The organism is Enterobacter sp. BIGb0383 (assembly GCF_003751845.1).
Taxonomy (GTDB): Bacteria; Pseudomonadota; Gammaproteobacteria; order Enterobacterales; family Enterobacteriaceae; genus BIGb0383.
This window is the reverse complement of record NZ_RJKQ01000001.1, coordinates 170,761-286,103: the sequence shown is the minus strand read 5'-3', so window position 1 is coordinate 286,103 and position 115,343 is coordinate 170,761. Positions and strand designations below refer to the sequence as shown.

The window sequence follows — 115,343 nt, the reverse complement described above, 5'->3', positions numbered from 1 at the left end:
AGCACATCGACTTCCAGCCCTGTCGTGGATCAAAAGGGTACTATCGATATTAACGGTGCAGTTTCCGGCACCTCTGCGGCAAATATCGGGATTTCGGTCGGGAAAGGGACGAGCCTGGACAGCGTGACCAATAGCGGCGTCATTAACCTCAACGGCATCTACGGTATTGGTATCGACATTGCTAACGGCGGCAAAATAACCCATACCGGTATTATTAATGTCAATGGTGGCCCGGACCCCGTGTCCGCTTATCCCAACTACGGAATTCGCACGGACGGTACCGGATCGCAGGCCAACGTTTCCGGCATCGTCAATCTGACCGGTAATAATGCCATTGGTATTTACACGCTGAATAACGGTGAGATCGATGTGACTGGCGATGGTGCCGTCAATTTTCTTTCCGGGAAAAACCAGACCGGCTTCTATATTTACGGCGCGGGCTCATCGCTGAGTAACAGTGCGACCAGCGTGCAAAACGTGTCGACAGAAGACTCAACGCTGTATCGGATTGACGGCGGCGCTATCTTTAACGGATCGGCATCCTTGACCTCGCAGCTTATCGCGTCCGGTCTTAACGCCACCATTATCCGTACAACCGGTGCGGGAAGTCAGTTCGACTCTGGCAAGCTCAACTTCTCCGTAACGGGTGAAAATGCGACGGCCGTCAGGGTAGAAGGCGGCGCGGCTGGCACCATTTCGGCTGATACCGTGATAAGCCTTGCGGGAAAAAATACCACGGCTGGCGTGGTCGACGGCCAATACTATGCGCTGGATGGCACGGCTATCGATGCCGCCGCAGGTGACTCGGTCCTGACCAGCTATGCGGTGCTGGAAACGGCCAATACCGCAGCAGACGCCTTTGGTTATATCGCCAGAAATGGAGGACGTCTGATTCACCACGGCGCGATCAATTTCACCGCTGCGGACAGCACCGGCGTCCTGATTGATGGCGGCATTCTCGAAAACCACGCGGATATCAGCGTTAACGGCGTGGCGGTCAATATTCAGGGTGAGAACTCCGAGGTCACCAACAGCGGTACGGTAACGGCAACCGACGGAACCGCGGCTTATCTGGTTGGCAACGGTGCCTCCCTGAGCCTCGACGGAGCCGGTCTGACTCAGGCGGCGGGCAGTGCGCACGGCATTCTGCTGGCCTCTGGCGCAAAAGGACTCACGGTTGACGGCGCCACTATCAGCATGGCCAGTTCCGGCACCGGGAATGCGATAGAGAACGTGGCGGGGATCGGCGGCATTCAGCTGAAAGACACCACGATTAATGTCGGCAATGGTATCGGGGTTCATACGGGCGCGTCTCTGGCACAGACTAACTCCGGGATCATCAACGTTAACGGCAGCGGCACGGGGATTTTATTTGAGGGTCTCGCCGACGGGTCAGATACGGACCAGATGCTCGATACTTCCGACTCTGCCGGGCTGGTCATCAACGTTAATGCCGCTGACGGTCACGGGATCGTGACCCGCTCGACCGCCGACCTGAAAACCGGCGTCAGCGTAAATGTTCTGAATAAAGATGGCAAAGCGGCGCTGGTCGTCGAAGGAACCACACAAAATGTGGCGCAATCCGGCGTACTGACCTCGATCTCTGAGCAGTCGGCAGTGGTGGATATTGTCAGCCACGTCCTTGAAGCCTTTACCAATACCGGAAGAATAGAAGCTCTGGATGCCGCCCATAAGGCTCTGGAACGGCTTGAAGGTGCCGGAATAACCTTAATCAACGCTGCAGGCGCCAGTATTGTGGGCCAGGTTAACCTGCTTAGCGGCGACAACACCGTAATTCTTGAGTCGGGCAGTTCAGCCACCGATATCACCAGCGGCGCGGGTGCCGATCGCTTTATCCTCAAGGATATTCAGGCGGAGGATAGCGCCACGTTGTTCACCTCCCTGAACGGCGGTGCAGGCGACGATACGCTCCAGGTTGAAAACAGCATTTATACCCTGAGCAGCGCGAAGGCGATCAGCAGTATTGAGCATATCAGCCTGAGCGATAATTCGGTGTTCACCCTGGACAAGGTTTCTCTTGCCCTGGGGGATGACGGCCAGGATGCGACCGGCACCGGCTACCAGATTGACGCATCCAGTACGCTGCAGTTGAAAAGCGCAGCGGACCTCACGTTTAACAGCCATATTGCGGGCGAGGGTACGCTGGCGATCGATGCCTCCGGCCATCAGGTCTCCTTCAGTGACAATAATGCCGGAGATGGTTTTACCGGTACGGTTGCGCTCAGCAATAGCCTGTATGAGCTGGGCGGCAACAATGCACTGGCCCTCTCTGATGCGACCCTTCTCGCAGGCAGCGGCAGCGAGATCCATGTTACCGAAGGGGAACAACGCATAGGTGGACTGGCGTTCGCCGGCGGGACGGTGAAATTTGATGGCGTTACGCCGGGCGAATCTGCCGCCTCGGGCATTATCCGTACCCTCGGTATGGACCTGGCGGGACGCGGCGTTATTCAGGTCGATACCGGCAGCGTCAGTAATGACCGCCCCCAGGCGGAGACGCACCGCGCCATCCTCGAGCAGGATGACGGTGAGGCGCTGATTACGCTGGCGACGTCCGACACGGCGGTCCAGGGCGGCGCGGGCAATCTGGTCCTGCACGACAAAGACGGCCATGTCATCACCGATGCGGTCACGGCCGCGATTGCTCAGGACGGCCTCACGGTGGCGAACGGCACCTATGATTACCGCCTGACCAGCGGCGATAGCAATGACGGACTCTATATCAGCTACGGCCTGACCCAGGTTGAGCTGCTGACCCGCGGCAATCAGGCACTGATCCTCGATGCGGCAGGTAAAACGGGCAACGGGGCCGACTTAAGCGCCAAAATCACCGGCAGCGGCGATCTGGCGTTTGACAGCCTGGCGGGAGAGACCGTCACGCTGTCAAATATGGACAATGACTATACCGGCGTGACCGATGTTCGCAGCGGAAACCTGGCCATGCTTAACGACGGCGTGCTGGGGAATAGTAGTGAGCTGAAACTGGCGGCCGATTCCGGATTCACGATGAACGGGCATGCCCAGACGCTGGGGAAACTGACCAGCGAAACCGGCTCCCTGACGCAGCTTGATAGTGGACACCTGACCCTGACGGAAGGCGGGACGGTGTCCGGCGAACTGGCAGGTAATGGCCTGCTGACGCTGGCAGGCGGGACGCTCACCGTGGCGAATGCTAATAACGCCCTTGAGGCAAAAACCACCATTGCTCAGGGCGCAACGGCGATCCTTGGTAATACGCTGGGTCTTGGGAAAGGCGATATTGAACTGGCCGGTGCCCTGAACCTGCAATCGGCAGCAGGCACGCTCTATAACAACCTGTCGGAAACGGGAACGGTGGGTATTTCTTCCAGCGACGTTATTCTCGCCGGCAACAACGCCAGTTTTGCCGGAACCTTCGCGGTCGATACTGACGCCGCGCTGACGGCGACGGCCGCAGAGCAGTTGGGCAGCGCCAGCGTCGATAACGCGGGGAGCTTTACCCTCAACACCGATGATAACTGGTCCCTGGTAAATCAGGTTTCGGGCAGCGGCACCGTCGTAAAAGACGGCTCCGGCTCCCTCACCCTGGGCGATAGCGCGCAGTGGACGGGCACAACCGATATCAACGCGGGCGGACTGGTTCTGGGGAGCGCAGAGAGTGCCGTCACGCTTGCCAGCCAGCAGGTGAATATCCATGAAAATGGAGGCCTTTCCGGCTTTGGCGGCGTAGCGGGTAATATCCTCAACAACGGCACTCTGCGGGTCGGTAACGAAAGTCTCTCTGAGGCCAGCTCAGACATTGCGCTATTGTCGACCTCTGTCACAGAGCCCGCGCTGTTTACTATTGGCGGTAATCTGGAGAACAGCGGCGAAATCTGGCTGGGGAATACCGGCGCAGCGGCGGGTAACCAGCTGGTTATTAACGGCGATTACATCGGTAACGGCGGCGTACTGAATATGAATACCGTCCTCGATGGTGATGGCTCGACAACCGATAAGCTGACGGTAAAAGGCAGCACGTCGGGCACCACAGGCGTCAGTATTTCCAATGCGGGGGGGTCAGGGGCACAAACGCTTAACGGGATTGAAGTGATCCACGTTGACGGTGAGTCTGCGGGCACGTTCACGCAGAACGGCAGGATCGTGGCCGGGGCATATGACTACTCCCTGGTGCGCGGTCAGAACGACAATAGCGGTAACTGGTATCTGACAAGCAGTAAAACCGTGCCGGATCCGGTGAACCCGAATCCTGCCCCTGATGTGCGTCCGGAACCCGGAAGCTATACGGCGAATCTGGCGGCAGCCAACACCCTGTTCAACACGCGACTGCACGACCGCCTGGGCGAGACCCAGTATACCGATGCCCTCACCGGGGAGCAGAAGGTCACCAGTATGTGGATGCGTCAGGTGGGCGGTCACACAAACTGGCGCGACGGCAGCGGCCAGCTGAAAACCCAAAGCAATCGCTATGTACTGCAGATGGGCGGCGACATTGCGCGCTGGAGCAGTGACGGCATGGACCGTTTGCACCTGGGCATGATGGCGGGCTATGGCCATAGCAGTAGCAATACGCGTTCGTCGAACACCGGATATGCTTCCGACGGGTCGGTCAACGGCTACAGCGTCGGGCTGTACGGAACCTGGTACGCCAACGATGCCACCCACCAGGGAACGTATCTGGACAGCTGGGTGCAGTATAACTGGTTTAACAACCGCGTCAGCGGCGAGACGATCGACGGTGAATCCTATAAGTCGCATGGGATAACGGCCTCGCTTGAGTCAGGCTATACCCATAAGCTGGGCGAGTTTACCGGCAGCAAAGGTTCCCTGAACGAGTGGTACATTCAGCCTCAGGCGCAGTTGACCTGGATGGGGGTGAAGGCGGATGAATTCCGTGAGTCTAACGGCACCCGCGTCAGCGGTGAAGGCAATGGCAATATCCAGACCCGCCTCGGACTCCGCACCTTCCTGAAGGGGCATGACGCCAGCGATAACGGTAAGGATCGTCAGTTTGAACCCTTTATTGAGGCAAACTGGATCCACAATACCCGTGATTTCGGCACTCAGATGGATGGCGTCACGATTAAGCAGTCGGGCGCCAGAAATCTGGCAGAGATTAAAACGGGTGTGGAAGGCCAGCTGAATAAAAACCTCAACCTGTGGGGAAATGTCGGTGTTCAGGTTGGAGATCGGGGCTATAACGATGCCGCTGCCATGGTCGGCATTAAGTACAGCTTTAAATAATCCGCAGAAATAAGATCAAAGGCGAGGTGACGGATGCGTCACCTCGCCTTTTTACAGCGGCTTAAAAAGCGTATTTCACACCCAGCATCGCTGAGGTGTTGCTGTATCCCTTATCACCCACCTGCTGGGCCACGTTCCCCCAGGCGCTGACGTTGCGGGATAACCGGGCATCGACACCCGTTTTAAGTTCTGCAATATTACGGGTGCCGCCCTGCTGCACGGCGACACTGTCCATCATCACGCTGTAGCGATGGCTGTTATGCAGCCAGTTAGCTTCAACAAAGGGTTCAAATACGCGGTCAGTATGCGCATCCAGGCTGCTGGTTCCTTTCAGATAGCTCCGGACACCCAGACGGGTCTGGACGTTGCCCTCTCCCCCGCTTTTAACCCGCGTGCCGTTTTCCTCCTGGTGATCCCTGGCCTTAATATCCGACCAGATAACCTGCGCCTGCGGCCGTACAAACCAGCCGGATCCCTGCCCGGCGCTGCCCGTGATGCGATAGTCGTAACCGCTTTCCAGTGACGCGGACACGCCTGAAGATTTGTATTTCTCCGGGCTGAGATCCGCCCCCTTCACAGAGTGATTAAACCAGCCGTACTGTATCCAGGAATCAACATACGCGCCCTGCATCAGCGCCTCATTCTGCAACCATGATGCATAAATCCCGGTGCTATAGCCCTCGGTCGAGCCTTTCGAGGTGTAGCCCGTGCCCCGGGCTTTGGTTGTGCTCTGGTGCGTACCATAACCTGCCATCACGCCAAGGTGCAGGCGGTGGTTATCGCTCCCCTGCCAGCTGGCAACGTCTCCGCCCAGCTGCGCCACATAGCGATTGCCCTGCGTTTTCAACTGCCCGTTACTATCCCTCCAACGGTTGTGACTCCCGACCTGCCGCAGCCACAGGCTGGTGACCTTTCTTTCCCCGGTCAGGATATCCACATAGTCGGTCTCACCCAGCCTGTCCGCCATCGTCATGTTAAACAGAGTATTGGCCGCGGCAATATTATCGACATAGGAACCGCCTTCGGGCCTGAGCTGTGGAGGCGCATCCGGGATAACGGGTCCATGCTGGCCTGAAGCGGCGCTGATCAGATACCAGTTTTTATCGTCATCCCCTGTGCCACGCGTCAGATTGTACTCCCAGGCCCCGGCGACAATGCGCCCATACTGCTCAAAAATCCCGTCGGAGCTGCCGTTAACCTTAATGATTTCGATACCCTTATGGGTTTCGGCTCCCTGGCCGCCCAGATTATTGACCGCCACACGCGTAAAACCGCTGGTATTACCATTAACGATAAGCTGGTCCGTCGCAGAATCATCGCCTGCCAGAACGGTGTTAAACACTATCTGACCGTTATCCCCCCGATAATCACCGGTTACCGTCACGCGGTTACCTGTCGCAGGAGAGGCATTTTCACCGGAGACGATCAGTGAACTGTTGTTGAGAACCAACTGGCTGACGGTAGAATTGCCGCCTGATATCCAGGTACTCTCCCCCGAAAGGGCGATATCAGACCGGGCATCGGAAGAGGTCATCACGGAGCCTTTAATCACCGAGCCGTCCGTCAGATCCAGGGTAACGTTCCCTCGATCGTTTGCGATGATATTGCCCGCAATCGCGGCGGTGCCGGAGCCGGAAATCAGACTGCCTTGCCCCGTCGATTCCAGCGCATTCGCGGCGCCCGTCAGCAGAGTCGTGCTGCCTGAAAAATCAACGTGCCCGGCGGCGACGGCCTGTAATGCGACACCCTTCGTCGCCTGGACCTGCGTATTTTTAAGCATCACAGCGGCATTTTCCCCCTCTGCCTTCGCCCCCAGGGTATTCGCAAGGATCACACTATCCGTCAGCACAATTTTCGGCGTCTGTGTGCCTGAACTTCCCTCGTTGAGCGCCAACACGCCGCCTGCCAGGTCGCTGACCACCTGGCTGCCACCGTCGAGGACTATCGTGCCATTATGCGCTTCGATGCCGTTTGCCGCCTCACCCATGGTGTGCAGGTTCAGGCCGGTGGCTTTCAATTGCGCCAGCGACTGAACTCCGCTGTAGATCCCTGCACCACTCTTTCCACTGGTGACGATGGTCGTATTTTCACCCAAATCAATGGCGCTTGCGGCTCCGGTATTATCCAGGCTAACGCCCCGGGCATTCGACCCCGTGGCCTGAATGATAAGGCTGCTGGCGCTGAAGGTATTATTATTACCGCTCAGTGAGAGCCCACCGCCGCCTGAGTTACTGTTTTCTCCGGCATTTACGTTTATAACTGAGTGATTACCCAGATTAATATTGCTGTTATTTCCGGTAACCAGAATGCCGTTCGCCGTATTAGCATTGCTCTCAACGGTAATAGAATCGGCCTGCAGACTGCTGCCGTTAATATAAACGCCTGATGCCGCATATTTTGCTGTCACTACGGCGGAGGTCCCGTTGCCTAAATTAACCTGGCTGCCTCCCGTCGCATCAATACCAATTCCCGTCCCGGTAGAGTCAACGCTGACCTGTAAACCCGTAGCGGACAAATCCACTTTGGCCATATTCAGCCCAATCGCCGCGCCTCCCGTAGTGGCGGTGCTTTTTACGCTGATAGCGGTGCCGGACCCCAGATGATTACCGGTGGAGGCGGACATATCGATGCCACGCGCATTCGCCTTGCTGGTCTGCAGATCAACCTGGATACGTCCGGAATCCCCGATATTCACGGCGTTTCCGGCGGCAAAAATCCCCAGGGCGGTGTTAGCTGATTCATCAATATTGACGCTATCACCGGTCTGAATAGGGGTGACTGACGTATCGACGGTACGGTTATATTCTGTAGCACCGACGGAAAATGCGGCTCCAGCAAACAATGAAACATATAACTTCGAAAGTTTTAACATAAGGCTCCCATTATTAATACAAATAAAAAGAGTCGATGTGAAAGTGGATAAAAAGACATTCGACTGGCGACGGAATGAATACACCATCTGTGATTGAATAAACATTTGAGGGTATAAACCCTGTCACACTTTATATCGCCATTATAATTCGACGAGTTTAAATACCTTTTAAACGGGATTGATTAGATGTATTTATACATAGCAGGACTGACGATATCGTCCACACAACGATAAGGAGCTGAAGTGACGCACGAGATAAAAACGCTTTCTTCGGAGGTTATCTATCAGAATCAGTGGATGACCGTAAAAGAAGACCGCATCCAACGCGGAGATGGCAGCAAAGGAGTTTACTCTACCGTCGAGAAACCCGACTTCGTGGTGATTATTCCGCTGCAGGACGATCAGCTTTATGTGGTGGAGCAGTACCGCTATCCGCTGAAGGCCAGAACCCTTGAGCTGCCGCAGGGAAGCTGGGAACTGACCCCGGATGCAAAGCCAGAAGCGATTGCGGCCGGTGAGCTGCGGGAAGAAACGGGTCTGGTTGCCGGGCGTCTGACGTATGTTGGCTATCAGAAGCTGGCTCAGGGATATTCCGCCCAGGGCTACCATATTTATCTGGCGCAAGAGCTGACCCATAGGCAGCAGGATCTCGATCCTGAAGAGTACGGATTGACAGCAAGGCCTGTGACAAAGACGGACTTTTTAGCCCTGATTCTGGACGGGAAAATCAGCGATGCGACATCGGTGACCGCGTTTCTGCTGGCGCAGGCGAAAGGGATGATTTGAAGTCAGAAGAGCGTGCAGATAACTGCACGCTCTACCTGCCCGTTTAGTGGCTCAGGATCTGTTCCAGGAACTGCTGCGTACGCGGGTGCTCAGGCTGGCTAAAGAAACGTCCCGGCGGCGCGGATTCCACGATGCGGCCGTCGGCCATCAGGATCACTTTGTCCGCCACGGTGCGGGCAAAGCCCATTTCATGAGTCACCACAATCATGGTCATCCCGCCGTCGGCGAGATCCAGCATCACGTCCAGCACCTCTTTAATCATCTCCGGATCCAGCGCCGACGTCGGTTCATCAAACAGCAGGATTTCCGGCTCCATACAGAGCGCACGGGCGATAGCCACGCGCTGCTGCTGGCCGCCGGAGAGCTGTAGCGGGAACTTATGCGCCTGATCGGCAATATGCACCTTGTCCAGATAGTGCATCGCCAGCTCAGTGGCCTTCTTCTGGCTCATTTTGCGCACCAGGGTCGGACCAAGGGTCAGGTTATCCAGCACGCTGAGGTGCGGGAAGAGGTTAAACTGCTGGAACAACATGCTGATGCTCTGGCGAATACGGTTAATATTGCGCACGTTGTCGTTCATTTCGATGCCGTTGACCCAAATCTGACCCTGCTGGTGCTCCTCCAGCCGGTTGATACAGCGAATCAGGGTCGATTTCCCCGAGCCTGACGGGCCGCAGATCACCACCCGCTCCCCTTTCGCCACCGTTAAAGAGACATCGTTGAGAACCTGAAACTTGCCGTACCATTTGTTGACGGCGTTGATTTCGATGATGGGGCGTTGTGACATCAGGAGATTCCTTCGGCGTTACGGCTGGCGTCGATGCGTTTTTCTACCCAGATAGCGTAGCGGGAGAGCATAAAGCCAAACAAAATGTAGATAGCGGCAATAAAGATATAGGTTTCGATGTAATACCTGCGCCACAGCGGATCCTGCATCACCGCGCTGGTCGCGGTCAGCACGTCGAACAGGCCGATAATGATCACAAACGAGGTATTTTTCATCGCGGCGATAATATGGTTCGTCACCGCCGGCAGGCAGATACGCATCGCCTGAGGCAGAATGACTTTACGCGTGGTCTGCCAGTAGCTCAGATTGAGCACCGCCGCCGCTTCATACTGCCCACGCGGCACGGACTGCAGGCCGCCGCGGATCACTTCCGCCTGGTAGCAGGCAAAGAACAGCGCGATGCCGATGATAATGCGCAGCAGTTTATTGACTTCCATATCCGTCGGCAGAAACAGCGGGAAAACGTTGACCGCCACGAACAGAATGGTGATCAGCGGTACGCCGCGCAGCCCTTCAATAAAGATCACCGCCAGGCCACGCAGGAACGGCAGCGGCGAGCGGCGGCCCAGCGCCAGGGCAACGGAGACCGGCATCCCGATAATCACCGTCCCGGAGAACAGCAGCAACGTCAGCGGCAAACCGCCCCAGTCAGCGGACTGAACGGGCACCAGGCCGAACACGCCGCCGCTCATCAGTGTCGACATCAGCGCCAGCGATACGGCCCACAGCGGCCACAGAAAGCGCGAGTGCCAGCAGGCCGGTGACAGAGAGAGCACCACGCTGATAAACCAGATAACCATGCACAGCGCCGGACGCCACTGTTCGTCATAGGGATAGAGACCAAATAAAATAGGCCGGTACTTCTCGCCGATCACCGCCCAGCAGGCGCCCGCCGCCGCACGACACTCTTCCACGCCGCCGATAAACACAGCGTCGGTCACGCCCCAGCGCAGCAGTTTTGACCCAACAAAAAGGATCAGTGCCACCAGCCCCAGCGTCAGGGCCGATTGCAGCAGGCTGCTGAATAAATTGCGGCGCAGCCAGTAAATTGCAGAATGTTGCATTGCCCGTCCTCAGCGCTCTTTAATGGCGACGTAGCGGTTAAACAGGTTCATCAGGAGCGAGGTCGTGCCGCTGATAATCAGATACACCACCATCATGATGGCGATGGCCTCCAGTGCCTGGCCGGTCTGGTTCATCAGCGTATTGCTGATATTGGCCAGTTCCGGGTAGCCCACCACCACGGCGATAGAGCTGTTTTTGGCCAGGCTAACGTACTGGCTGGCCAGCGGCGGCACCATCACCCGCATCGCCTGCGGGATAACGACGTGGCGCACCCGCTGCCACGGAGAGAGCGAAAGCGAATTGGCCGCCTCAATCTGCCCTTTCGGCACCGACTGGATCCCGGCGCGGACGATCTCGGCGATAAACGCGGAGGAGTAGAGCGCAATTCCCAACAGCAGCGCGGTAAATTCCGGGCTAATGGTAAAGCCGCCCTTAAAGTTAAAGCCACGCAGTTCCGGACGGTTCAGCTCATGGGGCGCACCGCTAAGTAACCAGACCAGCAGAGGCAGCCCGATAATCAGCGCCATACGCAGACGGGCCACCGGCCAGATACGACCGTGCCGCTCCCGCTGGCGACGGGCCAGGGCCGAGAGCCCGACGCTCAGAGCCAGCGCGGCAAGCAGCGCATACAGCGTCAGCATCCAGCCAGGATGGTTCTGCAGGACGGCAAAGGTCAGTCCACGGTTGGTCAGAAAACCCACATCAGCCAGCTGAATAGCGTCTCGCGGTGACGGCAGATTGCGGATGATGACGGACCAGAAGATCACCTGCAGGATCACCGGCACATTGCGCAGCAGCTCAACGTAGCCTTCGGCAAGCTTCACCAGCAGCCAGTTTTTCGATACCCGACCGAGGCCGACGAAAAAGCCCAGGGTTGTTGCCAGCACAATGCCGCAGAGGGTGATATAGAGGGTATTCAACAGCCCGACAAGTACGGCGCGCGCATAGCTGTCGCGCGGGCTGTAGTCGATCAATGTCTCGCCAATGGCGAACTGGGCGCTTTGCTCAAGGAAGCCAAAGCCGGTGGCAATGCGTTGGGTGCGCATATTTTCCACCACGTTGCTGTAGAGCCACCATGAAAAGGTCGCCAGCAGCGCGGCAAGTAAAAACTGGTAGCACCAGGCGCGAGTGGTTTTGCTCCCCACCAGCGCAGTCAGGCGATTCATGACAGTCTGGCCAGTGGGGGTAGCGGGTAATATTTCAGCGCTGATACGATCGGTTTGATTGGTCATGTCAACATTCAAAAACAGGCAAAAGAGAAACGGTCCCTCCTTGCGAAGGGACGCGGCAATTAACGGATTGGCAGGCCGTACAGCAGGCCACCGTCGGTCCACAGATTATTCAGGTCGCGCTCAAGCGGTTCGCTGCTTTTCGGACCAAAGTGACGGTTATAGATATCACCATAGTTGCCCACCTGCTTCACGATGTTGTAGGCCCACTGCTTATCCAGGCCCAGCTTCTGACCGAAGTCGCCGCTCACGCCCAGCAGCCCCTGCACGTCCGGGTCGGCGGACTTCAGCTCGGCATCAACGTTCGCCTGGCTGACCTTCATCTCCTCGGCGTTAAAGGTGGCGTAAACTACCCACTTCACGATATCGGACCACTGGTCGTCGCCCTTGCGCACAGCCATCGCCAGCGGCTCTTTCGAGTAGATCCCCGGCAGAATCACGTGATCTTCCGGTTTCTCAGCGTCGAAGTTCTTCACGCCCGGTAGTGCCACCTTGTCACGGGCCAGCACGTCACAGCGTCCGGCCAGATAGGCCGCAACATACTCTTTGTTATTTTCGATCACCACGGGGGTGTACTGCATATGGCGGGAGGCAAAGATCTGCGCCACGTTCTGTTCGGTGCTGCTGCCCGGCGTGATACAGACGGTCGCACCGTCCAGATCTTCAATCTTCTTCACACCGCTATTGGCGCGAACCATAAAGCCGGTGCCGGTGTAGAAGTTCGGCGGGGCGAAATCCAGCCCCAGCGAAACGTCACGGGTCAACGACGCGGTGATATTACGCGAGAGCAGATCAACCTCGCCGGACTGGATCGCCGGGAAGCGCTGGGCCGTAGAGAGCGGCGTAAAGCGCACTTTTTTGGCATCGCCGAGCACGGCAGCCGCGACGGCGCGACAGAAATCAACGTCCAGACCTTCCCAGTTGCCTTTGTTGTCGATGGAGGAAAAACCATGACGTGCCGGGTGAACGCCGCAGACCAGCTCGCCCCGTGCTTTAATTTTTTTCAGCGTATCGCCGGCGGCGACGGGCGCGTCAGCGGCAAACGCCTGGGCCGTCAGGCCGCTCATCGTCAGCAGCAGCGCTGACGCACAGAATAAGGTTCTTTTCAGCATGTCCGGTCCTTTTTGCTATCAGATAACGGTATTTATTAAAATTTAAGAAAACTGCTGTGCAGCGCTTTACTATGCTCATCGCAACCCCGGGCGTTTGGCAAAGAACGAATACGCCGGAGTAAAGACCAAAAAGATCTAACGCAGCCAGCCCTCAACGCCCTGCCACAGCAGCTGCAGACTCAGCAGCAGCATCGTGACCCTGAAAGCGATGCGGAAAAGCTTCTCCGGGAGATTGTCGAGCAGCCGTGTCCCAAGCCAGGTCCCCAGTGCGCCGCTGACAATCATGGCGATCAGCACCGGCAGCCAGCTGGCCCAGGCAAAGCCCATCAGGCCAAAGGCGAGTATTTTTAGCCCGTGCTGGAGCACCATGCAGGTCGCATGCGTCGCAATCAGGGGCTGTTTTTTCAAACCCTGAGAGCTAATCAGCCCCGCCACCATCGGCCCGGTGGCGCCAACAATCATGGTCCCGATACTGCTGATACCGCCGCCGATCACAAACAGTGCGCGGTTCAACGGCTTAGCCTCCCCGCGCTTGCGCAGCACGGACCAGAGGATAAACAGCCCAAGCGCAATGCGTGCCAGACTGTCCGGGATCATCACCGCCACGGGCGCACCCAGCGCAATCCCGACGGCGCTGCCGAGTAAAAACCAGAGCACCAGCGGCCAGACGACATGGACGCGCTGGATCAGCGTTCGGCTGAAGTTGGATCCCAGCTGCACCATGCCGTGTACCGGCATCAGACTGCTGACAGGCATCCCCAGCCCCATTACCGCCAGCAGCGCGGTGCCGCCGCCCAGGCCCATTGCCGCCGTCAGCGCCGAGGTTAAAAAACTGCAAAACACCATCACACCGGCAAACAGCGGCGTAATCTCCGCAGGGATTAACTGCAACGTCATGTCAGCCCCGCTTAGCGATAGTCATCCTGCAGCAGTCGCTGATAGAGCGCCTGCGCCCCGTCCACGGAAAGTACCCGGCCGGCACAGTCGAGGAATTTCTCTTTCAGCAGCCCTTCCGGAAGCGGGATCGCCGGGCTGGAGCCGCGAGCCCCGGCAATGCGTTTGTGGAACTGCCGTCCGTCGGTGGCGGTCAGCGTGACGTACGCCGTGTGGGTGACCGCATCTTCGTGGGTCGTCAGGCTGACCCGACCCAGCAAGGCCTGGGTCTGCGGGTCAGCAAAACGCGCCTCGTCGATAAAATCATCCAGCGTCAGCGTGCCGGTCACAAACGCCCGCGCCACGCAGTAGTGCAGACTAAACTTGCCCGCCAGCGGATCCCGCGGCTGCGGAATATTGATATGCGGGAAGCGAATGGGATGAACCTGTACCTCAATACGTTCCACCTCATCGGCGCGCAAACCCGTCTCTTCGCGCAGGGCCAGGACGCCATCCAGCGGCGACAAAATGGCGTAGCAGCAGGAGAAGTATTTGAAGTTGTTACTTTTCTCGGTGTCGAGAATATACGGCGTGCCGTCCCAGGACTCGGTCAGCGCCGTCGGGTCGACATTTTCACTGCCGTTAAAGACGTTGAAGTAGCCGTGATGATGTTCGAATGCGGTCTGCCCGGCGCTGAAGCCTTCCTGCGCCAGCCGCACCGCCATCACCGCGCTGCGTGCCGCCTGGCCGACCACCAGCGCTTTGGTTTCGCTTCCGAAATTCGATTTAATCCCGCTGGAGAGCGAGGCGCAGATCGACAGCGCGGTCGCCGTCTGTTCTTCGGTCAGATCCAGCAGTACGGCACAGGCTGCGACCCCGGCAAAAATACCGACGGTGGTGGTCGGGTGCCAGCCGTGACGGTACTGGAACGGGCTGACCGCCTTCCCCATCCGCACGGCGGTTTCATAACCCGCAAGATAAGCGCGCAGGATCGCGTCGCCGTTCAGCTCCCGCTCGTCGGCCAGCGCCAGCAGCGCGGGCAGCACGGCAACGGAAATATGGCCGTGCAGCCAGGAGTTGGAGTCGTCAAAATCCAGCAGGTGTGACGCGGTGCCGTTCAGCAGCGCGGCATCCAGCGCATTCAGGCGCAGGTCGGTACCGAACACCCGGCTTTTTCCCGCCGCCGCTGACAGCACAATCACGCGACGCAGCTTCTCTGCGCCGTCCTGAACGCCGCCTGCCAGGGTCACGCCCAGGGTATCGATAATTGCCGTCCGGGCCTGTTCATGCGCCGCGGGAGAAAAAGTCTGGCGCGAGAAGCGCAGCAGGTTGCCGGCAAACTGTCGGGCAAGAGTCATGGGTTATTCCTTTAAAAAATCAGTGCGTTCCGGCAAGCAGCGCGGCAATTTTGGCCACGGAACCCGGGCGCTCAACGTGTGCGGCAGCCTGATACAGCGCCTCGCTGCGCTCCGCCCCGAGCGCCGGAAGAGTCAGCACGTCAAATTTAGCGCGCAGCTCATCGTCGGTAAGCGGATTTTGCGGATGGCCGCGATAGACGTCGGTATGGGCATGGATCACCTCGCCATCCTCCAGCCAGACATCGATAAACGCCGAGCTGGCGGACTGGCCGTCGACGGCCTCGATATTCAGCAGCTGCAGTAGCGCGCGCGCAGCCGGATCGTCCACGGTCTGCTGGGTGAAATCCGTATCGGTTAAGCCATAGCCCGAGAGCGCCAGCACGATACAGTGCGGGATACTGAATTTGCTCTCCAGCGGCGTTTTCGGATCCAGAATCCCGGCGTTGACCATCCCCATCGGGTGCACTCTGGCATCGATACGGGTGATGGTCCGGCCTTTAAGCTGCGGATAAATCTGGCGAGCAGTCTCGATGGATGCATGGGTGCCGCGGCAGCTGGCGTACAGCTTGTAGCCGTTGCCCGGAAGTTCCCAGTTCACGCCGAAATCGAGCGGTGGGATCTCCGCACTGCCGTCCTGGATAAAGATCTTCACCCAGCCGTCAGCCTCATAGAAATGGTGCGCCCCGACAAAGCCTTCCGCCGCCAGTTGGGCGGCCAGAATACCGTCCATTGCGGCTTTCCCGGCGTGGAAAGGTTTCCCGTGCGTACCGGAGGATTTTTGCAGGCCGCCCATCATGGTCGCGGCGGCGCCCAGCGCGTTGCGGATCTGCTCTTCATTAAGTCCGAGAATAACGGCGGCAACAGCTGCAGCCCCTGCCCGTCCGACCACGGACGTCGGGTGGAAGCCACGGCGCTGTAAATTGCGCCCGACGCCCGGCACCCAGCCTCCGCCAAGCTTAGCCATCACTTCAAACCCGGCAATAAAGGCGCGCAGAACGCGATCTTCGCTCACCGGATGCGCCTGCGCCATCGCCAGCGCCGTGGCCCAGCACGGACCACCGGGATGGCCTGCGCCTGCGGGATGGGTGTCGTCATAATCCGCCGCGTGGGCCATGGTGGCATTGACCATCGCCGCAATGCCTGGTGCACAGGTATCGCCAAGAATGATCCGTGCGCTACCGGTGGTATTCCAGGCCCGCGCTACCTGATGCACGGGAAGGACGGCCTCGTCATTGACCGCGCCCGTTGCCACGGCCAGATGGTCGATAAGCGCCCTTTTGGCTTCGTGCAGAACCTCGGGCGGGATCTCCCGCGAGGCAATATTATAAATAAAGTCGCTAAGCTGCTCGCCTCGTAGATGGGCGGCTTTTGTTTTGTCTGTTGATGTCATAGTGGTTACCCTGGTGCTGGCAAAAAAACTTATAAAACATGACAATGCAAAACTGAATTCATATGTATACAATAAAATACAGATTCACCATAGCAGCCTGGACGCCCCGTTCAAAAGACGAAAAATGGATAAGCTAAGAACAAAATTAGCGATAAGCCATTTCGCCTCTACGCAGGCATACCCCACATCAAAATACTCTCCGTAATATTCCAGCCAAACCCTGCCTCAACGAAAAGCCTAAAACCGGTTGTTATCTAACGCCGTTTCCCCCTGTTACAACAAATTAAAAGTGTGGCGTAACTTACATTACTCAGCATTGACTCTGCTTTTTTTCAGGAGTAGGCTACAAAAACACTGTATATAAATACAGTATTTAATTACGCCAAAAGGAGATAGACATGGCCTGGACAGGATTTGGTGGCAGTTGGTCAAATGGTGTACATAGCGGTGGTGATGATTCCGGGAGTATCGGAGGTGGCAGTGTCGGTGTACGCGCACCGAACACGGCTGATATAGCAGCGCAGTACAATAGCTATGGAGGAAAACAAATCACCGCGGCACAGGTATCAAATATCCGCAGTGATGGCTCAGGTGGATACAAAGCGGATATTCAGGGGGCCAGCAATACTGTCTCCACCGGAGGCGTAAGCCATACATCTAATACGCTGGGTAGCTTCTCTGGTGTGTTAACGACGAGCAGTTCAGGAAATGGAAATGGAGGCAGCACTACGGGTGGAAATAGCACCGGTAGCGCTCATGGCTGGAGCGTTAGCCCGAACAACTGGAGCAAGCTTCCCGATGGCTATGATACAGCTGTAGATGGGTTTAAATATCATGTAGCACTGGATCTCAGAGGACAGGCTACCTCCGTAAAACAAACAGCGCAACGGCCTTATACTAAAGGTGAAAATCTAAAAGTTGCGGTAGCAAAATCGCAAAATAAAAAACCAGGCGATCTCTATCCTGAGCTTGATTTCAGCCGGGGTGAACCCGAGCGGCAAGCCAGAGCCCAAAAAGAGGCTGAAACCGCATGGAAAACATTACCACCGAACATCCGATCTTTTGAACTGTCTGTTGATGGATTTAGCTATTCTGTCACGCTTGATAACTACGGTAATGTCACGTCCACAGTTAAAATCAAAGATCGTCCCTACACCAAAGCTGAAAACCTTAAAGTCGCCGTAGCTAAATCGCAAAACAAAAATCCCGGCGATCTCTATCCAGACCTCGATTTCAGTAAAGGTGAGCCGCAAAGGAAAGCTCAGGCTGAAAAAAATGCACAGGATATGTTTAGTTCGTTCCCAACAAACCCTATTAGCATTGCTTCTGATTTTTATAAATCGCTGGCGGATAAATTCGGCGTCCGCCTTTCTGATGAGGCCAAATCATTAGCTGAAGCAGCTACAGGAAAAAAAATCCGCAATGCCTCTGAGGCCATCGCCGCATTCGATAAGTACAAGGATGTCCTGAACAAAAAGTTCAGTCTTGCAGACAGAGAGGCAATAGCAAAAGCGTTAGAATCTCTTGATAAGCAGATGATGGCTGCCCAACTCAAAAAATTCAGTAAAATGTTTGGGATTGTGGGTGAAGCCTTGCAATGGAGTGATTTTGTTACCGGCCTGGTAAAAGGATTCCGTACGGGTAACTGGAACGATGCAATTATTGGAGGGGAAAAAATCGCTGCCAGCAAACTCGCCTCACTCGCAGTTGTTGTTGCATTCAGTAGCATGGCCGTAACACCGATCGGCATTATTGGTTTTGCGGCTATACTGGCAGTAACATCAGCCCTGATAACCGATGAAAGATTAAAAAAAATGAATGACTTTATTTTGAGTCGATAATTAAGCCAGATCGGAGGTGACCTATCGTCACCTCTTAATGATTTGGCGAACAAAAAGAACCACACCCACTGGAATTGACAGTACAAGGCACAACGTAAATACACCGTTGTTCCAGAAAGTTAACTCGGTCATTCTTGTAGTCATCGCCTCAACCCAATTAACAACAAAGGGGAAAAACACACTGCTGACAACACCGTAAACGATAAGTATGGAACTTTCGGACAGAGTCAGATCGGCGTTATAGATAACGACAATGCAAACAAGCGTGTAAAAACAGACACAAGTAATCAGATTGGTTATATATTTTATTTTTCCCATCGGGCCTCCCTTTGCCACTGATGTCCAGGTACCACCGAACAGGATAGACTGGCGCCGCACCTTAGCAGCAGATGTGCTTAACTGCCATGTTCTGGTCAACTGCACAAGTCTAGCGCAAATATTATCCATAAAAAAGAATATGCTGTTGCAATATGACAACAGCGGCAACGCCGGGTATATTGGCTCATACGTCTATTCATACACCCAACGACTGAATGATTAACTATAAAAACCATGAATTTAAAATCCGCTGACGCAGATGTGACATTGTCACCTTTCGAGGTATTAATTGCTGCTATTGAGCGCGGGGAACTGCAGCCGGGCGAACGTCTGCAGGAGATCCGCCTGGCCGAGCAGTTCGGCATTAGCCGGACGCCCATCCGGGAAGCCCTGCATCGTCTTGAAACGCTGGGACTGGCAGAGCCGGGGCCAAAACGGGGTCTGATTGTTGCCAGTCTCAGCTATGAGCGGCTGCGACAGCTGTTTGCGGTGCGGGAAGGTCTGGAGAGACTGGCCATGCAGCTGGCAGTGGCTGCGGCCTCCGATGAGGAGATCGCGCTGTTACAGGATATGGTTAATACGGAAAAAACGCTGACCGACAGCAAGGCACTGCACGATCATAACCGAATGTTTCATCGACAGATCTACCGTTCGACGCATAACCCCTATCTGAATGAGATGCTCGATAATCTGCGTATCCACCTCTCCCTGCTGCGCGGCACGACGTATGCGCTTTCAGACCGGACAGAAGAGGCAAAGCTCGAACATCAGGCCATTGTCGATGCGCTGTCACGTCGCGACAGCGAGGCCGCTCAGGAAGCGGGCTGCCTGCATATCCGCAACGGCTATCGCGCCCGGCTGGCTATCGTCAGCCAGCTTGAGAGATAACACGCTACGCGTCGTGGAAGGTAACGGCGAAGCCCTGCGCCTGCCAGTGGGCGAGCTGCTCCTGTTGGCTACGCAGCAGCGGCTTGCCTGACCAGAGAATAAGATGCTGACCGGGGAAAAGTTCCGGTCGGGGTGATTCCAGCGGTTCCGCCAGCACGTCGATATTCCATCCCTGCTGTGTCAAACGCCATGCTTCCAGCCACAGACGCGTACGGTCATCCCCGCGCCAGCCAACCAGCAGCGCCTCTTTCGTCGCGGACTTGCGCGCGCTGGCAAGCGACGAGACGGAAAATGCCAGCAGTGCGCCATCAAACAGGCTGCGCATGGTCAACGCCGTGGTCTGATCCAGGGTCAGCCTTTTGCGCACGGGAACAAAAACATGGTCAATCAAAATATCGGCGGAGTGTGTACAGCCCAGCGCCTCAATGGTTTCACGTAATCTGGCGGGACGGACCTGGCGCAGGATCGTCATCAGCTCTTCCTGCACCGCGCCCCAGCCATCGTCAACATCGACCTTCTTCTCTTCCAGCAACGCCTTAACCTTGCCGACGGGCACGCCGCTGTCGATCCAGCGCTTGATCTCTTCAATACGCTGGATGTCTTCTTCATCAAACTGCCGGTGCCCGCCCTCACTGCGCTGGGGTTTCAGCAGACCATAACGGCGCTGCCAGGCACGCAGTGTGACCGGGTTAATTCCGCATCGCTCGGCGACATCGCCAATACTGTAAAAAGCCATTGACTCCCTCATACTGAAATCCGCACGTCCCTGCTTTGATACAATTTGATTACTCTATATTGTACGAACAATTTCTGACTGTACAACCCTATATTCTCTCACTTACCAGCCGGTCTTTTTCTCAGGCCAGGCAATGGCCGAAACGCCGCCCATCACCGGACGGGCAAACAGATGCCCCTGGAACTGAATAATTCCGGCCGATTCCAGCCACATCCACTCCTCGGGTTGTTCAACGCCGACGGCGGTCACAGAGATATGCAGCGACGCACAGCAGTTGATAATGGCGTGGATAATCGCCTGTCGGGAGCCGCTTTTATGGACATCCTGAATCAGGGCGCGGTTGATTTTGATAATGTCCGGCTGAAACTGCGCCAGCAGCAGCAGTCCGGCAAATCCGGCCCCGAAGTGATCGATGGCCACGCGGATACCCGCCGCCTTAAGCTGACGTACCGCACCGGTAAACTCCTCCAGACGCGAAATGACCTCACTCTCGGTAAATTCTACGACGATCTGCTCGGGCACCAGTCCGTTAGCGGCAATTTCGTTCAGCAGGAAGTCAACCGCACCCGGTACCTCAACCAGCGTCATCGGGAGCAGATTAACGGAGAGCGACTGTGCCACCGGTGCAAGCTGCGCCGCCATGGCAAAGGCCACTTTTTTACTGCGCAGGTCGGCCTCGTAAACAGCCTGCCCGTGCAGACCGGCAAAATAGCGCTCGGGTGAATCGCCATCAGGCGTGCGCAGCAGCGCTTCCAGAGAGATAATCTCCCGGGCCAGCGGGTCGATAATCGGTTGAAAGGCGAAACGGCACTCGGCGGTATTATCGCCGTACGACGCGTCCAGCACGACGGCGCTGCTGTCAGGAATAAACTCCCAGGCGTTACCCGGCGGGATCTCAAAGTAGTTCTCTTTCTCCCGCGCCTCAACAAAGGTGCGGAAGAACTGAAGGGCGCGGTCGTCATACATCAGCTGATAGCGGGATGTCCCCTTATTCAGCACAATCTGCAGCACCTCGTCCCGGTCATACTCACGCAGATCAAAAAGCTCCATCCCCAGCTTACCGAACCGGCGAGCAGGAGCACGATCGCAAAACAGTTCCACCACATTATAGTGACGGCTATCTTCACGGATATGACGATAGATCTCCGTGACTTCCTCCTCCGGCCCTTCCAGCAACTGGAAAAAATGCGTGCCGTTAAACAGCAGGATCCCCGTGACGTCTGCCCGGCTGTTTTTGTTATTTGCTACAGTCACCATCTCGCCCAGAACGCTGGCCGAAACGCTGTCGCAAATATGGCTACGATAAATAATCGTGGTGAGCATACTACTTCCAGAGGAATCGATGAGTGAGGTGCAACAGTAGCAGATAAGGCCCGATACGTCTTGCGTTCGCCGGGACGTCCTCCTCCGCCAGGACAACTCTGAATGTTGTACAGGTTTCCCCTCAAATCTGGTTTCATCGTGGGTTTTACGACCCTAAAACAAACATAACCATATGAATTTAAAGCAATAGCATTTTTAATCAAAGCTAATCTGGCAAAATGTACAACTTTTAATGTACAGTTTTTAAAAGCTTGTATAACTTTTCATTCATTATCAAAAGACTGCATTTACAGGAGTGACATATGCGTCAGAACGGTTATATCCCGGACACAGCTAATGCCATTACCCGCTATTTCAATAAAGCAGCCCTGCCCACGCAGCAGGAGATACTGGGGAATATCGTGATGGAAATCCTCAGAGAAGGCCGCAATGTAAGCCGTAAAGCCATCTGTACCAAACTGCTGCACCGCGTAGAAGCAGCATCCGATCCGGATGAGGTCGCCCACTACCATACGATGATCGGTCTGCTTTTCGAGCGTTAACTTTTCCAACACCAGGGGCACAGTACTGCAACCCAGGACAGTCGTTATGAACAGAAGTGAAATCGAACAGCTGCAGGATGAAATCATCGGAGAAGCCGTCCTGTCTATTCTGAGGGACAACGGACCGATTAATAATAAGGCTGTTGTAGCGAGACTTGAGGCGATGGAAGCCAAAGAAGTCGACCCGCTCAAACGTGAGGCTATCGCTCGTGTTATTGAGGAAGTCAGTGACAAACTGGCCACCCGACGTCGTCCTGCGGCGGATGAGGTGAGCGAGCCGGACAGGAGCAACGTCTACTCCCTGTTTGGTGAAGAGAGTCAATCCCGAATCAGTAAAAAACACTAGCACGGCCTTTTACTCATTAACCTTAACGGTGTCAGTAAATGACTCAGACAACACTAAAAACAGCACAGACCACTATCAACCTGCCCGATTCAGCGCTCACGGACTATTTCCGTAGTGCGGGCGATCTGCTGACAGAAGAGCAGGCGATACTGGGCGCGGCGATCCGCAAGCTAATGGCCTCAGGCCGCCCGCTGACCAACAAAGAGATTATTCTGCGCTTAATTGATGAGATCGAAATCACAGATGATGTGGTGAGAATTGACATCATTCGTAAAACGCTCGAAATCGTGGTCGATCACACCCTGGACGACATCTAACGCGCGTACGCTATTTCTGCTGCTGCCTGAACCTCGCCACTTTCGCGCGGTTACCGCACAGCGCCATACTGCACCAGCGACGACGATGTGATTTCGTTCTGTCGTAAAACCAGAGGGTGCACTCAGGGTGTTCACACTGACGCACCAGTTCGAAGGGCGCCCGGGCGATAAGCCCGGCTGCCAGTTCGGCAACCGGCCCCAGAAGTCGCGCCGCCGTCTGACCGGTATAGCAGATTTGTACCTCCAGCCCACCCTGTTCATCCGCAACCAGTTTTTTAATACTGCTGACCGCGGCCAGGAACTGATTAAGCGGCTGTGCATCGACCGTCTTTCCCGCTTTTTTCTGCGCCACCAGCGTTCTGATGATCTCCCGCAGCGCCCGGGCCTCTTTGAGTAATGCGCCGGGTAGCACATCCGTTGTCTCATCTCCCGCACTAAACCCCGCCTCCACAAGCCAGGCCCTGACATCATCGTCAGAATGCCAGAAATCACAGGGCTGCCCGTCGACCTGGGCAACGGTATTAAGAAAATCAAGCGCGCGGTGGTCCGCCAGAAAAAGCGCAGCCTGTGGAAAAGTAGCGGTAGACATAGGGCGTCCTGCAACGGGAGTTCGTGGCAAAAGAGTAACCTATTAAAAGCAAAATTAACAGTTACAGACAGTGTGATAAAAATTTTCCGCCGCACAGAAAAATCCAGGGCTCTGATATTTCTCCATAAAGACGATCTTTCTTAACACCTCCCGCCGTAACCCTTAAAATACAACTTGTAAGGTTACACAAAATCGTCATACTTAAAACAAGTAACCCATAAAATACAGTTTAACAGTTACAGGAGCATGATATGACGATGAATACCCATTACCCGGTCAGCTATCAGTTTGCCGATGCCGACGGCGTGCGCGTTTTTTACCGCGAAGCTGGCGACCCGGCTAACCCGACCCTGCTGCTGGTACACGGTTTTGCCACCTCGTCGATGCAGTTCCGCGAACTTATCCCGCTGCTGGCGGATAAATTCCATCTGATTGCCCCGGATCTGCCCGGATTTGGCTTCACAGAGATCCCCGAAAAGCGGCATTACCATTACAGTTTCGACGCCCTGGCACAAACGCTGGTTGGTTTTGTCGATACGCTGAAACTCTCCCGCTATGCCCTGTACATCTTTGACTACGGTGCGCCAGCGGGCCTGCGGCTGGCGCTGCACTACCCTGAACGCGTGACGGGGCTGATTTCGCAAAACGGCAATGCCTATCAGGAAGGTCTGGGGGATGCCTGGGAACCCGTGCGTGCTTACTGGGAAAACCCTTCTGCTGAAAACCGCCAGCAGGTTAGCGATGCGATGCTGAATCTGGAGGGGATCCGCTGGCAGTACCTTCACGGCGTTAAGACGCCGGAACGGGTTGCGCCGGAAACCTGGACCCTGGATACGCTACTGCTTGAACGTCCGGGCAATAAAGAGATTCAGCTGGATCTGACCCTCGACTATGCCAACAACCTGACCCGCTATCCGGATTTCCAGGACTTCTTCCGCCAGGCACAGGTGCCGACGCTGGTTATCTGGGGCGAGCACGACCCGTTCTTTATTCCACCTGGCGCACAGGCCTGGAAGCGGGATAACCCGAATGCAGTGGTTGAGTTCCTCGACACCGGCCACTTTGCCCTTGAGACGCACGTAGAGCATATCGCTAAGCGCATTCGCCAGGTTATCGGCGGTGAAGCGTAGCCCGGCAGACAAAAAAGGCCGTCACCCTGAAGGGTGACGGCCTGCGTTAAAGATCGATAAACGCAACGTTCTCAGGAGAGAACCATGAAAATACCGTGTGATTAATGTGAGCCCCTGCGACGTAAACCCGCTTTTTCCCCCTTATTATCAGCGCTGCTTATTAACTCCCCGGTAGCGTAGCCCTTCACTGTCAACACTTGCCTCCGGGAATGATGAAGAAACCATCAAGGTGACTCCCCATGAGTAAACGTCGGGTGTTGATTATTGAAGATGATGCGGATGCGGCGAACGTGCTTGACGCCTATCTGAAGCGTGAGAATTATGATACCGCCGTCTCCGGCGACGGGCTGGCAGGGCTTGCGCTCTCCCGCAGCTGGAAGCCCGACCTGATTTTGCTGGATGTGATGCTCCCCTCTATGAACGGCACCGAAGTGCTGGCCGCCGTGCGCCGCAGCGGTCAAACGCCGGTAATCATGATTACTGCGATGGGCGATCTGCCGGACAAAGTGGGAGCCCTGCGCTACGGTGCCGATGATTATATCGTTAAGCCCTACGATCCCCGGGAAGTGATCGCGCGAGTGCAGGCGGTTCTCCGTCGGTATCAGGCCAGCAACGGTGGCCTGGAGGCGGTTCTGCGCTGGCAGGGACTGGAGGTGGATACCAGCGCCATGACCGCCACGGTGGCTCAGGAAGGCCAGCGTGCCCGATTCCTTGAGCTCACGCCAACCGAATTTTCTCTGCTCAGTGCGCTTATGCACTCTCCGGTGCGGGCCTGGTCGCGTCAGGCGCTGCTTGACCACTGTCTGCCGGAGAGCGATGCGCTGGAGCGCGTCGTGGATACGCATATTTATAACCTGCGCAAAAAGCTTGAGACGGCAGGCATCGACGACGTTCTGCTGAACGTGCGCGGCGTGGGCTATCGGTTCCGTCAGCCATGAATATCACCTCCCGCCCGTCCCTGTGGCGCTGGATCGCCATCCGCGTCTCGGTGTTCTCCATTGCCACCGTGATTGTCTTTGTCGCCTCCATCTGGCTTCGCTACGCGCTCCAGGCCGCGTGGCTGAAGCAGCAAATGCCTGCGGCGGTCCGGCTGGAGTACGAGCAGATCAAAGCCAGTCCGCCATCGGATCCGACCCGTTACCACCAGATCGTCGATCGCTGGTGGGGCATCAGCTATGTTGACCCCAATATTGCCTCCGGGGACTGGATGACCATCGGGATTCTGGTGCTCTTTCTGATCCCCGGCCTGGTGTTTCTCGGGCTAAAAACCGCCCGACCGCTGGTGGAGCAGTTTAACCGACTGATCGCCGCCGCCCGCGCCGTCTCCAGCGGCGATTTCACCGCCCAGGCGCAGCCGTTAAAAGACGCCCCGACGGAGATGATTGCCCTGGTGCGCGACTTTAATCAGATGGCCGATCAGCTGGCGCGCTATGACCGGGAGCTGCGCGCCTCCCATGTCGCGATGGCCCATGAACTGCGTTCGCCTCTGACTGCCGCAATGGGACGTCTGCAGGGAATGATGGACGGCGTTTTTACGCCAGACGAGCAGCAGCTGGGCATGGTGATGAAACAGCTGCAGTCGATGAGCCAGCTGGCGGATGCGCTGCAACTGCTCTCGCTGGCCGATGCGGACCACCTTATGCTGGATATACACCACGTCAATCTGAGCGAGCTGGTCAAAGAGAGGATCGCGTGGATCCGCCCGCGTGCGGATCGGGCCGGGCTGAATATCCTTCTCACTGCCCCGGCCTCCTGCCCGCTGGAGGCCGATGCCAGCCGAATCGGCCAGGCAATCACCATCCTTCTCGAAAATGCACTGAGCTACGCCGCCGAAGGCGAAACACTGCTGATCGACATCCGGCAGACCGACGCCACGGTTGAAATGGTCTTCCGCGACTTCGGCCCCGGTGTTTCAACGGCGTTTCTTGAATCGATGTTTGACCGTTTTACCCGGGCCGAAACCTCACGCGCACGCCATTCCGGCGGCAGCGGGCTGGGCCTGTCGATTGCCCGTGCGATCTGTCTGGCCCATCACGGCGAGATCCGCGCCGCGCTGGCAGAACCTTGCGGCCTGGAAATAACGGTCAGGCTACCGACTTTTTCGGCCACCTTGACGCACTCTTGATAAACCTTAAAAAGAATCTGGATTTTGCCGACCTTTAATCGCCTCATCTCCCTCAGAACAGGCACGATGATGCGATTCACTCACGCCGTTATCTTCACCCTACTGCTGCTGGTCGGCTGCGATGACGCCCCGACGGCGCTCGCTCCCGTCCCGAGGCCGGTTAAAACCGTGACCGTCTCCGATGCGGATAGCAAAAACGGACTGCGCCGGGTCGGCGAGATCCATGCCCGGGATGAAATTGCCCTCGGGTTCCGCCTGAGCGGACGTCTGCTCACCCGCGCCGTTGAGGCAGGCGATCGCGTTCAGGCCGGTCAGGTGCTGGCAACCATTGAGAGCCAGACGACCGAAAATCAGCGCCTTTCGGCAAAAGCCGATCTGGACAGCGCCCGTGCGGCCGAACGGGTGGCGGCCTTAACCCTGCGGCGTATGAAGCTGCTGATCCCCGGCGGCGCGGTCTCAATCGCCCAGCTTGATACCGCTCAGGCGGAGTGGCAGGCCGCGGCATCCCGCCGCAAAAGCAGCGAGGCCAGCCTGAAAATTGCCGAGGAGAATGTCAGCTGGTCGCAGCTGATCGCGCCTTCAGACGGAGTGATCACCGCCGTTAGCGCCTCTGCCGGGCAGGTGGTCAGCGTCGGTCAGACGGTGGCTACCCTGGCGGCCGGGGACCGGCGGGACGCCGTATTCTGGCTCCCTGCGGCAGATGAGCTGCGCGCCCGGCTGGGCGAGACGTTTACCGTTTCTCTGCTCTCTACTCCCGCCGTGGCGACGCAGGGGATATTGCGCGATATCAGCCCTCAGGCGGATCCCGGAACTCGAACCTGGCGCGTGCGCATGACGCTGATTGCGCCGCCGCCCTCGCTGGCGCTGGGAGCCAGCGTGCAGGCCACATTTTCTCGTGCGGGCAAACCCGCCATCGCGCTACCGGCTTCCTCCCTGACCCGCTCTGGCGACAACCCCGCGGTCTTCGTGCTGGACAACACCCACAGCCGGTTAACGCTGACCCCGGTCGCGCTGGCCGGATTTTCCCCGCAACAGGTGTTTATCGCCAGCGGCCTTCGTCCCGGCGATAGAGTCGTCATCGCCGGGGTCAGTAAACTGCGCGACGGTGAAACCGTTTCGCTCGGGGAGGAAAAGCCATAATGTTCCCGAACATTTCCGCATGGGCGATCCGCAATCAGCAGTGCGTGGTATTTCTGATGCTGATGATTTTGGCTATCGGCGTGAAGTGCTATGAGCAGCTGCCGCGCACCGAAGATCCCGCCTTTACCATTAAAACCTCGGTTGTTTCGGTCCGCTGGCCCGGCGCGAGCATTCCCGACACCATCAACTTTATTACCGATCCGCTGGAGAAACGCCTGCTGGAGACGCCCTGGCTGGATTATGTCGAAAGCGAAACCCGGCGCGGCAGCACCACCCTGTACGTGAACCTTCGCGACGATACGCCCCCGGCGGAAGTCAGTAAAGTCTGGTATCAGGTGCGGAAAAAAATGCAGGATGCCGCCTTTACGCTGCCAGCGGGCGCGGCCGGGCCGGTGGTCGATGATGAATTTGATGATACCTGGGGTTCCATCTATGCCTTTACCCAGGAGGGTTTCAGCCCTCGTGAGCTGCGGGATCGGGTGGAAAACCTGCGTCATGACCTGATCGCTTTGCCGAATATGGGAAAAATAAAGCTGCTGGGCGAACAGGAAGAGCAGGTGGTGGTGACCTTCTCTCCCCGTAAAATGGCCGGTATGGGGCTGACGCTGCAGCAGATAGCCGATGCCCTGGAGGCGCAGAACGCCGTGGTTGCCGCCGGGACGGTGCGTACGGACACGGAAACCATCGCCCTGCGGGTCAGCGGGGCCTTTACCTCGGAAGAGAGTCTGCAGAATATTACCCTGCACGTTAATCAGCGCTTTATTCCGCTGACGGATATCGCCACCGTTAGCCGGGAAATCAGCGAACCGCCCGATCCGCTTTTTCGCGTCAACGGCCAGCCTGCCATTGGCCTTGCCGTATCGATGGCGTCGACCGGCAATATTCTTGATTTTGGCCGTGCCCTTAACGCCCGGATGGAGGCCATTGCCAGGACCTTACCTCACGGGATCGAAATGACCCGGGTGGCGGATCAATCGGCGGTTGTCGGGCTGGCGGTGGATGACTTTATGCGCGTGCTCGGCGAAGCCATTCTGATTGTGCTGGCGGTCTCGTTTGTCTCCCTCGGCCTGCGGGCCGGACTGGTGGTAGCCGCCGCGATCCCGCTGGTGCTGGCGATGACCTTTGCCTTTATGCTGCTGTGGGGAATTGGCCTGCAGCGTATCTCGCTGGGCGCGCTGATTATTGCCCTGGGATTGTTGGTGGATGACGCCATGATCACCATTGAGGCGATGGTCAGTCGCCTCGAAGCGGGCGACAGTAAAATTAACGCCGCGACATGGGCCTTCGGCACCACGGCATTTCCGATGCTGACGGGGACGCTTGTGACCATCGCCGGGTTTATCCCGGTGGGATTTGCCGCCTCCAGCGCCGGAGAGTACTGTTTTACGCTCTTTGCCGTCATGCTGATCGCCCTGCTCTGCTCCTGGATCGTCGCCATTGTTTTCTCCCCGCTGACCGGCGTCTGGCTGCTGCCAAATGACGCGTTGCAACGGCATGCGCAGCACGGCTGGCTGCGGCGGCGCTATCAGGGACTACTGGCCTGGATTATGTCCCATCGCCTGCGCACGCTGCTGCTGGCGCTGACGGTGCTGACGGCCTCCGTTGGCGCATCGACCCTGCTCCAGGGCGGATTCTTTGCCGCCTCCGACAGGCCGGAGCTGCTGGTCAATCTGACGCTTCCGGCTAACGCCAGCCAGCAGGAGACCGAACGTCAGACGATACGGCTGGAAAAAGCCCTTGAGGGCAATCCCGATATCGCCCATTTCTCTGCCTTTGTCGGCACCGGAGCCCTACGCTTTTACCTGCCGCTGGACGTGCTGCTGGATAACGAGAATATCGCCCAGTTTGTGGTTGTTGCCAGAGATCTGAACGCCCGAAACCGGCTGCAGCAGGAGATTGCCCGGATCCTTGCCCGCGACTTTAGCGAGATTATCACCCGCGTTTATCCCCTGGAGCTTGGGCCGCCGGTGGGCTGGCCGATCAAGTACCGGGTTACGGGACCGGATTATGGTCAGGTGCGAAATATCGCACGGGAACTCGCCACCCGCGTCGGAAGCCATCCGGACACCCGGGAGGTTAATCTGAGCGCCGGTGAGCCTGAGCGGGTCATTACCCTGCGCGTCAACCAGACCGCCGCCCGCGCCGCCGGCCTCTCTGCCGACAATCTGGCCACGGCGTTAAACACGCTCTGGTCCGGCATCACGGCGACCGCTATCCGCGATTGCAACCGCCTGATTGACGTCACGCTACGGGCCAACAACGACGAACGTCAGGATCTCAGCAGTTTGTCCTCGCTGATCCTGACCGCCGCCGACGGTCGCAAAATCCCCTTGAGCGAGATTGCCACCCCGGAGTGGAGCCTCGACGACCCGCTGATCTGGCGACGTCAGCGCCTGCCGATTATCACGGTGCAAACGGATCTGGCTCCGGGTAAATCCGCCGACGCCGTTTCTCAGTCGCTGCATCCGACGGTTAATGCCCTGCGATCCACGCTGCCACCTGGCTACGCCATCGATGAAGGCGGGACGGCGGCAGAATCGGAGAAAGGCAATCATTCCGTATTTGCCGTGCTGCCTTTTTCGCTGGCCCTCACCCTGGCTCTGCTGATTTTTCAGCTCAAAAGCCTGTCGCGCGTCGTTCTTGCTCTCTCAATGGCCCCGTTCTGCCTGCCGGGCGTGGTACTGCTGATGCTGCCCACCGGTACGCCGCTGGGATTTATTGCCATGCTGGGTCTGATTGCGCTGTCGGGGATGATCGTACGTAACGCGGTCATTTTAATTAGCGAGGCGGACAACAATATTCGTCAGGGCCTGGCCCGCGATGCCGCCATTGTACGAGCCGCCGAACATCGGGCCAGGCCGATTCTGCTCACCGCCCTGGCGGCCATTCTCGGGATGCTCCCCATCGCCCGTCAGGCCTTCTGGGGCCCGATGGCCTGGGTCATTATTGGCGGTCTGCTGGCGGCAACCCTGGTCACGCTGACCGTCTTACCGGCGGCGCTCAGCCTGGTGGTTGGGGGGGAAGAGAAGCTGAGCCAATATCTGCGACGCTCGGGAACCCGGACCTCTGAGCACCAGGGATCAGCTCGTTAATCACGAGCCATCGAGCAACCGCCCTGATTTAAATCAATTTACCATCATTTATAAATCAAAAACCCGAGGTTTACTGGAGTCATAACAGATAGCCCTGGTATTTACATCTATCACAACCGAAACAGGTGCTCCCTCTCTGTTTTAGTGGTATTTTCTTGCGCCCAAAACAAGAATAAAAAACCTATTAAACGTAAAAATATAGATCATTGATCGAAATATTTAATTAATGGTAGTGTAATAATCCATTTTTGGTCATGTGAACCCCTGAACTGGAAATCATTAAACAGCAATATATAGAACAGAATTATGGGTCTCAGGGTAAACACCCATACAGACGGGAAAATCTGACCTGGTGCGCTTTGGTTACAGCGATGGGCGGTAGCGTGCCTGATAGTCCGCCGGGTAGTGGATGACGGAAGATGATGCACTTCCCGCTTGCGCTCAAAAATCTATTCACAGGGAGTCAGTGCCATGAGCTTGATGGAGAGTCTTAAAAATACACTTTCGGAGGCATTTAAATCCTCGCTAAACCGTTACCACCTTGATATCCCCTCCTGCCGGTCTTCACTCGATGTCGAGGAGTTTGTGGGCCAGGAATTTATAAGTGACCTGTATCGATACACCATTCGATTCACCAGTATCGATAAAGATATCGCAGTAGAGCAGCTACTGAATAAGCCCGCCATGCTGATCATGGGAACAGGTCCTCTGGCGACGATGACTGGCCTGAAGGTGGTTCACGGCACCATCACCCATTTCCGGAGGCTCAGCGGTAGCGAAGACCAGTCTACCTACCAGATTATTGTCGAACCCTTTCTCGCGCTGCTGGGCAGGCAGTTTCGCTCACACCGTTTTTTCGTCAACAAGTCGGTTCCGGAAGTGGTGACGCAGGTTCTCAGCGAACACGGTCTTAAGGGCTGGGAATACGAGTTTCGGCTTAAAAAAGTCTATCCGAAACGCGAGCAGATTAACCAGTATCAGGAAAGCGACCTGGCGTTTGTTCAACGCCTGCTCGCCGAAACAGGCATTTTTTATTACTTCACCCTCCAGCAGGACACACAGACCGAAGTGATCCACTTTGGTGACAGTCAGGCCGCACTGATATTTGGTAAAACGCTGGCGCTGAACAGTCCGTCGGGTCTGAACGACAACGCTTCAGACGCCATCTGGGGACTGACGGTAGCCAGTAACGTGGTGGAAAGCAGCGTCACCACGAAAGATTATAACCACCGTGAAGCACAGAACCTCCTGCAGTCTGCTCCGGCGGATATGACGCGCGGTGACGGCGACGAAATCAACTACGGCGAGGCATACCATTACCGCCCACGCCATGCAGAACGCGGTGACAAAATTACCCCGGAACCTGAAACGGCCAACTTCTGGGCTCGTCTGGATCACGAACGTTATTTGGTTAACCGGACAATCATCACCGGTAAAAGCACCGATGCCACCCTGGCGGCAGCCCAGGTGCTGAACATCACCGACAGTGTTCCTCCCACGCTTCCGGCACAGCTGCAGGTAGCGCCAATGCTCCTCACCCGGCTGGTCTTTACCGCTAACCGCAGCGAGGCGATGCAGGTCTTCATCGTGGGCGCGCCGCATAGTGAAACGGTGTGCTGGCGCCCGGCACTACTTCCGCGTCCAAAGGTCACCGGCACGATGATGGCACGTGTAACCAGCGCAAAAGAAGGTGATATCTATGCGTGGCAGAATGCAGCCGGACTGTACCGGGTAAGTTTTGATGCCGACCTTGATGGTAAAAACCGGGGACAGGAAAGCATGCCAGTGCGGCTAGCCAAACCCTATGGCGGGGATCAATACGGTTTTCACTTTCCGCTGATTCAGGGGACCGAAGTGGCTATTGCCTTCCACGAAGGCGATCCCGATCGCCCCTATATCGCACATGCTCTACATGACTCTCGCCACCGGGATCATGTTACCGAGCTGAACAGTACCCGGAACGTGATAAGAACCGCTGCATTTAACAAACTACGGATGGAAGACAAGCGCGGTGAAGAGCATGTCAAACTCAGCACGGAGTACGGGGGTAAGACACAGCTGAATCTTGGCCACAACGTTAACGCCAGGCGAGAGTTGCGGGGAGAAGGCGCAGAGTTAAGAACGGATAACTGGGTAAGTATCCGGGGTGGCGCAGGTGTGTTTATCACTGCCGATAAACAACCCGCCGCCGGCGACAAAATGCTGGCGATGCAGGAAACCATCGACCAGCTGGAACACGCGCTGGGTATTGCCAAAAGTCTGGCGTCAGCAGCAGAGTCAGCTCAGGCATTGTCATCGGATACAGAGAGTCAGGGAGCCTTGAATGCTGCGCTAAAAGCGCTTGAGAAGCCCGGAATGGTGCTGAATGCGCCTGAGGGGATCGGCATCAGCAGTCCGCAGGCGGTGCGTGTGTCTTCTGGCAGCGCCAGCGTGGGGATAATGTCGCAGCAGAATACCGATATTAGCGCATTAAAGCGCTTTACGGTGGCAGCGGGCGATGCAATCAGCATGCTGGCGGCGAAAGCCGGTATGAAGTTGTTTGCAGCGAAAGGCAAAGTGGAGATACAGGCGCAGGATGATGCGCTGGGGGCAATAGCGAAAAAGGATATTACCGTCACCAGCGTGGAAGGAAAGGTGGAAATTACGTCGGCAAAGGAACTGGTGCTGAACTGTGCCGGGGCCTATATCAGACTCAGCGGGGGAAATATTGAACTGGGCTGCCCGGGAAATATTCTGCTCAAGTCGGTGAATGTGCAAAAAATGGGCAAGACTGATTTTCGTGTACCGCCCCTGGAACTACCTAAAGGGTTCGAGGAGCGTTTCACGGTCAAAGATCAGAAGACCGGCGAGATCGTTCCCTTTGCACGTTATCGGATAACCACTGAAAAAGGCCAGATATTTGAGGGGCGAGCCGATGCGCAAGGAAAAACGGCCAGCGTTTATACCGCTTTGCCCGAATCACTAAAAATAGAATTACTGTGAGCCATGGACAGGAGAAAACAGCAATGACGCAAATACTGGGAACCGGATCGGGAAAAACATCCTCAGCCGCAAACGAGCCGGTTGTTGAGCGAGGATCCGCACAAGTCTTTTTCACCTCTGCTGCGCTGGCTGCCTCAGTGCGTGGTTCTTATGTGGGGGCGACAACAACCACGCTGGGAAATACGCTCATATCGAGAGTCGGAGCAGCAACGGGTATAGGTGCCATCTCGTTGGGACGGGTCGCGCCTCAACCTTTCACCGTCTTTCTTTTTACAATGTTCTACTCTAAAGGTCTGAATGAGGGTGAGGATGAAATGCTGCGGAATATACGTGGCGATCAGCTTTATCAGAACCTGATTCAGGGTCAGATGATGGTGGGGGCGTTTATGCGCCTGGACTCAACCGTCGCTGACGGGAATTATATCCCGGAATATCAGCTTCGGGAGATTGCCGAACAAAATGGCCGTGTTCGCACCCGAGTCCGCTTTCGTTTTGCAGAAGACCCCCAGACAGGGAAACTTAAAACCTATAGCTATCAGGTGGGTGAAGGTAGCGGCCTGGATCGGGTCCGGGTCCGGTTTGCAAAACAGCTGGATCCCGACACATGGAGTTTTGAGGATCCCTCGGTCAAAGGACGGTTTATCTGGTCAAGAGCTCGCGGAGAGGGAAGATTTGAGCAGGGAACCCAACAGACCACGATCCATGACGGCAATACGGGAGGATACACCTCGCCACCTACGCCGGTGCCAGAGCCACAGGGTTTATGGGGCTTACCCAACCCGGCACCTGAACCCTTACCTCCCCTGCCGGGAACGCCTGTCCCGGATGAGCAGCGACCCAATATTGAAACACTGCCCATCGAAGATCGGGATTTTGATGATTTTATCATTATTGACCCGATTGGGGATATACCGGCAATCTATGTTTATTTTCAAAAACCTCCGGTTGAGGATCTTGAAGTTGATTATTTTGATAACTTCAAAGGGCGTTCAAGACTGGGGTTATATGAGGTGGATCACATCCCATCAAAAGAAGCTGTTAAAATATATTTAAAAAACCAAGATCCTTTATTAGGTGATGCGGAGATAAATAGAATGATTAATAAAGTTGCTGCAGTTGCGATTCCAAAAGAGATTCATCGTAAGTGTAGTGAAACCTATGGCGGACGCAACAATAGTAATGTCGAAACAGAAAATGGTGAAATCATAAAACGAAAAGACTTCGATGCTAGTACTTTAGAAGATGCGGTGAATACTAACTGGGATGCGAATGCGGAGTGCCTTAAACGTGAGTATAATATCTCTACTGAGAAGGTCGAGGAGATTCGCGCTAAATTACATGAGTTAAACCGACAGATAGGATTATATTAAATGAGCGTCGATGTTGAAAAGCTAATAGAGCAATTGGGGAAGTCATATAAAGATATTTTTAAGGAAGGGTTAATCCCTTATAAAACAAAACCCTATGGTTCAGTTAGTGACGATACCGCCAGCCTGGAAATGAAGCGGGAAGGAATATATCTTTCTTTCTTTAACGACTCGGATAAAAAACTTAAAGAAGTTATGTTAAGACTGGAAGATGAAGAAAAAACTGACTGGCTATTCCCTAACCCAATGCCATTTGGCTTAGGGTTGGTCATGACCCAATTTTGGGTGAGGGAACACTTTGGATTACCTATGATTTATTCCGATGAGAAAAAAATCATGTCTTTTTATATAGGCAAGAAAGAAGTTTATGCCCTGCCAGCCCCCCATCAAAATATCGCAGCAATGTTCACTTACAATAAGAATCTATTTGCAGAGCATGTTATCTTTTTCTCATTAAATCACGCAAAAAAGATACAGTCCGACCTGGAGATAAAAAAGCTTAATGAAAAATAAGCATTGATATTAATAAATCGATTAAAAAATTGATGTGGGATTATATTAAATGAAAATCAACGTAGAAACACTAGTGAAAAAGTTAGGGGAACCTTATCAGGACATTCATGAAAGCTCATTAATACCATATAAATCAAAGCCACATGGGGATTCTGATGATAGTACCGCCAGATTGGATATGAAACGCCAGGGTATATATTTAGCCTTTACTAATGACAATGAAAAATTACTTAGAGAAGTGACATTAACACTAGGAGATGAAGTTAAAACCGAATGGATATTTCCTCACGAGTTGCCGTTTGGTCTGGAACCTGTGATGTCTCAGCAATGGGTACGAGAAAATTTCGGTTTGCCGATGATTTATGTTGATGCGAAAATCGTTATGACTATTTACATGGGAGTAAAAGAAATTTATGCTTTACCCATCCCCAATCAGTATATTGCAGCGGCTTTCACTTATGATAAAAACTTTTTTGTACAAAAAATCACATTTTACCCGATAGAGAGAGCTAAAGAGATCCAGAATGCATTAGAGAAAAAAAGGCTGAGTGGAAAATTAATATCGCCGATGATGCACGAGAAAAAAACATGAAATAAGCGATGATAAAACCGAGGAAATCAGGGCCAAAATACATAAACTAAAAAGAGACGCGGGGTTGTATTGAGATGACTATTGATGTTGAAATGTTAATCAAGCAATTAGGTGAACCATATCAAAGCATTTATGACAAAGGAGTAATCCCCTATAAAACCAAACCCAATGGCTCCGTGAGTGATGATGATGCGAGTTTAGATATGAAACGCGAGGGAATATTCCTCTCTTTTATCAATAATGAATTCAAGACGCTAAAGGCCGTTACTTTAAGGTTAGAAGATGAGGGTAAAACTGACTGGTTATTCCCTAATCCCATGCCCTTCGGCCTGGACCCGGTGATGAATCAGTTGTGGGTGCGGGGACACTTTGGAATACCCATGATTTATGTAGAATCTCAAAAGGTTATGAAGTTTTATATTGGTATAAAAGAGTTTTACCCGTTACCAGTTCCGAATCAACACATCGTCGCATCCTTTACTTATAATGAAGACTCTTTCGTCTCAAATATAACTTTCTATCCACTAGAGCGAGCCAAAGAGATCCAGGCCGCGTTAGAAAAAAAACGGTTAGATGGTTAGCCATTCCTTATAGCCCAGTATTATCTGGGCTATTCCCCATGTGATATTTTCAGACGCAGAGCGAGACCAAATGGCCATTAATACTGAAGAACTTATTAAACAATTAGGTAATCCTTATCAAGAAATTTTAAAAAAAGACTTAATTCCCTACAAGACAAAACCTCATGGTGCCATTGATGATGATATTGCCAGTCTGGAGATGAAGCGTGCAGGGATATACCTTGCTTTTTCCAATAACTCGGGAAAAATTCTTAAAGAGGTAACGCTGAAGTTAGAGGACGAAAGTAAAACCGATTGGTTATTTCCCAACCCACTACCATTCGGTCTGGAGCAGGTAATGTCCCAGCAATGGATCAGGAACCGCTTTGGCGTACCGATGATTTATGTTGATGCGGAGATCATTATGACTATTTATTGTGGCATAACTGAGTTCTATACCTTGCCAATCCCAAATCAAAATATCATCATTTCATTCATATACAATAAAGACCTCTTTGTTTCAGATATAAATTTCTATCCACTTGAACGAGCCAAAGAGATTCAAGCTGCGTTAGAGAAAAAAAGGCTGGGTGGTTAAACTCAATCACAAGGTAGATTTATATCACATGAATATTGACGTCCAGGCTCTCATAAAAAATTTAGGTAAGTCGTATTATGAAATTTACAGTAAAGAATTAATCCCATATAAAACAAAACCCTACGGACCCATTGATGAAGATGAAGCAGACCTGGATATGAAACGTGAAGGTGTGTTTTTGGTGTTCTTTAATGATTCCGAGAAGAAACTCAAAGAGATAACATTGCGGTTAGAAGATGAGTGCAAGACAAATTGGTCATTTCCTAACACCATGCCTTTTGGTCTGGAACCCGTAATGAATCAACAGTGGGTCCGTAAATTCCTTGGCTTACCGATGATTTACGTTGAAGCAAAAGTAGTGATGACTATTTCCCTGGGAGTAAAAGAAATTTATGCTTTACCCATCCCCAATCAGTATATTGCAGCGGCTTTCACTTATGATAAAAACTTTTTTGTACAAAAAATCACATTTTACCCGATAGAGAGAGCTAAAGAGATCCAGAATGCATTAGAGAAAAAAGCTGAGTGAAAAACTAACCGCTTGGTTTTTTTAGCTTTTATTTAAATAAAAAGGAATTTTATATGTCTACAGGATTTGTATTATTAGGGGACAAAACAACCCACGGCGGTGAGGTCATCTCCGCCTCTTCGACGATGATTGTCAACGGCAGAAAAGTCGCTCTGGTGGGAGATATGGTGAGCTGCCCCCAGACCGGGCATGGCCCCAATCCCATCATCGAAGGTTCGTCAGAATGGTCATCTGACGGTAAGGCGATTGTTATTGACGGGTGCAAAAGCCAGTGCGGCTGTCAGGTTATCTCGGGTGCACCTGAGTGTGCAATAGGATAACCCATGGGCTGGACAAGAACGAAAGCCTTAACCACAGAATTACCGCCAGCCCCTTCCCTGATACGGTGGTTTCTGAGCGGCGTGCTCATGGCCATCGCTGGGGTATTATTGTTTATTCTTCACGCGTCCGGCACGATGAAGATTCTCGCTGAATTCAATATCTGGTGGGTTTCCCTGGCGCCACCCGGGATCTGGTTGACCCTTTTCTGTCTGCGGGGCTGGCTATGGGGCAAGGAAGTTGATGAATATGAGTTTTTGCAGAAAGAGGCTGCGCGTGCTCAGAAACTGTGGGAAGCCTGGGCAGAACGGCACCTCGCCATCCTCGGTAGCTGTCTCTTTTTACCCGATAATATCTCTGCGGTATCTCTGCCCCATACATTGCCACAGCAATACGGTCTCATCAGAAAGATAGACTATCTTCCTGGCACAGCATCTCTGGAACAGATCGCGACTGAAGCTCTGCTTAAGGGTACGGAAGATGCCCTGCGTAAGCTACCCGCGGATCTCCCGCTGAAGGTTGTGCTAATCGCCGATCTTCCTGCGGCAGAAATGGTTAAAGCCTTTGCTGCAGTCTGGACGACATTATTCCCGGAGCGCGCGCTCCCTGATGACATTACGGTCAACACTATCCTGTCAATGGGACGGGTCGAAGAACGTCTGCAGCAACCCCTTCTCACGGTCGAACTGTTTCTGGTGGTACAACTGCGCGGCGGTGAAGCTTACTCCGACGGTCTGGCTGCGCTCCTGCTGACCAGTGACGACGTCGCGCAAAAATATCATCTGCCGCACCCTGCCCGACTGCTGCGTCCCATGCCGCTGGATATCGCCCGGTTTGACGAAGATCTCAGGCTGTTTCTCAATACCCAGACCGTGGCCTGCCGCACCACTTTTGTGCTGGAGGACCATCGTGGCTGGGAAGAGATGACCGCTGCGTTAATCACAACCGGACACGTACAGGGCGCAGCCTGGGGACCTTCCGAACGTATAAGCCTGGAAAAATGGAGTGGCATTCCAGGACCGGCATCCCCCTGGCTGCTGACAGCGCTGGCAGCTGACCTGGTCAGCCGGAATAAAACCTCTCTTCTGATGCTGCTTGCTTCCGGAGAAGAGCGCTTTATTAGCACCGTCACATCAGGAAGCGAAAATGAACACATCGGGTAGCCTGTATGGCTATTTCGGACGAACAGGCGTCTTTCTGGCCTGCGGACACCGAAGCTCCGGGTGCCCGTCTCCGCTGGGTAAGCACGCAGCCTGGTTATCAGGAGGAAAAAATGAAAAAAGAACAGGAAAAAGAAAACACGTTACGGAGGCTAACGTCAGGTGAAATTGCGCTGGCAAAATCTGTGTTTATGTCGAGTATTCCGTATCACAAAATCAGGATCTACCGTGAAAGTTATCTCCCTTCTGGGTTGCAAAGCGAGCGCGCCGAAAGAGTCACGGAGGATAAAATCTATTGCCGCCCTCTTCTGTATCGGGAAGATTACGCTCAGTCCCTCCCTGAGATGCAGCATCTGTTTATTCATGAGATGGCACATGTATGGCAACGAGAAAAAAGAATGAACGCGATTGACCATCGACAGGTTAGCTGGATTACTGGTTACAGATACCAGCTTGATGGTCGGCTTTTAGCAGAATATTCCATGGCACAGCAGGCGCAGATTATTGCTGACTCTTTCACGCTGGAAATGGAAGGGCACAAGGGATGGCGCGACCTCATAAGATTTTATGACATTACACTTGATGACGATCTTAGTGAGCCGGTAGCCAGACAACAATATCGCCATGTATTAACGAATTTCCCATGGGATTAAATGATAAGTGGTTATGCCATAGATTGCTGTAGTGCATTTGTTAAATGCACCTCCCTGCTTCGCCCTGATATCCCTACCCGTGTTTACTACTATGCACTTCTGCTCTCTCTGGCTGGAATCTGTATTTGTTATGTTATAACATAACGTAAATTCATGGCGCATAAAATGATTACCGCCAGCCATTGCCCTGAGGAGCCTTGTTCAATGTCAGAAACTGCCGTTCGTCTCACCCCCGATCTCCGCCTGCCGGTCACCGTGCTCTCCGGTTTTCTCGGTGCGGGGAAAACCACGCTGCTTAACCATATCCTGAACAATCGGGAAGGACGACGCGTCGCGGTGATTGTTAACGATATGTCCGAGGTCAATATCGACGCCGCGCTTGTGCGCGAGGGCGGCGCGGAATTATCCCGCACCGATGAGAAGCTGGTCGAAATGAGCAACGGCTGCATCTGCTGCACCATGCGGGAAGACCTGCTGCTTGAAGTGAATCGCCTGGCAAAAGAGGGACGCTTCGACCAGCTGGTGATTGAATCCACCGGTATCTCTGAGCCTCTGCCGGTGGCGGAGACCTTTACCTTTGACGGCGAAGATGGTCATAGCCTGTCCGACGTTGCGCGTCTGGATACCATGGTCACCGTCGTTGACGCATGGAATTTCCTGCGCGATTACCGCTCGACCGACAGTATTCACTCCCGCGGCGAGTCGATGGGCGAAGAGGATACGCGCAGCGTTGTCGATCTGCTGATCGACCAGATCGAATTTTGTGATGTTCTGGTGCTCAACAAAACCGACCTTATTGACCCTGCCCAGCGAGAGCAGCTGGTCGCGCTGATGCGCACCCTGAACCCACAGGCAGATATTCAGCTGGCGCAGTTTGGACGCGTGTCGCTGGATAAGGTACTGAATACGGGTCGATTTGATTTCGACAAGGCGGCGCAGGCGCCTGGCTGGCTAAAAGAGCTGCGGGGAGAGCATACGCCGGAAACCGAAGAGTACGGGATCCGCAGCTTTGTCTTCCGGGCGCGACGTCCCTTTCACCCTGTCAGGCTCTCGCAGGTCTTTGAGCATCAGCTTGACGGCGTGATCCGTTCGAAAGGCTTCTTCTGGCTGGCAACCCGTCCCGAGTACGCGGGATCCTGGTCCCAGGCAGGCGGCGTGGCGCATCAGGGCCTGGCCGGTATGTGGTGGGCAAGCATTCCGCAAGAGCGCTGGCCCGAAGAGGAAGAGCATCGCGCCGCGATTATGCAAAACTGGATCGACGGGATCGGCGATGCCCGTCAGGAACTGGTCTTTATCGGGATGGAGATGGATGAAGTTGCGGTTCGCGCGGCGTTAAATGCCGCACTGCTGAGCGATGCGGAAATGGCGGAGGGTCCGACAGGATGGCTGCAATACCCCGATCCGCTCGATAGCTGGTTTGAGTAAACGACGATGGCTTTATCATCAGGCGTGCTGACGCACACGGAAGTTCCCTGACGGCGGATGATACAGAAGCCTTTACCGATCCCTGGCCGCATAAAATCGGCCGCCTGAAAGGCCACATTTAAACTCAATGTTCTCTGGCCCTTTATAATAATTTGTGCAGCCGCTCGGGCTGTACAACCTATAGAGGAATTTCCCATGAGCACATTGCTGTTCAGTAAGACCCCAACGGTCACGGTTCTCGATAACCGCGCTCTGGCCGTACGTGAGATCGCGTACCACCGCCATCCCGACTCGCCGGACGCCACGGATGAGCGTATTACCCGCCACCTGTATGATGCCCGCGGTTTCCTGGCGCAAAGCGCCGACCCGCGCCTGCATGATGCCGGACTGACGAACTTCAGTTACCTGACGGATCTGGCCGGAAACGTCCTGCGGACGCAGGGAGCGGATAACGGCACCACCGTCAGCCTGAATGACATTGCCGGCCGTTCGTTTCTGGCTGTCACCCCGATAGTGACCCGTACCTGGCAGTATGAAGATGCAAAACGGCCCGGCCGTCCGCTGAGCGTGACCGAGCAGGTGACCGGCGAAACCGCCCGCATTATGGAGCGTTTCGTGTATGCGGAAAATTCCGCCGAAGAAAAAGCGCTTAACCTCGCCGGACAGTGCGTCAGCCATTACGATACCGCTGGCCTGGTGCAGACCGACAGCGTTGCTCTGACCGACACACCGCTCTCCGTTACCCGCCGCCTGCTGAAGGATGCGGAAAATCCCGACACCGTGGCCGACTGGCAAGGTGGAGATGCCTCCGTCTGGAACGATTGGCTCAGCGGTGAGGTGTATATCACCCTGACCACGTCGGACGCTACCGCCAGGGTGCTGACCACTACCGATGCCAGAGGCAACGTGCAGAGAGTCGCGTACGACGTGGCGGGCCGGCTGTCGGGAAGCTGGCTGACGCTGAATGGCGGTACGGAACAGGCTATCGTGAAGTCGCTAACCTGGTCTGCCGCCGGACAGAAGCTGCGCGAGGAGCACGGCAACGGCGTGGTGACCACGTATGAATATGAGCCGGAGACACAGCGCCTGACCGGGATGAAAACAGAGCGCCCTGCAGATGCGAAGGTATTGCAGGACCTGCGCTATGAGTACGATCCGGTAGGTAACGTACTACAAATCAGCAACGACGCCGAAGAGACCCGCTTCTGGCGTAACCAGAAAGCGGTGCCAGAAAATACGTATCTCTACGACAGCCTGTACCAGCTGGTCAGCGCCACCGGGCGAGAAATGGCCGGTATGACACAACAGAGCAGCAACCTGCCTTCCGCCATCATCCCCCTCCCGACAGACAACGCCTCCTGGACAAACTACGTCCGTACATACACCTATGATGCCGCCGGAAACCTGGCACGGATACGACATACCCCGGCCACCGGCAGCGGTTACACCACGGATATTACCGTCAGCGACCGCAGCAACAAAGCGGTGTTGAGTACGCTGACGACAAAGCCAGCCGAGGTGGACGCGCTCTTCACGGCGGGCGGCCAGCAGAAACAGCTGCTGCAGGGCCAGACCCTGCAATGGACACCGCGCAACGAACTACTGAAGGTGACGCCGGTGGTACGTGACGGCAGCGTGGACGACAGTGAAAGCTATCGTTATGACAATGGCGGCCAGCGGGTACTGAAGGTCAGCGTACAGAAAACGAGTAACAGCATGCAGACGCAGCGGGTGATGTACCTCCCGGGGCTTGAAGTGCGGACCACAACCCTGGGCACCGCTGAAAAAGAGAGCCTGCAGGTGATTACCGTGGGTGAAGCGGGCCGGGCGCAGGTACGAGCCCTGCACTGGGAGAGCGGCAGGCCGGATAATATCAGCAACGATGGGCTACGCTACAGCTACAACACCCTGACGGGCAGCGGCATACTTGAGCTGGACGGTGACGGGAACGTTATCAGCATGGAGGAGTACTATCCGTATGGCGGCACGGCCGTTCTGAGCGCACGCAGTCAAACCGAAGTGGATTACAAAACAATCAGATACTCAGGGAAGGAACGGGATGCCACAGGCCTTTACTACTACGGATTCCGGTACTACCAGCCGTGGGCGGGCAGATGGCTCTGCGCAGACCCGGCGGGAACAGTCGATGGCCTGAACCTGTTCAGGATGGTGCGAAATAATCCCGTAACGCTTGAGGACAAAGATGGACGTGCGCCTGTTGAGCATCACGCGGCGCCCGCTGAGACACCGCTGGCAGATATATTTCAGTGGGGTGATATTGTGTACGGGCTGGATAAACCCCGGGAACAGGCGTTATCCACGCTGAGTGCAGCGGGCTTTAAACGAAAAGAAGTGCTTAAACCACCGACTAAAAATATTTTTAAATCGATCAGGCAATCCTTCAGAAAGGTGAAAGAGAAAGCCAACATTACCATTCAAAATGATATTACCAATGCCGTCTGGGACGTTGCGAAGCCTAAGGAGTATTCTGATGACAAAACGATACGTAAACAATTAAACGATCCCGAACGTGCCATTCAGTTCAGGGAATTTATTGCGTCGCATGACAAATACAATGTCATCACTCAGGAAGAATCGACCAAACTCATGGCTGAACCCTGGAAGGCAATGCAGCTTGGCGTTCCGTTATGGAAAAGAACGAGCAAGGCCGGGCTGGCGTTTCAGCTACTGGTCAAACAAAAACCGCTGCATTTTATGACCGATATTATTGGTGATGATATCAGCCTGGTGATATCAAAAGAGGGCCACGGAGCGAGTATCACCTCCAGCGAACTTCGCTGGCTCTACCGACATCGGGATCTCCCTGAGGTGCAATCCAACCTGATCTTCTATCGTAACGGTAAGAAAATATCCCATGACGACGTTTTTGGAAAAAAAGAGTGGATAAATTACCATCCTAAAAACCAGTACAAACCGGGTCAAAAATAGGTATGTCTAAAATAACCCTCGCCGATCCAGACGGATCGGCGAGGGTTTCATGCCGTTCTTAGTGCGCCTTCCCTTCCTCGTTATGATGCTCATGCCCGTGTTCGCCGCCGTGTACTTTCCCGGAGCCGCCCACCGCCACAATATTAAACGGACGCCCTTCGACGCTGATTTCGCCACTCTCTTTAAAGGCCACGGCATCCAGCACATGGATTTTGCTCTTCAGCGGATCGGTGACAAAGATTTTATCGTCCGCGACGGCAATGCGCGGGCGCGGATCGTTCCAGTGACCGTCCATTGAGTACGGCTCGGTCACGCGGACGGATTTTGTGATTTCGCCTTTGATAACGTCCATCTGATGCAGCTTGCCGTCTTCGGTAAAGACATACGCAAACTTAGACCTTACGGGGTCAACGGCAAAGTGCACACGGCGCACCGGAAGCTGGACCAGACGGAAGCTGTCCGCTTCGGTCGGGTCGATCAGGACCAGGCGATCCGGGCCGTAGTTGCCAATAAAGTACTGCATCCCTTTCCCGCCGATCAGCGTCGAGGCGCTGCCTTCCGGCAGGCTGGCAGAATACGGCAGGTGCTTAATCTCCGGTGCGGCATTTTTCTGCGTAATCAGCAGCAGACCGGTGCTGCACGCCAGAGCGTAAGTATCGCCGGAACCGGCGGAGCCGTGCAGGCCTGCACAGGCGACGTCATTTCCCACTTTTTTACCCGCCATATCCACCACCCGCGCACCGATGGGACGCTTCGAGGCATCTTCAGGATTGGGAATGGAGACCACGCCATAGCCATCGTAAGGCACGGCAACGCCGTGGTGGGCCGCGACAACGCTGACGCTCTTCGCGTCTTTTTTGCCGTCCAGTACCGCCTGCTCACTAAAGAACAGCGCATGACTTTCGCCATCAAACCACTGGGCGACTTTACCCTGCCGCTCCACAAAATGACCCGGCTTCTTGCCATCGAAGGTCACGCTGAGCAGTTTCGGCGGGTCAACGTCGATATCGGCATGGTCACCGTGATCGTGAAACGCGATACCGGAGCCGATGACCGACACGGTATTCGCGCTGCCCTGTATGGCAAACACCGTTGCGCCGCTTTCGCTGCGGCTTAACGACGCCGGACCTTTTACGGTAAAGGTATTCAGGGTGTCACCGTCCAGGGCGTCGATCACCTTCACCGTCGGCTTGTCGTGGTCGGCGACAAATAAGCGCCATGCGTTGACGTTGTCGTCGGCAACCGCGCCGCCTGCCATGACGGATAAAATAGCCGAAATGGCCAGAGGTAATGCCAGCTTGTTCATCGTTATCTCCATTATTGATAGTTTCCGCCCAGAGCAGAAATAAGGGTTGCGGCGTTATGCTGCATCATCGTGATATAGGTTGCCGCCGGGCCTGAAGGGCCGGAAAGCGCATCGGAATAGAGCACCCCGGAAACCTTCATACCGGCTTCATCGGCAATTTGTTCCACCAGTCGCGGGTTAGAAATATTTTCGGCAAAGACCGCTCTGGCGCTGTTTTTCTTAATTTCACGCAGAATGCCGGCCACGTCGGCGGCAGAGGCTTCGGACTCGGTCGAGATCCCCTGTGGGGAGAGGAAATGCAGGCCGTAGTCACGCTCGAAATAGTGGAAGGCGTTATGCCCGACCACCACGGTGCGCTGGTCGGCAGGCAGGCTCTGCACGGCGTTTTTGATACGGCTATCCAGCCGTTCCAGCGCCTGAGAATAGGTTCTTGCATTTTCCTGGTATTGCGCGCAGCCGGACTTATCGACGGCGCAGAACGCCGCCGTAATATTGTTAACGTAGACTTTGACGTTAGAGACGGATTGCCAGGCATGTGGATCAAATGGCGCGGCGTGGAAAACGGCCTTGCCGTTATTAAAGTGATAATGTCCACCGGCAGGATCCTGAATGATATTCGCCCCTTTGGTAACCTCAATCACCGGCGCTTTGCTTTCGCTGGCCTCAACCAGCCGGTTAATAAAACCTTCGAACTGCAGACCGTTAATTAAAATCAGGTCCGCTTTCGCCATCGCAATCGCATCTGCCGGAGAAGGTTCATAGACATGGGCGTCGCTGTCCGGCCCGACAACCGTGCGCAGCGCTATATTCTGCTGGCCAATATTGCTGGCAATATCGCCGAGAATCGAAAAGCTGGCGACCACCTTAATTTTGGCCTGTAGCGGCCACGGCAATAGCGCTGCAATCACGGTGACGGCGGCGACATAACGAGAAAGGTTCATAGGTTACTCACTCCCTGATAATGGAACACGCGGATTCGCTTTACGGCTGCTGCGCGGCAGCGGGCGGGCATGTTTCACCATCACCGCAAAGGTCGAGAACAGATAAAACACCCCGGCGGCGAGGATAATGGCCGGGCCGGACGGCAGCGAAAAATGGAAGGAAAACAGCAGGCCGCTGATACAGGCGACAATCCCGAGCAGGACTGAGAGCAGGCACATACCGATAACGCGTCTGGCCCAGAAACGAGCCGTCACCGCCGGTAAGATCATCAGCCCAACGCTGAGTAGGGTTCCCAGCGCCTGGTACCCTGCTACCAGATTCAGCACCACCAGGCCTAAGAACAGAAAGTGCACCGGCGAACCAAGCCGCGAGACCGAACGCAGAAACAGCGGATCGAGACACTCGGCCATCAGCGCCCGCCAGAAAAGCACAAGCGCCAGCAGCGTGGCGATGGCGACAAGCGCGATAAGCCACAGTGCCTCGGCGTTAAGGGCCAGCACGGTACCAAACAGCACGTGCATCAGATCCACGCTGGAGCCGCGCAGGGAAACCACCAGCACGCCCAGCGCCAGCGAAATCAGATAGAAGGCGGCCAGCGACGCATCCTCCTTCTGGATAGTCATCCTTGAAACTGCGCCCGCCGCCAGCGCCACCAGCAAACCGGCAACCATCCCGCCGACGGTCATGGGGATAATCTCCAGGCCATAGAGCAGAAAGCCGACGGCGGCACCGGGCAAAATGGCGTGGGACATGGCATCGCCCATCAGGCTCATCCGCCGCAGCGTCAGGAAAACACCAACCGGGCAGGCGCTCAGGGAGAGCAGCAGTGAGCCAAGCAGCGCCCGGCGCATAAAACCGAATTCGATAAACGGCGACAGCAGAACGTCATAAAGGCAGGCCATCACGACAGCACCTCCGCCGTGTGGTTACCGTTAAGACGTAGCGTCTGCGGGAAATGGCGGCTGACCAGGTCGGGATCGTGGACCACGACGGCGACCGTGCGCCGCTGCTGGTGCCACGCGCCTATCAGCGCCAGCATATCGCGAGTAGTGGCGCTATCGACGGCGTTAAAAGGTTCATCAAGGAGAATCAGGCTGGCCTCCTGGACAATGACGCGGGCAAAGAGCGCACGCTGGAACTGCCCGCCGGACAGTTCGCTCAGGGACCGGTTTTCAAAGCCATCCAGCCCGACCGTGACCAGCGCCGCCGCGACGCGCAGTCTGTCCTGCGTCCGATGGCATCGCAGCAGACCGCGCTCGGGCCACAGGCCTAAGGAGACGAGATCCCGCACGCTGGCGGGAAAGTGCCTGTCCAGTTCCGCTATCTGGGGCAGCCAGGCCGTGCGCTCCCCCGCCGCCACGGTGCAGCGGCCGCTTAAAGGTTGCAGGATACCGGCGATCCCTTTTAGCAGGGTGGATTTACCTGAGCCGTTGGGGCCCGTCACGGCGGTCAGCGATCCACGCTGCAGGCAGCCGTTGATATTGGTAAGCGCCGGTTTACCGCGATACCCGAGGGTTAGATCGCTAAACCGGACAGAGACATCGGTCATAAATGTTATTAATCCATACAGATAATTACAATTGTTACGTTATAACATATCTTAATCTCTGTAAATGAACCGAAGGCTTCTTGACTTATTTTGTTAGCAGCGTACTTTTCAGGACATGAAAGACATTCTGATTATTGTGCCCGACGGCGGTATGCTGTTTGAGGCCACCGGCATCGCCGATATTCTGATGCAGGCCAACCGACTGCATGCGGAAGAAGGCGCGCCGCCGCGCTATCGCATCGATGTCGCCACGACGCAACCCCATCAGGTGATCCACGGCCAGTCGGGGCTCAATCTGCTGGCCGACTATCGCCTGCCCGAGCTGGACCCGCGTGCACCGCGTGACACCATTATCATTACCGGCAGAGGTACCAATGCCGAGGAGGGCTGCGCGGTGATCGACTGGCTGCGGCTGGCCGCACCGAGCACGCGCCGGGTGACTTCCATTTGCGGCGGCGCGATGCTGCTGGCCGAGAGCGGTCTGCTGGACGGCCGGCGCGCCACCACCCACTGGCGACTTCTGGAAGAGATGCAGACGCGGTTCCCGGCGGTCAACGTCGAGGCTGGCCCGCTCTATATTCAGGATGGTCCAGTCTGGACCTCCGGCGGCGTCAGCTCCGGGTTTGATTTAACGCTGGCGCTGGTGGAGGACGACTACGGTTTTACCCTCGCCCGCGACGTGGCGCAGAACATGGTGATGTATCTGCATCGCCCCGGCGGACAGCTCCAGTTCAGCCGCTTTCATCTGAATCAGGCCAGCGGCAGCGGCCCCATCGGCGAACTGCAAAACTGGATCCTGGAAAACCTTGCCGCCGATCTGTCGGTGGAAAATCTGGCCGAGCGGGTGGCCATGAGCCCGCGCAACTTTACCCGCGTCTTTACCCGCGATGTCGGTGTTCCACCGGCCCGCTACGTGGCCGAAGCCCGTCTGGCTGCCGCCCGTAATCAGCTGGAGCAGACCCGCGATACCCTCGATAAAGTCGCGGCGGAAACCGGTTTTGGCAGCAGCATCAATCTGCGCCGTCTGTTTGAGAAACAGCTCCACCTGACGCCCGGCGAATATCGCCTGCGCTTCCATGCCCGCAAAATGGCGTAAAGTGATCCTTTTTTGTCATTTACGCCATAACGCCGACCGCCTACAGTGACTGCAGACACCGCATAAGAGGAGAGCATCATGGTAAAAGTCGGTATTAATGGCTTTGGCAGAATCGGACGTAACGTCCTGCGTGCCGCGCTTAACAGCCCGGATATCCAGATTGTGGCTATCAATGATTTAACGGACAGCAAAACACTCGCCCACCTGCTCAAATACGACTCCCTGTCCGGCACGCTGCCGGTGCCGGTTGAAGCCGCCGAAGGCGAGCTGCGCGTTGACGGTAAAACTGTGCGCGTCTTTAGTGAACGCGATCCGGCACAGATCCCCTGGAGCAGCGTTGGCGTGGAGATTGTTATCGAAGCGACCGGTTTCTTCACCTCCCGCGACCAGGCCGCGGTCCATATCAGCCACGGCGGCGCTAAACGCGTGATTATTTCCGCTCCGGGCAAAGATGACGATCTGACTATCGTGATGGGCGTTAACGACCAGAATTACGATCCGGCGCGCCACTTTGTGGTCAGCAACGGTAGCTGCACCACCAACGGCCTGGCCCCTGCGGCGCAGGTACTGCATCAGCGCTTTGGTATTGAGCATGGCCTGATGAACACCACTCACGCCTATACCAACAGCCAGGCGCTGCACGACCAGCCGGAGAAAGATCTGCGCGGCGCACGCGCGGCGGCCCTGTCGATTGTTCCCTACTCCAGCGGCGCGGCAAAAGCGCTGGGTAAAGTCATCCCGGAACTGGATGGCCGCCTGACCGGCTACTCCCTGCGCGTGCCGGTCCCGGTGGTTTCCATCGTGGATCTGACCGTCACCCTGAAGCGGGATGTTACTGCTGAAGAGGTCAACGCCGCCTTCCGCGAAGCAGCGTCCGAAGGTCCATTGAAAGATATTCTGGGCTATAGCGATGAGCCGCTGGTCTCCAGCGATTATCAGGGCGATGCCCGGTCATCGATTATCGACGGGCTCTCAACCCTGGTGATCGGCGGCAACCTGGTGAAAATCCTCGCCTGGTATGACAATGAGTGGGGCTTCTCGAACCGACTGGTGGATCTGGCAAGACTGATGGATAAGCGTGGGGTTTGAGTGACCGGCGTAAAACAGAGTGCAGGAAGGAAGCCCCGGGATGGGGCTTCTTTTATGATGCAACGCGATTAAAATTCAAATGAGGAAGACAGCACAAAGGTTCGCGGCATCCCCACGGCCATTTGACCGCTGCCTGCCGCACTCCAGTAGCGTTTGTCGGTAACGTTATTCACCGTAAACCTGAAGGTGGCATCGGTGTTCGCTATACGCGTTTTATAGCTGCTGCCCAGGTTATAGACGGTATAGCTGTTCACATACGCCTGGTTGCGGCTATTGACCGGACGCTTACCGACATAAGACGCACCAGCATTCACCGCCACGCCCGGCAGGAAGTCGAGCTTGTGGCTAATAAAGAAGTTAGCGGCTTTTTCCGGCGTGTTTTCCGGGGCTTTCCCCACCAGCGCGCTGGTCGTTGAACGGGTGACTTCCGCATCCAGCAGCATCAGTGACGTGGTGATGGCGGTGTTCGCCGTCAGATCGCCCTGCAGGGAGAACTCGCCGCCGCGATACCGCGCTTCGCCATTGATCGAGTAGATATCGTCGTCGCCGGTGCTGGCAGAAGGCTGCGTCAGTTCAAAATAAGCCACTGAAGCGTACAGGCCATCCGTTAAGCGGGTCCGCACACCAACCTCTTTCTGTTTGCTGACCACCGCTTTTAACGACTCGCCCGCATTCGCCGCGGAAGAAGGCGCGGTGCCCGCAGATTCCAGCCCCTCAACATAGCTGGCATAAATGCTGATATCCGGCGTGGCTTTGTAGACCACACTCACCGCAGGCGTCAGCGCTTTGACCTTCTCGCTATCAGCGCCGAGTTGTTTGCTGGTATAGCGTCCCCAGCGCACTGCGCCGGTCACCTGCCATTGATCGTTCAGGGTGATCCAGTCCTGCATAAACAGGCCGCCATCGCGCACCGTCTGCTCTTTAAAGTCCCGGTCGCGCAGCGTGTTCTTCGAGCCTGTGGGTGAGCGCACCAGCGACGAAACCGTAATCGGATCGTACATATTCTGCGGCGCAGCATACATGGTGGTGGTAAAGCTCGGCTGGTAGAGTCGGTTCTGACTGCCCCCCATCAGCAACTGGTGCTCAACGGAACCCGTTGAGAAGTTACCTTTCACTTCAGCACGTACGTTCTGGTTAAGATAATCCTGGCCTGGCTGATCGGCACCATACACCGTACCTGCACCGGTTTTAGCATCATAGCTGTCGAACACCCACAGCCAGCGATCGCGTTTGGTACGTGACTGACCCACGGTCATCTTCCCGGTCCAGTCGTAGTTAAAGGCATATTCTGCCTGCAGGAGATGAGTTTCCGCCTCTGACTTTGTCGCCTTGCCGTTCATCGACAGCAGTTTCTTTGGATTGGGAATATCAGGCATGGTGACAATGCCTTTAACCGCCGTCGGCGTGGCAATTGCCGCCTGTTCGGTAATACGCGCTTTTACCTTCTCAAAATCATATTTCAGCAGCAGCTTGTCATTTACCTGCCAGTCAAGCGCTGCGCTGAAGAAGCGCTTATTACCGTGGTCGCCATCAATCGGCAGATGAATATTGTTGCTCATGGCGTTAATGCGCACGCCAAAATTCTTCTCATCGCCAAACCGTTCGGCAAGATCGACATGCGCCAGCGATGAGCCGCTATCATCCGTCGAGAAAGTGACTGCCCTGACCGGTTTACTGCCCGCGCGTTTGGTGACCATATTGACCACGCCGCCCGGCGAAACAAAGCCGTAATAGAGCGCTGATGCGCCCTTCAGGACCTCAAAGCGCTCTTTGTTTTCCATCGGAATGGGCAGGTTGTTATCAAACGGCAGCACGCCATTGAACATATAGCTGGCGCGGTTATCGAGGTTAATTCCGCGAATAGAGAGCTGGTCATAAGCAACGCCGCTCTGCTGCTGCCGCACTACGCCTGCCACATTGCGCAGCGCATCGTACATTCCCTGCGCCTGCTGCTCTTTGATGATTTCGCTGGACACCACGCTGACCGAGTTAGGCACATCCAGCATATCGCGTCCCTGAAAAGCCCCGACGTCGGCATAGGTCGGCGCATAGCCGCTTGGCGCGGCGCTTCCGCTCGCCCTGACTTCAATCGTATCGTCGTTGCCCGCTTTATTGCTGACGCTTTGCGCTGCAGTGTCGTTAATTTCAGCATGGCCTGCTGTGCTTAAGGCAATAAAAGGCAGCCCCGCCATGGCTAAAACCAGGCGTTTCTTTTTTATATTACGGAAGCTCATTTTTCCCTCAGTGGTGGTGCAATGCGAAGATTGACGTTGCTGTTGTTTTTATTCGTCCTGGCGGGTTATCCAGGGGATAGCGTAGCGTGGATAGGAATGATTATCATTCCAGCATGAAGCCCTGTAGTAGTAAACAACACGGCTGAGATACGGCGCGTCAACGCGCTGGGCGGGGGATTTTTATCAATTTTATGATTTTTTATTTTATTGATAATAAAAGATTTATTTATCACGCGATGACACTGTGGTCATTGCCTGCAGACGAAAATTCACGATCTGTAGTCAGCCATGAGTTTGACTACTACAGCACGCTACTACATGATGATTTTCAACAGTAAAGTGCGAATGCAAATCATTACGTATAAGGCCAATCGTGCAATGAGCTCAATGATTTATACAGCGGATTTAACGCCGCAGGACCCGGCGGTGTGCACGCTGGGCGCCTGTGAACACAGCAGCGACCTTGCCAGCCACCTGGTCACCGCGTTTAGCACGCGCCAGAACAGCACGCGCTATCTGTCCACGCCGCAGGGACAGGACGCCGTATTTGCTTATCTGATGACCACCCGAAGCGCGATGGCACTCACCGAGCGTGAGATGACCCCCTTTGAAAGCGTCCCTTATCGCAAACTGCTTAACAGCCAGCCATTCTCTATCCGGGTCGCCATTTGTGCGCCTGTTTCGGCGTGTGTTTATGTGCACCGCGCCAATCCACTGGCGCATATTACGCTGCAGCAGCTTAGCCAGGTGTTTAGCCGTGGCAATCTGACGGGAGATTACTCCACATGGGCGCAGCTGGATACCACAACAACCGGCGGCATCCACCCGCTACGTCTGCCCGATATCGCGCCTTTCAGCGTATTTCTTCAGCAGCACTTTGAGCAGCGCCAGCCGGGCTGGAACGGCGAGTATGTCCGCGATACCGATGCACTAATTGAACGGCTTGCAGCGCTCCCCACAGCGATAGGCATTGCCGAAGTCGGGCGTGAACATCCGCAGATCCGCGCGGTGCCGATTTCAGACGGACAGGGCCAGGTTTACAACGCCAGTCTGAAGAATATGCAGAGCGGGCATTATCCGCTCACCCGCTATCTGCATCTTTATCTGCCGCGAAATCCGCAGGGCGAAATCAGCCCGCCGCTGGTCGAATTTGCCGAATTTGTCCTCTCCGCTGAGGGACAGAAGCTCATCAACACCCGGACACGCTATGCGTCTCTCTCTGACGAAATGGCCCGCTCACAATCCAGGCTTATGGCGCACTGCTTATGAATATTGCTGTTACTACCCTGCCAATTATTGGCAATGACGGAATGGATTCCCTGGTTACGCCGTGGTGTGAGCATTTCCGCCTTGCGCACCCGGAGATCCAGTTCGCCTGCACCCTGGAAGGTTCATCTACGGCCATTATGGCGCTGGCGGCGAATGCCAGCTGGGTTGCGCCAATTTCACGCTCGCCGTGGCAGTATGAGCTCGATGCATTTCTGCAGGTGAAAGGCTATGCCCCAACCTGTATTCACGTCGGCTACACCGGACATGGTCCGCGTGCCGGTGCGAAAAGCCCTCCGGCGCTCTACGTCAACCAGCGCAACCCGTTGCGGGGTCTGTCGATGGCGCAGATACGCGCCCTTTTCGCCCGGGGTAATCCGCAGGGTGAAATCAGCATGTGGTCACAGCTGGGTTTACAGGATGAGTATCAGCATCGCCGCATTCATCTCTACGGCCTGCGGGACGATGGCAAGTACGCCACCGCGTTTCGTCATCTGCATCTGGATGGCCATCCTTATCCGCCGCATTATGAGCCCCTGCCCGACCGTCAGGCCGTGCTTGCAGCGGTAGCAGATGACCCGTTTGGTCTCGGCTCGGTTGGATGGTTTGATGCCGCGGCATTCAGCAAACAGGCGAGAATTGTGGCGCTGTCGGCGGATGAAGGTGCAGATTACGTGCTGCCAGACCTCGCCAGCGTGGGCCAGGGAAGCTATCCGTTATCCAGCTATGTCTCACTCTACTTCGATTTGCCGCCGGGCCGACAGCTCAATCCCCTGTTGAAAGCGTGGCTGACGTTCACCCTCTCAACGGAGGGACAGGCTATCGTCGGTGCCCAGACGCACAGCGCCGAAGGCTATATTCCGCTGGAAGCAACCCTGCTGGAAGCCCAGCGCAAGCGCCTCGCGCAGATGTAAATCGTAATGACAGACCGTGGATTAAACGTGGAAAAAGCCCGACCAGTGACCAGACGCAAGCAGCATAATATTTTTACCGAACGTCTTGAGGCGCGGCGGGAACAGCTTACCCCGCAGCAGCTGAAGGTCGCGCAGTATATTGGCGACCACAGTGCCGCCATGATGGAGAAGTCCGCGATGGAGATAGCCCAGCTCACCGGCTCATCCGATGCCACCGTGATCCGCACGATTCAGGCCCTGGGCTTCGCCGGCCTGCGCGATCTTAAAAACGTGCTAAGCCGCATTTTCGGCAGGACACTCAGCAGCTCGGCACGCATTGCGTCCACCGTGCATGAACTCTCGCCCGATATTAATGCCAGCATCGGTTTTGTGGTTGATAGTTACCGTATGACCTGCGATCTGCTGAGTGGGGAAGAAAATAGCAAAGCGATAACCCACGCCACCGGCCTGCTGCACGGCGCCGAACGCATTGCCATCTTTGGTATTGGCGCCTCAGCGCTGCTGGCCGATTACGCCAGCCGTCTGTTTAACCGCTATGGCAAACCGGCGTACGTACTGAACTGCACCGGGTCATCGCTCAGCGAGCAGTTGATTCATATGCGCCCCGGCGATGTGCTGATCATGATGGTACAGCGCAGTCCGCATCGTGAAGGCACGACCGTCCTGGAAGAAGCGCGCCGTTTTGGGATCCGCATTATTTTACTGACAGGTTCGCGCAACTCGCTGTTCTCACAACATGCCGACTGCACCATTTTTATCCCGCGCAGCGCCGCAGAGGAGAGAATTCCGGTTCATGGTACGCCCATGATCTGTCTTGAGGTGCTGGTTCTCGCCTTAGCGGCGACGGAACCTGCCGTGCCGATAAAAACCATCAACCGCTTGCATGAACTTAATGCCGCCATTCATCGCCCCAGAAAGAAAAGGCATGATGTGGATTGATGGGTGTTGCTGGCGATTGCGTTTTGTCAGACGCCAGCGTGACGTTCTCTGCTGTTCAGAATTTCGGTAAGCTCGCTGATTTCTGGGGTCGTAGACATTTTGACTATCGCCGGAAAAAACAGCTTAGGTGACGGCGTCAGTTCAACCACATGGCACTGCTGCAGATGATAGGCTTCTACCTCTGAGGCAGGCAGCAGCGATGCGGCTTCCAGACCTGACTCCAGACAGTCGATAATCGCTTTAGGCTGGGTGATGTGCATGATGATATTGGGGTATTTGCCATGTTCGGAAAGCAGGTCAATTAATCTTTCGTAGATGCCCGTCCCTTCGTAACGACGCAGCAGGATCAGCGGTAATGCCGTCAGCTGCGAAATATCTATCGGTGCTGTCGGCAACGCTGGCATTATTTTTTTACTGATTATCGCGACCGTTGGCACAGGTGAAAACTCGCAACAGTGAAACGCATCATCCGCGCGTGGTTTTTGAATAAAGGCGACATCAATAAGACCATCATGTAAAAAGCTCTCTAAATTACTGGAGTCTGATACGGTAATACGTAATTCCGTGCCGGGATTCCGTTTATACAACTCAAGAATAATGGGCTGAAAATAAGACTGAAAGAGATGCGTCAAACCAATGCGAAGAAATGCATTTTCCCGCTGAGCGATTTTGACCGTTTCCCGGGCAGCATCTTCTAGCTGGTTAAGGATTTGACAGGTGCGATGATAAAAGTAATTTCCCGCTGCGGTGATTTCTACGCCGTTGCTACTGCGCACCAGCAGCGAAGCGCCAAGCTCATCCTCCAGCTCCTGGATCCGCTTACTTAGTGGGGGCTGGGCCATATTCAGCTGGCGCGCGGCCTCGCTGATCGAGCCATGCTCAATCACTTTACAGAAGTACTTAATCCGTTTTAAATCCATCTGAAATTCACCTTTCCGCGTATCTCGCTTCGCGATTTATAGAGCAGCGCCGTTAAGGTTGTCAATGCAAACATTCTTTGCAATGCTTTAATAACAATTTATTAAACTTAATACTCCTTCTCGATTTAAATACCTGTTTCACTGCCCATACCTTTTTGGTGTAGCCGTTATGATTAAAACGGTATTTGTCCGCACCATTATTAATGGTTTACTTTTTTGTCAGCACTCACTTTCCATTTAATAAGGCATTGCTGATGAAAAATAAAAATCAGAACGATATTCACGATTTGCGCTCCGCGCTGGCGCTACTGCAACGTACGCCGGGTGAATATGTCGAAACCAGCACGGAAGTCGACCCGCAGGCTGAGCTTTCCGGTGTTTATCGCTACGTGGGTGCAGGCGGTACCTGCCAGCGTCCAACCCGCAAAAACGGCCCGGTGATGATGTTTAACACCATTAAAGGCTTCCCGCAGACGCGCGTTGCAATCGGTATCAACGGTTCGCGCAAACGCGTCGGCCAGTTCCTGGACTGTGCAGCGGAGCGGCTGGGCCATCTGCTGAAAGACTCCGTGTTAACCCCCATTGACCCGAAATTGATCCAGGGCGATGCCCTGTGCCAGGAAGTGGTGCACTACGCTGGCGATCCTGATTTCGATCTGCGCACGCTGCTGCCCGCACCCACCAATACCGAAGAGGATGCCGGTCCCTATATCACCATGGGGCTGTGCTATGCCTCCGATCCGGACACCGGAGAATCCGATATCACCATTCATCGTCTGTGCGTACAAAGCCGCGACGAGCTTTCCATGTGGCTGACGCCTGGCCGCCATATCGACGCCTTTCGCATGAAGGCAGAAGCGGCGGGCAAACCGCTGCCGATCTCGATCAGCATCGGCGTTGATCCGGCAATTGAAGTCGCTGCCTGCTTCGAACCACCCACTACCCCACTAGGGTTTGATGAGCTGAGCATCGCCGGTTCCCTGCGCGGACACGCCGTCGAGATGGTGAAGTGCAAAACCATCAACGAGCGTGCGATTGCCCATGCAGAAATTGTTATCGAAGGCGAACTGCTGCCGGATGTGCGGGTACGTGAAGACCAGAATACCAATACGGGCAAGGCAATGCCGGAGTTCCCGGGTTACACCGGCGAAGCCAAAGCCGCGCTGCCGGTGATTAAGGTAAAAGCCGTGACGCACCGTCGCAACCCAATCTGGCGTACGACGATGGGTCCTGGCGAAGAACACGTCAATATGGCGGGTATCCCTACCGAAGCGAGCATCCTGGCCATGGTTGAGCGCGCTATGCCCGGCAAACTGCTTAATGTGTTTGCCCACTCTGCGGGCGGCGGCAAGCTGCTGGCCGTCATGCAGTTTAAAAAAGCCGCGGCGGTCGATGAAGGACGCCAGCGTCAGGCCGCCCTGCTGGCCTTCGCCGCATTCCCGGAGCTTAAACACGTGATTCTGGTCGATGAAGACGTGGATATTTTCGACAGCGACGACGTGATGTGGGCAATGCAAACCCGCTATCAGGGCGATGTCGATACCGTGTTTATTCCCGGCGTGCGCTGCCACCCGCTGGACCCCTCTCAGGCCGCCGGTTACAGCCCTTCAATCACCCAGGATGGTATGTCATGCAAGACCATTTTTGACTGCACCGTGCCATTCCATCTTAAGGCGCATTTCCAGCGCTCGCGCTTTATGGACGTGGATGTGAAGCGTTTTCTGCCGGATTTTGAATAAGGACTCAGTATGACCACAGCACGCATTATTGTTGGCATCAGCGGTGCATCGGGATTTCAGTATGGCGTCAAAGCGCTGGAACTGCTGCGGGGGCACGGGCCTGAGGTCCATCTGGTGGTGTCAAAAGGTGCAGAAAAAACCTGCGAGCTGGAAACCGACTACCACCTTGATGACGTGCTGGCGATGGCGGATGTGGTCCATTCCATCGGCAACCTGGGCGCCGCAATATCCAGCGGCTCTTTTAAAACGCTCGGGATGCTGGTGGCACCCTGCTCCATGCGCTCACTCGGCAGTATTGCCCACAGCCTGACGGACAACCTGCTGACGCGTGCAGCGGACGTGGTGCTCAAAGAGCGCCGTCGTCTGGTGCTGATGGTGCGCGAGACGCCGCTTAACCTGAGCCATATCCGCAATATGCAATCGGTCACGGAGATGGGCGGCGTTATCTTTCCGCCCGTACCAGCGCTGTATCAGCGCCCAAAAACGCTGGATGAGATTGTTACGCACAGCGTGGTGCGCGCGCTGGACCTGTTTGGCCTCGACGTGCGTAGCATCCCTCGCTGGGGCGAAGAGGGACTGCCCGCGCAGCCGGAAAATACAATTCGCTAAGGAAATTTTATGTTGATCGGACCGTATGTTAACGGTGCCGCGGTGATTGCAGGCGGCCTGCTCGGCGCACTGGCAAGCGGCGCTATTTCAGAGCGGGTAAAGAACTCCTTACCGCTTATCTTTGGGCTTTGCTCGGTAGGCCTCGGCATCAATCTGGTGATTCAGGTGAAGTACATGCCCGCCGTGGTACTGGCAACGATTATCGGCACGGCCATCGGCGAAATACTCTATGTGGAACGCGGGATCGGTAAAGCGGCGGGCTCCACCCGCTCGCTGATTAATGCAGTACTGCCTCCGGTAAAAGGGTTAACCCAGGATCAATTTACCGAGAAGTTTGTCGCCATTTTGGTGCTGTTCTGTGCCAGCGGCACCGGCATTTTCGGCGCCATGCACGAAGGGATGACCGGCGATCCGTCCATTCTCTATATCAAAACGGTGCTGGATTTCTTCACCGCCGCGATTTTCGCCACCATGCTCGGCTTCTCGGTAATGACTATCGGCCTGCCGCTGATTGTTATTCAGGTCGCACTGGCGATGCTCGCGTCGGAGATCCTGCCGATGATATCGCCTGAAATGATGGCGGACTTCTCATGCGCAGGCGGACTGCTGATGGTCGCCACAGGGTTGCGTATCAGTAACATCAAGACATTCCCTGTCGCCAATATGCTACCGGCCCTGGTACTGGTGATGCCGCTCTCATGGCTGTGGGCGCATTTCATTGCCTGATCTGGACCTTGCCCGGCGTCTGCCGGGCTTTAAGTCTGAAATACCGCCAGGCGCTTACATGACGTCAGCGACATGCGAATTGTTTATGAAAAGGGAGAAACAAATGTCTGAACTACAAGGAAAACATCTTATCGTCATCGGCGGCAGTTCCGGGATCGGCTTTGCCGTCGCGCAGCTTGCAGGCCTGCAGGGCGCGGCGATCACGCTGATTGGTCGCAGCCAGGCGCGGCTGGATCAGGCTCGGGCTCTGCTGGTCGCGCAGGGCACCAAAGTGCGCGAGCTGGTGGTGTGCGATGCGCATGACCATACCGCCTTAACTGACTGTTTCAGCCGGTTGCCACCCTTTGACCACCTTGTATCCATGATCGGCGATGCCATGGGCGGTAGCTTTCTCGCCGCAGATATGGCAACCATTGAACAGGTCATTCACTCAAAATTCCTGACTAATGTCTTAATTGGCAAGCTGGCAGCGAAAAAGCTCAGGCCTGGAGGTTCTGTGACCTTCACCAGCGGCACAGGTGGTCGGGCGCAACACGCCTGCGCAAGCTACGTTGGCAATCTGGGTATTCAGGCGCTGGCACAGGGACTGGCTGCGGAAATCGCCCCTCGGGGCAGAGTGAATGCCGTTGCACCGACATGGACCGTCACCCCCTTCTGGCGTGAGCAGCCTGAAGAACAGGTGGAAGCAACCCGACAGCATTTCGCCAGCGTTATTCCACTGGGACGTACGGCAGAGATTGACGAACTTGCATCCGCTTATCTGTTCCTGATGACGAACGATTTTATTACCGGGCAGCAGCTGGCCGTCGATGGCGGCATTATGCTGGGTTAACGCCTGTGATAAAAAAGGCGTTGAATGAAGGCAAGAAGCCCCGAAAAGGGCTTCTTCGAAGCTTAAACAGTTACTTATCTGACCGGGTCAGGCGTGTGGAAGGACGCTTCACCTTTAGACTCTCACCAACGTAACGGCCATCAACGATTTTAATCTCACCCGCAGCAAGCTTATTTTTGATGTCACGACCTGCAGCTGCATGGAGTCGCTTGCCCATCTCAAGTGAGAGTGAGGTAAGGTGGAGATCGGTAACTTTCAGTTGTGATGACATAACCTCTGCTCCCTGTTGTGGTATCACTGAATGCCTGCCAGCCTGTGAAGAGCGTCGAGAATAGCCTGCTTTTCTTATGACCATCAACACCAAGCGCTCGGCAATAAATATCGACTAAATCCGTACTGCGTAATTGAAATGGATCTGGCGCGGCAGAGAATACATAGGCTCCCGCATTGCAAACAGTATAATGTTCAAGAATTGTACTGGCAACGTTGTATAGCGTCCTGCCGCCCATTATTCCAGGATGCTGAATATGCTGAAACCCTTTAAAATCCATCGTAAAAGGATCTATTTCATCAAAGACCACACCCCAAACTCCGCTGTCAGGAAATCTAAACTCTGGGTTAACTCTTCGAATATCTATCCCTTTTCGCACTAAGTCGCCCATCGATTCGATCTCTTCAAAACCAACGGCATAGAGCGTGCTACCGATGGCAAATTGACGATAAACCATCCCATCGCCAAACTGATTATTAAATGGTTGCAACCACCGGTATCGGTTGTTCACATAGCGCCTCCTTGCACTCAAAAATGACTTTGATACAGGAGGACCATAATGCCAATATTCATTTGTTAAAAGCCATTTTCCGCCCAAAACGAAACGGGAATGTAACTCTGGAATCTTCCCCGCAAAGTAGAGTGAATGCCCGAAAGGATTTATCACGACAGCATGATATTCATTACTACCGCCGCTCAGGGTCCGCTACTATAAAGCGCCTTAAGCGTTTGTCTTAACCAGACAATCCGCGGATTATGGCTGTTGCGTTTATGCCAGAGCACTGTGCAGGGAACGGCTAACTTGTCGCCTTGCTCTGCAGCAAGCGGCACCGGCCGCGCCACCAGCGGCAGACTATGAAGCTGGTTATAGCGCTGACAATAAAGAGGCGCGGTCGTCAGTAACTCATGACCAGGTTGGGCAGCGGCAAAGAGAGATTGTTCAAAGCCGGGCATACTCAAAGCGACATGACGGTGATGCCCCATTTCCTGCAACACATAGTCCAGCGCCCACAGGTCACTTTGCTCCCAGCAGGTATTGATATGGGAATAGCGCAGAAACGCCTCCAGATCCCATTCATCGCGCAAGGCCGGGTGATCGTCCCGTAGCCAGACCTGGGGTAAATCAGAAAACAGGACTTCATGATCGATCGATAAAGGCAGCAGGCTCAACAATTCACGCGAACGAGGATGGCTCTCACGGCCGGTCAGGGCAATGTCAATTTCCCCACGGGTTATCGCATCCAGCGAGTCATAATCCCAGTTTCGAACCTTGATGCTCGCCCGAGGATAACGCTGATAGATCTGCATGGATAACGCATTGAACTGACTCATGATTAATGCCGGTTCTGCTGCAATCTCAAATTTGAGACCGTCAGGCGTCTCATGGTTCGCTTTATCCAGAAGCTGGTTACCCCGCTGTAACCAGTCGGCAAGATCCTTTTCCATACTGATCATCAGCGTCGTAGGCGCAATTCCGAGGGGCGTATTCACAAACAGGGGATCGCCAAACCAGTCCCTGAGCTTTGACAGGGATTTACTCATCGCCGACGGCGTCTGGTTCATCAGCTTTGCTGCCCTGCTCACACTGCGTTCCTGCATCAGCAGTTGCAGACATACCAACAAATTAAGATTGAGGCTGGTAATCGACTTGTTCATTGTCAGGTAACGATCTGTTATGTGGAAAAATGATAATCAGTAAAAGACTGATAATACCGCAGCCGACAAGGGCACCCGTCAGCATATTCAGAGAGCTAAAACCTGCCACTGCCGACGCAGAGATCCACAATGACGAACCGCAGACCTGGGCAATGCCAAGCACTGAGCTGGCCACCCCCGCACGTCGGGAAAATGGCCCCAGCGCCTGACTAACCGCCACGCCGAAGCCCAGGGGGAAACCGACGCAAATCAGCGATAAGCCCACCAGCACCATCGCATCGGTGGCGCTCATCGCGAGGACAATGCCTGCAGTCAAAAACAGGAGCTGAGAGAACATCATTAACGTGCGTGGTTTAAGAAAGCTCAGGGCAAACGGCGTGGTAAAGGACACCGCCATACTGATGACGGAGGTCAATGCCATGATCGTGGCGTATCCGCTCCGTTCAAAGCGCATATATTCCATAAGCAGCACGGGTGAAGTGTTCACAAAGGTGAGGATGACAGAAATGCTCAGCGTGGTCACCACCACACGGCTGATAAAGAAGCGTGCGGTCAGAGACTCTGCTACAGGCGTCTCAGACATCCGTGATGCTGACTGTTGATGCCGGGTTTCCCTGAGGATAAAAACAGAAAGCATCAGAACCAACGCGCCCATACCGGCCATAAGATAAAACAGGCTTTGCCAGGGGAAGCTACGCATCAGCAGATACCCCAGAACCGGTGCCAGCACGGGCACAATGCAGATAATACCGTTCAGCAACGACAAGACTTTTTCACGACGCCGGTCTTCCAGGACATCGCGCATAATGGCGTATGAAACCACGTAACAGCACCCTGCTCCCACGCCCTGAACAAAGCGGCCAGCCATAAACACCGTGCCGGACTGAGCAAGCCCGCACAGCGCCGACGCAAAAATAAAAATCAGCGCACCGGCAATGGCGACGGGTCGTCGTCCGGATCGATCGGCACCTTTCCCGGCAAAAAACATCGCCAGCGCCATCCCCACAAGATAGAGCGAAAACGCGATATGCAACTGGGATTCGCTGGCGTTCAGACCTGACGCGATTTCAGGTAAACCAACAAGATACATATCGATACCGGCAGGATAGAGCAACACAAGAGCAAAGCTGCAGATAAGAAAGCGCACGATCATATTCCCGGAAGTTACAGAAGGCCTCAAGGATAAGGGAAGCGGATTCGATGCGTGAATTGCCATTCAGACAACGGTACTTTCCTGAAAGGAAAACACCTGCATCGCTACCCTATCCTGTCCTGATATCCGGTTTCCGCCTGTTGCTGCATCGACGCTTTGATTAAATCGAGCATGACGTTAAACGCAGGATTATCGTTGTCATCGCGCCAGGCCAGATAGAGCAGGCTCTCAATACCAGCCGGCAGCGCAATTGCCCGGAATATCATCTTATCAAACTGAATACGGGCGGCGCTTTCAGGCACCAGTGCGACGCCCATCCCGGCGTTAACCAGCGATAAAATCGTCAGCGTCGAGCCAATATGCTGCACATAATCTGGCTGAATAGCATGTGAACGGAACATGCCCGCCAGCAGTTCATAGAAGGGCTGCCAGGCAGAGAGCGCGTACATAATAAACGGCTGCTTATCGAGATGGGCAATCGACAATTCCACCTGAGTAGCCAGCGGGTGCTGAGACGGCACGGCCAGCACGAAAGGTTCGCGCACCAGCAACTCACTCTGCACACCGGTCAACGCAGAAGGCGCACGCACCAGGCCAATATCGCTTTGGCGTAAACGCAGCGCTTCAAATTGCTCGCCGGTCGTCATCTCCCTGAGCGAAATGTCGATATGCGGATAACGCATCTTTCCTTCAGCCACCACCCTCGGCAGAAATTCGTATACCGAGCTTGCGACAAAGCTGATGTTGACCGAGCCACTGCTGCCCTGGGCCATCTTCTGCGCGTTCAGCGTGGCGACATGGGCACGCTGTAAGAGATCCTGCGCTTCGATAAAGAAACGGCGGCCCGCAGCAGTCAGCACGACCGAGCGGGTTGAGCGGTCAAACAGTTCCACGCCCAGCTGATGTTCAAGCAACTGGATCTGCCTGCTGAGCGGTGGCTGCGTCATATTTAACCGTTTTGCCGCCCGCGAAAAATTCAGCTCGGTTGCAACGGCCAGAAAAAATCGTAGTTGGCTTAACTCGAACATTTATACAAATCCAGCATAAATCAATTCTCTTATTGGATTAGACAGTATGAGTCCAGGCGAGCAATTTGGTAAAGCCCCCCTGATAACTAAAAATGAGGTCTGATTTATGTCCACTGTACAAACTCCTGCCGACGCTTTTGACCGTATTAGCTGGATCAAACTCTCTTCCGTTAACGTACCGCTGAACACCGCGGTAAGCGATGCGAAAGTGCTGACCGGTCGCCAGAATGCCTTGAAAGATGTGGCGTTACTGATTGCTGAGATTGAAACAGAACAGGGCTATCGCGGCCTTGGATTTACCTACACGCTGCGTAATGGCGGTCCGGCACAGTTCAGCCACGCAAAAGAGATGGCACCGCTGCTGATTGGCGAAGATCCTAATGATATTTCTCGTCTGTGGAACAAACTGGTGTGGGCGGGTGCGTCCGTTGGCCGCAGCGGCCTGGCGACGCAGGCTATCGCCGCATTCGATACCGCGCTGTGGGATTTGAAAGCCAAACGAGCCGGGCTGTCGCTGGCGAAACTGCTGGGTTCACAGCGTAACGAAGTGCGTTGTTACAACACCTCCGGCGGCTACCTGCAGGCCTCGGTGGATGAAATTATCGACAAATCCCGCGCCTCGCTGGCACGCGGAATTGGCGGCATCAAAATGAAAGTGGGTCATCCGGATCGCCGTCAGGATCTACAGCGCGTTGACGCTATTCGTAAAGCGCTGGGCGATGACACGCCGCTGATGGTTGACGTTAACCAGCAGTGGGACCGCACGACCGCGCTACGTATGGGTCTGGCGATGGAGCAGTACAATCTGCAATGGATTGAAGAGCCGCTGGATGCCTACGACGTCGAAGGCCACCGTATGCTCTCTTCCCACCTGGTGACGCCGGTCGGCACGGGTGAAATGCTGACCAGCGCGGGCGAAGTCGCTGAATACATCCGTCAGGGTGCTGTCGACTTAGTGATGCACGACGCGCCGCGCGTTGGCGGTATCACGCCGTTCCTGAAAGTGCAGCAAATGGCCGAAGACTACGGTCTGATGATTGCACCTCACTTCGTGATGGAAATACACCTGCATCTGGCGGCCGCCTATGCCCACGAAACCTGGGTGGAACATTTCGAGTGGCTGGAACCGGTATTTAACGAACGCCTGGAAATTCATGACGGAAAAATGCTGGTCCCGACACGTCCAGGCCTGGGTCTGTCGTTGCATGAACAAACCGCCAGTTGGACGACGGCAAGCGTTGAAACTGGAAAACGTCATTAATGATATGACGGGCTAAAAGCCCACAGCCATTATACAGACTGGCACCTTACTGAATATATCGGGGATATTCTCCGCTGCCGGCGTGCGCCTGCAAACGCGCCCGGCCTCGTTCTTATTATTTATCTGTACGAGGGCTGTTTTAAAAATAATCAGACAGAACACTGTATTCTGTAAAGAGGTTTTCAATGACCCACCCTACAACGCAATCAATAAAACATAATAGCCATACTCGTTACGTTATATTAGTCATCGTCTTTTTAATCACCAGCGTCAACTACGCTGACCGTGCCACGCTCTCCATCGCCGGGAGCTCCGTTGCCAGTGAGCTGGGGCTTGATCCGGGCGACATGGGATTAATATTCTCAGCCTTTGGCTGGGCTTATCTGATTATGCAGATCCCGGGCGGTTGGCTGCTCGATAAATACGGCTCGAAAAAGGTCTACACCTGGAGTCTGTTTTTCTGGTCGCTTTTCACTTTCCTGCAAGGTTTTGTCGAGCTGATGCCGCTCGCATGGACGCTAACCAGCCTCTTCTTCCTGCGCTTTATGCTGGGGTTTTCAGAGGCACCGTCTTTCCCGGCAAACGCCCGTATTGTCGCCGCCTGGTTCCCGACCCACGAACGTGCGACGGCAACGGCCTGTTTTAACGCCGGGCAGTATTTCGCGCTGGCGCTATTCTCTCCGCTGCTTGGTTGGCTGACCTATGCCTGGGGCTGGCAGCATGTCTTTACCGTGATGGGGGTTATTGGCTTTATTCTGACCTTTATTTGGGTGCGCTACATTCATAACCCTGGCGAGCATCCCCATATCTCTCAGCAGGAGCTGCAATATATCACCGACGGCGGTGCCGTTATTGATATGGATACCCGAACGGGGTCGAAAAAATCCTCCGGCGGCTGGAATGCAGCGAAACAAATGCTCACTAATCGCATGTTGATGGGGGTGTTTTTTGGGCAATACTTTATCAACAGCATCACGTGGTTTTTCCTGACCTGGTTCCCGATTTACCTGGTTCAGGAACGCGGCATGTCAATTCTGAACGTGGGCTTTATTGCCTCCATTCCCGCGCTTTGCGGCTTTGCTGGCGGTATTCTCGGCGGAGTCAGTTCTGACTGGTTACTGAAACGCGGGATGAGCCTTACCGCCGCCCGTAAAATTCCCATCGTCTTTGGCATGCTGTTGGCAACGTCCCTGATTCTGTGTAACTACACCGAAAGCCATGTGGTTGTTGTCTCCCTTATGGCACTGGCCTTTTTTGGCAAAGGATTCGGTGCGCTGGGCTGGACGGTGGTGTCAGATATCGCGCCAAGAGAGGCGGTGGGCCTGTGCGGCGGTCTCTTCAATGCCTTCGGCAACGTCGCGTCTATTGCCACTCCGCTGGTGATTGGCTACCTGGTCAAGGAGCTGCATTCCTTCAGCGGTGCGCTGATTTTCGTCGGCGCATCTGCGGTGGCGGCAATGCTTTGCTATCTGCTGGTCGTCGGTAAAATCACCCGCATGGAACTGAAAGTGTCAGCCTGAGGATAATAAAGCGCGTTCTCTGCCAGGGTCGCTGGCAGAGAACCGAATAACGGCCAGAGTTCAGCGAAGAAGACTATGCAGTGAAAAAATAATCAGTAGCGCCCCGCCGGTAATATTCACATACTTTTTAAGCACAAACGGGCTGGCTTTTTGCGCAGAGAAAACCAGTATCTGACTAATAACGATAAGCCAGATACTCATTACCGCGACGTGAACAGACGCCAGGGTTAAGTAATTACCGACGCCGCCGGAGGTTCCGGCAAAACGGGAAACAACCGTCAGGTAAAAAACAATGGCCTTTGGATTGAGCACATTCGCGAGCCAGGCTTCTTTTAACGTCACCGGCGTCTGGCTGTTTCGGGTTGGGTATTGCTTTGCATTCCAGCCACTGCGGATAAGCATTCCGCCCAGCCAGAGAAGATACAGCGTTCCGGCAATTTTCAGGACACCGTAAATCGCTGGCGATGAGGCAATCGCGGCGGTGATACCCAATCCGATCAGCAGCGCGTGGGTGTAAATACCCAGCGCGGTTCCCGCCAGCGTTTTAAAAAGTCCTTTGCGTCCCCCTGCCAGCGCGCTGCTCATCACCAGCGTGAAACTTGCGCCAGGAGAGAGTGCAACGGGCAGGAGTGCAGGCATAAAGCCGAGAAGGTTGATATCCATAGGCTGTGAATACTAAGCGAGATTTTAGTCAGCTGCCACTCTGTGACTTAATGGACGACGGCTTTATCCCGGATAGAATGCTAAAGCGGTGAAATGGCTTCGACAACATGCTGGAAAACGTAAGGGTCAGAAAGCAGTTCAAATGCTTTGTCGTCCGGATAAGTCACTGCCACGTGATAGTTTTCCCCGGCAAATGCCTTTATCGATTGTATATCCTGCCAGTAAGTTGCCAGAAAAAAATGCTCCCGATTTCCCTGGGTTTCCCTGCGCACGAAAGCGCCTCTGTTTCCCGGGATACTTCTTGAATGCTCCACGCCCGTCTTCTCAAGATGATTCGCAAAACCTTCCGCATATTTAAGCGGAACACAACCGTGCCAGGTTCTTACAATCATTCGCTTTTCCTCTTTTGATGGTCAGAATATAACCCTATCACCAAAAGCCAGCGTTTTGAAAGCTGGCTGCTGGCTGAAATCACCAGCAGCGACAGGCCTGATATACGGTAATAAAACGTCAGGCCGGATGGTGCCCGAAGCCGATCTCACTTAAACCCATATTCAATGCGTCATACGCACGGCCCGGTGGCACATCCGTACATCATAAACAGCGGAAATAACGGTAACAGTGGGATCAGTGCGACGTTACCCAGGGCGCTCAGGGTTTGGGTTTTATCATTGATTGATACCACCACCGGCTGCTGCAGCAGGTAAGGGGGCGCAAGCTCCGGGGCGTAAGATGAGGACCAGGAACCCGCGGCTTTAAACAGAACCCCGAGGCGGTCGTTATCGATCTGAACCGCCTTATACTCACTGACCAGCGCGGTCTGCTGCCCGGCATCCAGTTTATGCTTATCCATCACCACCAGGTACTCCGCCGTCACCTCATGCTGCTTCACCACAAAGTTAACCCGAACCCCTAAGGACTGCTGATGAAAGCGGTCATAAAATGTATTAAAACGCTGATACTCCTGCGGCGTGCCGGTGCGGTTAAACAGGTAGCGATATTTAGCGGAGCTGGCGACAAGGCCGGACGCAAGAGGTTTGACAGCAATAATCGTATCGGTGGGAGGCAAATTTGGCGCACTGGTACAGCCTGTCAGCAGCATCACTGCCAGCAACAATACATATTTCAACATTTCAACCATTCCTTTTGACGAACGTCTCTGTGAAACCGGGTGCCAGCAGATCTGACGGCACTTTAGTCCGACATCATGTGCCTTTAAGCTAACGCGTCATAGAAATTTGTAAATACCGGCACTCCAGTACTCTTTTCCGGGGTGACAATGTTCTTTCCAGCCAGAGGCGATAAGTTCTTTGGCGATAAGCCGATTCATAATGCCGTGGCCCAGTAGCAGTACAGGGCCGTTGGCGTTTTTAGCCAGAGAATTGAGTAGGTCTGCGGCTTTAACCGCGCGCTTTTTCGCCATTCTGAAGCGCTCAACCTTACGAGAGAGGCCGCAGAGCCACATGATGCGGAAAAAAATCGCCCAGTTCAAAGGGGATAGCCGTAAAGCCGGTATCCGGGATACAGGGAGCTCTGCTTCTCTGAATACGCCGTCGATAATATCGGGGTCGCGCCCCAGAGCTTTCAGGGAAGAGATCGCTCTGGGTAGAGGGCTGCTGACGATCTTCGACGCGCTGGATGCCAGTAATTTGCTGGCCCCCGGAGGCGTATCGCTACCCGTATCTGAGAGATCATATTGTGCAATCCAGTCGATCATTTCAGCGCTCGTTACTTTCGGAAAACCCGTGTAAGTGGGCTTTCCGTGGCGCATCAGAATAATTTCCATATAGTGCTTCTTGTTTATTGTTGTCCGGGATGCTGCACCGTTTGCAAATCCATTCAGATTTTTCCATTCAGGCGGATCATTGGCCTTTTTATGCACTGTCTTTGGATGACGTCTCATCCAGGTAATCAAGATAATCGTTCCAGACCCTCTCAGGGCTGAAATCTTCATACCCTCTTTCATCGGCCATACACTTGCCGGAACCTACAGGAAGTGCAATGCATACTCCTGAATCCCTGATGGATTCCACCTCTTCACGGGTGAGCTGGCTTCCTTTTTTATTGTGGGCATTAATCACCAGAAGCACTAAAGGGGGGATAAAACAGAGTTCCAAGTCTTCATGCATTTTGCTTGCCTCTTACCATTTGAGTAGAAATATCCGCTACAGATGCTGGAATGATCAAATTCTCAGTGTATCAATAACAACCCTCAGCGCGGGCGACACATTGCGATGAGGGTAATAGAGGAATAACCCCTCCATACGCAGGCTGTAACGCTGCATAACCCGGATAAGCCCACCGCGATCCAGGTCGTCTGCAACCAGTTCGACCGGGACATAGGCCAGGCCGAGCCCCAGACGAGCCGCTTCGGCTTCCATATAGCTGTCTGAAAAGACCCACTGGCCCTGCGGCCGGTGTGTGACTTTTTTATCGTCCTGAGTGAGTTCCCACGGATACAGGCTTCCGTCGCCAAACTGGTAGGCAATACAGGGATGTACCGCTAAATCAGCCGGCGTCTGCGGAAACCCGTAGCGTCGGAAATGTTCGGGTGTGGCCACCACCGCCATTTCCATGTCGGGGGTAATACGTACCGCGATCATTCCGTTGCCGACTTCCGGCCCCAGACGCACGCCCGCATCGAATCTCTCCGCGATAATATCGACAAACCGGCTTTCATTCATCAGTTCCAGCCTGATATCCGGGTAGCGCTGTTTAAACACCGCAAGTTTTGGCAGAAGGCATTTATCGATAGCATGCTGGCTGGCGTTGATGCGCACCGTGCCGGAAGGCGTCTGACGATAGTGTTCCAGTGTGGCAAGCCCTGAATCTAAAGCGTCAAACCCGGACAGCGTTGTCTGATAGAGCTGTTCGCCTGCCTGGGTGAGCGATAATCTCCGCGTGGTCCGCACCAGAAGCTGCACGCCCAGCCGTTGTTCGAGGTCGCGTACAGAACGGCTGATCCCTGATTGTGCAAGCCCGATTCGTTGCGCCGCTGCGGTGAAGCTTCCTTCCTGCACCACCAGCATAAACAGATAGAGATCGTTATAGTTTTCACGTTTCGCCATCCACTCCCCCCTTCAGAACGCAATCGCTGCTGAGCAGCTATTTATAACAATATGATATCAATCCTAGCATTTTTCACCCTCTAATCAGCACATTTCCTGCTGACTATAATCGACGCATTGCAACAAAGCACAGCAGCGTTGTCCTTATGAAACCTGTATCCACCACGCGTTTTCAGGGAAACCTTTGATGAATGTTTTCACCCAAAAACTGACCGCCGCACTACCTGCCATGCTGCTATGCGCATCAATAAGTGGAGTCACCACCATGAGCTATGCTGATACGACCAACCCGAATGCACCCGTTTCGATGGTTGAAAAATGGGATAAAACCTTTGCCGAAAGCAACAAGGTGGATCATCGGAAAGTCACCTTCCAGAACCGATACGGGATCACCCTGGTGGGCGATCTTTATATCCCGAAAGACCGTGGAGAACGCAAGCTGGCAGCCATCGCTTTAAGCGGTCCCTTTGGCGCGGTCAAAGAGCAATCCAGCGGCCTGTATGCGCAAACGCTTGCCGAACAGGGCTTTGTGACGCTGGCCTTCGATCCCTCTTATACGGGTGAAAGCGGTGGTCATCCGCGCAATGTCGCCTCCCCGGATATCAATACCGAGGACTTTAGCGCAGCGGTGGATTTCCTTGGGTTACAAAAAGAGGTGGACCGCAATCGCATCGGCCTGCTCGGTATCTGCGGCTGGGGTGGAATGGCGCTGAATGCCGCCGCGATGGACACCCGCGTCAAAGCGGTCGCAACCAGCGTGATGTATGACATGAGTCGCGCGATGGGCCACGGCGTGGGCGATGGTAAAGACCGCTATTCCACCGCCGATCGCCACGCCGTCCTGCAGTATCTGAACGAACAGCGCTGGAAGGATGCCGAAAGCGGCACATTTGCCACGGGCGGCCATGACCTTGCCGTGGACGAGAAGGGCAACGTCACCGCAGCTAAGCGAATTTTGCCGGAAGCCCTGCCTGCAAATCCGCATCCGGTACTGAAAGAGTTCTTTGACTATTACCGGGTGCCGCGTGGTTTCCATGAGCGTTCCGTTAACTCGACGGGCGCATGGACAGCGACAATGCCGCTGTCGTTTATGAATATGCCGCTGCTGAGTTATGCCAGCGAAATCACTATCCCGACGCTTATCGTAACGGGTGAAAAAGCGCACTCGCGCTACTTTGCGGAAGATGCATTCAAGGCTGTGGGCAGCAAAGAGAAAGAGCTGGTAATTGTCCCGGGCGCGAATCATGTCGATTTATATGACAACGCGGCGGGTAAGATACCCTTTGCCCGCTTTGAGCAGTTCTTTAAAACCCACCTGAAATAACCCCGTGAGTCAGTAACGCTTAAAACGTCCTCTGAAGACAAACGTAAGAGGCAAATGTAAGGGGGCAAATCGCCCCCTTACATGTTTCTCCGGACATGGCTTGCGGATCATCCTCGCTAAATGGTTATAGTAAAGATGACTGCCCGGACCTTATAAGGATAAACCCAATGCTCCTGGAAAAGCTAAAAGCTCTCGAATGTAGCCTGCACGGTGACAAACGAAACGATCGCCAATGGCTCGAAGAGATACTGCATCCTGACTTTCGGGAAATAACCCGTTCGGGTGTTATGGTTGATCGCAAGGAGACGATTGATTCTCTGACTGGAGAAGAGAGTGGGCCGAATATTCTTAGCAGTGAATTCCGGCTCATCAGCATGAGCGAAAGTGTCGCCATATTGCAGTACAGAACGGTTAATTCGGACGGTAATCGCCCTTCCCTGCGATCTTCTTGCTGGGTATGTTCCGGTAACGGAAAATGGCTGCTGGCATTCCATCAGGGAACGCCAGCAGCGGAGATGTCATAGCGTGATTATCGTTGGCCGTTAAATCTGCGCCTGCCCACCATCCACATAAATTTCGGCCGCGTTAATAAAGCTCGCATCGTCAGACGCCAGAAACGCGACGGTTTTACCAATCTCTTGCGGTTCGCCCAGTCGACCGAGCGGCACGCCCTCTGCCAGCGCATCAAACAGGCCCTGACGCTGCTCTTCCGGGACAAGTCCGCCCAGGCCCGGCGTGCGAACAGGGCCAGGGCTCACGACATTGATGCGGATACCGCGCTCTTTAAGGTCAAGCGCCCAGGAACGAGCCAGACTGCGCACGGCGGCCTTGCTGGCACTGTAGACGCTGAAGCTGGCAGTGCCTTTCACCGCAGCCGTTGAGCCGGTAAGAATAACGGATGCACCGTTGCTTAACAGCGGCAGTGCCTTCTGAACGGTAAAGAGCAGGCCGCGCACGTTGGTGCCAAAAATACGGTCGAAATGCTCTTCCGTAATATCCCCCAGCGGCATCATATCGCCGCCACCGGCGTTAGCAAAAAGGACGTCCAGTCGGCCTGACTCACTGGCGATAGTCGCAAAAACGTTATCCAGCTCGCTTAGTACAGAGGCATCGGCCCGGATCCCCGTTGCTGCCGGTCCGATTAAGGCGACCGCTGCATCAAGCTCTTCCTGACGGCGGCCGGTGATATACACCTTCGCGCCCTGCTCTGCCAGCACCTGCGCCGATGCCAGACCAATACCGGTGCTGCCGCCAGTGACTAACGCTATCTTGTTCGCTAATTTTTTACTCATGATTAAATTCCTCAGTCAAAGTTCGAATCTGCTCTTTGCGGCATCAATGTTGTCGCGGTAAGAGAAGCATATCGACGTGCGGATCATTTCAAAATAGAATGATTTGAAACTCATCATTGCAAATTTGAAATGACAAAATTTCCCGATTTTGAAGGTCTCGCCATGTTTGCGAAGGTGGCAGAAGAAGGATCTTTTGCTGCCGCGGCCAGAGTGATGGGCGTCTCCGTCCCGACCGTGTCACGCGCCGTGGCGCGGCTTGAGGAGCGTCTGGGCGGTCGGCTCTTTAACCGCACCTCCCGCCAGCTTGCCCTGACGGAGTTCGGTCAGAGCATGGCGGCAAAGGCCTCGGAGATATACCGTCAGGCGGAAGAAGTGGAAAACGAAGCCTACGAACTGTCGGTGCAGCCACGCGGTCAGGTACGCTTAGCCGTGCCGATGTCTTTTGGTTTACGCTGGGTTGCTCCTCTGCTGCCGGAACTTATCCGCCAGTTCCCGGAACTCAGCGTGGATCTGCATCTGTCAGATGCGTCGGTCGATCTGATCGCCGAAGGCTTTGACGCCGCACTGCGTATTGCAGCGCTGCCGGATTCTTCTCTGGTGGCGCGCAGGCTGTGCGCGGTGACGCAGTATCTGGTGGCGTCCCCGGCTTATCTCGCGGAACACGGAGTGCCGCAGCACCCGCGCGAGCTGACTTCCCGGCAGTGCTTCAGCTATGCCTACAGGGCCAGGAGCCAGGTATGGCGCTTTACCCACGCTTCCGGTTTGCAGGAAGATATTGTGCCGAACGGCCCGCTGCGGGTTACTAACTCCGATGCGCTGCTGCCTCCCCTGCTGGCGGGGCTGGGCATTGCCGAACTGCCCGAATTTATGGCCGCTGAGTATCTGAAAGACGGACGCCTGGTGCATCTGCTTGATGCGTGGTCGATGACGCGGGGAGGACTCTACTTTGTTACGCCGACGTCCCGCAGTCGCCCGCTCAAGGTGAAGGTATTATCGGATTTCTTTGCCAGACATCTCAGTCAGCCTGAGTGGCGCTGGTCTGACACTGGCAAATGATGTAATGCCCATGTTTACAAAAAGAAAAAGCCCCATAAAGGGGCCTGGTGTTGAACAAAACGCATATCCGCGAGCGGCGCTAATTTAGAACCGATATTGCATACCGGCCATAATGGTATAGTTTTTATTGGCAATGCCGGCCGCCTCTCCACCAATAGAAGAGGTTTGGCCGCTGATGTTATCAATAACCTGCGTGCTGCCTTTGCCCTCTTCGTATTTGCTCCAGGTGAATTCAGCAAACACTTTGACGTTCGGCGCGATGTAATATCCAGCATCGACTGTCGTACCGTAATAACGTGAATTTGTTGATTTATCACGGAAGGTCAGGTCGCGCATATAGTGCTCATCGTTATCATGCGCCCGGGCCCAGTCACTGAATTTAAATAAGGCATTAAATTCAAAGTCATTAATACGATACTGGCCCGTGAGGCCAACGTATGGCATAGAGAAGCGCTGGCGATAACCAATACCCCGCTCACCTTCCGGGAAATTACCGGTATAAGCACCGTTGTCATAATTGTAAGAGCCACCGGTTGCCGTCCAGCTAAAACGGGTTTCCTGATAGCCGGCAACAACGCCCGCTTTATAGTTTTTATCCTTGAATAACCAGCCTTTTACATTGAGATCGTATTCATTGGCATAATTAACATCCGTGTTCGGGTGGGACGAGTGGTCTGTCCATTTTGCCTGACTGGCGTTCTGCCAGTCGTAGTCATCCATATGGCTGGAGCCTGAAGCCAGCGAGGTCCAGCCGCGAGCGTTCAGCGTCAGGAAAGAGTACGCATCCCAGGAGACATCACCTTTCACAATGCCGAGATTCTTTATTTTCCAGTCCAGCTGGCTGACTTTTCGACCTGTCCCTGCGTCGTAAACCAGCTCATGAGATTTCCCGTTCAACACACCGCCAGAGGTCGACAGGGTAAAACTTTCTGGTGAAAAATTCGGGGTAAACTGCACTGATTCCGCATACGCCGTCCCTGAAAGCGTGGCTATCATCATTACTGCAACAAGACTTTTATTCATTTTTATTACCAAAATCATAAGAGAATTAATAAGTTGAGTTTTGTATCTCGTACAAATGCCAGGGCAGCATCCATTTTTTATAATTATTTCATTCAAAAATCAGTGGAAAGGTATGCATCCGTTCAACACCCGCACCCTCTGCTTATTGACCTTAAATGAAATTAGCGATCACCTTTTAATGCGTTGCAATACAAAAGGTTAATGCTAAAAGGTAATAAGTATGGGTTAGCAAATATTCCACACAGTAAAATGCTGATTGGATATTAAGGTATTCGAAAGGTATTAATGATGCGAAATAAAGCAAAAACATGCTCGTTTTTCGCCCATCGAAAGTGGTGATTAAATGACCTGGAGTGATATGAGGTAATTATCGGAGCGTCGTTCGACGCTCCGGGAGGGACGTTGTTATTTACCCATAATTTCTCTACGGATAATTTCCGCGCCCGCACTTAACGCATTCAGCTTGCCGTTAGCAACCTGACGCGACAGCGGCGCCATCCCGCAGTTGGTGCACGGATAGAGCTTATCGGCATCGACGAACTGCAGCGCTTTGCGCAGCGTCGCGGCGACTTCCTCGGGGGTTTCGATGGTATTCGTTGCCACATCAATGGCCCCGACCATCACTTTTTTACCACGGATCAGCTCAAGCAGATCCATCGGTACGTGGGAGTTATGGCACTCCAGCGAGATAATATCGATCTTCGAGGTCTGCAGTTTCGGGAACGCCTCTTCGTACTGACGCCACTCGGTGCCCAGAGTCTTTTTCCAGTCGGTATTGGCTTTGATCCCGTAGCCATAGCAGATATGCACGGCGGTTTCGCACTTAAGTCCTTCGACGGCCCTTTCCAGCGCGGCGATGCCCCACTCGTTGACCTCATCGAAAAATACGTTAAATGCCGGCTCGTCGAACTGGATAATATCCACGCCTGCAGCTTCTAATTCCCGGGCTTCCTGATTGAGAATTTTCGCGAATTCCCAGGCAAGCTTTTCGCGGCTTTTGTAATGATTATCGTACAGCGTATCGATCATCGTCATCGGGCCTGGCAGCGCCCATTTGATCGGCTGCTTCGTCAGCGAACGTAAGTAGCGGGCATCCTCGACAAAGACCGGTTTCTGGCGCTCAACGGCACCGACAACGGTCGGCACGCTTGCATCGTAGCGATTACGAATTCTGACGGTCTCGCGTTTCTCGAAATCCACGCCGCTGAGGTGTTCGATAAAGGTGGTGACAAAGTGCTGACGGGTTTGCTCGCCGTCGCTGACAATATCAATCCCGGCACGCAGCTGATCGTCGAGCGACAGACGCAACGCATCCTGTTTACCAGTAATTAATTCTGCGTCCTGCAGTTTCCACGGAGACCAGAGCGTCTCGGGCTGCGCGAGCCATGACGGCTTGGGTAAGCTGCCGGCGGTGGACGTGGGGAGCAATGTTTTCATAGCAGGTGACCTTATAGTTTTAGTAAATCAAAGCGCGTAGCTGGCAGACCATTGCTCAAGAATATTCTTGTAGGGTTCGATGAAGTGTTTTTCCGTAAACTTCCCCTGCTCAATCGCCAGCTGGCTACGCTCTTCGCGATCGTAAACAATTTTGGTTAAGGAGTGATCCTGGTTGTTCAGGTCGGGCCGATAGTGGAGACCCGCGGCGGAGTTGGCGTTGTAAATCTCCGGGCGATAGATCTTCTGGAATGTCTCCATCGTGCTGATGGTGCTGATAAGCTCCAGATTGCTGTAATCGCTCAGCAAGTCACCGATAAAATAGAATGCCAGCGGCGCAACGCTGCCTGAAGGCATAAAGTAGCGCACCTGCAGACCCATCTTTTTGAAATAGGCTTCAGTCAGCGACGTGCCATCCTGCTGGTACTCATGGCCCAGCACCGGATGCTGATTCCCCGTGCGCTGATAGGTATTTTTATTGGATACGCTCAGGCAGATAACCGGTGCTTTTTTAAACGCATTTTTGTATTCATCAGAACGGACAAAATGCTTAAAGATATTCCCGTGCAGATCGCCAAAATCATCCGGAATGCTGAAGGCGGACTGGTTTTTATTGTGGTCCAGCAGACGCACGCTAAAGTCGTAATCACGCACGTAAGAGGAGAAGTTATTCCCCGTAATGCCTTCGATGCGCTGGTTGGTTTTTTTATCGATAATCGAGGTTTTTAAAATCTCGATTGCCGGGAAGGTTTTGCCGCTGCCTTCGATATTCATCTCAACGGAAATAATATCCAGCTCGACAGCGTAGCGATCGCCTTTCGGGTTATCCCAGCAGGCTAAGCTATTGAAACGGTTCTCAATCATCGCCAGAGTGTTGCGCAGATTTTCCTGACGGTTATCACCTCTCGCCAGGTTGGCAAAGTTAGTGGTAATACGCGTATTTTCGGAGGGGTTATAATTCTCGTCAAAACGACCGCTCTTAATGGTGAAGCTAAAATGTTTAGTCATGGTGATCCCGCATCCGACATTCTGGTATGAAAACTGACGTTCTCTCTTATTGGCTATAGTTTTGCCAGAGTCACCGGATAAGGGGAAGCGACGATATTTCACGGCAACATGAACCATCTTCATGATCTGGCGCAAGCCAGGTTCGGCGTTGTAGTATATTGAGAGTACTCTTTCTATCAGGTCTGACGCATGTCCTACTCTATCGGTGAATTTGCCCGACTTTGCGGAATAAACGCCACCACGCTGCGCGCATGGCAGCGTCGCTACGGCCTGCTTAAGCCCATGCGCACAGACGGCGGCCATCGCCTGTACAGCGATGATGATATCCAGCAGGCGCTCAAAATTATCGACTGGGTGAAAAAAGGTGTGCCCGTCAGTCAGGTGAAACCCCTGCTCTCGCGCCCCGGCGCACGTCGGACTAACAACTGGGTCACGCTGCAGGAGACGATGCTGCAGCGGCTGAAAGAGGGAAAAATCGAATCCCTGCGCCAGCTGATATACGATGCGGGTAGGGAATATCCCCGCCCGGAGCTGGTGACTGAGGTTCTGCGTCCGCTGCGCAGCAAAGTCTCGGCCAATATCGCGACCATGATGACCCTGAGAGAAATTCTTGATGGCATTATCATCGCCTACACCTCCTTTTGCCTCGAAGGTGACAAAAAAGCGCCGGGCGATAATTACCTGATTACGGGATGGCAGCTCACCGACCCGTGCGAAATCTGGCTCGAAGCGCTTAAGCGTACCGGCCAGGGACACCGCATTGATGTCCTTCCTAATCCACCCGCCGCACTGGCGCCGGAGATTTTCCCCGAGCGTAAATGGCTGCTGGTTACCACCGGCAAGCTGACGATTGCCCGCAAAAAACAGGCAGAGATCTGGCAGCAGCAGGTTGCCTCCCTCGATATCGTCCTTCTGTAATCCCCCCTCTTGTTTCTCTGGTCAGCAGCCGTAACGGGCTGCGGCTCTGTCACGTCCGTTGTATAACCTGCCAAAAACACCCTTTAAAAATCACAATTCAACCAATTGATATTAATAACAAATAAAAAATACTTTCACGCAAACTTGTACAACAAACAATGCTTGTGTAAGTTTTAAGTATGCCGCTATCGGCACCTCTCACTTCAGGGTTAACCTTATGAGCACCATCTCCACCGTTATTGACCGGTTTGTTAATTACTACACCGCGCTGGATAACCAGCCGCAATCGGCAATGACGGCGCTCTATCACCCTGAAGCCGAGCTTATCGATCCCTTTGGCAGCCATCAGGGCCTGTTTGCGATCCGCCGCTACTTCACTCACCTGCTGGTCAATGTTTCCCACTGTCGCTTTGACATCGATACCCCTCTGTCAGACGAGCAGCGTTTTGTCGTGACCTGGACCATGCACTGGTCGCACCCGAAGGTTGCCGGGGGCGAAGCTCTGGCCCTGCCGGGCTGCTCGGTGGTGACGGTGCAGGATGGCCAGGTTATCCGCCAGCGAGACTTCTACGATGGCGGCGAGATGCTCTACGAACATATTCCCGTGCTGGGCTGGGCGGTACGCAGCGTTAAACGGAGAGTGCGCGCATGATGACTGTCCTCATCACCGGCGCAAGCTCCGGCATCGGCGCCGGGCTCGCAAAATCGTGGGCGGATGACGGCTACCGCGTCATTGCCTGCGGGCGAGACCCGGCCCGACTGGCGGCGCTGCAGCAGCACAGCCCCAATATCTCGGTCTGCCAGTTTGATATGACCGACGGCGAGGCCTGCCGTATTGCACTGAGCGACTGCCGTCCGGATCTGGCGATCCTCTGCGCCGGAACCTGCGAGTATCTGGATCGTGGTGAGGTCGATGCCGCCCTGGTGGAACGGGTGATGCGTACCAATTTCCTCGGGCCGGTAAATTGTCTGGCGGCGTTGCAGGCGCAGCTGGTTCGCGGTAGCCGCGTGGTGCTGGTCAGCTCAATGGCACACTGGCTGCCCTTCCCCCGGGCTGAAGCCTACGGCGCGTCGAAAGCCGCACTGAGCTGGTTTGCCCGTAGTCTGCGTCTTGACTGGGAGCCAAAAGGCATTGCCGTTACCACCGTATCCCCGGGCTTTGTCGATACGCCGCTGACCCGCAAAAATGACTTTGCCATGCCCGGACAGGTCAGCGTCGATAGCGCCGTCACCGCCATTCGTCGCGGGCTGGCGAAGGGCAAGGATCATATTGCGTTTCCGGTCGGCTTTGGCCTGATGATGCGCCTGCTGGCCGCGCTTCCCGATGTTGTTCAGCGCACGCTACTGCGCAGGATGGTGCGCCCATGAAGATCGCGATTATCGGCAGCGGCATCGCCGGACTGACCTGTGCCTGGCGGCTGGCCGGACATCATCAGGTGACGCTTTTCGAAGCCGCGCCCACCGCTGGCGGGCATACCGCCACGGTTGACGTAACAACGCCGTTGGGGTCGTTTGCCGTCGATACCGGGTTTATCGTCTACAACGATCGCACCTATCCGCGCTTTATGGGCCTGCTCAGCGAACTGGGTATCCGCGGGCAAAAAACGCAGATGAGTTTTTCCGTGCATAACCCGAAGAGCGGTCTGGAGTATAACGGCCACACCCTCACCTCCCTGTTCGCCCAGCGGCGTAATCTGCTGAACCCGACGTTCTGGAAACTGCTGAAAGATATCGTGCGCTTTAACCGGCTGGCGAAGGCCGCGTTTACGGGCAAGGTTGACCCGGATGCGACGCTGCAGACCTTTCTGGAGCAGCACCGCTTTAATGAATTTTTCGCACGTCACTACATTCTGCCGATGGGAGCCGCCATCTGGTCGTCATCACTGCAGGAGATGCGCCGTTTTCCGCTGCCGCTTTTTTTAGGCTTCTTTGAGAACCACGGCCTGCTGGATATCACCCAGCGCCCGCAGTGGTATGTGGTGCCGGGCGGGTCGCGGGAGTATATCCGCGCCATGCTGGCACAGCTGGGGGATCGCCTGGATCTGCGTCTTAACGCGCCGGTTCAGCGTGTGACCCGCCATCATGACGGCGTGACTCTCCAGCTTGCGGGTTCAGACCATACCTTCGACCAGGTGATCTTTGCCTGCCACTCCGGCCAGGCGCTGGCGATGCTTGCCGACCCGACGCCTGCCGAATGCGAAGTGCTGGGCGATATTGGCTGGCAGCGTAACGAAGTGGTGCTACACGGCGACCGCCGCTGGCTGCCGGTGCGCGAGCGCGCATGGGCGAGCTGGAACTATCGCCTGAGTGACGCCGACCAGGCCAGCGCCTGCGTCACCTACAACATGAATATTTTGCAGGGTCTGCCCGAAGGCAGTCCGCTGTTCTGCGTCACCCTCAACCCGGAAACGCCGGTGGATGAGCGCTACGTCCGGCAGCGCTTTGTTTATGAGCACCCGCGGTTTAACCCGCAAAGCTGGCGGGCGCAGGCGCGTCGGGGCGAGATTAACGGCCAGCAGCGCAGCTGGTACTGCGGCGCTTACTGGTACAACGGTTTTCACGAAGACGGCGTGCGCAGCGCGCTGGACGTGGTGAAAGGGATCGCCGCCGGGGAGGATCGCTAAGATGAACAGCTGTCTCTATCAGGGCGTACTGCGCCATCGCCGCCTGCAGCCAAAGGCCCACCATTTCAGCTACAGCCTGTTTATGGCCTGGCTCGATCTGGACGAGCTGGAAAAGCTGCCAACGGTTGGCATCCGCCGTAACCGCTTTGCCGCCGCCGCGTTCCACGATGCGGATTATCCGCTGGGGACGCCGCTGAAAGAGCATGTTCTTGCCCGGCTACACAGCCTGACGGGTGAGCGTCCCGACGGTCGGGTGATGCTCCTCACCCAGCTACGTTATTTTGGCTTCCACTTTAACCCGGTCAATTTCTACTACTGCTATGACCAGGTTGGCATCCTGCGCTGGGTGCTGGCGGAGGTACGTAACACGCCGTGGAATGAGCGCCACTACTACGCGGTGAACGGCCTGGATGCACAGCCGATGGAGAAAGCCTTTCATGTTTCGCCGTTTAACCCGATGGATATGGTCTATCACTGGCGCTTTAACCGTCCGGGTAAAACCCTGCACATGCATATCGAAAATCATCAGGAAACAAAGGTTTTCGACGCGACCCTGGCGCTGACCCGGACGCCGCTGACGCGCACTAACCTGAGTGTTTTACTGCTGCGTCTGCCGCTAATGACTCTGAAAACCGCGCTGGCCATTTACTGGCAGGCGCTGCGTCTGTGGCTTAAACGCGTGCCCATTCACAACCATCCCGCCAGCAGGAGAGAACGCTCATGACCGAGCCCGTCTTTGCGCTTAACCCCGATTTTCCGCGCAACGCCCGCGTCGCACGCTGGCTGCTGTTCCGTCTGCTGAGCGGTATCCGCGAAGGCTCCGTGACCGTGCGCGAAGGGGCGCAGACCTTCCACTTTGGTGATACATCCGCGGCCCTGCGTGCCGACGTGGATGTCCTCAACCCGGGCGTGTACTGGCGTCTGCTGACCGGTGGCAGCCTGGCCGCCGCCGAGGCCTGGATGGACGGTGAGTGGGAAACCCACCAGCTGACAGCACTGTTGCAGATCCTGGCCCTGAATAGCCAGGTGCTGGGACGCCTTGAACGCGGTTTCCGGCTGCTGGGTAAACCCGTCGAGCGCATCCGTCACTGGACGCGGCGCAACGCACGTCGTCAGGCGCGGGAGAATATCGCCGCCCATTACGACCTCGGCAATGCCTTCTATTCGCATTTTCTTGATGAGGAACTGCTCTACTCCAGCGCGATTTTCACCGCCGATGAGCAGGATCTGGCCGTCGCCCAGCGGGCCAAAATGGCGCGCCTGTGCGAGCAGCTCGCGCTCACCGCCGACGATCATCTGCTTGAGATCGGCACCGGCTGGGGCGCGATGGCTGAATACGCCGCCCGCCACTACGGCTGTCGCGTGACCACCACCACGCTCTCGCAGGAGCAATATAACTGGGCCAAAGAACGCATTGCCCGCGCGGGACTTGCGGATCGCGTCGAGGTGCTGCTGTGCGACTACCGCGACCTGACCGGGGAGTACGACAAGCTGGTCTCGATAGAGATGATTGAAGCCGTGGGCCAGCGCTACCTGCCGACCTTCTTCCGCACCTGCCAGGCGCGACTGCGTCCGGGCGGCAAAATGGCGATTCAGGCGATCACTATTCAGGATCAGCGCTACCGCGATTACAGCAAAAGCGTTGATTTTATCCAGCGCTATATCTTCCCCGGCGGCTTTCTGCCGAGCGTGACGGCGATGAGTGACCTGATGACGCGCCATACGGATTTTGTGGTGCGTAATCTGTTTGATATGGGCCCGGACTACGCCCGTACGCTGGCCCACTGGCGGCAGCGTTTTGTCCAGGCCTGGCATGAGATCGAACAGCTTGGCTTTGATGAGCGTTTTCGCCGGATGTGGCTCTACTACTTTGGCTACTGTGAAGCCGGGTTTAACGCGCGCACCATCAGCGTGGTGCAGCTGACCGCGGAGCGCGTATGAAGCGCTATGTGCAGGTTTTTTTGCTGGCCGTGGCGTTCGATCTCTACTGGACGCTGGTGGTGATCTTTCGCGAACGCGGCCTGCTGCTCTGGCTGGCGCTGGCGATTGTCGCCTGGCTGGTACTGTCACCTGCACATCGTTTATACGCCCTGCTTTTGGCTGCGGCAGGCAGCGGCCTCGACACCCTCTGGGCGCTGACGGGGCTTATCGACTTTACCGGCTCGTGGCTGTTTCCCCTGTGGATGCTCGCGCTCTGGCTGATGTTCGCCAGCGTCTGGACCGCCATGACGCTCACCACAACCCTGCCGGGCTGGATCCTGGCGCTGATGGCCACCGTCGGCGGACCGGTAGCTTATGTGATTGGCGAACGTCTGGGAGCTATCACCTTTCTGGAGCCGACCTTTATTGTCGTCAGCTGGATGGCGCCGGGATGGCTGGTACTGATGCTGTTCTTTCATATTACGATCGGGAGGCGACCATGCGCGCCGCTGTACTGATCATGCTGTGGCTGTCAGCCCTTGCGCCCGCCGCCCATGCCGCGGACTGGCTAAGCTGGCGAAAAGTCGGGGATGCAACGCTCACATGGGGGCCGTTTACCCTCTATACCTCCCAGCTGCGCACGCCGGACGGCCGCTATAGCGGGCCGGAGCAGGACCGGGCGCTGATTATTACCTATAAGCGCGATATCGACCGCGAGGATCTGGTGGATGCCACCCGCGAGCAGTGGCAGGCACTTGGCGTTCCGGAGCAAGAACCACGGAGCGCGGAATGGCTGCGGATGCTCAACGCCCTGTGGCCGGACGTGACGCCGGGCACACAGCTGGCCTTTGTTGTTCACGATAAGCAGGGCCAGTTCTGGTATCGCGCCACGCCCGCGCAAAAGACCTTTACGCCGCTCGGCCCGGTCCAGTCTGACGCCTTCAGCCGAAACTTTCTGGCGATCTGGCTCGATCCCCGTACGCAATATCCCGAACTGCGACAGCAGTTGATCGGAGGTGAAAAATGAGACGTCTTCTGACCTTCATGGTGGGACTGGTCATGCTGCTGACAGGCTGCAGCACCGAGGTTGCCGACTACAAACAGCAGCAGCCCTCCCTTGATATCTTCCACTACTTCCAGGGCAAAACCGAAGCCTGGGGTATGGTGCAGGATCGCAGCGGTAAGCAGATCCGCCGCTTCCACGTAACCATCGATGGCGATGTGCTGGGTGACACCCTGACGCTGAACGAACGCTTTATCTATGACGACGGCGAGAAGCAGCAGCGAGTGTGGCATATCCGCCGCACCGGCCCGGACCGCTATGAAGGCACGGCGGGCGATATTGACGGCGTCGCCACGGGTCAGGCGGCAGGCAACGCCTTTCACTGGCGTTACAGCATGAACGTTAACGCCAAAGGCAGCACCTGGCTGCTGCATTTTGACGACTGGATGTATCTGCAGGATGGCACGCATCTTTTTAATAAAACCGAGATGAAGAAATTCGGTATCACCGTCGGGACGGTGACGCTTTTCTTCACCCGACATGAGCAGTGAAGAGGATAGCGCCATGAGCACTCAACCCCTTATCGGGATCAGCGGCTGTTTAACCGGCTCGGCCGTTCGCTTTGACGGCGGACATAAACGCGCGGGCTTTGCGATGGATGAACTGGCCGAGTGGGTCACCTTCAAACCCGTCTGCCCGGAGATGGCCATCGGCCTGCCCGTTCCCCGCCCGGCGCTGCGTCTGACGCAGCTGAGCGAAGGTGAGATCCGGATGCGGTTCAGTCATGAGCCCCATGAAGATGTGACGCAAAAAATGGCGGATTTTAGCGACGCGTATCTCCCGAGTGTCAGCAAACTATCGGGTTTTATCGTCTGTGCCAAATCCCCAAGCTGCGGGATGGAGCGCGTCCGGCTGTACGATGAAAAAGGCAATCGCGGGCACAAAGAAGGCACCGGACTGTTTACCGCCGCGCTGCTGGCGAAATACCCGTGGCTACCCGTCGAAGAAGACGGTCGTCTGCACGACCCGGTTCTGCGGGAAAACTTTGTCGAGCGCGTCTTTGCCCTGCATCAGCTGAATACCCTGCGCGCCAGCGGCCTGACCCGCGGTGCCCTGATCGACTTCCATAGCCGCTATAAACTGCAGCTGCTGGCGCACCATCAGGCTGGCTACCGCGAGATCGGTCCGTTCGTCGCCACCCTGCATGAGTGGGAAGATCTCGACGCCTTCTTTGTGGCCTACCGCGAAAAACTGATGGCGATCCTGAAACAGCCCGCCTCGCGGAAAAACAACACCAACGTCCTGATGCATATTCAGGGCTATTTCCGCGAGCAGCTTAACGCCCGCCAGCGCGGCGAGCTGCGCGAGGTGATCCTTAACTACGGCGAAGGGCGGCTGCCGATTCTGGCTCCCCTCACCCTGCTCAAGCACTATCTGGCGGAATACCCCGACCGCTATCTGCTGACGCAAAACTACTTTAATCCCTATCCCGACGATCTGGGTCTGCGGATAGCGGTGAACTGAGTATTAGTGACAAGAGGCTCTCTTAACCCACAAGAGCCCGGAATACCCCCGCTTAGACGACAGCCCTCACTGTCGTCTTTTTTTCTTCCAGGATGAGCAGACTTCTTAAGTTTGATTCGTAATCTGGATCACAAAAATGCACCTAAGCTGCAATCATTTTCATATCCGAATGAGATACCTACACCATTAAATAAAAAAATCACCCACACAAAAAGTGGTATCATGAATATATCGCAAATCTGATATAAACATAATTTGATATCAGACCTGTCCTGTTCATCTTTATTCACACAGCGATCATTGCCATTTATGATCTTTGATATATCACATATCAAGATATGAGGAATGTATGAAAATAAAAAGCTTACTTGCGCTATTAGCGCTCGCTTTAGTGATGAGTGGTTGTGCAACGAAAACACCAGAAAGCGCCAGTACCTCAAAGTCAGATGCAACATCTACGGGTGAGGAACAGGTATTACAAAGTACGGATATGAAAATCAGGTCAACGTTCAAGGGAATAACCACCTGGAATACCGGACAAAAGTTTATGAACATTATTGGTTCAACTCATGATCATAAGGTTGATGGTAAAACCTGGATAGCGTTATACAGGGAAAAATGTAAGGTTGATCCTGGCACCCACAGTATTACAGGCAATATTTGCCCGAATAATGCCCTTGGTGGGCACGTCGTTCAAAATGGGAGCTCCCAGTATCCTGGTGTAGGCGATCCTGCTTATATTGCACCAATTTGCACCGCCGAAAACAATGTGCCCAGCCTTGTTATGACGGTTGCTGCAAATACCTGCGTCGTCGTACTTAACTACTGGGAGAAATAATCATCCCGATACGTTATACGCCGCAGGGCGTATAACGTATCTGCCCGTTCAGTCCGGAGACGGCCCACGTTCAAGAAAGGTCGACAGCGCGATATAGCTGCGCACGGATCGCACGCCATCCAGGCTCTGAATTTCCATCAGAAAGTTTTCCAGCGATTCGGTATCCGCAGCCCGCACCTTAATAAAGACACAGCCATCCCCCGCGACCGTATGCAGCTCCTCAACTTCCCGCCGGTTTGTAAATTGCAGCAGCGCCCGCGTCGCCTGATAGCTGCTGGTATCGATAACCAGGAAGGTCAGTAACGTCCGGCCCAGCTTGCAGCCGTCCAGCACCGCGACGGTTCCTTTGATCACGCCGTCACGCTTTAACCGCTTCACACGGTCGTGCACTGCCGGAGCTGAAAGATTCACGATTTCACTCAGTTCGGTATAACTGCGGCCTGCATCTTCTGCCAGCGCGCCTAATATTTTTCGGTCGATCGCATCGAGTTCAGCCGGTTTGTGTCTTGTCTGCCGAATACCATCTTTTTCTTTATCAAATGCGCTCATTGGGCTTCTCATTCTGAATGAAAGTATGAATATACTTGCTTTTACCTAATCACATTAAGTAATCATATCTAAACTGGAGTTACAATGCCTGTCGCACTTTTCGCCCTCGCCGTCGGCGCATTCGGGATCGGTCTTACCGAGTTCGTTATTGCCGGGATCCTTCCGCAAATCGCTGCCGATTTTGGCGTCAATATCCCCACCGCCGGGTTAATGGCCACATCCTATGCGCTGGGCGTGTTTATCGGTGCCCCGCTGCTGACGGTGCTGGGTGCAAGGGTGCCCCGCAAAACCATGCTGATCGCGCTGGCGTGTATTTTTACGCTCGGGAACATTATTACCGCCCTTGCGCCAACATTGTCGCTGGCGATTGTGGGCCGGGTTATTACCTCATTTAACCACGGTGCCTTTTTCGGGATCGGCTCGATTATCGCCGCCTCACTGGTTGCACCAGGCCGTCAGGCCAGCGCCATTGCCTTTATGTTTTCCGGGCTGACGCTCGCCAACCTGATTGGCGTTCCGGCAGGGACATGGCTCGCGCAGATGTTCGGCTGGCGGCTGGTCTTCTGGGTGATTGCCGGTATCGGCCTGATCACAATGGCAAGCGTCGCACTGCTGGTGCCGCGTATCGCGAAGGGTAAGGCCGTCGCCCTGCGCGCAGAGCTACGTGCCTTTGTTGACCCGCAGGTATTGCTGGTGATGGGCATCACCATTTTCGGCCCGGCGGCGTTTTTCACCTCCATTACCTATATTGCGCCGATGATGATCGAAAAAGCCGGTTTCTCCGCCGGAGGCGTGGCATGGCTGATGGTGCTGTTTGGTCTCGGCCTGGCGGTGGGCAACTGGATCGGCGGGCGCTTTGCCGACCGCTCACTGTTTGGCACGCTGTTCGTCACCCTTGCCGCACAGGGCCTGGTGCTGCTGGTCTTCTGGGCCGGTGTTGAAAACCCTGTTGTTGCCAGCGCATCGGTATTCCTGATGGCGGCGTTTGGTTTCGCGACCGTGTCACCGATTCAGAAACTGGTGATGGACCGCGCCAGCCACGCCGGTGCGCCAACAATGGCGGCATCGGTGAATATCGGGATGTTTAATCTCGGCAATGCGCTGGGTGCATGGGCCGGTGGTGCCACCATCGCCGCCGGTTTTGGCCTGGCGTCACCGAACTGGGCCGGGGCTATTTTCTCCTTTATCGCGCTGGGCCTTGCCCTGCTGGCATGGCAGAGCGCGCGCAGAGGGTATGCGGTGCAGGCTTGCGCTGAGTAAAATCAACAAAGGGGGCTCGGTGCGGTCGCAGGGAACGCAGGCCGATCGTAAAGTCGCAAAAAGCATCGTCCCTGACAGCTCGGCTCACGCCATCCATGGCGTGAGACGCTTTACTCTTCGGCCTGCGTTCCCTGCTCTTTGGCTTTGTGCGTCGTCTGAAAGAGGAAAGCTATTATGCGTGCTGGATTTGACTAACGCCCTCTTCACTTCTTATCCAGCGTGGTGCCACCATTTCGTCAATAAAGTAGCCGGTCAGTTCGCAGAGCAGATCGGGCTGGAGCTGGCGCAGGGTCGCGTGAAGTTGATTGCTGAGCGCCTGGCGCTGTATAGGGTCGTTGCTTACACCCAGCGTATTGACGATGTTTCACAGGTTCTGGCCTGCTGGAAAAAATCGGGAACGGGCGTGAAAGGCTCAGAATGCGTGGAGCTGAGGGTTGTTGCCATGGTGGCGGCCTCCTATGAAGTGTATTGAATACCACACACGCAACGAAAAAAAGCTGACGCGTATAGTGCCATCAATGAGTTTTCAAGGATGCCAATCCCGGCATCTGATTTTGCAGATGCGGGGATACCATAGCGGCAGAATTCACACGTTAAAAGCCGTTTGATGCTGCAAGCGAGGCGGGTATGTAACTCTGGAATCTTTCTCGCAGAATAGAATGAATGTCTGTAATGCGTTATCACTGCTGTGTGGGATTCATTGCGTAGTCAGAAAGCCTGAGGGAGAGTCTGCTTTGTGCCGTTGAGTGGGATAAAGGAAGGTTGCTACAATGCTTCACAGTAAGGTGGTGCAGGGATAAGTGCCACCTTAAATAAGCGAAACCCCGAGAGGGACCAAAGTCTGTCTCGGGGATCTAAGTAGATTGTTGGAGGCGCTTAGTGTGAACACCAGAGGGGCCGAACCAACTGCTCTGACAAGGATTCTAAACACTCATGGCTGAAAGTCAAGTTCCTTACAATTACGCTGCCAACGAAGCAAGCATCATTGAAAACCTGTCGAAAGAGCGCTTTGCGCCCTACTTAAAAAATGCCGGGTTTAATACACAATATGCATTTAGTTTGTATCTTTATAATGCACGGCTGTCAAAATCCTTCCTTTATCTTCTACATATTCTTGAGGTCACTCTCCGGAACAGGATGAGTGAGATATTTAGCGTTTATTTCGATGAAAAATGGTTTGATCATAGTTCTTTCAGATCGGGGTTGTCAGCTGAAAGCATGGATGCGCTGGATCGTGGGATTAGAAGAGCTAAAAAACCCAACAAAGAAGATATTATTTCAACATTAACGTTTGATTTTTGGTCAAATCTGTTTAGACCAGAGTATGATAGATTTGTATGGCAAACAAACATGAAGCATTTATTGCCGAATGTCTCTATGACCCGAAAAGATTTCGAAAAAACGGTCAGGGACATTAACGATTTTCGAAATCGTATTGCACATTATGAACCAATACATAAAATGAATTTGAGCCAGATGCATGTTAACATATTGAATACACTGCAATGGCTATCAACTGAAACCAGTCTCTGGGTAAAGCATCATTCGACTGTCAACGAATGCTTGCGCATGAAACCATCACCTGGCGGAGATGCGAATGTTTTAATAAGTGAACGATGTGATAAAGATTTCTCAGTAGTAACACTCGATGAAACCATCAGCAAAATAAAAACCTCAAAATTTACAATTTGTGTTGATGAAGAAGGTGATATAAAGGCTGTTTTAAAAAATGAACACTTGGCTAAATATTTAATATCTCAATCAGAAGACGATGAGCTAATTATAGATCTCAAATCTCACAATGTAAGCAATCTCATTGAAAAACTGTGTGTTAGCAATACACATTGTTGCAGTGCAGGTGAAGCTTATAAAACCATTGAAAAATATTTCAAAAGCAGAGTCAGTTTTTTTGTCGTTCTGGACAAAGGACAAATCATGGGTGTAGTAGAGAAAGCACATGGGAGATATTAAAATTTTTATATAGTTAATCAGTTAATACAATTCTGTCTACCGCACTAGCGGCTTATTCATCCCTTCACAAAACCGACTCGCGGCCCCCTTTCTACGGAGTGCTTTCGAAAAACGCATCATCCGAGGGAGAATAACGTCAGTTCTTCGTTCAGAGCGGACATTAAGGAAATTGCGATATTTTGAGTGATGAAAAGCCGTTTCCACTCAATTTTAATGCTGAGCGCGGCCCCCTGCAGCGAATACAGAAAATGATAGATATAACGTTCACTCATTTACTTTATTAACGCTTTTCGCTGAACGATGCCGCATAGCGCCCGGCGGATATCCATTTATGCGCTTAAAAGCTCTGCTAAATGCTGCCTGTGAGGCATAGCCAAGACGTAAAGCTACCGTGTCGATTGAGATCTTATCGTGAATGATCCAGTGACCAGCGAGGCGCATTCGCACTTCCCTTGCATAGCGCTGAGGGGGTATCCCAATGATTGATGTAAAACGTTCAGCAAAAACCGAACGTGACACATGAGACTGAGCAGCAAGCTCAGCAACAGACCACTCCCGACTGGTATCGCGATGGATGGTCAGAATCGCACGGGCAAGCCGCGGATCACGTAGCGCTGCGATAAGGCCAGCGGCTTTCTCGCTGCCGTTTTCGATCCATCCACGCACGATCATGGCAGCAGCCACTTCGGCAAGGCGTGCCAGAATGCCCGCGAAGCCAGCGCGTCCGGAACAGATTTCAAATTTCATGGCGCCTAAAATGGGAACCAGCCCCGGATATATCTTTTCGTTTGCCTCAACCACTATGGTTTGCGGCATCAGTTTACCCAGGCCCTGCATTCCTCCCAGATCGAACTCCATACAGCCATAAAACAGAACTGTGCTGGGAGTCGGATGCGTACTGGGGCAGGTATTGATTCCGCTGACGGCCTCGCCTAAAGGCGCAGAGCCTAACGTATCGATATGGTGAATTGCACAGCCGACATCCGATAAAAGCTGATGCTCCTCACCCTGGGGCATAAATACCATGCTTCCGGCTTTCAGCTCATGAAGCGCACCATCGTTTGTACAAAGTCGCGCCGTTCCCACAGCAATGTAATGAAAATAGGCATGGCCCTGTCTATTGCTAAAACCGATACCAAACTCAGATCCAGTCTGTAAACGGCGGTACTGCACGCCACGCAGGCGCATTTCAAGCAGCAGTTCACTGATGAGTTCGGATGACAGAGCAAAATGTTTATTCACATGTAGTTCCGGCGTTTCGGGTAAAAAATAAGGACGTATTATCATAGATCGTCCGACCTCTCAACTCTAGACTTGGAACCTGAATTTTTTCTGAAAAGAGTGTGTTATGAGAAATGAAGCAACTGAAGCTGTATCCGCTACTCTGAATAGTTCAGAACCCAAAGAATCCGCATGGATGGCTGTTATTTCACTGACCATGGGTGTGTTTGGGTTGCTGACTGCAGAATATCTTCCTGCCAGCCTGCTGACACCTATGGCCGCCGATCTTGGTGTGACCGAAGCCCTGGCTGGTCAGGCTGTGACGGTTACAGCAGTGGTGGCCCTGTTTGCTGGCCTTATGGTTCCCCGACTGACACGTAATTATGATCGCCGAAATGTCTTGCTCGGTTTTACCGTGCTAATGATTGCTTCCAACCTGCTTGTGGCACTTTCATCGAGCCTGTCAATCGTGCTAGTGATGCGCATTCTGCTGGGCATCGCGCTGGGAGGTTTCTGGAGTATGGCCGCCGCCGTGGCTATGCGGCTGGTCCCTGCTAAAAGCGTTCCGCGTGCACTCTCCATTATTTTTAGCGGTATCGCCGTCGGTACCGTCGTTTCGATTCCACTGGGGAGCTATTTAGGTGGGCTTTACGGCTGGCGAAGTGCTTTTATCGCTGCAACCGCAGTAGGCATGCTTACACTAATTTTCCAGCTGTTTACACTTCCTGCTATGGCTCCGCGCAGGATGATGTTAACGGCGTCTGTCATGGATGTGCTTCGTCGCCCAGGCATAGTTATTGGAATGACAGGATGCGTTATTGCTCATACTGGCCAGTATGCACTGTTTACCTATATTCGTCCGGCTCTTGAAAACATTACTCACCTTGATGTAGACCGTTTATCTTTAATACTGCTTGGATTCGGCGTGGCTAATTTTATCGGGACGCTGCTGGCCGGTTGGCTGATGGAAAGAAGTCTGCGTTTAACCCTGATACTGATGCCGGCACTTGTCGGTCTGGCAGCACTGGGCATGATTGTATTGCCACTGGAAGAAAACGGATTGATATTGTTCGTTGCGTTGTGGGGCATGGCCTTTGGTGGCGTACCCGTGGCGTGGTCAAACTGGGTAGCACGTTCCGTTCCGGATCAGGCTGAAACCGCAGGGGGTATGGTGGTCGCAGCAGTTCAGTCTTCAATTGCTGCTGGTGCTGCGTTGGGAGGTATACTCTTTAGTATCAGCGGCGTAACAGGAGTTTTCATTACGGCTGGTTGTATAATGTTTCTTGCCACACTTGTTATTGGACTGAAAGTGAAGGTCGCGATGAGCTGATCGTTTCGAATATGACCCCGCTTTAAATAATGGCCAGCAGAATCCGACGGCTGGCCTGAATAGAAGCAATGAAATTTCCTACGGCTTTGCGCTCAAAATAATGTCCGCTCCTCGCTCACAGCGGACCTTCAACCGAGTAAACTCGTCCGCTCCATGCTAAAAGCGGGCCTTACCGTACGAAGTAGACCAGGAAAATCGTCGCCAGAACGGTTAAAAATATCTGACCAGGGCTGAAACGATAATCCCAAGGGTGATAGCAATCAAAGGTCTTTTAAAAACCAGCATCACGATAGCAGTGGTCAATAATGCCATCTGAGCACCTTTGTCGCCTGTGAGCGCAACGGGGGCTAAAATCGCTACCAGAACAGAGCCTGACATGTCCTGAATAAAGGTTTTTACCCGGTGATTAAAAGGAACAAAAGACATAATCCACACGCCACCCCATCGGGTAGCAAGTGTGACCAGAGCCATCACGGTAATAATAATCAGAGATCCCATCCCTGCTGTTTCAATGTTCATTTTTCTCTCTCATGATAATTCCAGTGATGCCTCCGGCGAGGGCTCCGGCGATCACATGACTATTTTCGGGCAACCATTTATACGCTATCAGGGATGCACCGGCCGCAGCAGCCCAGATAGTAAACATCCGCATATTTCTTTCTCCTTCGAACACCATGGAAAGGAGAAAACACCCCATGACCATATCAAGACCATAGCTTTTGGGATCCTGTATCGCACTACCGAAATAAAGCCCTACCAGGGTACCTGCTACCCAAAAGAACCATAACGCAAGACCGCCACCAAAGAGCAATCCCAGCCCGGCTCCTCCCCTGCTGAATGCCTGAATAGACATAGCCCAGTTAGCATCGGAGGCGACCATCATGATTCCATAACGTTTAGCGGGTGTTAAAGAGCGCAACCACGGGTATAAGGTGGCCCCCATCAACAGGTGTCTGGCATTAATGGCAAAAACGGTGGCTATCAGCGTTAATACGGGAACCTGAGATGTCCAAAGTTCTAACGCGGCAAATTGAGCATAACCGGCAAAAACCAGCAAACTCATCATTGCCGCTGACGTCGGGTCCATCCCTTTCTGTGATGCGGCCAGGCCAAAGGCAGCGCCAAAAATGGCGACAAAGAGTGAAACCGGAATAAGTTGCCGAAAACCAGCCCATACAAGGGAATGACTAAGTTTAGACAAATCGGGCTCGTGATAGCTCATCTGGGTCCTCATGATCAAAAGCAAACAGACAGTCACTATGGCAGCGTTGCAGAATCGATAAAAACGCATAATAATTTTTTTTACTATTTGATAATCGAATACAAGAATCAACGATGCCTTATCAGGACCTGCAGATGGACTGGCTCAAATGCTTTGTTGCGGTAGTGGATGCGGGATCGCTTTCGGCTGCGGCACCTGAAGTCCATCGCTCACAGTCTGCGGTCAGCATGCAGCTTAAAAAGCTGGAATCCGCATTAGGGTGTCAGCTTTTACTACGCGGTCCTCGTCAGCATCAACTCACGTCTGAAGGGCAAAAACTGCTGGGGTATGCCCGAAGGATGCTCGACCTTCATGCTGAAACACAGGCGGCATTCCACGGTAAGGAGTTGACAGGCCGTATTCGCTTAGGTGTCCCTGATGACTATGCAGCAAAATACCTTACACCTGCGCTGAAGCGATTTGCGCCTAACTTTGGGTCAGTGGAGATCGAACTGAGTTGCGAGCAATCTACGTCATTAATTCCTCGCGTTGAGAGCGGCGATCTCGATTTGGCGCTGGTCTCCCGGGAACACCCCGGTCAGGGCTCGTTATTATTTTATGAACCGATGGTGTGGGTAGGTTCTCCGCAGTTTGAGGTCTGGAGGCGCGATCCCTTACCCATTGCGGTATATGAAAGCACAAGCCTTGCTAAGCGTAGTGCGATCAACGCATTAGCATTACAGGGAAGGCGATATAAGGTGGTGTATAACAGCTCCAGCCTGTCGGGACAGATTACAGCAGTAGAAAGTGGCCTGGCTGTTGCCGTTCTGACCCAGTGCAGCGTGCCACCTCATTTGCAAGTGCTTGGCAGTGAACATCTTTTGGGGCCCCTTGAACCTATGGAAGTCGCATTGTTCAGAAGTCGTGCTTCTCAGGGCTCTTCTGCCGTGGACAGTTTGTATGATTTGCTACTCAGGACATTAAGGGTCAGAAAAGTTGAGACGATTTAGTCGATGTCCCAATGACGAAACACGTCCTTCATGTCGATAAACAATACAACCTTTGCTTTTGTCGCTAATGGTTTCGTGAGGTAATAAATAGGTTTGTTATTAGAGCGGTTTTCTGAGATACATTTTTCGGGTTATTTAAAAATCGTCAGTATGGAGAGATGTTTGATGAGTTGTGAGCTCTGTCAGAATAACATTCTCTTTGATTAACATCGGTTAGCATTAGATCACCCGCTATTTAAAGAGGAGCATACTCAGGCTGCTCACTATTAAACAAGAAAAACAAGACTACACATTTTATTATTTTAGTTTACTATTTAACTTTCCCTATCAAAGCTTCAGGTAAATCATGAATACGTGGATTGTTCTATTTATTGCGGTATTAGGCGAAGTCGTAGCAACAACAAGCCTCAAACTGAGTGAAGGATTTACCAGACTGGTACCTTCTGTTGTGGTAGTTATCGGATATGCCATTGCATTTTATTGCCTGTCCATTACTTTAAAGTCCATACCACTGGGTATTGCATATGCGGTCTGGTCCGGGCTTGGTATCGTTACGGTGTCCATACTGGGCTGGCTCATATTCGGGCAAAAATTAGATATCTGGGCCATGTTGGGAATGCTATTAATTATTAGCGGAGTTTTAGTTTTAAACCTTTTATCAAAAACCGCAGCACATTAGAAAACCCGGGGAACGAATCCCTGTATCTACATTTTTTCTTAACTCTAAATGTTTAACGAAACATAGGTGGATAAGTAGATATATTATTTACGTTCAGTCCACCTTGCTTTTTTAAGCGAGTTAAGGCATCTGAACAATTTAGAGATACCTGCAGCCTGGCGGTTTCGCTACACAGGTTGTCATCTTTGCGTCGGTAATCCGTTTTCTGATTGAGCAGGATAAAGGGAATCCAACGCAAAGGAGCGACACCATGTTACAAGACCCATCGCAAAAGTATTCCCCGCATATCCCCATTGCTCTGCCCGATCGCCAGTGGCCGAATAAACAGCTGACCCACGCCCCGCGCTGGCTTTCCACCGACCTGCGTGACGGCAATCAGGCGCTGGCGGAACCGATGGATTCGGTGCGAAAGTTACGCTTCTGGGAACTGTTGCTTAAATGCGGCTTTAAGGAGATTGAAGTGGCCTTTCCCGCCGCCTCAGAGACGGATTTCCAGTTTGTGCGCCAGTTGATTGAAGGTCACCTGATACCAGAGGATATCACGATTCAGGTGCTCACACAGGCGCGTACCGACCTGATTGAACGGACCTTCGCTGCCCTTGAGGGGGCGCATAACGCAACGGTACATCTGTATAACGCCACTGCCCCACTTTTCCGTCAACTGGTGTTCCGTCAAAGCAAAGAAGAGATCGTCCAGCTGGCCGTCAGCGCCACACAAAAAATTCGTGCGCTCTGTGAAGCCAGTCCACAGACCCGGTGGAATTATGAGTACTCCCCGGAAACCTTTTGTTTTACTGAACCTGATTTTGCCCTGCAAATTTGCGAGGCGGTCGCCGACGTCTGGGAGCCGTCCCTGGAAAGGCCGATGATCCTTAATCTGCCCGCTACCGTTGAAGTCAATACGCCGAATGTGTACGCCGACCAGATCGAGTATTTCTGTCGCCATTTTTCACGACGCAACGCCGTCTGTATCAGCGTGCACCCGCATAATGACCGCGGATGCGGCGTCGCCAGCGCTGAACTGGCTCTGCTCGCCGGTGCCGATCGCGTAGAGGGGTGTCTGTTTGGTAACGGCGAACGTACCGGGAACGTGTGTCTGGCCACGCTGGCAATGAATCTCTACAGCCAGGGCATTTCCCCGAAACTTGATTTCAGCGATATGAAACACGTCGTCGAAGAGGTCGAGCAATGTAACCAGCTGCCGGTCCATCCCCGTCATCCTTATGCGGGTAAACTCGCCTTTACCGCCTTCTCAGGCTCTCACCAGGACGCGATCAAAAAAGGATTCACGGCTCGCCAGCAATCCGCTTCAGAACGCTGGGAGATGCCTTATCTGCCCGTCGATCCAAACGATATTGGCTGCAGCTACAAAGCGGTTATTCGCGTCAATAGCCAGTCAGGGAAAAGTGGTGCTGCGTGGATATTAGAACAAAACCACGGTCTTAAACTGCCGCGCCGCCTGCAGCAGGACTTTAGTCACCATGTTCAGATGCAGACCGATCGCAGCGGTCACGAGATGACGCTGGCGGATATCTGGCAACTGTTCCGCACGTTATATATTCGCTATCAAACAAGCGGGTGGCAATTGCTGGATTACCGCAGTGAGAGCCTTGAGGACGGTGGAATCTCGCTTCGTGCACGGATCCAGACCGCAGACGGCATCATTCAGTTAGATGGAAAAGGTAATGGATTGCTCTCTGCTGCTGCCGATGCGCTGAAATCGCAGTTCAGGATCATCTTCGCGATTGAAGACTATCATGAGCATACGCTGGGCAGGCACAACGAGAGCCGTTCTGCGGCGTACATCTGCTGTACCTTTGCGGATGGCGAAAGCCGCTGGGGAGTGTGCATCGACAACGATGTGGCGCGCGCGTCATTGCAGGCATTGCTGAATGCATTGCCACCTTATTCGCGTGACTGAAAGTAATCACCCGGAGACGCCCCCAGAATACGTCGGAACATGGCACTGAATGCGCTGTGGCTCTCATACCCGAGCTCCAGCGCCACACGTAAAACCGATTGCCCCTGGGCAAGATAGTTGAGTGCAAGCATAAGCTTTGCACGCCGCACCCACTCGCTGAATGACAGCCCCGTTTGTTTTTGGAAATGCCGTAACAGCGTTCTCTCACTCATGTTGAGTTGGGCTGCGGCCAGAGCGACTGTCCAGGCCTTGCCGGGTTCGTTCTGAATCTGGTGACACAGCGCCTGTAACGCGGGCGTTGTCGGTTGCGGAAGGTTAAATGGCAGGACATCCATCACGCGGATCTCATCGAGGATAAGTTCGTAGATCCTCTCTTCCCGGGTTCCGGCATCGTACTGTTCGGGCAACGACAACGAATGAATGATCAGTTCTCGCAGCAAATCTGAAATCTGCACGACCTGACACACTGAAGGTAAGTCAGCCCGGGCAAAAGGGTCGATAAACAGCGTTCTGGCTGCAACATGCCCGGTAATGTTCAGACGATGGCGTGTCCCTGCTGGCAGCCATACGCCCCGGCTGGGTGGAACAATCCAGTGGCCCTGCTCTGTTTCTACCCTGACGACACCACTCAGCGTATGCAGTAACTGTGCGCAGTCATGACTGTGCCAGGGTTCCGTCGCGCCGTGAGGGTAATCATGGGCGAAAGGAATCAGTGGGCGCGTAGAGAAGTTAAACTGAATGCTGGTCGTCATGGCTTAATTTCTGAAATAAAAACGAAAGTAGCACAGAAAATGTAAGCTGAGGAAGTATGCCATCGGCCAGGTTCTGCCACATTGAATGTTGTGGACCTGGGGGGGGGAGATGTATTCAGGCTACTGATAGTCGCATGGCAATGAGGTACTCAGAACGGAACTTCTGTTCGGTGATTTAGTCCGCTTCGTGCTGTGAGTTCAATGGGTCAATGTAACGTTATCCTTAACCATAGAGTGATTAACTTGCTGCCAACACTCAGAAAATAAGAAAGCACGATCCGCGCCTCGCGGCATGGGTAGTAGCCGAAGACGCTAAATGGTTCTCAGCTTCTGGTAACTTCTACGTCCGTTGAACTCATAGCTCATAGCTCATAGCAGACATCCAGCCTACGAAGCCCTCCGCGTCGTGCAATGAGCGGACAGGCTGTCATTCCGTCAACAATAAAACGGTTTGCGCCTGCTTCCCTTCCGGACTGAAGCAGTTCCGCATATCACCAACGTGATAACTCATGTTTACGGTGGACAGGTTTGAGTTGCACGTGATTCCTTCGACGAACTCAGGTTGCAGGTTCACTGTTGTTTTCTTTGAGCCAGTCAGGGCGCAGAACCCCCATTACTATGCGGTCGTGCCGCTGATTATCGCGATAGACTGCCTTTCTGATAACGCCTTCTTTTATAAAACCATTTCTGAGATAGAGATTAATTGCGTTGCCGTTGTAAGCAATGACTTCCAGACCCAGTCGGAATAGATTCAATTCCATAAAAGCGTAACGCATGATGAGCTTAAGGGCTTCGTCACCAAATCCCTGCCCCCGGTCCTTCTCATTACCGATGCCGATAGCAAGAGTGGCAAGCTGATTATTCCACTCCAGACTATGTAATGTGGCAAAGCCTATTAGCCTGTCGTCATCAAGCGTTCTTATATGAAAATAAAACGCATCGTCTGTTCCTTTTATTTCTTTTTCAATTTTCTCTTCTGATAGTGGGTATGCCGGTTCTGTATCAACGCTGCGCAAATAAAAAGCATCGTAATACCATGCTGACATATGTTTTTCATCACCGGTTCTTGGTGCACAAAGCCTAATCCTGGTCGATCTAAAAATATCGTCTTTCATGTTCTTCCTTAAAATATCTAAGCAATAATAACATTATGTAACTGCTAGCATACACTGTTTCATACTGCAGACATGTTTACGTGAAACCTGACGTCCGCCCCTCACTCGTAACAGACCTTCGCAGCGGTCAGTTAAGTGCCAGAACCGGCCTTCAATAACATCTCTTTATCGTTAATTTTCACTCAGCAAACTATTTGCGTCCCAGGCCTTCATCGCAAATGATACCGAGGCATTAAGTTCCTCGCCTGTTACGCCATCACGCGCCTCAGTTGACAGGCCGGTCTCAAAGCTGTGCAAAAACGTGGCCAGCGCCCGTGCATCGGTGTCTGCGGCCAGTTCGCCCGAATCAATAGCTCTACGGACGCACCGAAGGAATCCTTCGCGGGTACGGGCGCGTCGTGCTTCAAGAATCCGGGCAATATGCTCGTGCCCGGGCGAACAGGTATTAATGGATAACGCGATAAGACAGCCGCCTGGATGCCCCTGCTCTGTCTGCATTTTTGCAGAACGACGCAGCGCCAGTTCAGTAGCCGCACGGGGGTTGAGACTGTCGTCCCAGAGGCAATCGTTAACCTGCCCATACGTTGACGAATAGCAATCAACAACTTCTTCAAACAGCGCTTCTTTCGAACCAAATGCCGCATAAAAGCTCGGTGCCGTTATGCCGTTACCGAGATTTGCTTTAAGCAAGGCAAGCGAAGTGGACTCATAGCCATACTGCCAAAAAAGGTACATTGCCTGACGAATTGCTTCGTCGCGATCGAATGTTCGTGGACGTCCCATCTTAGCCATACCCTCTCCTCGTCTGGCAAGTAATACATAAATACTAATCGATACATATGTGCTTGACAACCCGTAATGCGATCTATAGCTTCGAATATATGTACCGAACGATACATATGTGTGTTCGCAAAATTATTTTGCGAATTTTTCAGCTATTTCAGATACATCAAAAAAGGCTCATCGTGCACGCTAATACAGAATTTCCGACCACCACAACATCACACAGGTTGCCTCTGGCGCCCTTGCTGGCGTTTGCCATGACCGGCTTTATCGCCATCCTGACCGAGACGCTTCCGGCGGGCCTGCTTCCGGCTATCGCACAGGGTCTGGGCGTTTCACAGGTGATGGCGGGTCAACTGGTGAGCATCTATGCGCTGGGTTCGCTGCTCGCAGCTATTCCGCTAACGGTGCTTACCAGCGGATGGCGCCGTAAAAAGGTGTTGTTGCTGGCGGTGGGAACCTTTGTGGTTTTCAATACGATTACGACCGTTTCGACCAGTTACTCGCTGACGCTTGCGGCTCGCTTTATGTCCGGCGTGGCGGCCGGCCTGGCCTGGGGGATACTGGCGGGCTATGCGCGGCGCCTCGTTCCGGCTGATTTACAGGGCCGCGCGCTGGCTATTGCTATGGTCGGCATTCCGATTGCCCTGTCACTGGGCACTCCGGCAGGCGCATGGCTGGGCAGCATAATGGGGTGGCGAGTGTCTTTTGGTCTGATGGCAGCGCTGGCGGTTATTTTGTTTATCTGGACATTAATGGTGGTTCCCGATCTGCCGGGACAACAGGCTGAGCGACGTTTGCCCGTGTGGAATGTTTTCATGATGCCCGGCGTGCGCCCAATTCTGGCAGTCATCTTTTTATGGATGACCGCCCACAACATCCTTTATACGTTTATAGGGCCGTTCCTGGCGTTGTCGGGCCTGACAGAGCGCGTCGGTCTCATCCTGCTTGTTTTCGGTCTTACCGCACTTGTCGGCATCTGGATTACCGGAACGCTGGTTGATCGTCACCTCCGTAAACTCGTTCTGCTCAGCCTGGCGGCGCTGGCTACTGTTTCAGTGGTGCTGGCTGCGGGCATGCGAGAACAAATCGTTGTCATGCTGGCAGTCATCGTGTGGGGATGGTCATTTGGCGGCGCGTCAACCCAGATGCAGACAGCTGCGGCTGATGCGGCCGGTAACCATGTCGATGTTGTTCAGGCGATGGTGACCACCGCATGGAATCTGGCTATCGCAAGCGGCGGCGTTGTCGGGGGCGTGCTGCTCACTCATGCCGGTGCGGCATCCTTTCCCTGGGCACTGATGGTCTTTATAGCGGTCGCCTTTCTCATCGCTTACATCGCGAAAACCCACGCTTTCAGGCCAGGTGCCAGAAATCAATAAATGACTCAGTGGGCTGGATACCTGTCATGATTTTCCGCCTTATACATCAGCGCGGAAACGCTTTAAGAATGTAATCCCGAACGTAGGCGGTCCGGCTGTTATTTGCCGTCCTTTTGTTCCAGACCAGATAAAGATGATTAGTCGGGGCGAGGTCTGCCGGTGTCACTGAAATCAGACGTCCGCTTTTCAGGTCATCCGTACAGTGATAGTCCGGCAGCACCGTCCATCCGTGACCGCCGCAGACCAGGTCGCGGATAATACGCAAATCAGGAATGGTAAACGCAGCCTGCATGTCAGGCGCTCTCTGGAACAGGGTGGCCCACAGTGCTCTAATCAGTGGCAGCTCCTCGTCGTAAGCGATCAGCGGAAGTGAGGACAGCTTTTCTGCGTCTGGCTTTGATCCGATCCCCCCTGACATGGAGGGCGCATGCACCAGCAGCATGCGTTCTGTCAGTAAATGTGCATAGCCGTACAGCCGGTCATCAGGCATTGATGCGGTGACGGCAAGATCCACGCTTCCTTCATGCAGCAACGCGTAAATCCGCTGTTTATTGCCGGTATGAAAACGCAGGCGGTATCCCTCCCCCATCAATGGCGCCATAACTGCTCCAAGCCGGGAATGTATAAAATCCGGTGGACCGGCCAGATTAACGGTTCCTCCGCGAACCGGACCAGACCGGAAAGAGGACAGTTTTTCTTCCAGACCGTCAATGAAGGGGGAAACAGATCGTGCCAGCTCATCCGCAGCTTCGGTAGCCGTCACGCCTCTGGCCTGCCTGATGAAAAGCCGTTTGCCAACGAGCGCCTCAAGCGACTGGATATGCAGTGATGCTGCCGGCTGGGTGATGCCCAGCAGCTCAGCCGCCCTGGAAAATGAGCCAGAGCGATAGGCCTCAAGAAACGTTCGCAGATGGGTCAGATGGCTCATAGTGGAGCGCCTTGCTGATGAAGTTTGTCGATACAGGAAGCCTCATGCAGAGCAAGGGCCAGTTCACTCACGTAATCATCCTGTATTCCCCACGCACCGAGAGTGGCCTGCAGTTTCCATACATAATCTGCATTGGTGCCAATGTCTCCCCAGGCAGAAGCGATGCGCGCCGCCACGGTCGCTGTCAGATTGTCCTTTTCGTAGTGCGTATGCAACCGGTCTGACACAAAAGCCAGCGCCTGAATTTCCTCACCGCTTCCGAGCGAAACATCTGCCCAGACCGGACGGTACAGGCCGGTAATCATCTCGCGCGTCCAGACCATCTCCAGCTCATGAATAAGAGTCGACTCCGGTAGTCTGAACGCCATCCCTTCGGTTATTCCACCTTCGTCCAGAGATAACATCCTGCCGGGGACATCAGGGGTGGCACGTCCGGATATCAGCCGGATACAGAAACTTCGCTGCCATCCTTTCAGGCAGGCCCGTTGCATTTCCTCAATCGCCAGTGCGGGATTCCACATTAAAGATCCGTAGGCAAAGACCCAGACAGGAGCGCCCGTTGGGCGCTCCTCCAGAGTGGAGTACATTGATGCCCGTATTTTTTCGGCGTCCCAACGCATATGCGCCGGAAGCAGCGTTTCATGTGCTCTGACAAATGTGCCATTACGCATATTTTCACGGGTAAGCATATTATCCCCCTTTACTGGCTTACGCTTCAGCCTGCTGATATTTACTGCCGTGACTGCGACGGATTTGTGCAAGCAGCAACAGCAGGCCAAGCAGTGAGACCACCGCACCGCTGATACCGGTATACACGATGCCGGCGTGTGTGATGGTAATACCGCCCAGTACCGAACCCAGCGCGATACCGGAGTTGAAGCCCGCGATATTCAGCCCAGCAGCAACGCCATGCGCATGAGGTGCATGTTGCTCAGCCACACCAATCAGGCGGGCCTGCAGCGCCGGCACTGCGGCAAAGGTCAGCATACCCAGCAATGCCACCAAAATGCCCATGCTTACTGGTGAGGATGCCAGCAGCCACATACCCAGCACGACAACAACGATGCCGCTGATAATAAGGATATTTGCGCGATTGACCCCCATGCTGTCGGTGAGTTTCCCACCCAGAATATTGCCAACCGCAGCGGTGATACCGTAAACCAGCATAAACAGACTCACCGTTGCGCCAGTAACTCCGGTCACCTGAGTCAGAATTGGCGCGATAAAGGTGTAAGCCGTAAACGAACCTGCGTACGCCAGCACTGTCACCAGCGCACCGGCGAGCAACTTGCGGTTGAACAACATGCTGATATTCTGCATGGCTGAGCCGCTATGTTCGCCAGGCACGCTGCGTACCGGATCTTTCATGCCAAACAAAAGGCCAAGGAATCCCAGCGCGCCGAAAGCAGCAATAGCCCCGAGAACCGGACGCCATGACACTACGCCACCCAGCCATGTACTTAGCGGAACACCGATCGCCATTGCCAGCGTAAAGCCACCAAACACCACCGCGACAGCTCTGCCGGCTTTACCCGGTCCGGCCAGACGCGCCGCAGTACTTGATGCCGCAGCCAGAAACAGGCCGTGTCCCAGACCCGCAATGAAACGGGCCAACAGTAGCTGAGGCAATGTGGCGGCAAACGCTGCCGCCAGGCTACCGGCGGTGAAGACAACGGCGGTTGTCAGCATCACATTTTTCCGGCTCCAGTCCGCCGTCAACGCAGACAGGACAGGTGCAGCAAATGTTGCACCCAGTGCATAGGTTGTCACCGCTGCACCTGTCTGCTCCACGCCCACACCTAATCCCTGTGCCATGACATCGGTCAGCCCAATCGGGACAAATTCAGCAAGTCCAAGCGCAAAGGCACTGATAGTAAAAACATAAATAACGAATGGCATGACTGCCTCCTGATGTAAGTAAGGAGTGCAGTCTGATTTAGCAAGACAGATAAATAAAATAATGTAAATTTCAGGTGGTATAAAATTATTTATACATAAGGCAAAAATTCAATGACGGAAGAAGTGCTGTCCAGAGCGGTCAACATCTCAACCGACAATTATCTGAAGACCCGTACAACGGCCCCCGTTGGTCGGATGGAAGTCAACAGAGCACGCAGTGACCACAACGTAGAGATCTGTTTCAGCCCGTAGTACTACATTCCCGCCGGGAGGATTGTCCGACGCCATTACCTCAAGCTTACCGTCTGCCTGCGGTTCCGAACGCTGGAAGAAATTAACCGGGTCCGGGACGATGGGAAGTGAGATGTCAGCCTTCCTAAGTGCTAAAAGCATATTGTCCCGGCAGTTGGGATGATCGAGCAGCCCAGCCCGTTCGTAGAGACCAGGGTTACACGCCGGGAAAAGCATATCATGCGGACAGGGTGAATTATCCTGCATGAAAGTGAGTAAGGGCCGGGCTTTTTCACTGTAAAACGACTCTCCGGTTGCGGGAAATAACCGCTCGGTTATGTCTCGCGTCTGTGATGTGCTGAGCCAGTCCTTTTCGTCTGCGTCGACAGAAATTGCCCACAAGTCGGCAACCTGCTGACCCTCAGTATCCACAACACGGAACGTTTGACCTTTAGCAACCCAAAAGCCTCGGCCTTGCTGCGGAGGAATATCAATCTTTACCTGCTCACTCACGTCTTAACATCCATTTCTTTTAATTAAGTGTTATATCGTAACAAATACGCTACTACATGCCCAATTCTTGTGTATGCCAGCGCATGACCACGCCTTAAGCTTAAAGCTATAGCCGTTGGAGAAAACGTCAGGAAAAAGCCGACTTTAGCTGTTCAAGCCCCTGATGCAAAATATCTCTCGGACAGGCGAAATTTAACCGCTCGAATCCCTCTCCTTCCTTCCCAAACGTTTCTCCCCACGTTAGTCCTATTCGGGCCTTGTCAAGAATGACCTGTCTGAGCTCGTCCGATGTGAGACCCAGAGCCCGGAAATCCAGCCAGGCGATGTATCCGCCACCGGGTCTAATCAGTGTTATCTGAGGCAAATTTACCTTTAAAAAAGCATCCATGAAATCCAGGTTAGCCTGGAGATAGCCGTTAAGGTGTACGAGCCACTCCTGCCCCTTTTGGTAAGCAGCAGTTACGGCAGTCAGGCTGAAAATATTGGTCGCGAAATCAAAATCCATACCAACCCGGACATTTTCCAGGCGCTGCCATAGTTCCTTGTTCGGTATAATACCGATGGCATACGTCAGTCCCTGGAGATTAAAAGCTTTGGAGGGTGAGGTTAAGGTCACCGAGTTCAGGCTGCTGCTCGTTGAGACGCTGCCATAGGGCACAAATGCTGCATTGTCATAGGTTATATAGCTGTTGATCTCATCACTGACCACCAGTACATCATGCCTGTCACAAATATCAGCGATGAGGGATAACTCCTCCCGCGTAAATAGCAGCCCGGTAGGGTTGTGAGGGTTAACCAGGAAAAATAGTCTGACATTTTCTCTAACAAGGGTTTCCTCAAAACAGTTCGGATCGAAGCGGTAGCGATTCCCATCAAAAGTGAGTGCCTGCGTAACGACGTGGCGCTCAGCACCTTCAATGACGCTGATGGCAGGATGAAAATGCGGCGCGTGAATCAGGATATTATCACCCGGCTTCGTATAAGCGCGCAGACATAAAGAAAGCATGGCCCACATACCAGGGCAGTTAGTCAACCAGGCCCTCTCTATATGCCAGTGGTGATTGTCACTGAACCAGTCTGTTATCGCCTGATAGTACTCATCTGTTTTGTATTCGTACGCATAAAGACCACTCTCCGCTTTCTTTACGAGCGCATCTCGCACACATGCTGGGGACTTAAAATCCATATCGGCAGTACCGAAGGAAATAATACCGTGTTGCTGATATCTTCCCCATTTGATCGACGGTGAATCTGCCCGATTAATAATTGTCTCAAAGAGACGATCTGCTTTTTTCACCTTTAATCTCTATTTTGCGAAGTATTCTTAAAGCACTATCACAACGATCCTACTGCTGCAAGATGCTCTGTAGTTGCAGATGTACCAGGATAACCCATCATTAACACCCTGTCCGAAAGGATAAGCGGTTAGCGATAGTTAGATGATTGTTCGAGTGAACTGCTGCTCAGTAATGGTGCTGCCCCACTGATCGCCTTCCCATTCTTTCGACAATTCAAATCCGAATGATTCGTACAATCGCCTTGCCGCAGTAAGTTTATTAAACGTCCATAACTGTACCGAGGAGAACTTTTGCTCATCACAAAATCTCATCGCCTCTGCAATGAGTTTTCTGCCCAGTCCGCTGCCACGACACCCATCGTCAAGGATGAACCAGCGCAGATGCGCCTCATTATTACCCAGATCTTCACCGTCAATGGCAACTGAGCCAACGATCCGCTCGTTCACCATTGCCAGCCAAATCTGGTTACATGGCTTACCCAGACGGGCCGAGAAATCTGCAAGACCTGCGGCAACCTTCGCTTCAAAAAAATAGCCGAAGTTATGCTCTCTGGCGTAATAGCCACCATGCATTTCAGTAATGCGGCCAATCATACCTGCATGATAACCTGAGACTATCTTGACGCGGGTCGGCTCTTTTCCTGCGCTGTTTTCGCGACTGGCTTTCAGTGCGCTGGCATAAGAAGAAATGCCCTTTGATACAGCATCCTGGGTAAAGGGATCAAGTTTTCCGAGTGCTGCTGCTACCTGTTGATCGGCGTAAATATTAATGTTCCGCACGGTCTCTATGCCCTTTCCGGTCAGGCTTAGCCGCTTCGTCCTCGCATCGTCAGCGGAAGGGTTTTCTTCGAGTTCTCCGGCTTCGATAAGTTTAGCGAGCATACGGCTGACGCTGGACTTCTCCAGCCCTAAAATCTGTACCAGTTGAGCGGCTGTCATTGACCCATGTGTTTCAACTTCAAGCATGGCGTGAACGGCTGAGGGAGGATAGTCAGTTGTCGCCAGATTTTGGTTCATAAAACCCAGTTCTCGCACCATTAAACGTGATGCCGCACGTATGTTTTTTATGTTCTGTATTACTGACATCATTAGCATTGCCCTGCAATTATAGTTGCATCATACAACCATTATGACAGAGAGTTTGTCAATCCCTCACTTCATTCCCGTCTCTCACTCATGTGGCATTACAGCGCTGTGCCGGGATACAGATTAGGGTCCGGGTGGTAGTCAGGGTCTTCAAATCGGGAGTTCCTGAATCGCTTTTCTGCCGTTGGCCCATTGTATTTGTACGTCACGTCAGGATTGGGCGTGAGGTGCCATGTCGTGCCATTTTTGTCGCGTTCGATAAGAGAAGCGTTCGAGGTACAAACATCGCCTGCGCCTTCGTTCAGCATAAACTGATAATAGCGCCCTGCTTTTGGGGTGAACCTGATTGTGACGAAGCAAGAGCGCGTTCGCGGGCCTTCCCACATCATCGACACCTCGGTTTCTAAATCCGCTCGGACGCGGGTCTCGTAGTAATCGAAGGTTAAATCTTGCCCGGCTTTGGGCATGCCCATGTCCTGCGTGTTAATGAAGGGCAAGGGACCTGAGCGGATGACGCCCCCGGTGCGGACGCCCTTTTCATATTGATGGATACTCGCATGCTGCGTGTAGTTAACGATACGAACCCACGCGGGGTTTGGCTCATTAACCGGTGCAGTAAAGTAATGCGTCTGAGGGAAAAACTGGCAACCCCCTAACAGGGGGAGCGCCAGTAAGCACAGAAAATGGCGTGATGACATGGTGAGCATCCTTTGCAAGGTATCGGGTGTTCTTTCTAAAAAACACCCTACGTTAAGCACACATTCATCACATGGGACAATTCCCTAATTTTCAGCCTCCCCCTAAATCCTGGAGTATTTATCAACGAGGCCGGTCAGTACGAAAAGAACGACAAACAGATGACCTTTGATCTACCCGCCGTTGATTAATTCGCTCATAACAGACACAAGAGTGGCCCTGTCTGGCTGCGTCGTGCCAGCGCTTTATATATTATTAATCAATAACATTTAGTACTGGATTGTCTGCGTCTTAAGCCTGACAAAATCATTGGCCCGGCAATAGACATTATAATAATCGCACAACCTGCTATCTGGTCAGCGGTAATAGAATCAGATAAAAGTAGATATGAGAATATGAACGCTGCTGGCAACTCTGTAGTAACCAACATCCCGGCAAGCGAAGAATCCGTTCTCGGCATACCAAAACCATAAAGTAGCACCGGCAGAATTGACGAGAAAACGGCATTAAGAACAGACCACATGCTGCTTTCACTGACGGGAGCTATATCTATATTTTTGTTAAACAAAAACAATGATGCAATAAAAGCCCCAAATGTCAGAATTTTAGCTTTATCGATAATGCGAACACCGTTAGCAATATTTGAGGATGAAACTATCACAAGGCTATATGACATCCCGGCAGCCAGTCCCCACATAATGCCTTTAGGGTCTAAATGCATCTCTCCACGAAAAACACCTGTGGCAGTCACAACGCCAGCCATGATGAAGACAAACCGCACTATTTCACCACGAGATAATGCCCTTTTCTTTATAAGCGCATTCAGAAGTGGCGCAATCCAGGCAGACTGCATCATAAGTAGCGTTGAGGTAGGTACTCCAATGTAATAAACAGCGTTAAAGAAACAATAAGTGATGCATAACAGGGGGATCCCTGTGGCGAGAACGATGACTTTGTCTCTAAAATAAAATACCCCTGTGTTTTTACCGATCCTTTCAGAGAGTATGAAAAAAAGAACAAATGAAAACAGAAACTGCGTAGGAATAAGGCTTTCAATTTTTGCATTACTGGCGGTGGCCAGACTAAGTATCACTCCCGGCATTCCGTATGAAACAGCCCCAATAAATACGGATAATGCGCCGGCAGCTCCTGACGTTTTCAAAACATTCCCCCCTCTTTAACCCCTAACTTTGTGAATGAGCATAAGGGTGTCAGTCTAGCTCCTTTTGAATTTACAGCAAGCAAAATTATATAATTCTTATCAACCCGGGCGTTTCATTGCTTTCGTCGCTACTTTTGCTTCTTTGAAGCCGCATCAATTAATGACCAGGACTGATTTATAAAAAGTTGCATATGGTGAGAGTCTATGATCCCTTTCGAGGGCTTAATAGCCCGGCATTTGTTGTTGAATAATGTGCCGCTATAATCATCCAGCTGAGGTGAAATCAGTAAAGGGGTGATAACCTTAGCATATTGCTCAGCTGTTGAAGTAAATATGCCAATAATGGTTTCCAGCAGCCTGAATAACAACTTATTACCGCCTAGAAAATTTGAACGGATATTTGTTTTAATTAACCCAGGGTTCAGGCCGAACACACTGATGTTTTTGTGGTTATTGGCACCATCCAGTACCATTATTTCATTCCCGGCTACGGTGTTCATATGGACTTCCATCGGTCGGTAATGGTTCTCGGCATTTAAATCACCTAAAGTGCCCATTTTACCTGAGCCCGGATATCCCATGATAAATACGCGCGTTTTAGTCGTGTTTTCTGACCCCAGACGCTCTGCAATTTCCCGCATGATAACCAGGCGATTGAGATAGCTTACCGCCATATCGCGCTCCAGCCCTTCTGCTGTCCCCTGCCGTTTTGGCGCGGCAAATATCCCGGTAGTGAAAATGAGCATATCCAGTGTTTCAACCGGCAGCAACGCGGCAACCCGACGCGCTTCTGACATCAGGCTAAGGTCGGCTTTGATGAATTCAATTCCCTCAACATCTGCATCGCGAAATGTCTGACCGACAACGATTACCTTTGCCTGATAAGCAGCAAAGTGCTTACTCAATGCGCGTCCGATCCCTCCCGTTCCACCAATGATAGCTACGCTTTTCCCTCTCAGGGTTTGCGGTGAGCCCATGTCCAGCTTTGGGAAATTAGTATTTTTAATCATTATGTTACTCGTTTTAAATGAATTGCATCTCTTATGCCCTGCAGCATGAACTAATCTCCTGGCAGGATAAATGGGCTATAATGGATTTTATTTATCCAAAAATGGAACAATGTAGTGGAACGTTTGAATGATATGGCTCTGTTCGTCGAGGTTGCAAAAACCTTGAGTTTTAGACGTGCAGCTGAAGCTTTAGGCATCCCTGGCTCAACGCTTTCGAGGCGAATTAGCCAGCTGGAGAAAGAAATTGGCCTGAGACTGCTGCATCGCACGACGCGCAAAGTTGAGTTAACAGAGGCAGGACAGATTTATTATGGTCGTTGTAAGCGTATTGTTGAGGAAGCCCGGCTGGCGCATGACCAACTAGGTGAACTGTTGATGCAACCTCAAGGGACGCTCAAGGTTTCACTCCCTGTGGACTTTGCTGCCATTTTTTTGACACCTTTACTTGCGGAATTCAGCGGTCTTTACCCAGGGATACAGTTTGAACTCGATTTAACACCTCGACAGACCGATCTGATTACAGACAATGTTGATGTGGCCATTCGAATCGGCGAGCCTTCAATTTCAAACTTAATTGCCAGGAAATTAACGCAGTTCACCGGTCAGCTTTTTGCCTCACCACAATATATTGAGCGGGCAGGAAAAATAACTCATCCCGACGAGCTTGCAACACAGCAGTGCATTGGCTTCCTGAGAAAGTCTCACTGGACTTTGCTTAAGGAGAAGGAAAGAGTCACAGTGCAATGTCGGGGACGATTCAGCCTGAATAACATTGGCCTAATGAAGCATCTGGCTTTACAGCATCAGGGGATCATCTTTGTTCCTGCAGAAGCCGTTAAAACAGAGCTTTTAGCGCAAACGTTGGTACCCTTATTAACTGACTGGAAGGGAGAGGAAACACCTGTCTATGCACTGACAGAAACACGGTTATTACCTGCAAAGACCCTGCATTTCCTTAAATTCCTGAGTGAAAAATTCAGAGATAACGATAACATCAAACTAATCAACAACACGCTCAGACGGGATAATACGCTTAGCCAGTTTCTTTTGCAGAATGATCACGATCGCCGGGAACCCAGCTGCGGAAATGGCACTTAACGCCAGCAACGTGTTCACATTTTCTGATGCCATACCCTGTTCAGGCAATATATAAGCGGACAGGAAAAATGCGACGGTTGTAATCAGATACATTATTGATGTCTGCAATGAAGAGAATCCAGCTCGCTGCGTGTCATCAGGAAATTGAATTGTCACCACCGAAGATGAAACCAGACGGCTGTAAGATGCACCGAGAAATAAAATGATAAATAACGCCGAATGCTGATAGCCCAGGCCGGGTATAAGCAAACTCAGGATAAAGACCAGGGTTGAACCTGTCGCCAGAATCACAGCAGAAAAACGGGAAGTTAGCACGCCGGTCATTTTTGTCGACAGGTAACCGGCAACGCCCCCGGCGAAGAACAACCAGGGCAACAGATCTTGTGACGCGCCCAGCCGCAGCGTCATTAAGGGGACCAGAACAGGGATGACCAGCATCGGGCTAAACTGTACCAGCGCATTCCCGGAGGCAAACAGTAAGGTTTCCACATCAAGAGGCGGCGTACGGAGCCTGGGTGAAGAAACCGGGTCTTTGGGTATGACGGAGATAATCAGCGGCAATGCCAGCAAACAAAATGTACTAATTAACCACAACGCGATATGCCAGCCATAGTGTGTGCACAAAAAGAGTATTGCGGGCATTCCTGCAATACTGACGATCGAAAATGATGCAATCACCGTCGCCAGCATCTTTCCGCGCAGGTCAGCAGGTGCGTTGTTTATTAATATGCTGATCCCCACCCCCATCGTCGTACCGCCAACCAACCCGGCACAGAACCGTAACGCCAGCAGAACGTTAAAACTGGAGGTGAATGTCGTCAAAAGCGTCAGCAGGCCTAATAACGCCATATTGGCGATTAAAAAACCTTTCTTATTAAAACGACCAATCCAGTAAAAGGCAATAACGCCCGAAAGGACAGCCCCTGACGTATACATACCGGATACATAGCCGGAGAAGGATACGGGAACGGCGAAGTCTGCTGCCATAAAAGCAAAGACAGGGTTGAACATCATATATTCCAGCGCATTCGTGAACTGGATAAAAGCCATCACAATGGCTATCCGCATAAGGGCTTTATGGTTAAACGTTTGGGTGACCGGTGACATCGCAAGCAACCTGTGGATGAAAGATATCCTAGCTTAACTGCTATCAACCATGCTTATTAGATGGTAAAAATGGCAATGATTATTATCATTAATGGGATAGTTGATGCGCTCAGCTCTTGATTTTACGACCCTCAACGTGTTCGTTGCCGTGGTTGAAAGTGAAAGCTTTGTTGGGGCATCGAAAGCCCTCGAAATGCCGGCATCAAATGTGAGCCGCTGTATTTCGCAGCTAGAAGAAAAACTGAACCTCCAGCTTATTGAGCGCAGCACCCGACATATGAAGCTCACCCAGGCGGGGCACCTGCTCTATACCCGGGCGAAGCCATTACTGGAGGCGCTGGAACAAACCGAAACCGAATTAACGTTGCGGCAAATGCAGCTCAGAGGCCCGCTGCGACTCTGTATTCCCAATGAAGTGGGTCCCGCACTGCTGGGTTCAGTGATTGCCGATTTCGCCTGTCAGTACCCGGACCTGGAGATCAGCTGCATCACCAATTTGTCAGGTTTAGAATCCCTGCGGGACGATCTGGATTTGGCTGTCATTATTACCCGTGGCCAGATGGATGACAGCGACTATATCGCCCGTCATCTGATGACGATCCCCTGCACCATCGTTGCAGCTCCCTCTCTGATTCAGCGTTATGGCACCCCGACTGATATCCGGCAATTTGAAGAATTACCCTGTATTACAACGGTAAGTGCACTGAAAGGGGCTCCCTGGCAGTTTGTTAATTTAAAAGGGGGATTCGAGACCATTAAGGTTAAAGGACATTATCGGGTAAACAGCGGCGAGATGGCAGGACGCGCCGCAGTCGCAGGTGTCGGTTTTGCCATTCTGTCGACACAGGCCTGCCAGCCCTGGATTAGCGATGGACGGTTAATCGAGGTGAAGTTTGAGCAATCGCCAGCCCCATTGCAGTTGTTCGCCCTCTATTCAGACAGGCGGTACCTGCCCGCGAAAACAAGAGCGCTGATTGATTTTATGCAGCAGAAATTGAGTGCTATATCCTTAACAAAATAACATCATGCCATGTTAAGCATAAGGAACCCGATATGACCGCCTTTTATCAACTTACTGCCACTCGCCTGGATGGTCAGACTGTCTCGCTGGCCGACTATGCTGGCAAGGTGGTTCTGGTCGTGAATACCGCCAGCCATTGTGGCTTTACGCCACAGTACGGCGGCCTTGAAGCGCTGTATAAGAAATACGCCGCCCGGGGTCTGGTGGTGCTTGGCTTCCCCTGCAATCAGTTTGGTAAGCAGGAGCCCGGTAGCGCGGACGATATCGCCCAGACCTGTCACATTAACTACGGTGTAAGTTTCCCGATGTTCGGGAAAGTTGAGGTCAACGGAACCGTAGCGCACCCGGTGTTTCGTTATCTGAAAAATGAATTGCCCGGCGTACTGGGTAAGCGGATCAAGTGGAACTTCACGAAGTTCCTGATCGGACGCGACGGGAAACCACTTAAGCGTTTTGCACCGTTCACCACCCCGGAGAAAATGGAAACCGCAATTCTTGCTGCGCTTGAAATCTGAGTGAGCCAGGCCGCTTCTCGCTCATAGCGGACGGCGTATTTTTTCAGGCTGCTTTTTTTAGACCCTGTAGTGTCAACGGGTTGGTTCAGTAGCACGAAACAGGTGCGTTCTG

General features: G+C 53.7%; 107 protein-coding genes (1 of these 107 running past the window's edge). 60 read left to right on the top strand and 47 right to left on the bottom strand.

What is annotated here, in order from left to right; all coding sequences use genetic code 11:
* Positions 1–5,244: the 3' portion of an autotransporter outer membrane beta-barrel domain-containing protein gene (locus EDF81_RS01400; RefSeq protein WP_123345561.1), read on the top strand. Its footprint begins 1,731 nt before the window's first position; 5,244 of the gene's 6,975 nt are visible here — the last part of the coding sequence; the start codon falls outside the window, past its left edge; it ends in the stop codon at positions 5,242–5,244.
* 61 nt (positions 5,245–5,305) lie between these two features.
* Here EDF81_RS01400 and EDF81_RS01395 read toward each other — a convergent pair whose 3' ends face one another.
* Complete coding sequence (locus EDF81_RS01395; RefSeq protein WP_184999442.1) at positions 5,306–8,116, bottom strand: autotransporter outer membrane beta-barrel domain-containing protein; 2,811 nt, start codon at positions 8,114–8,116, stop codon at positions 5,306–5,308.
* 243 nt (positions 8,117–8,359) lie between these two features.
* Here EDF81_RS01395 and EDF81_RS01390 point away from each other — a divergent pair, with 243 nt between their 5' ends.
* Complete coding sequence (locus EDF81_RS01390) at positions 8,360–8,902, top strand: NUDIX hydrolase (RefSeq protein ID WP_123345557.1); 543 nt, start codon at positions 8,360–8,362, stop codon at positions 8,900–8,902.
* A gap of 43 nt (positions 8,903–8,945) precedes the next feature.
* Here EDF81_RS01390 and EDF81_RS01385 read toward each other — a convergent pair whose 3' ends face one another.
* The 7 genes from EDF81_RS01385 to EDF81_RS01355 all read right to left on the bottom strand — a co-directional run bounded on the left by EDF81_RS01385 (position 8,946) and on the right by EDF81_RS01355 (position 16,716).
* Positions 8,946–9,689, bottom strand: a complete 744-nt coding sequence (locus EDF81_RS01385; RefSeq protein ID WP_123345556.1) for an amino acid ABC transporter ATP-binding protein — start codon at positions 9,687–9,689, stop codon at positions 8,946–8,948.
* Positions 9,689–10,753 (bottom strand): amino acid ABC transporter permease, encoded by a 1,065-nt coding sequence (locus EDF81_RS01380; RefSeq protein ID WP_123345554.1) that lies wholly within the window; start codon positions 10,751–10,753, stop codon positions 9,689–9,691. Before EDF81_RS01380 ends, EDF81_RS01385 begins: the two co-directional genes overlap by 1 nt.
* Before the next feature lie 9 nt (positions 10,754–10,762).
* A complete protein-coding gene (locus EDF81_RS01375) occupies positions 10,763–11,920 on the bottom strand; it encodes an amino acid ABC transporter permease (protein ID WP_260232636.1) in 1,158 nt (385 codons plus the stop codon).
* A gap of 125 nt (positions 11,921–12,045) precedes the next feature.
* Entirely contained in the window at positions 12,046–13,095 is a 1,050-nt protein-coding gene (locus EDF81_RS01370) for an amino acid ABC transporter substrate-binding protein (protein WP_123345551.1), read from the bottom strand.
* 135 nt (positions 13,096–13,230) lie between these two features.
* Complete coding sequence (locus tag EDF81_RS01365) at positions 13,231–13,992, bottom strand: sulfite exporter TauE/SafE family protein (RefSeq protein WP_123345549.1); 762 nt, start codon at positions 13,990–13,992, stop codon at positions 13,231–13,233.
* An 11-nt stretch (positions 13,993–14,003) separates the two neighbouring features.
* Positions 14,004–15,326: an MmgE/PrpD family protein gene (locus EDF81_RS01360; protein WP_123345547.1), complete on the bottom strand. Its 1,323-nt coding sequence runs from the start codon at positions 15,324–15,326 to the stop codon at positions 14,004–14,006.
* Positions 15,327–15,345: 19 nt separating this feature from the next.
* Positions 15,346–16,716: an MmgE/PrpD family protein gene (locus EDF81_RS01355; RefSeq protein ID WP_123345545.1), complete on the bottom strand. Its 1,371-nt coding sequence runs from the start codon at positions 16,714–16,716 to the stop codon at positions 15,346–15,348.
* A 398-nt stretch (positions 16,717–17,114) separates the two neighbouring features.
* On the opposite strand from EDF81_RS01355, the gene EDF81_RS01350 reads away from it, so the two are divergent.
* Both EDF81_RS01350 and EDF81_RS01340 read left to right on the top strand, forming a co-directional pair.
* Positions 17,115–18,557 carry a colicin-like pore-forming protein gene (locus EDF81_RS01350; protein ID WP_123345543.1) on the top strand — a complete coding sequence of 481 codons (1,443 nt, stop codon included), beginning with the start codon at positions 17,115–17,117 and terminating at the stop codon, positions 18,555–18,557.
* A gap of 579 nt (positions 18,558–19,136) precedes the next feature.
* Positions 19,137–19,763, top strand: a complete 627-nt coding sequence (locus EDF81_RS01340; RefSeq protein ID WP_260232635.1) for a GntR family transcriptional regulator — start codon at positions 19,137–19,139, stop codon at positions 19,761–19,763.
* A 4-nt stretch (positions 19,764–19,767) separates the two neighbouring features.
* Here the strand turns inward: EDF81_RS01340 and EDF81_RS01335 are convergent, their stop codons facing one another.
* Both EDF81_RS01335 and EDF81_RS01330 read right to left on the bottom strand, forming a co-directional pair.
* The gene (locus EDF81_RS01335) at positions 19,768–20,499 is read right to left on the bottom strand and encodes a MerR family transcriptional regulator (protein WP_123345537.1); all 732 of its coding nucleotides are present in this window, start codon (positions 20,497–20,499) and stop codon (positions 19,768–19,770) included.
* 102 nt (positions 20,500–20,601) lie between these two features.
* Positions 20,602–21,822, bottom strand: coding sequence for a diguanylate phosphodiesterase (locus tag EDF81_RS01330; RefSeq protein ID WP_123345535.1), 1,221 nt, complete (start codon positions 21,820–21,822; stop codon positions 20,602–20,604).
* A 302-nt stretch (positions 21,823–22,124) separates the two neighbouring features.
* On the opposite strand from EDF81_RS01330, the gene ycgZ reads away from it, so the two are divergent.
* Genes ycgZ through EDF81_RS01315 form a run of 3 tightly spaced genes read left to right on the top strand, consistent with a single transcriptional unit; the run spans position 22,125 to position 23,027 of the window.
* Entirely contained in the window at positions 22,125–22,364 is a 240-nt protein-coding gene (gene ycgZ, locus EDF81_RS01325; protein ID WP_123345533.1) for a regulatory protein YcgZ, read from the top strand.
* A gap of 46 nt (positions 22,365–22,410) precedes the next feature.
* The gene (locus EDF81_RS01320; protein ID WP_123345531.1) at positions 22,411–22,710 is read left to right on the top strand and encodes a hypothetical protein; all 300 of its coding nucleotides are present in this window, start codon (positions 22,411–22,413) and stop codon (positions 22,708–22,710) included.
* A 38-nt stretch (positions 22,711–22,748) separates the two neighbouring features.
* Positions 22,749–23,027, top strand: coding sequence for a biofilm development regulator YmgB/AriR family protein (locus tag EDF81_RS01315; RefSeq protein ID WP_123345530.1), 279 nt, complete (start codon positions 22,749–22,751; stop codon positions 23,025–23,027).
* Between the two features lie 10 nt (positions 23,028–23,037).
* Here EDF81_RS01315 and EDF81_RS01310 read toward each other — a convergent pair whose 3' ends face one another.
* Positions 23,038–23,616 carry an ABATE domain-containing protein gene (locus tag EDF81_RS01310; protein ID WP_123345528.1) on the bottom strand — a complete coding sequence of 193 codons (579 nt, stop codon included), beginning with the start codon at positions 23,614–23,616 and terminating at the stop codon, positions 23,038–23,040.
* A 251-nt stretch (positions 23,617–23,867) separates the two neighbouring features.
* Here EDF81_RS01310 and EDF81_RS01305 point away from each other — a divergent pair, with 251 nt between their 5' ends.
* The 17 genes from EDF81_RS01305 to EDF81_RS01225 all read left to right on the top strand — a co-directional run bounded on the left by EDF81_RS01305 (position 23,868) and on the right by EDF81_RS01225 (position 44,749).
* Entirely contained in the window at positions 23,868–24,746 is an 879-nt protein-coding gene (locus EDF81_RS01305; protein WP_123345526.1) for an alpha/beta fold hydrolase, read from the top strand.
* Between the two features lie 239 nt (positions 24,747–24,985).
* Positions 24,986–25,684 carry a response regulator gene (locus EDF81_RS01300; protein ID WP_123345524.1) on the top strand — a complete coding sequence of 233 codons (699 nt, stop codon included), beginning with the start codon at positions 24,986–24,988 and terminating at the stop codon, positions 25,682–25,684.
* Positions 25,681–26,871 (top strand): cell wall metabolism sensor histidine kinase WalK, encoded by a 1,191-nt coding sequence (locus tag EDF81_RS01295; RefSeq protein WP_123345522.1) that lies wholly within the window; start codon positions 25,681–25,683, stop codon positions 26,869–26,871. The genes EDF81_RS01300 and EDF81_RS01295 overlap by 4 nt, the downstream gene beginning before the upstream one ends.
* A gap of 66 nt (positions 26,872–26,937) precedes the next feature.
* Positions 26,938–28,011 carry an efflux RND transporter periplasmic adaptor subunit gene (locus EDF81_RS01290; protein WP_123345521.1) on the top strand — a complete coding sequence of 358 codons (1,074 nt, stop codon included), beginning with the start codon at positions 26,938–26,940 and terminating at the stop codon, positions 28,009–28,011.
* Positions 28,011–31,103: an efflux RND transporter permease subunit gene (locus tag EDF81_RS01285; RefSeq protein ID WP_123345519.1), complete on the top strand. Its 3,093-nt coding sequence runs from the start codon at positions 28,011–28,013 to the stop codon at positions 31,101–31,103. Before EDF81_RS01290 ends, EDF81_RS01285 begins: the two co-directional genes overlap by 1 nt.
* A gap of 480 nt (positions 31,104–31,583) precedes the next feature.
* Positions 31,584–34,085 carry a type VI secretion system Vgr family protein gene (locus EDF81_RS01280; protein ID WP_260232680.1) on the top strand — a complete coding sequence of 834 codons (2,502 nt, stop codon included), beginning with the start codon at positions 31,584–31,586 and terminating at the stop codon, positions 34,083–34,085.
* Between the two features lie 23 nt (positions 34,086–34,108).
* Positions 34,109–35,455, top strand: coding sequence for an S-type pyocin domain-containing protein (locus EDF81_RS01275; RefSeq protein ID WP_123345516.1), 1,347 nt, complete (start codon positions 34,109–34,111; stop codon positions 35,453–35,455).
* The gene (locus EDF81_RS01270; protein WP_123345514.1) at positions 35,456–35,965 is read left to right on the top strand and encodes a DUF6392 family protein; all 510 of its coding nucleotides are present in this window, start codon (positions 35,456–35,458) and stop codon (positions 35,963–35,965) included.
* A 49-nt stretch (positions 35,966–36,014) separates the two neighbouring features.
* Positions 36,015–36,557, top strand: coding sequence for a DUF6392 family protein (locus tag EDF81_RS01265; protein ID WP_123345512.1), 543 nt, complete (start codon positions 36,015–36,017; stop codon positions 36,555–36,557).
* Positions 36,558–36,631: 74 nt separating this feature from the next.
* A complete protein-coding gene (locus EDF81_RS01260; protein WP_123345510.1) occupies positions 36,632–37,138 on the top strand; it encodes a DUF6392 family protein in 507 nt (168 codons plus the stop codon).
* Between the two features lie 70 nt (positions 37,139–37,208).
* A complete protein-coding gene (locus EDF81_RS01255; RefSeq protein WP_123345508.1) occupies positions 37,209–37,715 on the top strand; it encodes a DUF6392 family protein in 507 nt (168 codons plus the stop codon).
* Positions 37,716–37,743: 28 nt separating this feature from the next.
* A complete protein-coding gene (locus tag EDF81_RS01250; protein ID WP_123345507.1) occupies positions 37,744–38,244 on the top strand; it encodes a DUF6392 family protein in 501 nt (166 codons plus the stop codon).
* Positions 38,245–38,297: 53 nt separating this feature from the next.
* Positions 38,298–38,564 carry a PAAR domain-containing protein gene (locus EDF81_RS01245; RefSeq protein WP_123345505.1) on the top strand — a complete coding sequence of 89 codons (267 nt, stop codon included), beginning with the start codon at positions 38,298–38,300 and terminating at the stop codon, positions 38,562–38,564.
* A gap of 3 nt (positions 38,565–38,567) precedes the next feature.
* Positions 38,568–39,725, top strand: coding sequence for a type VI secretion protein (locus EDF81_RS01240; RefSeq protein WP_123345503.1), 1,158 nt, complete (start codon positions 38,568–38,570; stop codon positions 39,723–39,725).
* 5 nt (positions 39,726–39,730) lie between these two features.
* Positions 39,731–40,375 carry a type IV secretion protein Rhs gene (locus EDF81_RS01235; protein ID WP_260232634.1) on the top strand — a complete coding sequence of 215 codons (645 nt, stop codon included), beginning with the start codon at positions 39,731–39,733 and terminating at the stop codon, positions 40,373–40,375.
* Between the two features lie 204 nt (positions 40,376–40,579).
* The gene (gene zigA, locus EDF81_RS01230; RefSeq protein ID WP_123345501.1) at positions 40,580–41,800 is read left to right on the top strand and encodes a zinc metallochaperone GTPase ZigA; all 1,221 of its coding nucleotides are present in this window, start codon (positions 40,580–40,582) and stop codon (positions 41,798–41,800) included.
* Positions 41,801–41,995: 195 nt separating this feature from the next.
* Positions 41,996–44,749: an RHS repeat-associated core domain-containing protein gene (locus tag EDF81_RS01225; protein ID WP_123345500.1), complete on the top strand. Its 2,754-nt coding sequence runs from the start codon at positions 41,996–41,998 to the stop codon at positions 44,747–44,749.
* Positions 44,750–44,807: 58 nt separating this feature from the next.
* On the opposite strand, the gene aztD is transcribed toward EDF81_RS01225, so the two are convergent.
* The 4 genes from aztD to aztA are packed head-to-tail and all read right to left on the bottom strand — an operon-like array spanning position 44,808 to position 48,546.
* Complete coding sequence (aztD, locus tag EDF81_RS01220; RefSeq protein ID WP_123345498.1) at positions 44,808–46,055, bottom strand: zinc metallochaperone AztD; 1,248 nt, start codon at positions 46,053–46,055, stop codon at positions 44,808–44,810.
* Positions 46,056–46,066: 11 nt separating this feature from the next.
* Positions 46,067–46,996, bottom strand: a complete 930-nt coding sequence (aztC, locus tag EDF81_RS01215; RefSeq protein ID WP_123345496.1) for a zinc ABC transporter substrate-binding protein AztC — start codon at positions 46,994–46,996, stop codon at positions 46,067–46,069.
* Between the two features lie 3 nt (positions 46,997–46,999).
* Positions 47,000–47,899: a zinc ABC transporter permease AztB gene (gene aztB, locus EDF81_RS01210; protein ID WP_123345494.1), complete on the bottom strand. Its 900-nt coding sequence runs from the start codon at positions 47,897–47,899 to the stop codon at positions 47,000–47,002.
* Entirely contained in the window at positions 47,899–48,546 is a 648-nt protein-coding gene (gene aztA / locus EDF81_RS01205) for a zinc ABC transporter ATP-binding protein AztA (RefSeq protein WP_123345493.1), read from the bottom strand. The genes aztB and aztA overlap by 1 nt, the downstream gene beginning before the upstream one ends.
* 115 nt (positions 48,547–48,661) lie before the next feature.
* On the opposite strand from aztA, the gene EDF81_RS01200 reads away from it, so the two are divergent.
* Both EDF81_RS01200 and gap read left to right on the top strand, forming a co-directional pair.
* Positions 48,662–49,642 (top strand): GlxA family transcriptional regulator, encoded by a 981-nt coding sequence (locus EDF81_RS01200; RefSeq protein ID WP_123345491.1) that lies wholly within the window; start codon positions 48,662–48,664, stop codon positions 49,640–49,642.
* A 78-nt stretch (positions 49,643–49,720) separates the two neighbouring features.
* Entirely contained in the window at positions 49,721–50,731 is a 1,011-nt protein-coding gene (gap, locus tag EDF81_RS01195; RefSeq protein WP_123345489.1) for a type I glyceraldehyde-3-phosphate dehydrogenase, read from the top strand.
* A 68-nt stretch (positions 50,732–50,799) separates the two neighbouring features.
* On the opposite strand, the gene EDF81_RS01190 is transcribed toward gap, so the two are convergent.
* Positions 50,800–52,965: a TonB-dependent siderophore receptor gene (locus EDF81_RS01190; protein WP_260232633.1), complete on the bottom strand. Its 2,166-nt coding sequence runs from the start codon at positions 52,963–52,965 to the stop codon at positions 50,800–50,802.
* A gap of 387 nt (positions 52,966–53,352) precedes the next feature.
* Here EDF81_RS01190 and EDF81_RS01185 point away from each other — a divergent pair, with 387 nt between their 5' ends.
* Genes EDF81_RS01185 through EDF81_RS01175 form a run of 3 tightly spaced genes read left to right on the top strand, consistent with a single transcriptional unit; the run spans position 53,353 to position 56,084 of the window.
* Positions 53,353–54,234: a PstS family phosphate ABC transporter substrate-binding protein gene (locus EDF81_RS01185; protein WP_184999441.1), complete on the top strand. Its 882-nt coding sequence runs from the start codon at positions 53,353–53,355 to the stop codon at positions 54,232–54,234.
* On the top strand, positions 54,231–55,145 hold the full coding sequence (locus EDF81_RS01180; RefSeq protein WP_123345485.1) for a PstS family phosphate ABC transporter substrate-binding protein: 915 nt from the start codon (positions 54,231–54,233) through the stop codon (positions 55,143–55,145). The genes EDF81_RS01185 and EDF81_RS01180 overlap by 4 nt, the downstream gene beginning before the upstream one ends.
* A gap of 6 nt (positions 55,146–55,151) precedes the next feature.
* The gene (locus EDF81_RS01175) at positions 55,152–56,084 is read left to right on the top strand and encodes a MurR/RpiR family transcriptional regulator (RefSeq protein ID WP_123345483.1); all 933 of its coding nucleotides are present in this window, start codon (positions 55,152–55,154) and stop codon (positions 56,082–56,084) included.
* A 26-nt stretch (positions 56,085–56,110) separates the two neighbouring features.
* On the opposite strand, the gene EDF81_RS01170 is transcribed toward EDF81_RS01175, so the two are convergent.
* Positions 56,111–57,004 carry a LysR family transcriptional regulator gene (locus EDF81_RS01170; RefSeq protein ID WP_123345481.1) on the bottom strand — a complete coding sequence of 298 codons (894 nt, stop codon included), beginning with the start codon at positions 57,002–57,004 and terminating at the stop codon, positions 56,111–56,113.
* 254 nt (positions 57,005–57,258) lie between these two features.
* Here EDF81_RS01170 and EDF81_RS01165 point away from each other — a divergent pair, with 254 nt between their 5' ends.
* The 4 genes from EDF81_RS01165 to EDF81_RS01150 all read left to right on the top strand — a co-directional run bounded on the left by EDF81_RS01165 (position 57,259) and on the right by EDF81_RS01150 (position 60,910).
* Positions 57,259–58,743: a UbiD family decarboxylase gene (locus EDF81_RS01165; protein ID WP_123345479.1), complete on the top strand. Its 1,485-nt coding sequence runs from the start codon at positions 57,259–57,261 to the stop codon at positions 58,741–58,743.
* A gap of 9 nt (positions 58,744–58,752) precedes the next feature.
* Complete coding sequence (locus EDF81_RS01160) at positions 58,753–59,352, top strand: UbiX family flavin prenyltransferase (RefSeq protein WP_123345477.1); 600 nt, start codon at positions 58,753–58,755, stop codon at positions 59,350–59,352.
* Between the two features lie 9 nt (positions 59,353–59,361).
* On the top strand, positions 59,362–60,078 hold the full coding sequence (locus tag EDF81_RS01155; protein ID WP_123345476.1) for a DUF554 domain-containing protein: 717 nt from the start codon (positions 59,362–59,364) through the stop codon (positions 60,076–60,078).
* A 103-nt stretch (positions 60,079–60,181) separates the two neighbouring features.
* A complete protein-coding gene (locus EDF81_RS01150) occupies positions 60,182–60,910 on the top strand; it encodes an SDR family NAD(P)-dependent oxidoreductase (RefSeq protein ID WP_123345474.1) in 729 nt (242 codons plus the stop codon).
* Positions 60,911–61,128: 218 nt separating this feature from the next.
* Here EDF81_RS01150 and EDF81_RS23850 read toward each other — a convergent pair whose 3' ends face one another.
* The 4 genes from EDF81_RS23850 to EDF81_RS01130 form a co-directional block, all read right to left on the bottom strand.
* Positions 61,129–61,692, bottom strand: coding sequence for a hypothetical protein (locus EDF81_RS23850; protein ID WP_148049892.1), 564 nt, complete (start codon positions 61,690–61,692; stop codon positions 61,129–61,131).
* Between the two features lie 185 nt (positions 61,693–61,877).
* On the bottom strand, positions 61,878–62,837 hold the full coding sequence (gene yidZ / locus EDF81_RS01140; protein WP_123345470.1) for an HTH-type transcriptional regulator YidZ: 960 nt from the start codon (positions 62,835–62,837) through the stop codon (positions 61,878–61,880).
* The gene (locus EDF81_RS01135; RefSeq protein ID WP_123347639.1) at positions 62,806–63,987 is read right to left on the bottom strand and encodes an MFS transporter; all 1,182 of its coding nucleotides are present in this window, start codon (positions 63,985–63,987) and stop codon (positions 62,806–62,808) included. Before EDF81_RS01135 ends, yidZ begins: the two co-directional genes overlap by 32 nt.
* A 107-nt stretch (positions 63,988–64,094) precedes the next feature.
* Positions 64,095–65,018 (bottom strand): LysR family transcriptional regulator, encoded by a 924-nt coding sequence (locus EDF81_RS01130; protein ID WP_123345468.1) that lies wholly within the window; start codon positions 65,016–65,018, stop codon positions 64,095–64,097.
* Between the two features lie 106 nt (positions 65,019–65,124).
* Here EDF81_RS01130 and EDF81_RS01125 point away from each other — a divergent pair, with 106 nt between their 5' ends.
* Both EDF81_RS01125 and EDF81_RS01120 read left to right on the top strand, forming a co-directional pair.
* Complete coding sequence (locus EDF81_RS01125) at positions 65,125–66,279, top strand: L-talarate/galactarate dehydratase (RefSeq protein ID WP_123345466.1); 1,155 nt, start codon at positions 65,125–65,127, stop codon at positions 66,277–66,279.
* 185 nt (positions 66,280–66,464) lie between these two features.
* Complete coding sequence (locus EDF81_RS01120; protein ID WP_123345464.1) at positions 66,465–67,799, top strand: MFS transporter; 1,335 nt, start codon at positions 66,465–66,467, stop codon at positions 67,797–67,799.
* 60 nt (positions 67,800–67,859) lie between these two features.
* On the opposite strand, the gene EDF81_RS01115 is transcribed toward EDF81_RS01120, so the two are convergent.
* The 5 genes from EDF81_RS01115 to EDF81_RS01090 form a co-directional block, all read right to left on the bottom strand.
* Positions 67,860–68,462 carry a LysE family translocator gene (locus tag EDF81_RS01115; protein ID WP_123345463.1) on the bottom strand — a complete coding sequence of 201 codons (603 nt, stop codon included), beginning with the start codon at positions 68,460–68,462 and terminating at the stop codon, positions 67,860–67,862.
* Positions 68,463–68,542: 80 nt separating this feature from the next.
* A complete protein-coding gene (locus tag EDF81_RS01110) occupies positions 68,543–68,854 on the bottom strand; it encodes an antibiotic biosynthesis monooxygenase (RefSeq protein WP_123345461.1) in 312 nt (103 codons plus the stop codon).
* A gap of 170 nt (positions 68,855–69,024) precedes the next feature.
* Positions 69,025–69,594, bottom strand: a complete 570-nt coding sequence (locus EDF81_RS01105; RefSeq protein WP_123345459.1) for a hypothetical protein — start codon at positions 69,592–69,594, stop codon at positions 69,025–69,027.
* A gap of 96 nt (positions 69,595–69,690) precedes the next feature.
* Positions 69,691–70,416, bottom strand: coding sequence for a phosphoglycerate mutase family protein (locus EDF81_RS01100; RefSeq protein ID WP_311316593.1), 726 nt, complete (start codon positions 70,414–70,416; stop codon positions 69,691–69,693).
* A gap of 229 nt (positions 70,417–70,645) precedes the next feature.
* A complete protein-coding gene (locus EDF81_RS01090) occupies positions 70,646–71,530 on the bottom strand; it encodes a LysR family transcriptional regulator (RefSeq protein ID WP_123345457.1) in 885 nt (294 codons plus the stop codon).
* 187 nt (positions 71,531–71,717) lie between these two features.
* On the opposite strand from EDF81_RS01090, the gene EDF81_RS01085 reads away from it, so the two are divergent.
* Together EDF81_RS01085 and EDF81_RS01080 are read left to right on the top strand one after the other, a co-directional pair.
* A complete protein-coding gene (locus EDF81_RS01085; RefSeq protein WP_123345456.1) occupies positions 71,718–72,854 on the top strand; it encodes an alpha/beta hydrolase in 1,137 nt (378 codons plus the stop codon).
* Between the two features lie 167 nt (positions 72,855–73,021).
* Positions 73,022–73,378 carry a DUF4440 domain-containing protein gene (locus EDF81_RS01080; RefSeq protein WP_123345454.1) on the top strand — a complete coding sequence of 119 codons (357 nt, stop codon included), beginning with the start codon at positions 73,022–73,024 and terminating at the stop codon, positions 73,376–73,378.
* 18 nt (positions 73,379–73,396) lie between these two features.
* Here EDF81_RS01080 and EDF81_RS01075 read toward each other — a convergent pair whose 3' ends face one another.
* Positions 73,397–74,146, bottom strand: a complete 750-nt coding sequence (locus EDF81_RS01075; RefSeq protein WP_123345452.1) for an SDR family NAD(P)-dependent oxidoreductase — start codon at positions 74,144–74,146, stop codon at positions 73,397–73,399.
* 162 nt (positions 74,147–74,308) lie between these two features.
* On the opposite strand from EDF81_RS01075, the gene EDF81_RS01070 reads away from it, so the two are divergent.
* Positions 74,309–75,202 (top strand): LysR family transcriptional regulator, encoded by an 894-nt coding sequence (locus EDF81_RS01070; RefSeq protein ID WP_260232632.1) that lies wholly within the window; start codon positions 74,309–74,311, stop codon positions 75,200–75,202.
* Positions 75,203–75,286: 84 nt separating this feature from the next.
* Here the strand turns inward: EDF81_RS01070 and EDF81_RS01065 are convergent, their stop codons facing one another.
* From EDF81_RS01065 to EDF81_RS01055, 3 genes are all read right to left on the bottom strand, one after another.
* Complete coding sequence (locus EDF81_RS01065; protein WP_123347637.1) at positions 75,287–76,225, bottom strand: omptin family outer membrane protease; 939 nt, start codon at positions 76,223–76,225, stop codon at positions 75,287–75,289.
* A gap of 405 nt (positions 76,226–76,630) precedes the next feature.
* On the bottom strand, positions 76,631–77,662 hold the full coding sequence (locus EDF81_RS01060) for a methionine synthase (RefSeq protein WP_123345449.1): 1,032 nt from the start codon (positions 77,660–77,662) through the stop codon (positions 76,631–76,633).
* A gap of 27 nt (positions 77,663–77,689) precedes the next feature.
* Positions 77,690–78,667, bottom strand: coding sequence for a DUF1852 domain-containing protein (locus EDF81_RS01055; RefSeq protein ID WP_123345447.1), 978 nt, complete (start codon positions 78,665–78,667; stop codon positions 77,690–77,692).
* Positions 78,668–78,856: 189 nt separating this feature from the next.
* On the opposite strand from EDF81_RS01055, the gene EDF81_RS01050 reads away from it, so the two are divergent.
* The 11 genes from EDF81_RS01050 to EDF81_RS01000 all read left to right on the top strand — a co-directional run bounded on the left by EDF81_RS01050 (position 78,857) and on the right by EDF81_RS01000 (position 87,494).
* Positions 78,857–79,585 (top strand): MerR family transcriptional regulator, encoded by a 729-nt coding sequence (locus tag EDF81_RS01050; RefSeq protein WP_123345445.1) that lies wholly within the window; start codon positions 78,857–78,859, stop codon positions 79,583–79,585.
* Positions 79,586–79,802: 217 nt separating this feature from the next.
* Positions 79,803–80,237: a nuclear transport factor 2 family protein gene (locus EDF81_RS01045; RefSeq protein WP_123345444.1), complete on the top strand. Its 435-nt coding sequence runs from the start codon at positions 79,803–79,805 to the stop codon at positions 80,235–80,237.
* Positions 80,234–80,953 carry an SDR family NAD(P)-dependent oxidoreductase gene (locus tag EDF81_RS01040; protein WP_123345442.1) on the top strand — a complete coding sequence of 240 codons (720 nt, stop codon included), beginning with the start codon at positions 80,234–80,236 and terminating at the stop codon, positions 80,951–80,953. The genes EDF81_RS01045 and EDF81_RS01040 overlap by 4 nt, the downstream gene beginning before the upstream one ends.
* A complete protein-coding gene (locus EDF81_RS01035) occupies positions 80,950–82,209 on the top strand; it encodes an NAD(P)/FAD-dependent oxidoreductase (protein WP_123345440.1) in 1,260 nt (419 codons plus the stop codon). The genes EDF81_RS01040 and EDF81_RS01035 overlap by 4 nt, the downstream gene beginning before the upstream one ends.
* A 1-nt stretch (position 82,210) precedes the next feature.
* Positions 82,211–82,933, top strand: a complete 723-nt coding sequence (locus EDF81_RS01030; RefSeq protein ID WP_123345438.1) for a DUF1365 domain-containing protein — start codon at positions 82,211–82,213, stop codon at positions 82,931–82,933.
* A complete protein-coding gene (locus EDF81_RS01025; RefSeq protein WP_123345437.1) occupies positions 82,930–84,150 on the top strand; it encodes a cyclopropane-fatty-acyl-phospholipid synthase family protein in 1,221 nt (406 codons plus the stop codon). Before EDF81_RS01030 ends, EDF81_RS01025 begins: the two co-directional genes overlap by 4 nt.
* Positions 84,147–84,647 carry a DUF2878 domain-containing protein gene (locus EDF81_RS01020; protein ID WP_123345435.1) on the top strand — a complete coding sequence of 167 codons (501 nt, stop codon included), beginning with the start codon at positions 84,147–84,149 and terminating at the stop codon, positions 84,645–84,647. The genes EDF81_RS01025 and EDF81_RS01020 overlap by 4 nt, the downstream gene beginning before the upstream one ends.
* Complete coding sequence (locus EDF81_RS01015) at positions 84,629–85,156, top strand: hypothetical protein (protein ID WP_123345433.1); 528 nt, start codon at positions 84,629–84,631, stop codon at positions 85,154–85,156. The genes EDF81_RS01020 and EDF81_RS01015 overlap by 19 nt, the downstream gene beginning before the upstream one ends.
* A complete protein-coding gene (locus EDF81_RS01010) occupies positions 85,153–85,683 on the top strand; it encodes a DUF3833 domain-containing protein (RefSeq protein ID WP_123345431.1) in 531 nt (176 codons plus the stop codon). Before EDF81_RS01015 ends, EDF81_RS01010 begins: the two co-directional genes overlap by 4 nt.
* Positions 85,684–85,696: 13 nt before the next feature.
* On the top strand, positions 85,697–86,656 hold the full coding sequence (locus EDF81_RS01005) for a DUF523 and DUF1722 domain-containing protein (protein ID WP_123345429.1): 960 nt from the start codon (positions 85,697–85,699) through the stop codon (positions 86,654–86,656).
* Positions 86,657–87,005: 349 nt separating this feature from the next.
* On the top strand, positions 87,006–87,494 hold the full coding sequence (locus EDF81_RS01000) for a hypothetical protein (RefSeq protein WP_123345427.1): 489 nt from the start codon (positions 87,006–87,008) through the stop codon (positions 87,492–87,494).
* A gap of 48 nt (positions 87,495–87,542) precedes the next feature.
* Here the strand turns inward: EDF81_RS01000 and EDF81_RS00995 are convergent, their stop codons facing one another.
* On the bottom strand, positions 87,543–88,043 hold the full coding sequence (locus EDF81_RS00995; RefSeq protein WP_184999440.1) for an Lrp/AsnC family transcriptional regulator: 501 nt from the start codon (positions 88,041–88,043) through the stop codon (positions 87,543–87,545).
* 84 nt (positions 88,044–88,127) lie between these two features.
* Between EDF81_RS00995 and EDF81_RS00990 the strand changes: the two genes are divergently transcribed.
* From EDF81_RS00990 to EDF81_RS00980, 3 genes are all read left to right on the top strand, one after another.
* Positions 88,128–89,303, top strand: a complete 1,176-nt coding sequence (locus tag EDF81_RS00990; RefSeq protein ID WP_123345423.1) for an MFS transporter — start codon at positions 88,128–88,130, stop codon at positions 89,301–89,303.
* 178 nt (positions 89,304–89,481) lie between these two features.
* Positions 89,482–89,775, top strand: coding sequence for a hypothetical protein (locus EDF81_RS00985; protein ID WP_123345421.1), 294 nt, complete (start codon positions 89,482–89,484; stop codon positions 89,773–89,775).
* A gap of 461 nt (positions 89,776–90,236) precedes the next feature.
* Complete coding sequence (locus EDF81_RS00980) at positions 90,237–91,274, top strand: Abi family protein (RefSeq protein ID WP_123345420.1); 1,038 nt, start codon at positions 90,237–90,239, stop codon at positions 91,272–91,274.
* 264 nt (positions 91,275–91,538) lie between these two features.
* Here the strand turns inward: EDF81_RS00980 and EDF81_RS00975 are convergent, their stop codons facing one another.
* Positions 91,539–92,561, bottom strand: a complete 1,023-nt coding sequence (locus EDF81_RS00975) for an AraC family transcriptional regulator (RefSeq protein WP_123345418.1) — start codon at positions 92,559–92,561, stop codon at positions 91,539–91,541.
* A gap of 61 nt (positions 92,562–92,622) precedes the next feature.
* Between EDF81_RS00975 and EDF81_RS00970 the strand changes: the two genes are divergently transcribed.
* Positions 92,623–93,825, top strand: coding sequence for an MFS transporter (locus EDF81_RS00970; protein WP_123345417.1), 1,203 nt, complete (start codon positions 92,623–92,625; stop codon positions 93,823–93,825).
* Positions 93,826–94,035: 210 nt separating this feature from the next.
* Here EDF81_RS00970 and EDF81_RS00965 read toward each other — a convergent pair whose 3' ends face one another.
* Positions 94,036–94,344: an AzlD family protein gene (locus EDF81_RS00965; RefSeq protein WP_123345415.1), complete on the bottom strand. Its 309-nt coding sequence runs from the start codon at positions 94,342–94,344 to the stop codon at positions 94,036–94,038.
* Complete coding sequence (locus tag EDF81_RS00960) at positions 94,334–95,047, bottom strand: AzlC family ABC transporter permease (RefSeq protein WP_123347636.1); 714 nt, start codon at positions 95,045–95,047, stop codon at positions 94,334–94,336. The genes EDF81_RS00965 and EDF81_RS00960 overlap by 11 nt, the downstream gene beginning before the upstream one ends.
* 134 nt (positions 95,048–95,181) lie before the next feature.
* On the opposite strand from EDF81_RS00960, the gene EDF81_RS00955 reads away from it, so the two are divergent.
* From EDF81_RS00955 to leuA, 3 genes are all read left to right on the top strand, one after another.
* Entirely contained in the window at positions 95,182–96,036 is an 855-nt protein-coding gene (locus tag EDF81_RS00955) for a LysR family transcriptional regulator (RefSeq protein ID WP_260232631.1), read from the top strand.
* 346 nt (positions 96,037–96,382) lie between these two features.
* Positions 96,383–96,715, top strand: a complete 333-nt coding sequence (locus EDF81_RS00950) for an SMR family transporter (RefSeq protein ID WP_123345411.1) — start codon at positions 96,383–96,385, stop codon at positions 96,713–96,715.
* Between the two features lie 250 nt (positions 96,716–96,965).
* Entirely contained in the window at positions 96,966–98,636 is a 1,671-nt protein-coding gene (gene leuA / locus EDF81_RS00945; RefSeq protein WP_123345409.1) for a 2-isopropylmalate synthase, read from the top strand.
* On the opposite strand, the gene EDF81_RS00940 is transcribed toward leuA, so the two are convergent.
* From EDF81_RS00940 to EDF81_RS00930, 3 genes are all read right to left on the bottom strand, one after another.
* The gene (locus tag EDF81_RS00940; RefSeq protein ID WP_123345407.1) at positions 98,621–99,388 is read right to left on the bottom strand and encodes a helix-turn-helix domain-containing protein; all 768 of its coding nucleotides are present in this window, start codon (positions 99,386–99,388) and stop codon (positions 98,621–98,623) included. The genes leuA and EDF81_RS00940 overlap by 16 nt on opposite strands.
* Before the next feature lie 557 nt (positions 99,389–99,945).
* The gene (locus tag EDF81_RS00935) at positions 99,946–100,503 is read right to left on the bottom strand and encodes a GNAT family N-acetyltransferase (RefSeq protein WP_123345406.1); all 558 of its coding nucleotides are present in this window, start codon (positions 100,501–100,503) and stop codon (positions 99,946–99,948) included.
* Between the two features lie 171 nt (positions 100,504–100,674).
* Entirely contained in the window at positions 100,675–101,295 is a 621-nt protein-coding gene (locus tag EDF81_RS00930; RefSeq protein WP_123345404.1) for a TetR/AcrR family transcriptional regulator, read from the bottom strand.
* 173 nt (positions 101,296–101,468) lie between these two features.
* Between EDF81_RS00930 and EDF81_RS00925 the strand changes: the two genes are divergently transcribed.
* The gene (locus EDF81_RS00925; protein ID WP_404851463.1) at positions 101,469–102,668 is read left to right on the top strand and encodes an MFS transporter; all 1,200 of its coding nucleotides are present in this window, start codon (positions 101,469–101,471) and stop codon (positions 102,666–102,668) included.
* 46 nt (positions 102,669–102,714) lie between these two features.
* Here EDF81_RS00925 and EDF81_RS00920 read toward each other — a convergent pair whose 3' ends face one another.
* The 9 genes from EDF81_RS00920 to EDF81_RS00880 all read right to left on the bottom strand — a co-directional run bounded on the left by EDF81_RS00920 (position 102,715) and on the right by EDF81_RS00880 (position 111,490).
* The gene (locus EDF81_RS00920) at positions 102,715–103,596 is read right to left on the bottom strand and encodes a LysR family transcriptional regulator (RefSeq protein ID WP_123345401.1); all 882 of its coding nucleotides are present in this window, start codon (positions 103,594–103,596) and stop codon (positions 102,715–102,717) included.
* On the bottom strand, positions 103,593–104,285 hold the full coding sequence (locus EDF81_RS00915) for a gamma-glutamylcyclotransferase (RefSeq protein ID WP_123345400.1): 693 nt from the start codon (positions 104,283–104,285) through the stop codon (positions 103,593–103,595). Before EDF81_RS00915 ends, EDF81_RS00920 begins: the two co-directional genes overlap by 4 nt.
* A 19-nt stretch (positions 104,286–104,304) precedes the next feature.
* Positions 104,305–105,495 (bottom strand): MFS transporter, encoded by a 1,191-nt coding sequence (locus EDF81_RS00910; protein ID WP_123345398.1) that lies wholly within the window; start codon positions 105,493–105,495, stop codon positions 104,305–104,307.
* A 147-nt stretch (positions 105,496–105,642) separates the two neighbouring features.
* Positions 105,643–106,239, bottom strand: a complete 597-nt coding sequence (locus tag EDF81_RS00905) for a DUF1989 domain-containing protein (protein WP_221180800.1) — start codon at positions 106,237–106,239, stop codon at positions 105,643–105,645.
* A gap of 127 nt (positions 106,240–106,366) precedes the next feature.
* Complete coding sequence (locus tag EDF81_RS00900; protein WP_123345396.1) at positions 106,367–107,536, bottom strand: MalY/PatB family protein; 1,170 nt, start codon at positions 107,534–107,536, stop codon at positions 106,367–106,369.
* Between the two features lie 138 nt (positions 107,537–107,674).
* Positions 107,675–108,625, bottom strand: coding sequence for a helix-turn-helix domain-containing GNAT family N-acetyltransferase (locus tag EDF81_RS00895; protein ID WP_123345395.1), 951 nt, complete (start codon positions 108,623–108,625; stop codon positions 107,675–107,677).
* Positions 108,626–108,720: 95 nt separating this feature from the next.
* Entirely contained in the window at positions 108,721–109,320 is a 600-nt protein-coding gene (locus EDF81_RS00890; RefSeq protein WP_123345393.1) for a hypothetical protein, read from the bottom strand.
* Positions 109,321–109,577: 257 nt separating this feature from the next.
* Positions 109,578–110,480, bottom strand: a complete 903-nt coding sequence (locus EDF81_RS00885; protein WP_123345391.1) for a DMT family transporter — start codon at positions 110,478–110,480, stop codon at positions 109,578–109,580.
* A 128-nt stretch (positions 110,481–110,608) separates the two neighbouring features.
* Positions 110,609–111,490 (bottom strand): SDR family NAD(P)-dependent oxidoreductase, encoded by an 882-nt coding sequence (locus EDF81_RS00880; protein ID WP_123345389.1) that lies wholly within the window; start codon positions 111,488–111,490, stop codon positions 110,609–110,611.
* Between the two features lie 114 nt (positions 111,491–111,604).
* Here EDF81_RS00880 and EDF81_RS00875 point away from each other — a divergent pair, with 114 nt between their 5' ends.
* Positions 111,605–112,588 carry a LysR family transcriptional regulator gene (locus tag EDF81_RS00875; RefSeq protein WP_123345387.1) on the top strand — a complete coding sequence of 328 codons (984 nt, stop codon included), beginning with the start codon at positions 111,605–111,607 and terminating at the stop codon, positions 112,586–112,588.
* On the opposite strand, the gene EDF81_RS00870 is transcribed toward EDF81_RS00875, so the two are convergent.
* Complete coding sequence (locus EDF81_RS00870) at positions 112,490–113,695, bottom strand: MFS transporter (RefSeq protein ID WP_123345385.1); 1,206 nt, start codon at positions 113,693–113,695, stop codon at positions 112,490–112,492. The two genes, EDF81_RS00875 and EDF81_RS00870, sit on opposite strands and share 99 nt — an antisense overlap.
* 103 nt (positions 113,696–113,798) lie before the next feature.
* On the opposite strand from EDF81_RS00870, the gene EDF81_RS00865 reads away from it, so the two are divergent.
* Entirely contained in the window at positions 113,799–114,716 is a 918-nt protein-coding gene (locus EDF81_RS00865; protein ID WP_123345384.1) for a LysR family transcriptional regulator, read from the top strand.
* Positions 114,717–114,748: 32 nt separating this feature from the next.
* The gene (locus EDF81_RS00860; protein ID WP_123345382.1) at positions 114,749–115,231 is read left to right on the top strand and encodes a glutathione peroxidase; all 483 of its coding nucleotides are present in this window, start codon (positions 114,749–114,751) and stop codon (positions 115,229–115,231) included.
* Positions 115,232–115,343: the final 112 nt, after the last annotated feature.

Coding starts and splice junctions, on each gene's coding strand:
- EDF81_RS01385 (WP_123345556.1), bottom strand. CDS start 9,689: ATGTCACAACGCCCCATCATCGAAATCAACGCCGTCAACAAATGGTAC.
- EDF81_RS01055 (WP_123345447.1), bottom strand. CDS start 78,667: ATGACTAAACATTTTAGCTTCACCATTAAGAGCGGTCGTTTTGACGAG.
- EDF81_RS01295 (WP_123345522.1), top strand. CDS start 25,681: ATGAATATCACCTCCCGCCCGTCCCTGTGGCGCTGGATCGCCATCCGC.
- EDF81_RS01050 (WP_123345445.1), top strand. CDS start 78,857: ATGTCCTACTCTATCGGTGAATTTGCCCGACTTTGCGGAATAAACGCC.
- EDF81_RS01175 (WP_123345483.1), top strand. CDS start 55,152: ATGACAGACCGTGGATTAAACGTGGAAAAAGCCCGACCAGTGACCAGA.
- EDF81_RS01015 (WP_123345433.1), top strand. CDS start 84,629: ATGCGCGCCGCTGTACTGATCATGCTGTGGCTGTCAGCCCTTGCGCCC.
- EDF81_RS01060 (WP_123345449.1), bottom strand. CDS start 77,662: ATGAAAACATTGCTCCCCACGTCCACCGCCGGCAGCTTACCCAAGCCG.
- EDF81_RS01375 (WP_260232636.1), bottom strand. CDS start 11,920: ATGAATCGCCTGACTGCGCTGGTGGGGAGCAAAACCACTCGCGCCTGG.
- EDF81_RS01115 (WP_123345463.1), bottom strand. CDS start 68,462: ATGGATATCAACCTTCTCGGCTTTATGCCTGCACTCCTGCCCGTTGCA.
- EDF81_RS01290 (WP_123345521.1), top strand. CDS start 26,938: ATGATGCGATTCACTCACGCCGTTATCTTCACCCTACTGCTGCTGGTC.
- EDF81_RS01285 (WP_123345519.1), top strand. CDS start 28,011: ATGTTCCCGAACATTTCCGCATGGGCGATCCGCAATCAGCAGTGCGTG.
- aztD (WP_123345498.1), bottom strand. CDS start 46,055: ATGAACAAGCTGGCATTACCTCTGGCCATTTCGGCTATTTTATCCGTC.
- EDF81_RS01105 (WP_123345459.1), bottom strand. CDS start 69,594: ATGTTGAAATATGTATTGTTGCTGGCAGTGATGCTGCTGACAGGCTGT.
- EDF81_RS01150 (WP_123345474.1), top strand. CDS start 60,182: ATGTCTGAACTACAAGGAAAACATCTTATCGTCATCGGCGGCAGTTCC.
- EDF81_RS01190 (WP_260232633.1), bottom strand. CDS start 52,965: ATGAGCTTCCGTAATATAAAAAAGAAACGCCTGGTTTTAGCCATGGCG.
- EDF81_RS01130 (WP_123345468.1), bottom strand. CDS start 65,018: ATGTTCGAGTTAAGCCAACTACGATTTTTTCTGGCCGTTGCAACCGAG.
- EDF81_RS00880 (WP_123345389.1), bottom strand. CDS start 111,490: ATGATTAAAAATACTAATTTCCCAAAGCTGGACATGGGCTCACCGCAA.
- EDF81_RS00950 (WP_123345411.1), top strand. CDS start 96,383: ATGAATACGTGGATTGTTCTATTTATTGCGGTATTAGGCGAAGTCGTA.
- EDF81_RS01255 (WP_123345508.1), top strand. CDS start 37,209: ATGGCCATTAATACTGAAGAACTTATTAAACAATTAGGTAATCCTTAT.
- EDF81_RS01275 (WP_123345516.1), top strand. CDS start 34,109: ATGACGCAAATACTGGGAACCGGATCGGGAAAAACATCCTCAGCCGCA.
- EDF81_RS01110 (WP_123345461.1), bottom strand. CDS start 68,854: ATGATTGTAAGAACCTGGCACGGTTGTGTTCCGCTTAAATATGCGGAA.
- EDF81_RS01125 (WP_123345466.1), top strand. CDS start 65,125: ATGTCCACTGTACAAACTCCTGCCGACGCTTTTGACCGTATTAGCTGG.
- zigA (WP_123345501.1), top strand. CDS start 40,580: ATGTCAGAAACTGCCGTTCGTCTCACCCCCGATCTCCGCCTGCCGGTC.
- EDF81_RS01200 (WP_123345491.1), top strand. CDS start 48,662: ATGAAAGACATTCTGATTATTGTGCCCGACGGCGGTATGCTGTTTGAG.
- EDF81_RS00980 (WP_123345420.1), top strand. CDS start 90,237: ATGGCTGAAAGTCAAGTTCCTTACAATTACGCTGCCAACGAAGCAAGC.
- EDF81_RS01120 (WP_123345464.1), top strand. CDS start 66,465: ATGACCCACCCTACAACGCAATCAATAAAACATAATAGCCATACTCGT.
- EDF81_RS00865 (WP_123345384.1), top strand. CDS start 113,799: ATGCGCTCAGCTCTTGATTTTACGACCCTCAACGTGTTCGTTGCCGTG.
- EDF81_RS01025 (WP_123345437.1), top strand. CDS start 82,930: ATGACCGAGCCCGTCTTTGCGCTTAACCCCGATTTTCCGCGCAACGCC.
- EDF81_RS00960 (WP_123347636.1), bottom strand. CDS start 95,047: ATGAGCTATCACGAGCCCGATTTGTCTAAACTTAGTCATTCCCTTGTA.
- gap (WP_123345489.1), top strand. CDS start 49,721: ATGGTAAAAGTCGGTATTAATGGCTTTGGCAGAATCGGACGTAACGTC.
- EDF81_RS00995 (WP_184999440.1), bottom strand. CDS start 88,043: ATGAGCGCATTTGATAAAGAAAAAGATGGTATTCGGCAGACAAGACAC.
- EDF81_RS00910 (WP_123345398.1), bottom strand. CDS start 105,495: ATGCCATTCGTTATTTATGTTTTTACTATCAGTGCCTTTGCGCTTGGA.
- EDF81_RS01245 (WP_123345505.1), top strand. CDS start 38,298: ATGTCTACAGGATTTGTATTATTAGGGGACAAAACAACCCACGGCGGT.
- EDF81_RS01005 (WP_123345429.1), top strand. CDS start 85,697: ATGAGCACTCAACCCCTTATCGGGATCAGCGGCTGTTTAACCGGCTCG.
- EDF81_RS01065 (WP_123347637.1), bottom strand. CDS start 76,225: ATGAATAAAAGTCTTGTTGCAGTAATGATGATAGCCACGCTTTCAGGG.
- EDF81_RS01365 (WP_123345549.1), bottom strand. CDS start 13,992: ATGACGTTGCAGTTAATCCCTGCGGAGATTACGCCGCTGTTTGCCGGT.
- EDF81_RS00935 (WP_123345406.1), bottom strand. CDS start 100,503: ATGAAAGACGATATTTTTAGATCGACCAGGATTAGGCTTTGTGCACCA.
- EDF81_RS00890 (WP_123345393.1), bottom strand. CDS start 109,320: ATGTCATCACGCCATTTTCTGTGCTTACTGGCGCTCCCCCTGTTAGGG.
- EDF81_RS01185 (WP_184999441.1), top strand. CDS start 53,353: ATGATTTATACAGCGGATTTAACGCCGCAGGACCCGGCGGTGTGCACG.
- EDF81_RS00930 (WP_123345404.1), bottom strand. CDS start 101,295: ATGGCTAAGATGGGACGTCCACGAACATTCGATCGCGACGAAGCAATT.
- EDF81_RS01260 (WP_123345510.1), top strand. CDS start 36,632: ATGACTATTGATGTTGAAATGTTAATCAAGCAATTAGGTGAACCATAT.
- EDF81_RS01075 (WP_123345452.1), bottom strand. CDS start 74,146: ATGAGTAAAAAATTAGCGAACAAGATAGCGTTAGTCACTGGCGGCAGC.
- EDF81_RS01360 (WP_123345547.1), bottom strand. CDS start 15,326: ATGACTCTTGCCCGACAGTTTGCCGGCAACCTGCTGCGCTTCTCGCGC.
- EDF81_RS01300 (WP_123345524.1), top strand. CDS start 24,986: ATGAGTAAACGTCGGGTGTTGATTATTGAAGATGATGCGGATGCGGCG.
- aztA (WP_123345493.1), bottom strand. CDS start 48,546: ATGACCGATGTCTCTGTCCGGTTTAGCGATCTAACCCTCGGGTATCGC.
- EDF81_RS01315 (WP_123345530.1), top strand. CDS start 22,749: ATGACTCAGACAACACTAAAAACAGCACAGACCACTATCAACCTGCCC.
- EDF81_RS01240 (WP_123345503.1), top strand. CDS start 38,568: ATGGGCTGGACAAGAACGAAAGCCTTAACCACAGAATTACCGCCAGCC.
- EDF81_RS00990 (WP_123345423.1), top strand. CDS start 88,128: ATGCCTGTCGCACTTTTCGCCCTCGCCGTCGGCGCATTCGGGATCGGT.
- EDF81_RS00970 (WP_123345417.1), top strand. CDS start 92,623: ATGAGAAATGAAGCAACTGAAGCTGTATCCGCTACTCTGAATAGTTCA.
- EDF81_RS01280 (WP_260232680.1), top strand. CDS start 31,584: ATGGAGAGTCTTAAAAATACACTTTCGGAGGCATTTAAATCCTCGCTA.
- EDF81_RS01265 (WP_123345512.1), top strand. CDS start 36,015: ATGAAAATCAACGTAGAAACACTAGTGAAAAAGTTAGGGGAACCTTAT.
- EDF81_RS01270 (WP_123345514.1), top strand. CDS start 35,456: ATGAGCGTCGATGTTGAAAAGCTAATAGAGCAATTGGGGAAGTCATAT.
- EDF81_RS00955 (WP_260232631.1), top strand. CDS start 95,182: ATGGACTGGCTCAAATGCTTTGTTGCGGTAGTGGATGCGGGATCGCTT.
- EDF81_RS01250 (WP_123345507.1), top strand. CDS start 37,744: ATGAATATTGACGTCCAGGCTCTCATAAAAAATTTAGGTAAGTCGTAT.
- aztB (WP_123345494.1), bottom strand. CDS start 47,899: ATGGCCTGCCTTTATGACGTTCTGCTGTCGCCGTTTATCGAATTCGGT.
- EDF81_RS01335 (WP_123345537.1), bottom strand. CDS start 20,499: ATGGCTTTTTACAGTATTGGCGATGTCGCCGAGCGATGCGGAATTAAC.
- EDF81_RS01350 (WP_123345543.1), top strand. CDS start 17,115: ATGGCCTGGACAGGATTTGGTGGCAGTTGGTCAAATGGTGTACATAGC.
- EDF81_RS01305 (WP_123345526.1), top strand. CDS start 23,868: ATGACGATGAATACCCATTACCCGGTCAGCTATCAGTTTGCCGATGCC.
- EDF81_RS01090 (WP_123345457.1), bottom strand. CDS start 71,530: ATGGCGAAACGTGAAAACTATAACGATCTCTATCTGTTTATGCTGGTG.
- EDF81_RS01020 (WP_123345435.1), top strand. CDS start 84,147: ATGAAGCGCTATGTGCAGGTTTTTTTGCTGGCCGTGGCGTTCGATCTC.
- EDF81_RS01330 (WP_123345535.1), bottom strand. CDS start 21,822: ATGCTCACCACGATTATTTATCGTAGCCATATTTGCGACAGCGTTTCG.
- EDF81_RS01320 (WP_123345531.1), top strand. CDS start 22,411: ATGAACAGAAGTGAAATCGAACAGCTGCAGGATGAAATCATCGGAGAA.
- EDF81_RS01180 (WP_123345485.1), top strand. CDS start 54,231: ATGAATATTGCTGTTACTACCCTGCCAATTATTGGCAATGACGGAATG.
- EDF81_RS01070 (WP_260232632.1), top strand. CDS start 74,309: ATGTTTGCGAAGGTGGCAGAAGAAGGATCTTTTGCTGCCGCGGCCAGA.
- EDF81_RS01080 (WP_123345454.1), top strand. CDS start 73,022: ATGCTCCTGGAAAAGCTAAAAGCTCTCGAATGTAGCCTGCACGGTGAC.
- yidZ (WP_123345470.1), bottom strand. CDS start 62,837: ATGAACAAGTCGATTACCAGCCTCAATCTTAATTTGTTGGTATGTCTG.
- aztC (WP_123345496.1), bottom strand. CDS start 46,996: ATGAACCTTTCTCGTTATGTCGCCGCCGTCACCGTGATTGCAGCGCTA.
- EDF81_RS00895 (WP_123345395.1), bottom strand. CDS start 108,625: ATGATGTCAGTAATACAGAACATAAAAAACATACGTGCGGCATCACGT.
- leuA (WP_123345409.1), top strand. CDS start 96,966: ATGTTACAAGACCCATCGCAAAAGTATTCCCCGCATATCCCCATTGCT.
- EDF81_RS01370 (WP_123345551.1), bottom strand. CDS start 13,095: ATGCTGAAAAGAACCTTATTCTGTGCGTCAGCGCTGCTGCTGACGATG.
- EDF81_RS00915 (WP_123345400.1), bottom strand. CDS start 104,285: ATGCTTACCCGTGAAAATATGCGTAATGGCACATTTGTCAGAGCACAT.
- EDF81_RS01235 (WP_260232634.1), top strand. CDS start 39,731: ATGGCTATTTCGGACGAACAGGCGTCTTTCTGGCCTGCGGACACCGAA.
- EDF81_RS01155 (WP_123345476.1), top strand. CDS start 59,362: ATGTTGATCGGACCGTATGTTAACGGTGCCGCGGTGATTGCAGGCGGC.
- EDF81_RS01395 (WP_184999442.1), bottom strand. CDS start 8,116: ATGTTAAAACTTTCGAAGTTATATGTTTCATTGTTTGCTGGAGCCGCA.
- EDF81_RS01040 (WP_123345442.1), top strand. CDS start 80,234: ATGATGACTGTCCTCATCACCGGCGCAAGCTCCGGCATCGGCGCCGGG.
- EDF81_RS01160 (WP_123345477.1), top strand. CDS start 58,753: ATGACCACAGCACGCATTATTGTTGGCATCAGCGGTGCATCGGGATTT.
- EDF81_RS01165 (WP_123345479.1), top strand. CDS start 57,259: ATGAAAAATAAAAATCAGAACGATATTCACGATTTGCGCTCCGCGCTG.
- EDF81_RS00975 (WP_123345418.1), bottom strand. CDS start 92,561: ATGATAATACGTCCTTATTTTTTACCCGAAACGCCGGAACTACATGTG.
- EDF81_RS01100 (WP_311316593.1), bottom strand. CDS start 70,416: ATGAAGATTTCAGCCCTGAGAGGGTCTGGAACGATTATCTTGATTACC.
- ycgZ (WP_123345533.1), top strand. CDS start 22,125: ATGCGTCAGAACGGTTATATCCCGGACACAGCTAATGCCATTACCCGC.
- EDF81_RS00920 (WP_123345401.1), bottom strand. CDS start 103,596: ATGAGCCATCTGACCCATCTGCGAACGTTTCTTGAGGCCTATCGCTCT.
- EDF81_RS01045 (WP_123345444.1), top strand. CDS start 79,803: ATGAGCACCATCTCCACCGTTATTGACCGGTTTGTTAATTACTACACC.
- EDF81_RS01010 (WP_123345431.1), top strand. CDS start 85,153: ATGAGACGTCTTCTGACCTTCATGGTGGGACTGGTCATGCTGCTGACA.
- EDF81_RS01355 (WP_123345545.1), bottom strand. CDS start 16,716: ATGACATCAACAGACAAAACAAAAGCCGCCCATCTACGAGGCGAGCAG.
- EDF81_RS01035 (WP_123345440.1), top strand. CDS start 80,950: ATGAAGATCGCGATTATCGGCAGCGGCATCGCCGGACTGACCTGTGCC.
- EDF81_RS01225 (WP_123345500.1), top strand. CDS start 41,996: ATGAGCACATTGCTGTTCAGTAAGACCCCAACGGTCACGGTTCTCGAT.
- EDF81_RS01000 (WP_123345427.1), top strand. CDS start 87,006: ATGAAAATAAAAAGCTTACTTGCGCTATTAGCGCTCGCTTTAGTGATG.
- EDF81_RS00870 (WP_123345385.1), bottom strand. CDS start 113,695: ATGTCACCGGTCACCCAAACGTTTAACCATAAAGCCCTTATGCGGATA.
- EDF81_RS01380 (WP_123345554.1), bottom strand. CDS start 10,753: ATGCAACATTCTGCAATTTACTGGCTGCGCCGCAATTTATTCAGCAGC.
- EDF81_RS00860 (WP_123345382.1), top strand. CDS start 114,749: ATGACCGCCTTTTATCAACTTACTGCCACTCGCCTGGATGGTCAGACT.
- EDF81_RS01170 (WP_123345481.1), bottom strand. CDS start 57,004: ATGGATTTAAAACGGATTAAGTACTTCTGTAAAGTGATTGAGCATGGC.
- EDF81_RS01085 (WP_123345456.1), top strand. CDS start 71,718: ATGAATGTTTTCACCCAAAAACTGACCGCCGCACTACCTGCCATGCTG.
- EDF81_RS01310 (WP_123345528.1), bottom strand. CDS start 23,616: ATGTCTACCGCTACTTTTCCACAGGCTGCGCTTTTTCTGGCGGACCAC.
- EDF81_RS01030 (WP_123345438.1), top strand. CDS start 82,211: ATGAACAGCTGTCTCTATCAGGGCGTACTGCGCCATCGCCGCCTGCAG.
- EDF81_RS00940 (WP_123345407.1), bottom strand. CDS start 99,388: ATGACGACCAGCATTCAGTTTAACTTCTCTACGCGCCCACTGATTCCT.
- EDF81_RS00965 (WP_123345415.1), bottom strand. CDS start 94,344: ATGAACATTGAAACAGCAGGGATGGGATCTCTGATTATTATTACCGTG.